This window comes from Rheinheimera tilapiae, assembly GCF_042432165.1.
Lineage (GTDB): Bacteria > Pseudomonadota > Gammaproteobacteria > Enterobacterales > Alteromonadaceae > Pararheinheimera > Pararheinheimera tilapiae.
Genome location: NZ_JBHLXP010000011.1, coordinates 93,007 through 182,096 on the forward strand (window position 1 = coordinate 93,007; position 89,090 = coordinate 182,096).

At 53.7% G+C, this 89,090-nt stretch carries 84 protein-coding genes and 1 tRNA gene (1 of these 85 running past the window's edge); 43 read left to right on the forward strand and 42 right to left on the reverse strand.

Annotated elements, in window-relative coordinates; all coding sequences use genetic code 11:
- From ACFFJP_RS20885 to ACFFJP_RS20915, 7 genes are all read right to left on the reverse strand, one after another.
- On the reverse strand, window positions 1-546 hold the 5' portion of the coding sequence (locus ACFFJP_RS20885) for a DUF418 domain-containing protein (RefSeq protein WP_377248926.1). 516 nt of this gene lie to the left of the window's left edge; the window shows 546 of its 1,062 coding nt (coding positions 1-546); the start codon lies at window positions 544-546; its stop codon lies beyond the left edge, outside the window.
- Between the two features lie 164 nt (window positions 547-710).
- Window positions 711-2,027: a thymidine phosphorylase gene (gene deoA / locus ACFFJP_RS20890; protein ID WP_377248929.1), complete on the reverse strand. Its 1,317-nt coding sequence runs from the start codon at window positions 2,025-2,027 to the stop codon at window positions 711-713.
- A 9-nt stretch (window positions 2,028-2,036) separates the two neighbouring features.
- A complete protein-coding gene (locus ACFFJP_RS20895; protein WP_377248932.1) occupies window positions 2,037-2,465 on the reverse strand; it encodes a cytidine deaminase in 429 nt (142 codons plus the stop codon).
- Window positions 2,466-2,559: 94 nt separating this feature from the next.
- Entirely contained in the window at window positions 2,560-3,756 is a 1,197-nt protein-coding gene (locus tag ACFFJP_RS20900) for an MFS transporter (RefSeq protein ID WP_377248935.1), read from the reverse strand.
- A gap of 192 nt (window positions 3,757-3,948) precedes the next feature.
- Window positions 3,949-5,838 (reverse strand): methyl-accepting chemotaxis protein, encoded by a 1,890-nt coding sequence (locus tag ACFFJP_RS20905; protein ID WP_377248938.1) that lies wholly within the window; start codon window positions 5,836-5,838, stop codon window positions 3,949-3,951.
- Window positions 5,839-5,979: 141 nt separating this feature from the next.
- A complete protein-coding gene (locus ACFFJP_RS20910; protein ID WP_377248941.1) occupies window positions 5,980-6,792 on the reverse strand; it encodes an amidohydrolase in 813 nt (270 codons plus the stop codon).
- A 10-nt stretch (window positions 6,793-6,802) separates the two neighbouring features.
- Window positions 6,803-7,963, reverse strand: a complete 1,161-nt coding sequence (locus tag ACFFJP_RS20915; protein WP_377248944.1) for a methionine aminotransferase — start codon at window positions 7,961-7,963, stop codon at window positions 6,803-6,805.
- 178 nt (window positions 7,964-8,141) lie between these two features.
- Here ACFFJP_RS20915 and mtnB point away from each other — a divergent pair, with 178 nt between their 5' ends.
- The 6 genes from mtnB (at window position 8,142) to ACFFJP_RS20945 (ending at window position 16,041) form a co-directional block, all read left to right on the forward strand.
- On the forward strand, window positions 8,142-8,762 hold the full coding sequence (gene mtnB, locus ACFFJP_RS20920; RefSeq protein WP_377248947.1) for a methylthioribulose 1-phosphate dehydratase: 621 nt from the start codon (window positions 8,142-8,144) through the stop codon (window positions 8,760-8,762).
- 238 nt (window positions 8,763-9,000) lie between these two features.
- The gene (locus tag ACFFJP_RS20925; protein WP_377248950.1) at window positions 9,001-10,245 is read left to right on the forward strand and encodes an efflux RND transporter periplasmic adaptor subunit; all 1,245 of its coding nucleotides are present in this window, start codon (window positions 9,001-9,003) and stop codon (window positions 10,243-10,245) included.
- A gap of 38 nt (window positions 10,246-10,283) precedes the next feature.
- Window positions 10,284-10,982 carry an ABC transporter ATP-binding protein gene (locus ACFFJP_RS20930; RefSeq protein ID WP_377248953.1) on the forward strand — a complete coding sequence of 233 codons (699 nt, stop codon included), beginning with the start codon at window positions 10,284-10,286 and terminating at the stop codon, window positions 10,980-10,982.
- Window positions 10,979-13,420, forward strand: coding sequence for an FtsX-like permease family protein (locus ACFFJP_RS20935; RefSeq protein WP_377248956.1), 2,442 nt, complete (start codon window positions 10,979-10,981; stop codon window positions 13,418-13,420). Before ACFFJP_RS20930 ends, ACFFJP_RS20935 begins: the two co-directional genes overlap by 4 nt.
- 51 nt (window positions 13,421-13,471) lie before the next feature.
- Entirely contained in the window at window positions 13,472-14,821 is a 1,350-nt protein-coding gene (locus ACFFJP_RS20940; protein ID WP_377248959.1) for a sigma-54-dependent transcriptional regulator, read from the forward strand.
- Window positions 14,821-16,041 (forward strand): ATP-binding protein, encoded by a 1,221-nt coding sequence (locus ACFFJP_RS20945; RefSeq protein WP_377248962.1) that lies wholly within the window; start codon window positions 14,821-14,823, stop codon window positions 16,039-16,041. Before ACFFJP_RS20940 ends, ACFFJP_RS20945 begins: the two co-directional genes overlap by 1 nt.
- Here the strand turns inward: ACFFJP_RS20945 and ACFFJP_RS20950 are convergent.
- Window positions 16,038-17,330 carry an NCS2 family permease gene (locus ACFFJP_RS20950; protein ID WP_377248965.1) on the reverse strand — a complete coding sequence of 431 codons (1,293 nt, stop codon included), beginning with the start codon at window positions 17,328-17,330 and terminating at the stop codon, window positions 16,038-16,040. The two genes, ACFFJP_RS20945 and ACFFJP_RS20950, sit on opposite strands and share 4 nt — an antisense overlap.
- A gap of 69 nt (window positions 17,331-17,399) precedes the next feature.
- Between ACFFJP_RS20950 and ACFFJP_RS20955 the strand changes: the two genes are divergently transcribed.
- From ACFFJP_RS20955 to ACFFJP_RS20980, 6 genes are all read left to right on the forward strand, one after another.
- A complete protein-coding gene (locus tag ACFFJP_RS20955) occupies window positions 17,400-18,344 on the forward strand; it encodes a glutaminase (RefSeq protein ID WP_377248968.1) in 945 nt (314 codons plus the stop codon).
- A gap of 156 nt (window positions 18,345-18,500) precedes the next feature.
- Window positions 18,501-19,379 carry a LysR substrate-binding domain-containing protein gene (locus tag ACFFJP_RS20960; protein WP_377248971.1) on the forward strand — a complete coding sequence of 293 codons (879 nt, stop codon included), beginning with the start codon at window positions 18,501-18,503 and terminating at the stop codon, window positions 19,377-19,379.
- 113 nt (window positions 19,380-19,492) lie between these two features.
- Complete coding sequence (locus ACFFJP_RS20965) at window positions 19,493-19,945, forward strand: hypothetical protein (RefSeq protein WP_377248975.1); 453 nt, start codon at window positions 19,493-19,495, stop codon at window positions 19,943-19,945.
- A gap of 30 nt (window positions 19,946-19,975) precedes the next feature.
- A complete protein-coding gene (locus tag ACFFJP_RS20970) occupies window positions 19,976-20,176 on the forward strand; it encodes a hypothetical protein (protein WP_377248978.1) in 201 nt (66 codons plus the stop codon).
- A 158-nt stretch (window positions 20,177-20,334) separates the two neighbouring features.
- Entirely contained in the window at window positions 20,335-20,757 is a 423-nt protein-coding gene (locus ACFFJP_RS20975) for a DUF3010 family protein (protein WP_377248980.1), read from the forward strand.
- 101 nt (window positions 20,758-20,858) lie between these two features.
- A complete protein-coding gene (locus ACFFJP_RS20980) occupies window positions 20,859-21,533 on the forward strand; it encodes a polysaccharide deacetylase family protein (RefSeq protein ID WP_377248983.1) in 675 nt (224 codons plus the stop codon).
- 15 nt (window positions 21,534-21,548) lie between these two features.
- On the opposite strand, the gene ACFFJP_RS20985 is transcribed toward ACFFJP_RS20980, so the two are convergent.
- From ACFFJP_RS20985 to ACFFJP_RS20995, 3 genes are all read right to left on the reverse strand, one after another.
- The gene (locus tag ACFFJP_RS20985; RefSeq protein ID WP_377248986.1) at window positions 21,549-22,181 is read right to left on the reverse strand and encodes a flavin reductase family protein; all 633 of its coding nucleotides are present in this window, start codon (window positions 22,179-22,181) and stop codon (window positions 21,549-21,551) included.
- The gene (locus tag ACFFJP_RS20990) at window positions 22,178-23,611 is read right to left on the reverse strand and encodes an alanine/glycine:cation symporter family protein (protein WP_377248990.1); all 1,434 of its coding nucleotides are present in this window, start codon (window positions 23,609-23,611) and stop codon (window positions 22,178-22,180) included. The genes ACFFJP_RS20985 and ACFFJP_RS20990 overlap by 4 nt, the downstream gene beginning before the upstream one ends.
- A gap of 130 nt (window positions 23,612-23,741) precedes the next feature.
- The gene (locus tag ACFFJP_RS20995; RefSeq protein WP_377248993.1) at window positions 23,742-24,188 is read right to left on the reverse strand and encodes an SRPBCC family protein; all 447 of its coding nucleotides are present in this window, start codon (window positions 24,186-24,188) and stop codon (window positions 23,742-23,744) included.
- Between the two features lie 214 nt (window positions 24,189-24,402).
- Between ACFFJP_RS20995 and ACFFJP_RS21000 the strand changes: the two genes are divergently transcribed.
- Window positions 24,403-25,650 carry an alkaline phosphatase family protein gene (locus ACFFJP_RS21000; protein ID WP_377248996.1) on the forward strand — a complete coding sequence of 416 codons (1,248 nt, stop codon included), beginning with the start codon at window positions 24,403-24,405 and terminating at the stop codon, window positions 25,648-25,650.
- A 5-nt stretch (window positions 25,651-25,655) separates the two neighbouring features.
- Here the strand turns inward: ACFFJP_RS21000 and gloA2 are convergent, their stop codons facing one another.
- Both gloA2 and ACFFJP_RS21010 read right to left on the reverse strand, forming a co-directional pair.
- Window positions 25,656-26,042, reverse strand: a complete 387-nt coding sequence (gloA2, locus tag ACFFJP_RS21005) for an SMU1112c/YaeR family gloxylase I-like metalloprotein (protein ID WP_377248999.1) — start codon at window positions 26,040-26,042, stop codon at window positions 25,656-25,658.
- Window positions 26,043-26,051: 9 nt separating this feature from the next.
- Window positions 26,052-27,239, reverse strand: coding sequence for a dipeptidase (locus ACFFJP_RS21010; protein WP_377249002.1), 1,188 nt, complete (start codon window positions 27,237-27,239; stop codon window positions 26,052-26,054).
- 243 nt (window positions 27,240-27,482) lie between these two features.
- Here ACFFJP_RS21010 and ACFFJP_RS21015 point away from each other — a divergent pair, with 243 nt between their 5' ends.
- Window positions 27,483-27,794 (forward strand): hypothetical protein, encoded by a 312-nt coding sequence (locus tag ACFFJP_RS21015; protein WP_377249005.1) that lies wholly within the window; start codon window positions 27,483-27,485, stop codon window positions 27,792-27,794.
- 70 nt (window positions 27,795-27,864) lie between these two features.
- On the opposite strand, the gene ACFFJP_RS21020 is transcribed toward ACFFJP_RS21015, so the two are convergent.
- Window positions 27,865-28,650, reverse strand: a complete 786-nt coding sequence (locus ACFFJP_RS21020; RefSeq protein ID WP_377249008.1) for an arylamine N-acetyltransferase family protein — start codon at window positions 28,648-28,650, stop codon at window positions 27,865-27,867.
- A gap of 204 nt (window positions 28,651-28,854) precedes the next feature.
- On the opposite strand from ACFFJP_RS21020, the gene ACFFJP_RS21025 reads away from it, so the two are divergent.
- From ACFFJP_RS21025 to ACFFJP_RS21040, 4 genes are all read left to right on the forward strand, one after another.
- Complete coding sequence (locus tag ACFFJP_RS21025) at window positions 28,855-29,172, forward strand: hypothetical protein (RefSeq protein WP_377249011.1); 318 nt, start codon at window positions 28,855-28,857, stop codon at window positions 29,170-29,172.
- A gap of 250 nt (window positions 29,173-29,422) precedes the next feature.
- Window positions 29,423-30,625 carry an S-methyl-5-thioribose kinase gene (gene mtnK, locus ACFFJP_RS21030; RefSeq protein WP_377249014.1) on the forward strand — a complete coding sequence of 401 codons (1,203 nt, stop codon included), beginning with the start codon at window positions 29,423-29,425 and terminating at the stop codon, window positions 30,623-30,625.
- Between the two features lie 30 nt (window positions 30,626-30,655).
- Window positions 30,656-31,018 carry a VOC family protein gene (locus ACFFJP_RS21035; RefSeq protein WP_377249017.1) on the forward strand — a complete coding sequence of 121 codons (363 nt, stop codon included), beginning with the start codon at window positions 30,656-30,658 and terminating at the stop codon, window positions 31,016-31,018.
- The gene (locus ACFFJP_RS21040; RefSeq protein ID WP_377249020.1) at window positions 31,003-31,986 is read left to right on the forward strand and encodes a sialidase family protein; all 984 of its coding nucleotides are present in this window, start codon (window positions 31,003-31,005) and stop codon (window positions 31,984-31,986) included. The genes ACFFJP_RS21035 and ACFFJP_RS21040 overlap by 16 nt, the downstream gene beginning before the upstream one ends.
- Before the next feature lie 20 nt (window positions 31,987-32,006).
- Here ACFFJP_RS21040 and ACFFJP_RS21045 read toward each other — a convergent pair whose 3' ends face one another.
- On the reverse strand, window positions 32,007-32,786 hold the full coding sequence (locus ACFFJP_RS21045; RefSeq protein ID WP_377249023.1) for a GGDEF domain-containing protein: 780 nt from the start codon (window positions 32,784-32,786) through the stop codon (window positions 32,007-32,009).
- 852 nt (window positions 32,787-33,638) lie between these two features.
- On the opposite strand from ACFFJP_RS21045, the gene ACFFJP_RS21050 reads away from it, so the two are divergent.
- The 4 genes from ACFFJP_RS21050 (at window position 33,639) to ACFFJP_RS21065 (ending at window position 38,346) form a co-directional block, all read left to right on the forward strand.
- Entirely contained in the window at window positions 33,639-35,876 is a 2,238-nt protein-coding gene (locus ACFFJP_RS21050) for a TonB-dependent receptor (protein WP_377249026.1), read from the forward strand.
- A 481-nt stretch (window positions 35,877-36,357) separates the two neighbouring features.
- Window positions 36,358-37,056: a hypothetical protein gene (locus ACFFJP_RS21055; RefSeq protein ID WP_377249029.1), complete on the forward strand. Its 699-nt coding sequence runs from the start codon at window positions 36,358-36,360 to the stop codon at window positions 37,054-37,056.
- 169 nt (window positions 37,057-37,225) lie between these two features.
- Window positions 37,226-37,588 (forward strand): hypothetical protein, encoded by a 363-nt coding sequence (locus ACFFJP_RS21060; RefSeq protein WP_377249032.1) that lies wholly within the window; start codon window positions 37,226-37,228, stop codon window positions 37,586-37,588.
- A gap of 143 nt (window positions 37,589-37,731) precedes the next feature.
- Window positions 37,732-38,346: a DUF5610 domain-containing protein gene (locus tag ACFFJP_RS21065; protein ID WP_377249035.1), complete on the forward strand. Its 615-nt coding sequence runs from the start codon at window positions 37,732-37,734 to the stop codon at window positions 38,344-38,346.
- A 9-nt stretch (window positions 38,347-38,355) separates the two neighbouring features.
- Here the strand turns inward: ACFFJP_RS21065 and ACFFJP_RS21070 are convergent, their stop codons facing one another.
- The 6 genes from ACFFJP_RS21070 to ACFFJP_RS21095 all read right to left on the reverse strand — a co-directional run bounded on the left by ACFFJP_RS21070 (window position 38,356) and on the right by ACFFJP_RS21095 (window position 44,938).
- Window positions 38,356-38,754: a thiol-disulfide oxidoreductase DCC family protein gene (locus ACFFJP_RS21070; protein WP_377249038.1), complete on the reverse strand. Its 399-nt coding sequence runs from the start codon at window positions 38,752-38,754 to the stop codon at window positions 38,356-38,358.
- Window positions 38,755-38,892: 138 nt separating this feature from the next.
- Complete coding sequence (ppc, locus tag ACFFJP_RS21075; protein ID WP_377249041.1) at window positions 38,893-41,523, reverse strand: phosphoenolpyruvate carboxylase; 2,631 nt, start codon at window positions 41,521-41,523, stop codon at window positions 38,893-38,895.
- A gap of 251 nt (window positions 41,524-41,774) precedes the next feature.
- Window positions 41,775-42,548 carry an EAL domain-containing protein gene (locus ACFFJP_RS21080; protein ID WP_377249044.1) on the reverse strand — a complete coding sequence of 258 codons (774 nt, stop codon included), beginning with the start codon at window positions 42,546-42,548 and terminating at the stop codon, window positions 41,775-41,777.
- A complete protein-coding gene (locus tag ACFFJP_RS21085) occupies window positions 42,490-43,911 on the reverse strand; it encodes a cation:proton antiporter domain-containing protein (protein WP_377249047.1) in 1,422 nt (473 codons plus the stop codon). Before ACFFJP_RS21085 ends, ACFFJP_RS21080 begins: the two co-directional genes overlap by 59 nt.
- Window positions 43,912-43,976: 65 nt before the next feature.
- The gene (locus ACFFJP_RS21090) at window positions 43,977-44,774 is read right to left on the reverse strand and encodes a hypothetical protein (RefSeq protein ID WP_377249050.1); all 798 of its coding nucleotides are present in this window, start codon (window positions 44,772-44,774) and stop codon (window positions 43,977-43,979) included.
- A 90-nt stretch (window positions 44,775-44,864) separates the two neighbouring features.
- Window positions 44,865-44,938: transfer RNA gene (locus ACFFJP_RS21095), tRNA-Gly, on the reverse strand.
- Between the two features lie 351 nt (window positions 44,939-45,289).
- Between ACFFJP_RS21095 and ACFFJP_RS21100 the strand changes: the two genes are divergently transcribed.
- The gene (locus tag ACFFJP_RS21100; protein ID WP_377249053.1) at window positions 45,290-46,843 is read left to right on the forward strand and encodes an L-lactate permease; all 1,554 of its coding nucleotides are present in this window, start codon (window positions 45,290-45,292) and stop codon (window positions 46,841-46,843) included.
- A 146-nt stretch (window positions 46,844-46,989) separates the two neighbouring features.
- On the opposite strand, the gene bfr (ACFFJP_RS21105) is transcribed toward ACFFJP_RS21100, so the two are convergent.
- The 7 genes from bfr (ACFFJP_RS21105) to ACFFJP_RS21135 all read right to left on the reverse strand — a co-directional run bounded on the left by bfr (ACFFJP_RS21105) (window position 46,990) and on the right by ACFFJP_RS21135 (window position 53,253).
- Window positions 46,990-47,457, reverse strand: a complete 468-nt coding sequence (bfr, locus tag ACFFJP_RS21105) for a bacterioferritin (protein WP_377249056.1) — start codon at window positions 47,455-47,457, stop codon at window positions 46,990-46,992.
- Window positions 47,458-47,462: 5 nt separating this feature from the next.
- Window positions 47,463-47,936, reverse strand: a complete 474-nt coding sequence (gene bfr / locus ACFFJP_RS21110; RefSeq protein WP_377249059.1) for a bacterioferritin — start codon at window positions 47,934-47,936, stop codon at window positions 47,463-47,465.
- Between the two features lie 227 nt (window positions 47,937-48,163).
- Window positions 48,164-49,102, reverse strand: coding sequence for a hypothetical protein (locus tag ACFFJP_RS21115; RefSeq protein WP_377249062.1), 939 nt, complete (start codon window positions 49,100-49,102; stop codon window positions 48,164-48,166).
- On the reverse strand, window positions 49,099-49,431 hold the full coding sequence (locus ACFFJP_RS21120) for a PadR family transcriptional regulator (RefSeq protein WP_377249065.1): 333 nt from the start codon (window positions 49,429-49,431) through the stop codon (window positions 49,099-49,101). Before ACFFJP_RS21120 ends, ACFFJP_RS21115 begins: the two co-directional genes overlap by 4 nt.
- Window positions 49,432-49,654: 223 nt before the next feature.
- The gene (locus ACFFJP_RS21125; protein ID WP_377249068.1) at window positions 49,655-50,179 is read right to left on the reverse strand and encodes an SEL1-like repeat protein; all 525 of its coding nucleotides are present in this window, start codon (window positions 50,177-50,179) and stop codon (window positions 49,655-49,657) included.
- 91 nt (window positions 50,180-50,270) lie between these two features.
- Window positions 50,271-51,623, reverse strand: coding sequence for a DUF1501 domain-containing protein (locus ACFFJP_RS21130; RefSeq protein ID WP_377249071.1), 1,353 nt, complete (start codon window positions 51,621-51,623; stop codon window positions 50,271-50,273).
- A gap of 10 nt (window positions 51,624-51,633) precedes the next feature.
- Window positions 51,634-53,253, reverse strand: a complete 1,620-nt coding sequence (locus ACFFJP_RS21135; RefSeq protein ID WP_377249074.1) for a DUF1800 domain-containing protein — start codon at window positions 53,251-53,253, stop codon at window positions 51,634-51,636.
- Between the two features lie 186 nt (window positions 53,254-53,439).
- On the opposite strand from ACFFJP_RS21135, the gene ACFFJP_RS21140 reads away from it, so the two are divergent.
- The gene (locus tag ACFFJP_RS21140; RefSeq protein WP_377249077.1) at window positions 53,440-54,153 is read left to right on the forward strand and encodes a VC0807 family protein; all 714 of its coding nucleotides are present in this window, start codon (window positions 53,440-53,442) and stop codon (window positions 54,151-54,153) included.
- On the opposite strand, the gene ACFFJP_RS21145 is transcribed toward ACFFJP_RS21140, so the two are convergent.
- Together ACFFJP_RS21145 and ACFFJP_RS21150 are read right to left on the reverse strand one after the other, a co-directional pair.
- A complete protein-coding gene (locus ACFFJP_RS21145) occupies window positions 54,095-54,868 on the reverse strand; it encodes a substrate-binding periplasmic protein (protein ID WP_377249080.1) in 774 nt (257 codons plus the stop codon). The two genes, ACFFJP_RS21140 and ACFFJP_RS21145, sit on opposite strands and share 59 nt — an antisense overlap.
- A 58-nt stretch (window positions 54,869-54,926) precedes the next feature.
- Window positions 54,927-56,117 (reverse strand): cystathionine beta-lyase, encoded by a 1,191-nt coding sequence (locus ACFFJP_RS21150; RefSeq protein WP_377249083.1) that lies wholly within the window; start codon window positions 56,115-56,117, stop codon window positions 54,927-54,929.
- Window positions 56,118-56,266: 149 nt separating this feature from the next.
- Between ACFFJP_RS21150 and ACFFJP_RS21155 the strand changes: the two genes are divergently transcribed.
- The 8 genes from ACFFJP_RS21155 to ACFFJP_RS21190 all read left to right on the forward strand — a co-directional run bounded on the left by ACFFJP_RS21155 (window position 56,267) and on the right by ACFFJP_RS21190 (window position 64,889).
- Window positions 56,267-57,331, forward strand: a complete 1,065-nt coding sequence (locus ACFFJP_RS21155) for an ABC transporter substrate-binding protein (protein WP_377249086.1) — start codon at window positions 56,267-56,269, stop codon at window positions 57,329-57,331.
- Between the two features lie 87 nt (window positions 57,332-57,418).
- Window positions 57,419-58,912, forward strand: coding sequence for a 4-hydroxy-3-polyprenylbenzoate decarboxylase (gene ubiD, locus ACFFJP_RS21160; RefSeq protein ID WP_377249089.1), 1,494 nt, complete (start codon window positions 57,419-57,421; stop codon window positions 58,910-58,912).
- Entirely contained in the window at window positions 58,912-59,199 is a 288-nt protein-coding gene (locus ACFFJP_RS21165; protein ID WP_377249092.1) for a 2Fe-2S iron-sulfur cluster-binding protein, read from the forward strand. The genes ubiD and ACFFJP_RS21165 overlap by 1 nt, the downstream gene beginning before the upstream one ends.
- A gap of 21 nt (window positions 59,200-59,220) precedes the next feature.
- A complete protein-coding gene (gene fre, locus ACFFJP_RS21170; RefSeq protein WP_377249095.1) occupies window positions 59,221-59,943 on the forward strand; it encodes an NAD(P)H-flavin reductase in 723 nt (240 codons plus the stop codon).
- A gap of 2 nt (window positions 59,944-59,945) precedes the next feature.
- Window positions 59,946-60,971: a phytanoyl-CoA dioxygenase family protein gene (locus ACFFJP_RS21175; protein WP_377249098.1), complete on the forward strand. Its 1,026-nt coding sequence runs from the start codon at window positions 59,946-59,948 to the stop codon at window positions 60,969-60,971.
- The gene (locus ACFFJP_RS21180) at window positions 60,964-62,235 is read left to right on the forward strand and encodes a DUF3142 domain-containing protein (protein ID WP_377249101.1); all 1,272 of its coding nucleotides are present in this window, start codon (window positions 60,964-60,966) and stop codon (window positions 62,233-62,235) included. Before ACFFJP_RS21175 ends, ACFFJP_RS21180 begins: the two co-directional genes overlap by 8 nt.
- A 10-nt stretch (window positions 62,236-62,245) precedes the next feature.
- A complete protein-coding gene (locus ACFFJP_RS21185; protein WP_377249104.1) occupies window positions 62,246-64,420 on the forward strand; it encodes a hypothetical protein in 2,175 nt (724 codons plus the stop codon).
- Between the two features lie 61 nt (window positions 64,421-64,481).
- Window positions 64,482-64,889, forward strand: coding sequence for an acyl-CoA thioesterase (locus ACFFJP_RS21190; protein WP_377249107.1), 408 nt, complete (start codon window positions 64,482-64,484; stop codon window positions 64,887-64,889).
- Between the two features lie 55 nt (window positions 64,890-64,944).
- Here ACFFJP_RS21190 and ACFFJP_RS21195 read toward each other — a convergent pair whose 3' ends face one another.
- On the reverse strand, window positions 64,945-65,919 hold the full coding sequence (locus ACFFJP_RS21195; RefSeq protein WP_377249110.1) for a LytR/AlgR family response regulator transcription factor: 975 nt from the start codon (window positions 65,917-65,919) through the stop codon (window positions 64,945-64,947).
- A 114-nt stretch (window positions 65,920-66,033) separates the two neighbouring features.
- Between ACFFJP_RS21195 and ACFFJP_RS21200 the strand changes: the two genes are divergently transcribed.
- Window positions 66,034-67,245 carry an acyltransferase family protein gene (locus ACFFJP_RS21200; RefSeq protein WP_377249113.1) on the forward strand — a complete coding sequence of 404 codons (1,212 nt, stop codon included), beginning with the start codon at window positions 66,034-66,036 and terminating at the stop codon, window positions 67,243-67,245.
- Here ACFFJP_RS21200 and ACFFJP_RS21205 read toward each other — a convergent pair.
- Window positions 67,242-68,645, reverse strand: a complete 1,404-nt coding sequence (locus ACFFJP_RS21205; RefSeq protein ID WP_377249116.1) for a pre-peptidase C-terminal domain-containing protein — start codon at window positions 68,643-68,645, stop codon at window positions 67,242-67,244. The genes ACFFJP_RS21200 and ACFFJP_RS21205 overlap by 4 nt on opposite strands.
- Window positions 68,646-69,064: 419 nt before the next feature.
- On the opposite strand from ACFFJP_RS21205, the gene ACFFJP_RS21210 reads away from it, so the two are divergent.
- Window positions 69,065-70,393: a TonB family protein gene (locus ACFFJP_RS21210; RefSeq protein WP_377249119.1), complete on the forward strand. Its 1,329-nt coding sequence runs from the start codon at window positions 69,065-69,067 to the stop codon at window positions 70,391-70,393.
- A 7-nt stretch (window positions 70,394-70,400) separates the two neighbouring features.
- On the opposite strand, the gene ACFFJP_RS21215 is transcribed toward ACFFJP_RS21210, so the two are convergent.
- The 9 genes from ACFFJP_RS21215 to cyaY form a co-directional block, all read right to left on the reverse strand.
- A complete protein-coding gene (locus tag ACFFJP_RS21215) occupies window positions 70,401-70,739 on the reverse strand; it encodes a tRNA-binding protein (RefSeq protein WP_377249122.1) in 339 nt (112 codons plus the stop codon).
- Between the two features lie 2 nt (window positions 70,740-70,741).
- The gene (locus ACFFJP_RS21220) at window positions 70,742-71,299 is read right to left on the reverse strand and encodes a DNA-deoxyinosine glycosylase (protein WP_377249125.1); all 558 of its coding nucleotides are present in this window, start codon (window positions 71,297-71,299) and stop codon (window positions 70,742-70,744) included.
- Between the two features lie 3 nt (window positions 71,300-71,302).
- Window positions 71,303-72,400, reverse strand: a complete 1,098-nt coding sequence (locus tag ACFFJP_RS21225) for a heme biosynthesis HemY N-terminal domain-containing protein (RefSeq protein WP_377249128.1) — start codon at window positions 72,398-72,400, stop codon at window positions 71,303-71,305.
- Window positions 72,397-73,491 (reverse strand): uroporphyrinogen-III C-methyltransferase, encoded by a 1,095-nt coding sequence (locus ACFFJP_RS21230; protein WP_377249131.1) that lies wholly within the window; start codon window positions 73,489-73,491, stop codon window positions 72,397-72,399. Before ACFFJP_RS21230 ends, ACFFJP_RS21225 begins: the two co-directional genes overlap by 4 nt.
- Window positions 73,460-74,251 (reverse strand): uroporphyrinogen-III synthase, encoded by a 792-nt coding sequence (locus tag ACFFJP_RS21235; protein WP_377249134.1) that lies wholly within the window; start codon window positions 74,249-74,251, stop codon window positions 73,460-73,462. The genes ACFFJP_RS21230 and ACFFJP_RS21235 overlap by 32 nt, the downstream gene beginning before the upstream one ends.
- A 2-nt stretch (window positions 74,252-74,253) precedes the next feature.
- Window positions 74,254-75,186, reverse strand: a complete 933-nt coding sequence (gene hemC / locus ACFFJP_RS21240) for a hydroxymethylbilane synthase (protein ID WP_377249137.1) — start codon at window positions 75,184-75,186, stop codon at window positions 74,254-74,256.
- Window positions 75,187-75,268: 82 nt separating this feature from the next.
- On the reverse strand, window positions 75,269-76,174 hold the full coding sequence (locus tag ACFFJP_RS21245; protein WP_377249140.1) for a DUF2914 domain-containing protein: 906 nt from the start codon (window positions 76,172-76,174) through the stop codon (window positions 75,269-75,271).
- A gap of 24 nt (window positions 76,175-76,198) precedes the next feature.
- Window positions 76,199-76,882, reverse strand: a complete 684-nt coding sequence (locus ACFFJP_RS21250; protein ID WP_377249143.1) for an alpha/beta hydrolase — start codon at window positions 76,880-76,882, stop codon at window positions 76,199-76,201.
- A 7-nt stretch (window positions 76,883-76,889) separates the two neighbouring features.
- Window positions 76,890-77,204: an iron donor protein CyaY gene (gene cyaY / locus ACFFJP_RS21255; protein WP_377249146.1), complete on the reverse strand. Its 315-nt coding sequence runs from the start codon at window positions 77,202-77,204 to the stop codon at window positions 76,890-76,892.
- A 72-nt stretch (window positions 77,205-77,276) separates the two neighbouring features.
- Between cyaY and lptM the strand changes: the two genes are divergently transcribed.
- Genes lptM through xerC form a run of 5 tightly spaced genes read left to right on the forward strand, consistent with a single transcriptional unit; the run spans window position 77,277 to window position 81,161 of the window.
- Window positions 77,277-77,447 (forward strand): LPS translocon maturation chaperone LptM, encoded by a 171-nt coding sequence (lptM, locus tag ACFFJP_RS21260; protein ID WP_377249149.1) that lies wholly within the window; start codon window positions 77,277-77,279, stop codon window positions 77,445-77,447.
- Between the two features lie 6 nt (window positions 77,448-77,453).
- The gene (lysA, locus tag ACFFJP_RS21265) at window positions 77,454-78,707 is read left to right on the forward strand and encodes a diaminopimelate decarboxylase (protein ID WP_377249152.1); all 1,254 of its coding nucleotides are present in this window, start codon (window positions 77,454-77,456) and stop codon (window positions 78,705-78,707) included.
- A gap of 21 nt (window positions 78,708-78,728) precedes the next feature.
- The gene (gene dapF / locus ACFFJP_RS21270) at window positions 78,729-79,571 is read left to right on the forward strand and encodes a diaminopimelate epimerase (protein ID WP_377249155.1); all 843 of its coding nucleotides are present in this window, start codon (window positions 78,729-78,731) and stop codon (window positions 79,569-79,571) included.
- A complete protein-coding gene (locus ACFFJP_RS21275; RefSeq protein WP_377249158.1) occupies window positions 79,568-80,248 on the forward strand; it encodes a DUF484 family protein in 681 nt (226 codons plus the stop codon). The genes dapF and ACFFJP_RS21275 overlap by 4 nt, the downstream gene beginning before the upstream one ends.
- Window positions 80,229-81,161 (forward strand): tyrosine recombinase XerC, encoded by a 933-nt coding sequence (gene xerC / locus ACFFJP_RS21280; RefSeq protein ID WP_377249161.1) that lies wholly within the window; start codon window positions 80,229-80,231, stop codon window positions 81,159-81,161. Before ACFFJP_RS21275 ends, xerC begins: the two co-directional genes overlap by 20 nt.
- A gap of 8 nt (window positions 81,162-81,169) precedes the next feature.
- On the opposite strand, the gene ACFFJP_RS21285 is transcribed toward xerC, so the two are convergent.
- The gene (locus tag ACFFJP_RS21285) at window positions 81,170-81,991 is read right to left on the reverse strand and encodes a substrate-binding periplasmic protein (protein WP_377249164.1); all 822 of its coding nucleotides are present in this window, start codon (window positions 81,989-81,991) and stop codon (window positions 81,170-81,172) included.
- A gap of 191 nt (window positions 81,992-82,182) precedes the next feature.
- Here ACFFJP_RS21285 and yigB point away from each other — a divergent pair, with 191 nt between their 5' ends.
- From yigB to ACFFJP_RS21305, 4 genes are all read left to right on the forward strand, one after another.
- Window positions 82,183-82,908 carry a 5-amino-6-(5-phospho-D-ribitylamino)uracil phosphatase YigB gene (gene yigB / locus ACFFJP_RS21290; protein WP_377249167.1) on the forward strand — a complete coding sequence of 242 codons (726 nt, stop codon included), beginning with the start codon at window positions 82,183-82,185 and terminating at the stop codon, window positions 82,906-82,908.
- Window positions 82,909-82,982: 74 nt separating this feature from the next.
- Window positions 82,983-85,151, forward strand: coding sequence for a DNA helicase II (uvrD, locus tag ACFFJP_RS21295; protein WP_377249170.1), 2,169 nt, complete (start codon window positions 82,983-82,985; stop codon window positions 85,149-85,151).
- Window positions 85,129-87,243 (forward strand): GNAT family N-acetyltransferase, encoded by a 2,115-nt coding sequence (locus ACFFJP_RS21300; RefSeq protein WP_377249173.1) that lies wholly within the window; start codon window positions 85,129-85,131, stop codon window positions 87,241-87,243. Before uvrD ends, ACFFJP_RS21300 begins: the two co-directional genes overlap by 23 nt.
- A 49-nt stretch (window positions 87,244-87,292) precedes the next feature.
- Window positions 87,293-88,405, forward strand: a complete 1,113-nt coding sequence (locus tag ACFFJP_RS21305; RefSeq protein ID WP_377249176.1) for an ABC transporter substrate-binding protein — start codon at window positions 87,293-87,295, stop codon at window positions 88,403-88,405.
- Window positions 88,406-89,090: the final 685 nt, after the last annotated feature.

Here is an 89,090-nt window from a genome sequence, read left to right on the forward strand (position 1 = left end):
CCAGGGCAATATCGGATGAAACCCATTCAGCCATAAATTGCGCCAGAACCCAGCCCATGACCAGAATTCCGGGTAAGTCAGACTAGGCCAGTGCCAGCCGGCGTTGTAATCGACACCAAGCCAAAGCGCGAGCGGAAACGCCAGCACCACCATCAATGCCAGCCCCAGCAGCAGACTACCGCGCCAAAACAGTAGCAAACTGGCGAGCGCCAACATAACCCCATAATAATGCAGAATATCGGCTGGCCAGACCGTGACAAACCCAAGTCCAACGAGAAACAAAAATGCAGCCCGCCGCCGCACTTGTCGCCGCACTTGCTGTTGTAATTCGACTGAGCCCCGCAGCCGCGCTGTGGCACTGAGCAAGCTCAGCCCGATCCCTGCCAGCGTGACAAATACCGCCGCCGCGCGACCATCGAGTAGGTCCAGTCCAAATCCGCTGTCCGGGACAGCACCGCTGAGCATCGCGACCTTAAAATTCACCAGCACCATCACCAGCATGGCAATGGCTCGAGCCAGATCAAAACCTGCAATCCGTTGTGACATTCAAATACTCCGTTGTTGCGCCGCGCACAGCATGCAACAACGCAGGATCTGCCAACAGCAGGAAAGTGTCAGCATGGCAGGCGAAAATGCTACAAAGTTTTACCGGGGCCGGGTTTCAGGTAAAAAAAAGCCCGGTCATAAACCGGGCTTCATCTGCGTTTGTGTTAATCAATCACTTTATGCACAATCGGCTGCAAACTTACCGCGTTGTCACTGAAACTCAGCGCCGCCAGATATTCCGCAGAGGCTTTGGCCGCCGCTTCAACAGAAGCCGCATGCACTCGCGCCAACACATCACCGGCGGCAACTTTCGAACCAAGCGCCTGCACGTCACTGAAGCCGACCACGGGGTCAATCACTTGTGCCGGGTGGGCACGGCCACCACCTAAACGCACCACTGCCATACCGACTGCAGTGGTATCGCTGGCCGCCAGATAACCGGCATGTGGTGCGACGATATCCTGCACCACCGGCGCTTTGCCGAGATACAGCTGCGGTTTTTCCAGCAAATCGGCCGGCCCGCCCATCGCAGCAACCATTTTCGCGAAAATCTCCGCGGCTTTGCCTGAAGTTAAGCTGTGCTCCAGTGCAGCCACCGCACTAGCTTTGTCGGCAAACAAGCCAGCCAGTTGCAGCATGCTGGCGCCGAGTTCCAGCGTGACCTGATGCAGCCGTGGTTCGCGGTATTTACCAGTCAGATAATCCAGTGTTTCCAGCACTTCCAGCACGTTACCGGCAGTGCTGCCCAGACATTCGTTCATATCGGTCAGCAGTGCCTGCGTCGGTACGCCGGCACCTTTGGCGGTATTGACGATACTCTGCGCCAGCGCCGATGCATCGTCGATATTTTTCATAATGGCGCCGGAGCCGATTTTGACGTCCATCGTCAGCACATCCAGGCCCGCCGCCAGCTTTTTCGATAAAATCGACGCGGTGATCAGCGGAATAGATTCAACTGTCGCAGTCACGTCACGAATCAGGTACAGCCGGCGATCGGCCGGAGCCAGCTCGCCACTTTGGCCGACAATGACACAGCCCAAGCGCGCCACTTCACGCTGAATCGTCGCTAGAGGCTGCGTGCAGCTATAGCCCGGAATAGTTTCCAGTTTATCGACGGTACCACCGGTATGACCGAGGCCGCGGCCGGCAATCATCGGTACATAGCCACCACAGGCGGCAATCATCGGCGCCAGCATCAGGCTGACTTTGTCACCAACACCACCGGTGGAATGTTTGTCGACCACCGGGCCATTCAGTTTGCCCTGCCAGTTCAGCACGGCGCCGGAATCGCGCATCGCGCGGGTCAGCGCAACGGTTTCTTCGGTGGCCATGCCGTTTAAATAAATCGCCATGGCAAGCGCCGCCGTTTGGCCTTCGCTGAAACTGTTGTCGGTCAGCCCTGTGACAAACTGCTGAATAGCCGCTTCCGGCAGCTTGCCGCCATTACGTTTTAACTTGATGATTTCCTGCGGTAAATACATAAAGAGTCCTTAAGATTTAACCTTGGTACTGGCCGCCAGATAAGTCGGCGTGAAGGCATCAGGCAGCAATTCGGCGAGAGTCCAGCTTTGCAGTGCACCTAAGTGGTTGCAGCTGGCGACCGGGCTGTCCGGCGTAAAGAATTCAGCAATGACCTGACGGCAAATACCACAAGGTGGTGTCAGTTTGTCTTGCGGGGTGTAGACGACTAAAGCGGCAAACTGGCGTTCACCGGCGACGACAGCAGCGGCGATGGCGTTGCGTTCAGCACAGGTCGTGCCGCCATAAGAAGCATTTTCGACATTACAGCCAGTATAAATGCGGCCTGAGCTGGCCAGGATGGCAACGCCAACCGGGAAATGACTATAAGGCGCGTAGGCCTGATCCGATGCAGCTTTTGCCTGTAATTGCAGTTGTGCCCAATCGATAGTTGTATTCATCCTCAATCTCACAGGATAGTTCGGGCAGCATGTTATGCGCTTAAAAGCCCCAACAATCAAGAGGCTCGTGGCGAAAACATCATCAGTTGCTAATTTAATGTACGATTTTTGTAGAATTAGATGGCTGGACTGCCGGCATTGCCAGCCGACTAAACCACCAGACCGAGGCCAATAACCAGACCGCCAGCAGCGGTAGCATCCAGAAGGCCTGGCCAATACCAGCTTGTTGTGCCCACAGGCCAGTTCCGAGGCCCGCCAACTGACAACCCAGCGAACCGGCGATATTCGATAAGCCTGACAGGACCGGGCCGTTATCAGCATCCAGATCCATCGCCGTTGATAACAACAGCGGATAGACGCCGCCAAGGCCAAGCCCTAATAACAAATTACCCAGCGCCAGTGCCGTCGCGCTATCCATGGTTTTTACCAGCAATGCGCCGCTGACCATTAACAACACCAGCACCCGAAGCAGCTTTTTACTGCCGAGCAGCGGAATAAACCAGGCAAAACCCAGGCGGCTAATCACCATCCCGGCAGTGAAAAAGGCGAATATGAGCCGGGCCTGTTCAGTATCAAAAGGTAATGCCGCACTGGCATAACTGACAAACCAGTTGCCATTGCCCCACTCAACGGCACCATAACCAAACATGGCAAAAGCCAGCGCCCAGAATACTGGTTTTTTCAGCACCACCCGATACGACAGGCTACGCCGTACCGTGTCAGAGTGGCCGGCCAGTTCCAACTGCTGCCGGGATAACCAGAACGCATAACCCGCCAACCCGACTAAACTGAGCGCCATCAACCGCACCGGCCAGCGCCAGTCTTCCTGCCACCAGTACAACACCACAACCAGAAAAGGCGCTGCCAGCGTGCCGAGGCTAAACATAAAGTCCATCAGCCCCATCATTTTGGCGCGTTTATTCGCGTGCAGCCGCGCAATCAGTGTATGACCAATGGTAAACATCACTGAGGCAATCAAACCAAATAAGAAGATGCCGGCAAACAGCTGCCAGCGTTGCTGTAGCATCGAGATGCTAAACAGAATGACGGTTTCAAGCAGCGCCAGCACGGCAAACAAGCGCAGAAATTCGAACTTCTGCACATATTTACCGCCGATAAAAGCGCCGCTAATGGTACCCAGCGCCATCGTCATGAAAAACCAGCCGCTTTGCGCCGGATCCAGCTTCAGTTCACGGCTCAGATCCGGCAGCAGAATGCCCCACAGGATGATCAAAATCCCCAGCAGGAAAAAGCCACCAAAAATCATGGCTGTGGGGTGAAAACGTGACATAAGGCGAACTCCGGACTGAATGACCATGCGGCTGCACCTGGTTATTATACTGATGTAAGCGCTTTACCGGCAGCGCTTACCAAGAAAACAGTCCGGGTTCACCAACTTTCGTAATTGCCAGCCGCCTAAGATCGCAGCAACGGTTTCGCTCCGTGTACCAGCCGCAAGCCCGGCGCGAAACCGTTCGAATCATTACACCTTAAATTTCAGCACCATGGCTTCGAGCTGATCAAATTGCTGTTGCAAGGCCTGGCATTCCTGCAAAGTAGCCTGCAGATTCTGCTGACCTTGTGCGGACAAGGCGCTGATCTGGTGAATATCGTGATCAAGCGAGTGGATCACGCTGTTCTGTTGCTCAGTTGCATCGGCCACTGCATGGTTAGCGCCATCAATGGCGTGAATCGCCTGATTGACCTGCTGCATCCGTTCGCCGGCTTCACTGGCGAGTGCCACGCTGCGGCCCGAATCGGCGATGCTGGCTTTCATCACGCTCACTGCGCTGGCCGAACCAGCCTGTAACTGCGCAATGATAGTTTGCACCTGTTGCGTCGATTGCTGGGTGCGCTGTGCCAGTTGTCGCACTTCGTCAGCAACCACAGCAAAACCACGGCCGGCATCGCCGGCGCGCGCCGCTTCAATCGCAGCATTCAGCGCCAATAAATTGGTTTGCTCTGACACACCGCGGATCACTTCCAGCACCTGACCAATACTGGCGGTGTATTGCTCCAGACTATCCATCGTTTGTTGCGCTTCTGCCATTTTGGCCGCCAAAGCTTCAATCGCCTGAATATTCTGGTTCAGTACCTGCTGACTTTGTGCTGCGGTGTGATTGGCAGCACTGGCTAGCTCAGACGCCTGACCGGCATTGCCGGAAATACCGGCCGCGCTGGATGACAACTCATTAATGGCGGTCGCCACACTGTCCGTGCGTTGCACTTGCTCGCTGTACATCTGCATACTGGACTGCGTTTGTTGCAACAAACTGTGGATGGACTGATCGAGACTTTCCGTTGTGGTTTTGACCTGGCGGATCGAGCCATGGATTTTGTCGACAAACTGGTTAAATGCATGCGACAAACGGCCAAATTCATCGTTATTCTGCACCGTCAGCCGGCGGGTTAAATCACCTTCGCCCTGAGCAATATCTTCAATCGCCTGATTCAGCACCACCATTGGCCGCATCAGCACCTGCAATAGGAATTTCATTAAGGCGACAATCGCCAATACACCTAACACGATGTACAGCAGCGCCATATTGCGGAATGAATCTACCGAGGCATACACCAGCTGCGGGTCGACCACCACACCGATATACCAGTTGACGTTGTTGATGCCAGTCACCGGAATAAAAGACACCAGCCGTTCCTGCCCGGCAATGGTGACCTCGGCAAAGTCTTTTTCCAGTGGCAAGGCTTTACCGAAATACTCGGCCATCAGTTTATCGTTTTGCTGTTTCTCCGGATGGCTGAGGATCCGGCCTTGTTCGTCCAGCAAAATGGCAAAACCAAAGCCTAAAAAGTCGGTTTCATTGACAATACGACTGACGGTCTGCATGTCGATATCGCCACCAGCAACGCCAATAAACTGGCCATTGCGTTGCATTGGCACTACGGCGGTTAACGTCAGGTCATTGGTCGTGACATCGACATAAGGCGTGGTAAAGGCGGTATCGCGTTTTTGCTCGCCGAGTTGATACCAGGGCCGTCCAGTCGGGTCATAATCAGCCGGCAGCTGTACGGTCGGGTCATCGAGTAAAAAGGTGCGGTCAGCGGTGCCGATGTAAACGTTCTTAAAGTCGCCGGCGCTACGCGCATCCTGTAATCGACGGATAGTGGTGGCTTTGTCGTCGCTGGTTTGATGCCCTTCGGCCACCGCTTTGACAATTTGCAGCCGCGCATTGAGCCAGTTTGAGATATTGCGGGACACTGACTCCGACACTTCGGTCAGCACAGCTTCGAGCTGGTCATGGGTCTGACCCCGTAGCAGCACAAAATTATTGATGGTAAACAAACCCAACACTGTGACCAGTAGCAGCGAAGCCGCCAGCGTGACTTTAGTGGTGAACTTAAATGTCTGAAACATAGGTACGCCTTTGTTTTTATGTCGGTTTGTACTTTTCCTTTGTAACAAAAGCCATCCGCAAAGTCTCGTCTCTACGCTATCAATTTTGCCGCTGATCCCGACAAAACAGCCTGCACAGCCGCTGGCGCCAGCAGCTGAAACTTATTCAGCTGTCAGGATAAATGTATCGGCATCAAGTCCCGCTGGAAATTGCCGGCGAAATTGTTGTAATGCCAGCAAATCCAGGCGGCAGCGCAATACACCGGCTTCGCCCGGCGCCAGTTCCGCTAATGGCTCACCCAGATAATTCAGTATCACCGAATCGCCGCTGTAAGCATGACCGTTCGCATCCTGCCCGACACGGTTGCAACCCAATACAAAAGCCTGATTTTCAATGGCGCGCGCCTGCAGCAATGTACTCCAGATCCGGCTGCGTGCTGCCGGCCAGTTCGCCACATAAATCACTGCGTCGTAATCGTTCTGATTGCGCGAAAACACCGGAAACCGCAGGTCGTAACAGACCTGCAGTAGGAGGCGGAAGCCTTTAAATTCAACGATCACACGGCGCTGACCTTGCTTGTAATGCTGATCTTCGCCGGCCATACGGAATAAATGCCGTTTATCGTAATAAGCGATTTTGCCTTCTGGCTGCACCCATAACAGCCGGTTAAAAATACCGGCATCGGTTGATACCGCCATCGAACCACAAATCACCGCACCAAGCTGCTGTGCCTGTTGCTGCAGCCATTGCAAAGTCGGGCCTTGCATGGTTTCTGCGATCTGCCGGCTTTGCATCGAAAAACCGCTGTTAAAGGTTTCTGGCAACACGATTAAATCCGCACCTGAGGCTTGCCACAACAAAGGCTGCAATAATTCACGGTTCGCTGCGGCATCCTGCCAGATCAGTTCAGTCTGGATCAGTGCCACATCCAGGCTATCAGTTTGGACCTGTCCGGCAGTGACATTCTGGCTCATGTTGCATTCCTCACGATGCTATCGGAGACAGCGCCTGCAGTCTGGCCGCGGCCTGCTCTAAGGTGTGCTGTTGTTTGGCAAAACAAAAACGGATGATCCGGCTGTCCTGCTCCTGACGGGAAAATACCGACAGCGGGATCGCCGCGACACCCACTTCGGTGGTCAGCCAGTCGCAAAAACGCACATCATCCAGCGTACTGACTGCGCTGAAATCGACCAGTTGAAAATAAGTGCCCTGACAAGGCAATAACCGCAACGCAGAACCACTGAGTAACTGCTGAAACAAATCACGTTTTTGCTGATAAAACGCCGCCAACCCTGTCACCAGCTGCGGAGCAGTATCAAGTAGCTCAGCGATGGCATATTGCGCCGGCGTAAAACTGGAGAAAGTGACGTACTGATGGATTTTGCGAAATTCCGCGCTCAGCAGTTTTGGGGCTGTGCAATAACCAAGCTTCCAGCCGGTGACATGGAAGGTTTTGCCAAAAGATGACACGATAAAACTACGCTCTGCCAGAGCCGGATACTGTCGGGCACTTTGCGGCTTGCGGTCATCAAACACCATATGTTCGTAAACTTCGTCACTGATACAAAACAGGCCATGACGCTGCACCAGATCCGCCAGCGCTTGCCAGTCCAGATCGGTGAATACCATGCCGGTCGGATTATGTGGGCTATTAACAATAATCAGCCGGGTGCGGTCACTGATGCGTCGCTCGACCGCGGCCCAGTCCACCCGATAATCCGGCGCACACAACTGAATATGCACGGTTTTACCGCCGGCCAGTTCGACGGCTGGCTGGTAACTGTCATAGGCCGGGTCAAATACGATGACTTCGTCGCCTGTGCGCACCAGCGCCTGAATGGCGACAAACAAGGCCTCAGTGGCGCCGCTGGTGATGGTCACTTCGCTATCGGCACAAACCTGCACCCCATAAACCCGCTCGATCAGCCTGCTGATTTGTTGTCTGAGCTCCGGCACACCCGGCATCGGCGCATATTGATTGCGACCCGCCAGTACCTGACGGTTTAACGCGTCCAGCAAGCGTGGCTCGGCCGGAAAATCCGGAAAGCCCTGCGACAAATTCAGCGCGCCATGTTGCTGCGCCAACTGTGACATCCGGGTAAAAATGGTCGTCCCGACCGCCGGTAATTTACTTTTCAGTTCCATCAGGGTGCCTTCGCCGTACTGCTTGATCTGTACGCCATGCTAGCACTTCAACCGCGGCCCGCCTATCCGTCCAGCTGTGCACAACGGCAACGTAAGGAAAAACGACTTGGCCGCTTTTTTATCCGGTGCTATCATTCCAGACAGTTTCACGTATAGACGTCTAAACATAAAGATGAACATGACAGCCAGCCTCCAACTGAACCCTTATGCTATCCAGCTCTGTACTATCGGCCGCTGGATCGCGCAAAAAAACTGGCTGCCGGCCACCGGCGGCAATTTGTCGATCCGCGCATCTGAGCACAGCTGCTTACTGACCGGCCAGAAAGACAATCATGAATTCAGTCCGCAGGATCTGCGTAATGTCAATTGGGCCGATGGCGACTTGCGCTGTAGTGGCGCGCCGGCGGCAGAAACTGCGTTGCATGTGGCGTTTTACCAGTTATTTCCACAGTGCAAAGCAGTGTTGCATTCGCACTCACTGAGCAGCACCGTTTTTTCCCGCTTAATCCGCGCCGACGGTTATCCGGTCAGCGGTTATGAGATGCAAAAAGGCATTGCAGGTTGCAGCGACGCAGACGAAGCGCTGCAGCTGGTGATCCTGGATAATGCACCAGAAGTCACGCAACTGGCGGCGCAATTACGCCAACGCGCCGGTGAACTGCATTCTGCTGTACTGGTTCGGGGTCACGGCCTGTACGTCTGGGGCGATACACTGGAACAGGCCAAGCGCCATCTGGAAAGCTGGGAGTTTTTGATCGCCTGCGAATTGGAACGGCTGAAAATCGCCGGCGGCGTCTGACGCGGGTCTGATTGTGGCGCCACCGGCTTGGCCGGTCGCGTCCGCCAGCATTGTTATAAAACCTGTCTCCGTTACCTGCTCTCTGTGCTATTTCGCGTGCGATTTCGCACATCGCTCCGTTTCAGGTGTGAAATCGCACGCCAGAAAAATACATAAAATATTGTATTTAAACAAATTAACACTTGGCATAGCTTTTCCATAATCCATCGCACAGCATTATTGTTTCGGACCTTGTGTGATGGATATTCAGCTCGACCCACCTGCCCGCTGGCGGCGCTGGTTGCCTTCAGTCCTCGGGCTCATCATTCTGGCCTTCCTGATAGCTTTATTGCTGCGTCCAATCAGTCCGGTTCTCAGCGCCGGCAGTACACCAAATAGCGCGGTTCAGTTTGGCGATTTGCAGCTATTCAGTGAAGCTCTGGGGACACTGCAATCCGCAGAACAACGCCTATTGACCGCCGAAGTTGGTGCTACTGTCGTCGCGATTTTGCAGCAACCGGGCGCCACACTGACGCCGGACAGCCCAGTATTGCAACTCGATAATCCACAACTAAAACTTCAGGTGCAAAGCGCCAGGCATCAGGTCGCCAAACAACAAAGTGCCTTGCAGGCGTTTGCGGCAACACAGCAACATCAGCTGCTCAGTCAGCAGGCAGAAGTCGTCAGGATGGAAACTGAAGTGGCGGCCAGCGCGCTGGAGTTTCGTCTGCATCAGGAGCTGGCAGAGAAAGGCATCGCTGCACGGGTCGAGCTGCGCCGGGCCGAATTCCGTCTGCAACAGCAACAACAACTGCTGGCGCTGGAGCAACAAAAAATCATTCAGTTACGTCAGCAGCAACAGGCTGAGCTGGCACAACAACAGCTGACTCTGCAACAACATCAGGAAGAATTGCAGTTGTTGATCCAGCAACAACAACAGTTGACGGTCACCGCCGGTATGCATGGCATGCTGCAGCAGCTGGATGTTGAATTGGGCCAGAGTGTGGCTCAAGGTCAGGCGCTAGCGCGGATTGGCAGCCAGCAGTTGCTCAAAGCGCAAATTCAACTGGACCACCGGGACGCCGACAAAGTTACAGTCGGCACTGAAGTGTTGCTGCAAACGGTCGCTGGCAACATCCGTGGCGAACTGAGCCGCATCGAGGCCATAGTGCAGGAAGGCACAGTCAATGCTGAAGTGCGGCTGCCGGCCAGTCTGCCGGCACAGCTACGACCAGCGCAGCATGTTCAGGCCAAAGTCCGGCTTGGCGAGCGCAAGAACGTCGCCTATATCCGCCAGTTGCCGGGCTTAACGCCGCATCAGACCCACCGGGTTTTTCTGCAACCGGCCAACACAGATCAACACCGCGCTTTTGCCCGCGAGCTGACCTTTGGTGCGCTCAGCAACGGCTTTTTGATCATTGAACAAGGCGCCAGCGGCGGCGAAGTGCTATGGGCACCGGATCCGGCACGCTGGCCTCAGCCCGAAATCAACACCGGCGCCTGATGCCGGCATCCCAGATTCTGTACAAGGAGAAAAAACAAATGACAGATTTACTAATTGAAGCACGCGCTATATGCAAAAGTTTCCGCCAGGGCGAAGTGGCGGCTCTGGCCATCCAACAACTGGATTTACAGATCCGCCGCGGCGAGTTTGTTGCAATCACCGGGCCTTCGGGCTGCGGTAAATCCACCGTGTTACATTTGCTTGGCCTGCTGGACAGTGCTGACAGCGGTCAGTTAAAACTGGCGGGAATTGACGTCAGCACGCTGAGTATGGACCAGCGTAGCCGCATCCGGAATCAACATATCGGCATCGTATTTCAGGCGTTTCATCTGATTGACCGCCTCAGTGTCTATGACAACGTGGCCTTACCACTGCGACACCGTGGCTGGAAAGAGCAGCAAATCCGGCCGCTGGTGCAACAATGTCTGGCCGACGTAGATGTGGGCCACCGTCAGGACTTTTTCCCGTCGCAACTCTCAGGCGGACAACAACAGCGGGTCGCGATAGCCCGAGCGCTGGTGACGGATCCGGATTTATTGTTACTGGACGAACCCACCGGCAATCTGGACAGTAAAAATGGCGACAGCGTGCTGCAGCTGCTGCAACGGCTGCATCAGCAAGGCCGCAGCATTGTACTGGTGACACACGACGCCCGTTACGCTCGCTGCGCAAGCCGGCAGATCCAGTTACTCGATGGCCGTCTGCTCAGCGATCAGCAACGTCAGGAGGTGGCATGATGTTGTACTGGCACGCCGTGAAAGCCGGTTTGTTCCGCTTGTTATTGCAACCACGCAGCAGCGTTCCTGTCGTACTCAGTCTTGCACTGACTCTGGCGGCACTGCTGACGGTTGCAGTGCTGTACCGTCAGCTGCATCTGGCACCTTTGCCACATATCACCAAACCTGAACAGCTCAGTGTGCATCAGGTCAATTTACAAATGGGCAAAGGCGACAGCTGGCAATGGCCGGCACTGATCAACGATGTCACCTTCGGCCAGGCGCTGCGACAGCTCAAAGCTTATGGTCAGTGGGGGTATTTGCAACGCAAAGGTCAGCTCGACTGGCAAAATACCGACCGGCAGCGCCTCAGTCAGACCGACAGCTGGCTGGCTGCCGCCGGCACTGCCGAAGTGCTGGGCCTGCCGCTTTTGCTAGGCAAATCCACTACGCTGGCCAATCCGGATGAACTGTGGATCAGCGACGCCTTATGGCAACAACAATTTCAGCGCAACCCGGCCGTCATTGGCCAGGCGCTGACGCTGAAACAGCGCCAATACCGGATTGCCGGTGTACTGGCGACAACAACCGCCTTACCGATGACAGGTCCAATTCGCAGCCAGCAGATCTGGCAGTTTTTTCAGCCAGCTGAAACGCTGCAGCAGGAATTCTCGCTGATGTCCGGTACTTTGCTGATTTTACGCAGCCCCAATCGCCAGCAACCAAGTGCTCAGTTTCTGCGTGATTTGCAACTGACGCAGCAACCGCTTACCAGCAACAAGCTCAGTCATTTTGCCGACCAGTTTGGCCTTGGCGTCTATCAACGCGATTATCGCCAGCATCTGCTAGGCAACAGTGCCACCCTGCTGTTGGTCACAGGCGTAGCTGCCGGCCTGATGGTGTTGCTGGCGGTGCTGAATCTGACACAATTGCTGCTGGCGCAATATGCCGGCCGCCAGCACGAATTTGCCGTGGAACAACTATGCGGTGGCTCGGCGACGAAACAACGGCTGCTGCTGGCACTGGAAAATCTGAGCTGGTTGCTGCCGGCGCTGGGATTAGGCCTGTTGTTATGCCACTGGTTGTTACAATGGGTGCCGTTATTAGCCGGCACCGCTTTGCCGATGACTGACAACCTGCAGCTGGCCGGCGCTGATGTCGTTGTTGCGCTGGGCTTGTTACTGGTCCTGCTGACATGGTTCAGCCTGATTTGGCGACCAGGGACTTCTCCGCTACAACAACTTAGCGGCAGCGGCAAAGGTACCCCTCGCCAGCTGGGACGCTGGACAGGCCCGTTGTTGTTATCCGCCCAGCTAGCACTGGCAGTGATACTGGTCGGTTGCAGTGGTTGGCTAGCCTGGTATCAGGCCGGGGAGCTGACCTGGGCCCGTGGTTTTAGTCTGGATCACAGTTATGACCTCAGTGTTCAGCTGCCGCAAGCCCCGAAAGACAGCCGGATCCAGCTCGACCGGCAGGCCTACATGCAATATAACCAACTCCGTCAGGCCACACTGAGTCAGCTGAAACAGCGACTGCAACAACAATGGCCGGACTTGCAGGTGCATCAGGGCCAAGTGCCATTTACCAGCAATATAGTGCGGAATTTCCAGTCGGTGCAGCAACCGGACCTGAAGTTCAGCAGTCTATTGCAACAGACAGAAACCGGACTCTTTGCCACTTATCAGATGCATGTTCTGGCGGGGCAACTGCCGGCAGCGACGGATACCAAAGCAGCGCTGGTGCTGGATGAAGCAGCTGCTCGTTTAATCAGCCCAGCCGACCCGGCCAAAGCCGTCGGACAGCAGCTGACCCTGCAAGGTAAAGCGCTGCCGGTGCTGGCCGTGGTCCGCGACATTAGCAGCAACAAAGGCGAAGGGAATCTACCGCAGCTATATCAACTGGGCCAAACCCTGACAGATGCCCAGACAATCAGTCTGACTTTAAAATTCGCCCGGCCAGAACCAAAGGCCGAATCACAGGTACGCGCACTGCTGCAGGATTTATATCAGGGGCAGGCGCTGCAATGGCAGGATAATCAGCAAGAATGGCTGGACCGGACCGCGCAGTCGCGCCTGTTGCTGTTGCTTCAGCTGCTGTTTTGCCTGAGTAGCCTGGTGCTGGCCCTGTTAGGCTGTGGCGGCCTCAGTCTGCAGCTGGTACGGCAGCAAAGTTATGAGCTGGCGATCCGGTTGGCAACCGGAGCCAGCAAGGGACAACTGCTGTGGTGGCTCAGCCGTCGTCAGCTCGGTGCAGCACTGGTTGGAGCCGCCATTGGCTGCGCCGGCAGCATTCTGCTGTATCAGCAATTACCACGCTGGTTCAGCAGTATTCCGCCACTGCCATGGCTGGCTTTACTGCTGCTGGTATCCTTGTTACTGTGCAGCGTTTTTGTAACCATGTTGTGGCCTGCACAGCAACAATTGCGGCGGGATCCGCTGCAAAGCCTGCGCAGCAGCTAGGCCTGCGGACCAGACCAGCGACATTGGATAGTGGAAAAGCCGGAGTTTTTTATGCAAAGCCCTGCCCGTATTCTGGTAGCAGACGACGATGCCGACATCATTCTGGCGTTGGAGTTATTGTTACAACAAGCCGGTTATCAGGTGCTAACGGCCAGCACACCGGCACAGGTTCTGCAATTTGCCGCCATCAAGCCCGATCTGGTCCTGCTGGATATGAATTTTTGCAGCGACACCACCAGCGGACACGACGGTCTGCAACTACTGCCGGCACTGAAACAACTGGAACTGAGTGTGATCCTGATGACAGCCTGGGCCAGCATTGATTTAGCCGTGCAGGCGATGCAGCAAGGCGCCGACTATTTCCTGCAAAAACCTTGGCATAACAGCACTTTGCTGCAATTGATCGCTGACCGGCTGGAACTGCGCCGGCTGCGGCAACGCCAATGGCAGCAGCAGCAGCTGGCACAGCAGGAACGCAGTGCTTGGGTAGCCCACAGCGAGGTGATGCAACGGTTGGAAAAACAACTAAGCCGTATCGCTGGCAGCGACGCCAATGTGTTGATCCTGGGTGAAAGCGGTGTTGGCAAATCGGCGCTGGCTGCACGGATCCATCAATTGTCAGCGCGCCACAGTGGCGCCTTTGTCAGCGTCAATATGGCAGCGATCCCGCAACAGTTATTCGAAGCTGAGTTGTTTGGCCACGAAAAAGGTGCTTTTACCGATGCAAAGCACAAACGCACCGGACGTTTTGCGCTGGCCGATGGTGGCACTTTGTTTCTGGATGAAATTGGTTGTTTGCCGGCTGAGCTGCAACCAAAGTTATTGCGGGTGCTGGAAACCGGCTGGTTTGAACCGGTCGGTGCCAGCAAAAGTCAGCGCAGTGATGCGCGGATCATCAGTGCGACCAACAGCGAACTAAGCAGCGACCAGTTCAGGTCGGATTTATTGTTCCGGCTGAATACCCTGGTCATAGAGATCCCGCCATTGCGCGCACGGCCACAAGATATTCCGGCGCTGGTCCAGCAGCTGTTGCCGGCATTGTGCCGCAAACACCACAGGCCGCAGCTGCAACTGAGTCCATCGGCCTGGCAACAACTGCAGGATTACGCCTGGCCCGGCAACGTGCGCGAACTGCAGCATGTCCTTGAACGCGCAGTCGTGCTGGCTGAACAGACCGAATTACACAGCAGCGATTTGGCCCTGCAACCGTCACCCCCGCAGCCACCTTCAGACCAGGCCACACCACTGGCACCTATGGGTCTGCCACCTTTTGATTTGCAGTGGCATCAGCAACAACTGATTAATGCCGCGCTACAGGCAGCCGAAGGTCAGCAGGCGGAAGCAGCGCGTTTGTTAGGGATCAGCCGGTTTGCGCTGGCACGCCGGTTGGAGAAATCCTGATGGCGGCAATAGGTCAGGGGCCGGTATCCGTCTGGTGGGCTTTAGGCTGTGGCTGGGCCTTATGGGCGTCGCTGCTGGGACAACTGTACAGCCACTGGTCCGTGCTGGCATGGCTGACCATGGTCTACTGCAGCATCTGGCCTATGGCAGGTTGGTCCTGGTGGTTGTGGCGCCGGGTCAGGCAGTGGCCACAACATTTATTGCTGGCGATCCAGCAACAACCACATCCAGGCCCACAAGTCGATGCACACTGGCACTGTTTGTGGGAACTGACGCCACAGCTGCAGCAGCCCGGCCTGCCAGCAGAACAGGTATTGACCGCAGTCCTAGGTAGTCTGCCGTTTCCTTTGTGCCTGTTCGGTCCCAATCAACAATTACGTTTTGCCAATGACGCCGCCCAACAATGCCTGCAGCGCCCTTTATTGGCCGGCAGTACACTGCAGACGCTGGGCTTTCAGGGACAGGCGCCGCTACTCAACCATCCAGATCTGCGCTCGGGCTGGCAACAGTTCAGCTTGCAGGTGCAACTGCCGGAGCAAAGTTTTGGACTGTTTTACGCCCTGGATCTGCGCCATCCACTTTATCAGCAACAACGCCAGAGTCAGCAGCAGCTGGTACGGGTTCTTAGTCATGAACTGCGCAATTCACTGACACCAATGCAATCGATGACAGAAACGCTGCTGAGTCAGCCGGAATTGCCGCAAGCCACCACCCGTCAGGTACTCAGTCGGATCCAGGCCCGTAGTCAGCGCCTGTTGGCTTTTCTCGACGGTTATCTGCAACAGCAGCAGCTACCGGCCGCGCATCCGGTCTGGTTTGCCCTGCCACAGTTAGTCGATGAACTGAGCCATAGCCTGCAACTGCCATTGGAATATCAGGGCGAGCCGCAATGCTACGCCGACCCACTGCTGTTTCAGCAGCTACTGCAAAATCTGCTACTGAATGCGGCTCAGGCGCAGCAACAAAACGGCAGTTTAGCCGTACTACAACTGCGGTACGGCATTGATGGCCGGCAACAGTGGCTGGAGCTGCGGGACCACGGCTGCGGCATTCAGAACCCGGACAATCTGTTTACCCCTTTTTACACCACCAAAAATGCCGGCCAAGGCGTGGGCCTGCTGTTATGTCAGGATATTTTGGTGCGCCATCACGGCAGCATCCGACTGAGCAATCACCCGGATGGCGGTGTTGTTGCCAGTTTGCAGTGGCCGCTGGCCTAACTTAAAAACACAATCTTCAGCACAAACAACGCGGTCAGCAGCCAGACACTCCAGCTGACTTCGCGATGTTTGCCACACAGGGCTTTGGTCAGCGCGTAGGTGATAAATGCCAGCGCGATGCCATGCGCGATGGAAAACGTCAGGGGTGTCAGCAGCAACACCACAGTGACAGGCGCCGCTTCGGTGATGTCATGCCAGTCGATTTCCTGCAGATTAAACAACATCAGCACGGCGACATAAAAAATCGCGCCTGTGGTGGCATACACCGGCACCATCGCCGCCAGCGGGGCAATAAATATACAGAGCGCAAATAACAAACCGACCACCACTGCGGTGAGGCCGGTACGCCCACCGGCAGCGACGCCAGCCGCACTTTCGACATAGCTGGTGGTCGTTGATGTGCCAAGTGCTGCACCTGCTACCGCAGCCAGGCTGTCTGCGGCTAAAGCGCCGCCGAGGCGTTCGACATTGCCGTCTTTATCCGCCAGACCGGCTTTTTGCGTGACCGCCAGCAAAGTGCCGGAGTTATCAAAAATATCGACAAACAAAAAGGCGAAAATAACGCTGAGCAGCGCGACATCAAAGGCCGCAGCGATATCCATCTGCAGGAAAGTCGGCGCCAGTGACGGTGGCAACGCTACGAGGCCCTGATAAGCCACATCGCCACGCCCCAGCGCCACGGCCGTCATCAGCAGCACGACACCGAGCACAGCGCCATGCCAGCCACGGGCATGGCCGGCGGCAATCAGGAAAAAGCCCAGAATCGATAACAACGGCGTGGCACTGGTTAAATCACCAAGCGTGACCAATGTCGCCGGATGGGCGACGATAATGCCGGCATTTTTCAGCGCGATCATCGCCAGAAAAGCACCAATACCCGTGGCGATACCGAGTTTCAGCGTGCGCGGGATCACATTGATAATCCACTCGCGCACCTTAAACAGGCTCAGCAACAAAAACAGTACACCGGCAATAAACACGGCACCGAGCGCAGTTTGCCAGCTGTGGCCCATGCCGAGCACCACGCCATAGGTGAAAAATGCATTCAGGCCCATGCCCGGCGCCAGCGCGATGGGATAATTGGCTATCAGCCCCATCAAAATCGAACCCACCGCGGCCGCCAGACAGGTCGCGACAAAGACCGCGCCTTTATCCATGCCGGCTTCCGCCAGCATCGCCGGGTTGACAAAAATGATGTAGGCCATCGTGAAGAACGTAGTCAGTCCCGCCACCACTTCGCGGCGCACTGTGGTGCCGTGGGCGGTTAATTTGAAGAATTGTTCCAGCATAGTGATTCCGGCCAGGTGAAAAATGCTTATAGTACACGCTGTTGACGATTTTTATAGTCAGGAGCAACGATGTCTGGCACAGCACCAGCAGTTGATTATCAGGCCATTCTCGACCAAATCTGGTTAGAAGTGGCCCCGCGGCTGGGTGAAGGCAAAGTCGCCAGTTATATCCCGCAGCTGGCGACAGTACCAGTGGCGCAATTTGGCATGGCAGTTTACCGGCTGGACGGGCAAATGTTCAGCATCGGCGCGGCGCAGACGCGTTTTTCCGCGCAATCCGTGACAAAATTATTTGCTTTGGCGCTGGCCTATACCCGGGTTGGCGATAGCATCTGGCAGCGACTTGGCAAAGAACCTTCAGGCACGGCGTTTAATTCGCTGGTTCAACTTGAACTGGAACGTGGTATTCCACGCAATCCGTTTATCAACGCCGGCGCTTTGGTCATCACGGATATTCTCGCCAGCTGTTTTGTTGGCTCTGAAATCGCTTTATTGCAGTTTATCCGCCAGCTCTGTGGCAGTACCGCCCCGGATTTTGACCTGAAGGTGGCAGAATCCGAATTAAAAACCGCCCACCGGAATTTCGCGATCGCCCATCTGATTAAAGATTTCGGCAATCTGCACAATACAGTGTCAGCCGTGGTGCGCAGTTATTGCCGGCAATGTTCCATCACGCTCAGTTGCGAAGAGCTGGCGCGAGCTGCAGCTTTTCTGGCGAATCACGGCTCTATGCCTGCCTGTGTGCCCGGTGGCACGCAAATTCTCGATGCCAGCAGCGCCAAGCGCATCAGCGCCGTGATGCTGACATGCGGCACCTACGATGCCGCCGGCGAGTTTGCTTATCGGGTCGGTCTGCCGGCAAAAAGCGGCGTCGGCGGTGGCATTGTTGCTGTGATCCCCGGCGAAGCAGCCGTGGCGGTCTGGTCACCCGGTTTGGACGCCAGCCATAACTCGGCGCTTGGTACTTATGCGCTGGCGCGGCTGACCGATCTGACACGACACTCCATTTTCTGAGCCAATGCGACACAGGAAATCGCACCAAAATAGTGCAATGCTGCGCCAGCGTCAGGCAGTCAAACCGGTACAAAAATCATAACTAATTGAATTTATTGAATTCACATCATTGCACAGGCCTTGCATTGAAAGCGTTTTCCTTGCGGAGTTTTCAAGATGGCGGTGCATACCCCGTTGCGTGGCCTGCGCTGTTTTTGTGTCGCAGCCGAATGCCTGAGTTTTAAAGACACCGCGCGTCAGTTATATCTGACGCCTTCTGCGGTCAGTCATCAAATCAAACAACTGGAAGAGCAGCTGGGTTTTTCGCTATTTGAGCGCCAGACCCGGGCTGTGGTACTGAGCCGGCAAGGCCAGCAATTTTACCAATCCATCAAGCCGTTACTGCAGGGTATCGAAAGCACTGTGCAGCAATTTTGCCAGCAACAACGCGAGCAAAAAGTCAGCATCACATTGCCGGAATTTTTTGCCAGTGAGTTTTTTGTGCCACGTTTAGTCGGCTGGTCAGAACTGCATCCGGACATTAATTTGCAGCTGGAAACAGTGAAAAGCCGCAGTGATCAGGGCCGCCATACCGATCTGCAGATTGTGCTGGCCAGCAGTAAACCAACCGACAAAACCAGCCATCAGCTGTTTCCAATTAGTTACGTGCCAGCCTGTAACCCGGAATGGTATGAGAAATTGCAGACTGAAGAGCAATCACCGCTGGAGCAAGTGCCGCTGATTGTGCATCAGGCGCGGCCCTGGTGCTGGCATCAATGGGCAGACCAGGCCGGCTTTGATGATTTCCGACCGAAGCAAATCATTCAGCTCGACAGCATGTTCAGTGTGGCCCGTGCCGCACAGCAAGGCTTAGGAGTCGCCCTGATCCCGTTGCCGATCAGTGCAGCCTGGTTTGACAGTGGCAGCCTGGTGCGGTTGTACGAAGAAGAACTGCGCACGCGCGACCACTATTACCTGATCCAACATGAAAGTGCCGAACACAGACCTGAAATCAAATTACTGGTGGACTGGGTACTGGAGCGTTTCCAGCTATAGCTGAAAACGGGTCAGGCATCAGCTGCATTTTTCTCGTTTGTCAGCAGCACAGGGACAGCACTACCATTCATCTCAACAGCAGTATCCGCTGCTGTGTGATGGAGGAAAATCTGATGAATACCAAAACTGTAACTTTAATCCGCTCTGCTTTGATCCTTGGCTTATTGACCGCGGCGTTTGCTGGCCAGGCAAGCAGCTACAAAATGGTTCAGCTGAAGGACGACGCACAGCATCAGGCCGACCTTCCGACCGTGCAGGAAATGAAGTTTGATGAAGCGATGAACCGTTGTGTGCAGCTGACCACCACCGCCACTTTGCAGGCCCAGGCCGCCTGTCATCAGGCCGTCACGCACTCGCGATACGCTGCAGGCAATCACGGCAAAGCCAGCCGCACGCTGAAGTCTTACGCCTACAACAACCGCGGCGTACAGAAGCTGAAGCAACAGGACAAAGTTGGCGCTTTAGCTGACTTCCAGATGGCGGTAGAGCTGAATGCCGATGATATTACCCAGCACAATCTGTCGTTGCTGGTCAAACAGCTGAACAATGCCGGGACCGCAGACTAAGTCAACACGACCCGCACGGAGATGGAGGCCATGATGATGAAAGCCAACGATTCAATACTGCCAAGCCACACCAGTAACATGGCGATTGTGTTACGCCAACTGGGTCAGGAGTTGCTGAGCCTGTGGCAATTATGCCGGCATATCGCTGTCAGTCAGTGGGACCCGGAGCAGGAAAGACGCAAACTGGCCTTGCAGATGCGCAAGCGTTCGCACCGACAGCGTCAGCACTGAAATAATTGTGAGATAAACCATCTCTGTCTGTCCGGAGCAGTGTTGTGTAGCACGACCTGCTCCGTTTTTATATCCGCCGAAAGGCGGCGAAAAACTTGGGCCGTCTCAGCGCTCATGGCATAATGGCCGGCTATTGTGTTCAGACAGGCGGATTTACCATGCGGATTTGTGGCGTAGATATTACCGGCAACGATGCCATTTTATGTTTGATGGAATTTAAAGATGGCCTGATGTCGTTACCGGATTGCCGCACAGTGCGGGTACAACTGGTAAAAGATCAGGAGCTGGAAAATATGCGCAAGTTCCAGTTCGCCATGGCCAAGCTGGCTGAAGACTACAAAATCGAAAAATTCGTTATTCGCGAACGCGCACAAAAAGGCAAGTTTTCCGGTTCTGCCGTTGGTTTTAAAATCGAAGCGGCACTGCAACTGATTCCAACCGTGGATACCGTAATTGCCACCAATGCTGCGATGAAACTGAAACTGGCAGCGAATCCAATCCCGATTGATTTTAAAGAAACTGGCTTAAAAGGTTTTCAGGAAGTGGCTTTTACTACAGCCTATGCCTACCTGATCAACTAGGTCAGGTTACACAACACAGCTGCAGGCTGCACATAGCCTGCAGCGCGGAGGTCCACATGTGGCTGCGGAGGATTTTAATTCATCCCGGCTTTTTGATTCTAATGTTATTGAGCGGCCTGCTGAGCAGCAGTGGCTACTGGCTGCATCAGCGCTCCGGAACCAATTCCTTTCAGTGGATTGGTGAATCAGTGGACCGGGTGTCCACGCAAAAACCGATGGTCGCGCTGACCTTTGATGACGGACCGCGCGGGCCAGTGTCCCGTCGGCTTATGTTGGAGCTGAACCGGCTGAATACCAAAGCGACTTTTTTTCTGGTCGGCCGCCAAATCAAACAATTCCCGCACCTCACCACCGAACTGTGGCGCAGCGGCCATCAGCTGGCCAACCACAGCTTTGCTCATAAAGCGATGGATAGCGGCAATCTATGGCGTTTTTGGCAGGAAGTTCGCGACACGGACTCACTGATCCGTCAAAGTGGCTACACCGGTCCTATTCATTTTCGCGCCCCAATGGGCAAAAAGCGGCTGGCGCTACCTTTAGTGCTGGCGCTGGCGCAAAAGAAACACATTCTGTGGGACGTGAACCCACACGATTACAAAAACACCGCGCCGGAGCTGATGGTCCAAACCGTATTACAAAAAGTGCGGCCCGGCTCTATCGTGTTGCTGCATGACAGGCCCAATACAGTCGCAGCATTGGCCGGTATGGTCGAAGGACTACGCGCCAAAGGCTATCAACTGGTCACCGTCGACCAGCTGCTGGCGCAGCAGCGCTGATCGGCAGACGCAGGTTTAACGTCGCGGCGTGGCCTGATTGGGCCGCGCCAACGTCAGATTATCTTCGTGCTGAGTATGGCAATACCACTGCCCGCCTAACCGCGCCAGCCAGTCAATCTGATCATGTCGTATGCGGCCTTCAGCATTGAGCAAACTATCGTCGATATGCAAACACAGTACTTTGGCCAGGATCAGGTCACAGGCCGGCGCCTCAGCCGGATAAGCGCTTAAGCTGACACATTCACATTCAAAACTGACCAGACTGTGCGCGAGACGTGGCGGTTTCACCATTTGCGCCGGCACAGTGGCTATTTGCAGCGCGTCAATTTCACTGACATCCGGCGCATAATCTCCGGCCGTGGCGTTCATCAGCGCTAAATCGGCGGGGCTGACCAAATGCACGACCAACTGCCCGGTCGCGGCAATATTACGCGCCGTATCTTTCTGCGCACCACCGGCTTTGCGATTGACCGACAACATCAACGTCGGCGGCGCATCACAGACCAACTGAAAAAAGCTAAATGGCGCCAAATTGCTTCGGCCATACTCGTCGACAGTACTAACCCAGGCGATAGGCCTTGGCACAATGGTGCCGGCGAGCAGCGGATACAGCTCGGCGGCGGTTAAGGTGTTGCAATCGAAGATCATGCTGCCTGCGCCTCTGTCTTCACTGCCGCTGTTTTATTGGCCGCGATTTTGCGTAAATACACCTGCAAATCCTGCCGTACTTCCGGCAACAATAAATACAGCGCCAGAATATTCGGCACCGCCATCAGGAAAATCATCGAGTCGATAAAATCGAACACCGCCAGCACGTTCGGCACAGCGCCAATCGCCACCACCGAACAAATCAGCACTTTATAAAGCCGGATACTGTGTTTGGTTTCACCAAATAAAAAGCCCCAGCCTTTTTGACCGTAATAAGCCCAGCTGACCACTGTGGAATAGCCGAACAACAGCAGCGCGACCATCAACACCATTGGGAACCAGTCAAAGGCCGTAGCAAAGGCATAAGAAGAGATCTGTACACCATCCAGACCCGTTTGCAGATAAGCGCCGGTGATGACGATGAGCACAGCAGAAATGGTACAAATCACCACAGTATCGATAAAAGGCTCGAGTAAACCGACAAAACCTTCCGACACCGGGTCATTGGTGCGCGCGGCGGCGTGAGCTATCGGCGAGGAACCGATACCGGCTTCATTGGAATAAGCAGCACGACGGAAACCCTGAATAATCACACCAATCATACCGCCATAAGCGGCTTCCGGGGCAAAAGCGCCTTTGAGGATAGTCCAGAGCGCGGCCGGAATTTCAGTGTAATTAAGGCCAATCACCGTCAGCGCGCCGACCAGATAAATCGCGCACATTGCCGGTACCAGTTTTTCAGTGACACGGGCAATGCCTTTGATGCCGCCGATGATGACAAGGCCCACCAGCAGCGCATAGATAAAACCAAACAACCATGCATTATCAAAGCCGGTGACGGTTTTGACCTGGGAAAAGCCCTGATTCACATGGACAAAACCGGCTGAGCCAAACACACAGGCCAAGGCAAAAAAGCCGGCCAGCACTTTACCTAAACGTGGCAAACCATACTTTTCCAGCGCCGCTTTGATGTAATACATCGGGCCACCAGCGACAGTGCCATCCGGCAAAATCTGCCGGTATTTCACCGCCAGCGTACATTCGACAAATTTGGTGGTCATACCCAAAAAGCCGGCCACTATCATCCAGAAAGTCGCACCGGGCCCGCCTAAGGTAATAGCCACCGCCACCCCGGCGATATTGCCGGTTCCAACAGTGCCGCTTAAGGCCGCTGACAACGCCTGAAACTGCGTGATTTCGCCTTTCGCCGCAGGATCGGCATATTTACCGCGCACCACGCGGATGGCATGGGTAAACCCACGGATATTGATAAAACGCAGATAAAAAGTGAAGACGATCGCGCCGGTGATCAGCCACAACACAGTGACCGGGATCGCCACTCCATCGACGTTAAACGAATAAAATACCACGCTCGCCAAAGCGCTGCTGAAAGCCTCAAAGGCCTGCTGGAAGCTAAAGTCGCTGGACATCTGGAAATCTCTGGACGCAAAAACCAGCAGCGTAACATAAAGCGCTTACAGGCGTGATGCCCAAAGCGCATGAGTTATATCTAAAATACGCCGGATAACCAGTAGGTTGCGACAGCTCCGAAGAAGGCACTTACTCCGCCGGCACTTCTGCTTCCACCAACAGCGCCAGCAGTTGCAATGACTCCTGCCAGCCGAAGTAACACATTTCAGCGGGGATCTCTGCCGGAATGCCTTCTTGCACTACTTTGAGCTCAGTGCCGCAGAGCACTGGCGTCAGGGTGACGCTGGTGACCATCTGGCCGGGCAGGTTTGGGTCGTCAAACACATCGGTATAGCGGATTTGCGCATTGGGCGTCAGCTCAAGATATTCACCGCCAAAGCTGTGGCTCTGGCCATTGCTGAAGTTGGTGAAGCTCGTCTGAAAACGACCGCCTTCCCGCGCATCCAGCGCATGTACCGAGCAGGTGAAACCATGCGGTGGTAACCATTTCGCCAAGGCGTCAGCAGTTAAAAAAGCCCGGTACAGTCGTTCGGCCGGGGCGCGAAACACACGATGTAAAGTTACGGTATGGCTCATCACAAGTATCCTTTGCGCCAGATTGAGTACGGGAAACCGCAGAAAAACCAGCTTAGCGCCATCAGGCTGCAGATACCAGCACGCCCGGTGCTGTTAGTCGCTGTCATCGTTTTGTGACCAAAGATTCACCACGTTGCCATCTGCACGGCGCGGCGCTGTCATAAAAGCGCTGTAGTCTGCAGTTCCGGAAAGCCCACACTTACCGGAGTCTGTGATGTTGCTGAAGCTGTCTGCCCGTTACTTATGCCTGTCCATGCTGGCCTCAACTTGCTGGCTGCCGGCACAAGCTGCGCCTGCTCCAACTGTGAAAAGCCCCAAAGTGGTGTTGGTCAGTATTGATGGCCTGCGCTGGCAAGAAGTATTTCACGGCGCGGACCCCGAAATCTTGCGCAACAGTCATTTTATCCGCCATGCCGACCAGCTGGCCGAATTACCCACCAAACCGCAGCAACTGATGCCTTTTGTCCATCAGACCATTGCCTCGCAGGGCATGCTGGTCGGCGACCGCCGCCGCGGCTCAGCGATGCAGGTCAGTAATCCGTGGCATTTTTCATATCCGGGTTATAACGAGCTGTTAAGCGGCTTTCCGGACCCTGCTATCAACAGCAATGGCAAAATCGCCAATCCGAATGTCACAGTGCTGGAATGGCTGAATCAGCAACCGGGCATGGCGCAGCAAGTCGCGGCTTTTGGCTCCTGGGACGTGCTGCCTTTTATCCTGAATACCGAACGCAGTAAATTACCGGTCAACGCTGGTTTTGCGCCAATGAATGAACAAATGGCGGGTCCACTGACGCCGCAGCTGAAGCTGCTGAATCAGCTGCAACGCCAGACCCCAAGCCCCTGGGCTGCGGTGCGGCTCGATGTTTTCACCCAGCAATTTGCACTGGAATATCTGACGCAGAAAAAACCGCGTTTGCTGTACATCGCTTATGGCGAAACCGATGACTTTGCCCACGACGGTCAATATGACCAGTATTTAAAAGCCATTCGCCGCACCGACGGTTTTATTAAAGAGTTATGGCAACAGCTGCAGAGTGACCCGTTTTACGCCGGCCAGACCACGCTACTAATCAGTACGGACCACGGTCGCGGCGACAACGCCAGCAGCTGGCAACATCATGCCAGCGGCCGGGCTATCGCTGGGTATATGAAAAAACTGAAGAATTTCGTCAATGGTGTCAGTGGCTCTGACCAAATCTGGTTGGCCGCATTAGGCCCACAAATTCCGGCGCGCGGTCTGGTGCAAACGCAACAGCCTTGGAGCCAGAGTCAGGTCGCCAGCACTGTGGCGGAACTCTTAGGGTATGACTATCAGGCTTATCAATACAAAGCAGCTGCGGCTATTCCGCTGGGTACTGCCGATGAAGCGACGGTTCAGCTGGCTGACCGGCGCATCGTTAACCCAGCAGATGGTACAGGCAGTGCCCCTCAGCAGAGCACAGCGCTGACACCGCAGTAAGCGGGCTACAGCCGCTGGTAAATCTCCAGCGGTAAGCCGTCCGGGTCCTGAAAAAAGGTAAAGGCAGCGCCGGTATAAGGGTCAATCCGCACCGGCTCTGTTGCCACTCCCCGGCCATTGAGCCAGACCACTGTCGCCGCCACATCGTCGACAACAAAACTTAAGTGCCTTAAGCCCTGCGCCTCAGGCCGGCTGGGCCGCTCCGGCGCACCGGGAAAGCTGAACAGTTCGAGCTGCGTACCGTCTGGCAGCTGCAAATCCAGCTTCCAGCTATCGCGGGCTTCACGATAATGTTCCGCCAAAATATGCAGCCCCAGCGTTTCGCTGTAGAAGGCTTTTGAGCGCGCATAATCACTGCAAATCAGCGCCACATGGTGCATGCCGCTTAGCATTAGAACTCCTTAAGCCTGACTGGCTGCCGCCACAGCTTCGACCTGCCGCCAGACTCGCAGCAGATTCCCAGACATGATTTTGACAATATCCGCTTCGCTGTAGCCGCGCTTTAACAAGCCTTCGATCAGATTCGGATACATCGACACATCTTTTAAGCCATCCGGTAAAGAGTCACCGACGCCATCAAAATCGGAGCCAATACCGACATGCTCAATACCGACCAGTTTCACCACATGGTCGATGTGTTTGATCACCGTATCCACGTTGGCAAAAGGATACGGATGCTTTTGCAGATATTCAGCCCGATATGCCTCGTCGTCCTGCGATTTACCAGCAGCTTTGGCAGCAGCTTTAAACTGCAGGCCCCACTGATTGGCCTGACTGATGACAAAAGACGAGCCGAAGTTAATCTGAATGACACCACCATTTTTCGCCAGCGCCTGAATCATTTTATCGTCCATATTGCGTTCAAAGCCCGGCACAAAAGCCCGCAGCGACGAATGTGACGCAATCACCGGCGCTTTGGTCAAGCTCAGCACTTTGTAAAATGCCGCATCTGAAACATGCGAAATATCGATCATCATGCCGAGTTTATTCATCTCGGCCACCACTTGCTCGCCAAAAGGGCTTAAACCTTTGTGCGGTCGGCGCAGGTCATAACTGGAGTCCGCGATATGGTTGGATTCGGAATGCGCCAGCGTAATGTAACGAATGCCACGCTGATAAAAATGCCGTAAGTTTTCTATTTTGCCATTGATTGGCGTGCCGTTTTCCATGCCCAGTGCCAACGAGATTTTGCCTTGTTTAAACTGCACAGCTAAATCGTCGCTGCGATACGCCATGGCAAATTTATCCGGCGCCCGGCCAACTAAGGCTTCCATCGAATCGATCAGCTGGTTCGCCAGTAACGCGCCACCACCGGTTTTTTCATAAGATGCCGGGATATACACCGACATAAAAGGCGCATTCAGGCCGCCTTTTTTCGCCCGCGGATAATCAAACTCGCCTTTGGCAGTCGCCTGCGTGACGTCTTCCCAATGCTCTTGTAAACGGTACGGGACATCAATATGGGTGTCGATCAGCAGATACTGCTGGGCGATGCGTTGTGCTTCTACGGCCAGATCGGCGGCTTGTGCGGTATGAGCCTGCAGCGCGAACAAGCTGCAGAGCATGGCTATTTTGCTGAATTTCATCATGTTCCTGCTGTATTTGGAGTTATGTTCCGTGTTTGAACCCAGCATAAAGCAATTGCTATGACCGCGGCAGCAACTTTGTCGCGTTGCAACATCAACCAATCGCGCCGATGAACCCGACATGTTAAAAATTGTAACTAACACATCAAGGATTGATTGCAGTTTAACCAGCTGATAAGGTGGGGGACACACAAGTTCGCGTCATTCAGTGCCACTGATTTCAGCGCAAATAACGGAGAAAGACCCATGTATAAAGTGATTATTGCGCTAAGCCTAGGCGTACTGCTGGCCGGTTGTGGCAGCACCAACAATGCAACTTCGGCGAACGTCAGCAAAACCAATATCGTCAAAGCCAACGATATTGAGAAAAAACAAGGCGCAGCGCCGGACGGTACGGCAGAAAAAGCCGGTTTTATCTGCAAAACTGAACGTCCACTCGGAACTCGGTTTGGCAAAAAATCCTGCCGTACTCCACAACAAATTGAAGCTGATCGGCAAGCGGCCAAAGAAGCGTTACCACGCCACCGTGAATGCGGTGCCGGTTCGATTTGTAACTAAACAGTCCACGCTTAAAATACAAAAACCGCAGTTTTCGCTGCGGTTTTTTGTTGCGATGAGACCCACAGTTTTAGCGTTGCAAACCAAATTCCTGCAACAACACTGCATCCAGCTCGTCTTCTGCCACTGCCCTGCTTTGCGTGATCCCCGCCTGACTGTGTTTCAGTTCCCGCCCGACCAGCATGGTTCGGCCTTGGGCATGTTGGCGGATCAACAACAGTTTTTGCACAAAGACCGTATCCGGATGCGTCGAATTCAGATAATTGGCCGGCATAAAATCAATCCACTCGGCCGGATGTAAATCAAAACCAAACTGGCTGACCCAATTGCCGTCGATCTGCGCCTGCATCACATAGTCGCCTGGTGTCGGCGTTAGCAGACGGAACTGGTCAAAATCCTGCTGCTGCGGCAGATTGACCTGCGACAACGCCAGTGGCGCGCGCATGCCATAACTGCCAAAACCTAAATCACACAGATAACGATCATCACCCAGTGTCACCACCAGCGCCATATGGGTTTTCGGCCGGCGCATCGGATAAAACATCGGCCGGCAGGCGACAAAAAAATACGGAATTTGCAGCGCTGTCAGCGCCATCGCAAATAAACCATTCAGCTCGTAACAATATCCACCGCGTTTTGCATCGCCAGCGGCGCCAACGATTTTGCTGACGATGGCTTCCGGCTCCAACGAAACAATTTTACCGGCCTGCACATCCAGATTTTCAAAGGTGATACTGCGCAACTGTGCCTGCATCATGCGCTGTAGTGCCGCAGCATCAAAGTCAGTGGCGGTTGGTATGCGGTCAAGGCCAATGCGGCGGGCATATAAATCGAGGTTAAAATTAGCGGCGTACATCACAATCTCCCATGCCGGCGGCAAAGCGCCGATTGTCGCTGATTTCGCAGCTGCCTGCCAAGTTGGTGTTACTCCATGCAGTCACACGACAAACGGCATTGCATACCTGGTAGGAAATCATTTACTTAAGCGGTGAATATTTGTACAAAAAGAAACTTAATGCTAACGTCAAACGGCAATCTACTCAGAATAAGGACGATTCAGATGTATAAAGTGATCAGCGTTGCCCTCTGTACTTTGATGTTAACCGCTTGCAGCAGTACCCCGCCGGACAGTTTTTCCCGCATCGCCAAAACCAATGTGGTAAAAGCCAACGAGATTGAAAAGAAAAAAGCCACCCCACCAGATGGCACTTTGGAAAAACAAGGCTATATCTGCCGCACCGAACGCCGGATGAATTCGCGTTTTGGTAATACCGTGTGCCGCAGCCCAGCACAAATTGCTGAAGAAAAAGCCATGGCGCGTGAATCGGTGCCACGCCATCGCGACTGTCTGGCCCCTTCATATATGTGTAACGGCTAATAGCGCGCAGGGTTAGGAATATGGATACGCCCGGTCAAAATGACCGGGCGTTTTTTGTCGATAAGCAGAAATTACCGCCCGTCAATCAAGTGGGTATGCCCAACCTCATCTGATATCAACGCATGGACGTTTACCCACAACATGCCCAGCTGCGGCCGCGCTAGAACAGTGATGGCTCCCGCACACGCCGCAACCCGTGCTAAAGTCTGCGCCAGACAGCGATAAGCTCAGTATTTATCAAGGAGCCCCTATGCCGGCTTTTAGCCCTTTTACCCCTGAACAGGCCGCTATTTTTGCCAATGATCACAGTGAGTTATTTGGCGAGCACAGCCAGCTGCAAAGTGTCGCTGTTGGCGTGAACACGCAAAACCGGGTGTTTCGGGTGAAAAATCAGTACGGCACCAGTCTGATTGTGAAACAAGTGCTGCCTTATGTCGGTGGTGCCGGTGAAAGCTGGGTTCCAACGCAGGACCGGGCACGGATTGAAGCGGAATTGCTGAAAATTCATGGCGCTTTGGTGCCTGAACATGTTGTCGAAGTGCTGCATTATGATGCCAGTTATTCCGCATTGTTACTGGAAGACCTGAGCCAACTGCAGCTGCTGCGCACCGGGCTGATTGGCGCCAAGCAATATCCGCTGCTGGCAGACCATATCAGTACTTATCTGGCACGTTGCAGTTTTTACACTTCGGATTTTGCAATGGACGGCCCGTTTAAAAAAGCCCGGACCACGCAGTTTATGAATCCGCAGTTGTGTCTGATGAGCGAAGAGCTATTTTTTACCGATCCTTACTGCAATCACGACCGCAACCAATTCGACATGGCGTTGCGCCCGCTGGTGCAACAACTGTGGTTTGATGAAGCACTAAAAGCAGAAGTGGCTGAGTTGAAAGCTAAATTTGAGTCTTCCACACAAGCCCTGCTACACGGTGACCTGCAAATCGGTAGTATTTTTGTCGATACTGAACAGACCAAAGTGATTGATGGCGAATACGCCTTTTACGGCCCGATTGGCTTTGATCTGGGCAATTTTCTCGGTAGTTTGCTGCTGCACTTTACCGCGCTGCCTGGCCTGATTGCCGATCCTCTGAACCGCCAGCAACAAGCTGAGTATTTACGGCAGCAGATTGAACAAACCGAAAGCCTGTTTTGCCAGAAATTCCTTGCGCTAGCAGCACGCGAAACCAAAGATCTTGCGCTGCAAAGTGAGTTATACCAACAGCGTTTTGTCGCTCAGGTGATTAAAGACGCGCTGGGTTATGCCGGTACTGAAATTCTGCGCCGCGTGATCGGTCAGCAAAAAGTGGCAGACTTCAGCAAAATCAGTGATAAACGGCTGAAGCTGCAATGTGAAACTGCGGCCTTACACCTGGGGCGTAAGCTGATCCTGCAGCACGCTGAGCTTAGCAGTGTCAGCACTGTGCTAGGCTGGTTACAGCAACAACAAAGCTAGTCCTCCACAGAGCAAATCAGGGAGCACATCATGGAAAAAATCACCGGCATTGGCGGCATCTTTTTACGCGCCCGCGACCCCAAAGCGCTGGCCGCTTGGTATCAGCAATATCTTGGCGTCACCATCGACGCTGGCCAGACCTATGGCTGTCTGATAGCTAAGGCGGAAGATATGACGGTTTGGTCGACGTTTTCTCATGACACCGACTACTTCGGCAGTCGCCAGCAACAATGCATGGTGAACTACCGAGTCTCGGATCTCGATGCGATGCTGGCGCAATTGCGTGCCGGCGGCGCTGTGGTGGACGACAAGGTGCAGGACGAAGACTACGGCCGCTTTGGCTGGGCGAGTGATCCGGAAGGAAACAGATTCGAATTATGGCAACCAAAATAATCCAGCGCGGCAAACAGCGTTTTTATCCGAAGCAACCAGCATTTTTACAGCTTCGCACAGCCAAAGCACGCTGCATCTGGCGTCGCGGCGACCACAATGCTTTTACCGATTTAGTCTTATTTCGTGGCGCGTTATTTTGTGTATTTCGCGAAGCCTATGCCCATGTATCACCGGATGGTGCGCTAAGGATCCTGAAAAGTAGCAATGGCGGCAAAGACTGGCATTCAGTCGCCTGTATCCGCAGCGACTCCGCTGACCTGCGTGACGGGAAGTTAATCCAGATGCCGGACGGCAGGCTGCAGTTACTCGGCGCCGGCGCGTTACACGACCGCACTCACGGCTCGCATCAGTCATTTATCTGGTTATCCGACGATGGCGAGCACTGGAGCGACGCCATCCCATGCGGTGAAATCAACATCTGGCTGTGGCGGCTCACCTGGCAGCAGGATACTGCCTGGGCTGTGGGCTACAGCTGTTTTGCTGATCGTTATGTGCGGCTGTATAAAAGTGACGATGGCGTCAATTTTGCGCCCTGGGTCAGCACGCTGAATAATGCCGGTTATGTTAATGAATCCGGCCTGCTGTTTTTGCCGGACGGTCGCGCCATATGCCTGCTGCGGCGCGACCCGCACGTCGGTTTACTCGGCATCGCCAGCCCGCCCTATTTTGACTGGCAATGGCGCGAATTGAACAAGCGCATCGGCGGACCTGCCTGTATCCAATTACCCGATGGCCGCATTCTGGCCGCTGTGCGACTCTACGACTATAAAGTCCGCACAAGCCTGTGCTGGCTGGATCTCAACAACGCTACATTGCGCGAATGCCTGGTACTACCCTCCGGCGGCGACACCAGTTACCCGGGTTTAGTACTGGATCAGGGCCTGCTGCATATCAGCTATTACTCGTCGCATCAGGGTAAAACCGCGGTGTATTACAGTCAGGTGAGATTAGATGCGCTGAAAGATTGAAGGACTCGAAGTAGCAGGCGCTAGACGTCGCTGTGAGTTCTGATCCGATCGAGACTCTTATCCGCTGAGGCAATACTGTCGGCAATATAGCCTTTGTTGGCAAAAACGATTTGATTGCGTCCTGCAATTTTCGCCTGATACAAGGCTTTGTCGACTTCCTGATATAAAGCATCTCCATCAAGCTGCCGATTCGCGACCAGCGACAGCAGCCCAATACTTACAGTCACCACTTGCGTCTGCGCGTAATTCATCTGCAGATTTCTGACGTCCTGAAGGATTGATTGGCCAATCACCAATAGATTTGCCGGGTCGCTGATCCGCAGCAGGAGAGCAAACTCATCGCCACCAATCCGCATCGCGAGGTCACCCGGCCTGCGAGCATGCGCCTGCAGTACCTCACCGACCCTGCACAAGCAGTGATCGCCGGCAGCGTGACCAAATTCATCATTAAAACTCTTAAAATGGTCCACATCGATCAGTGCCAGACCGATCAGAGTCTGGTCACGCAAACTGCTGCGGATTTCTTGTTGCAGCGACAAATCGAACTGTCGGCGGTTGCCAAGTCCGGTGACAGGGTCTTGTAAAGCCAATGCCTCAGCGCGCTCTTCGGCCAGTTTTCTCTGAGTGACGTCATGATGGGAGATGACAAAATAATCAGACACCGCCCTGTCACCAAGCTTGCATACCCGCATGGTAAACCAGCGTTGTTTCGTTGGGCTATGGCATGGATATTCATAATAAAAAGATGCGGCTTCTGCATCAACGACAGTCATCAAGCCGCTGAGTATTTCAGACGCCATGCTATCGCCAGTCACGCAGGAACGCCTCAGCACCTCAAGATAATTTTGTCCAATCCACGAACAGCAAGCTGACACGCCGTTGTCGATACCAAATTTCTGCCATGCTCTGTTACACGTCACGATCTGGCCCGATCGATTGATCACCGCTATATGCTCTTCCACCGAATGGAATATGGATTCAAATAATTCAGGAGCTATTGACGTATTTTCCATCTAAATGAATCTTGCTCATGTCCTTATGCACTAAGTTCTGAGACTAGCCACAGATGTCTGGTTGTCAAATAGCAACACCTCCCCGTCCGCTCTATATGACCCATTTTTGCCGATACACCCATTTACCTTGCTGCCACACAAATCAAACCAATTCGCAGCGAATATCAGCTAATTTCGGGAATTACAGCGATATCAAGCAGATGCTGATATACTTGTGCTCTTTCCACTCAATATGCCGAGTTCAGCGAGCCTCAGGGCTTTCAAGACAAGGCGGCTCGTTGAAGGCATAGTGGCGCTCTGTCGAAACGAGGCAACGAAGTTCTGAAAGCCCTGAAGCTCGCCCGAAGGGTCGGTTTAAAATGCCTTCAGACGTCGTTCCTTGCTTTTGATTTAGTACCACTAAACCTGCAAGCAAGCGCCTCGCCTGAAGGCATTTTAACTCCGACTGAATCGGTCATCATTGAATGGAAAGAGCACAAAGCCGCCGTTTATTCAGGTGCGTGGTCACTCCAAGCCTGAACTCAGCTGACAGATGTGGTTCGACCTGCTACACCTTAGCAGGCAGCAATATCTGCTCCGGCGGCATAAGCGCAAAGACGCTTTCTCTATAACAGATAAACACCTAAGGGTAATCCATTGATGAAAAGCAAACATTCTGTGTTAGCCATGCAGATCCATGCTGCATTATTTGCAGCTGCTGTTGGTCTTTCTCCTGTTGCGATGGCGCAGGAAAGTGACAAAGCCAAACAGGACGATCAGCAACTTGAGCGTATTACAGTCACAGCGCAAAAACGCGTCCAGAGCACGCAGGAAGTGCCTATCTCTGTTGCCACTTTAGGCGGCGAGAAATTCGATGCGATTTTTGCAGGCGGTGATGACATTCAGGCGTTAGCGGTCAAAGTACCAGGCTTGTATGCAGAATCATCTAACGGTCGTGCTGCACCACGTTTTTATATCCGTGGTCTGGGTAACACCGACTTCGATCTGGCCGCGTCTCAGCCAGTTTCCATCATCATGGACGATGTGGTGATGGAAAACGTGATCCTCAAAAGCTTCCCGTTATTTGATATGGAAGCGGTAGAAGTGATCCGCGGGCCACAAGGCACATTATTCGGCCGTAACACCACGGCAGGTATCATCAAATTCAACACAGCCAAGCCACGGCAGGATTTTGATGCATATACCAAATTGTCCGTCGGCAACCTCGGCACGATGAATTTCGAAGGTGCTGCCGGTGGTGGCCTGAGCGATACGCTGTCAGCCCGGGTATCTGTGCTGTCACAAAATCGCGATGACTACATCGATAACAGCTTCAAAAAAGAGAAAGACGTGATGGGCGGCTTCGATGAGAAAGCCGGTCGCGTGCAGTTCCTGTACGAAAGTGGCGATATTGAAGCGCTGTTAAACGTGCATGGCCGCAAACTGGACGGTACTTCGTCAGTGTTCCGCGCCAACGTGTTTGATAAAGGCAGCAGCGGTCTGAACGGGAATTACGACCGTGATACCGTGTCTTACAACGATGGCGGCAACAACTTCCAGAAATATGACAACTTCGGTGCGTCGTTAAAGCTTGATATTGATTTATCTGGCGGCATGACGTTTACCTCTATTACCGCGCAGGAAAATGCCGACGGTAAAGGTAAAGGCGATATCGACGGTGGTACTGAAGCAGGCCCGGGTTTTATCCCATTTCAGGCCGTGACTGAAGATCAGTTAAAAGATTTAGAACAGTTCACTCAGGAATTCCGTCTGGCAAGCGACACGGCAAGCGACGTGGACTGGCAGGTTGGTGCTTATTACTTTGATTCGTCTTTTGGCGTGACCAGCGTCGACGGTTTCTTTGGTGCCACCACTGTCTATCATGAAAACACCAGCTGGGCGCTGTTTGGTCAAAGCACTTACAACCTGACTGACCGTTGGGATGTCACCGCGGGCGTGCGTTACACCTACGATGAAAAAGGCTTCACTGTTGGCGATCAAAACGTCGACGGCTTCGCTTTAGTGATTGGCGCTGCGCAAATCCAAAAGTATGCACCGGTTGACGTTGATGACGATGAAATCAGCTGGGAACTGGCAACCAACTATCGCGTGACCGACAACTATTCAGTGTTCGGTCGTCTGGCGCACGGTTTCCGCGCCCAGTCGATTCAGGGCCGTGATCTGGCATTTGAAGGCAATCCTTCAGTAGCAGATTCAGAAACTATTGATTCGGTTGAGTTTGGTGCCAAAGCAGACCTGCTGGGTAACACCCTGCGCTTAAACGGTGCTGTGTTCTACTACAACATCAACGACATTCAACTGTCTGCTATCGGTGGTGCCTCACAAGGCAACGCGCTGCTCAATGCAGACAAAGGCACTGGCTATGGCTTTGAAGTGGATGCCGACTGGCGTGTAACCTCTAACCTCACCTTAGGTGGTGGTTTCAGCTATAACGACACTGAACTGAAAGATGCCAACCTGCTGGTGGCGACTTGTGGTTCAGGCGCCTGTACGCCGACTGACAAACTGAATGCGCAGGGCCGTGCTTTTGTTGACGGTAACCCGTTCCCGCAAGCTCCAAAAACTATTCTGACCTTTAATGGCCGGTATGACTTCCCGGTGCCAACCGGTGAGATCTACATCTATGGTGACGTGGCGTTCCAGGGTGAAACTAACCTGTTCCTGTACGAAGCCAAAGAATTTGCCGTCGACGACAATCAGGAAGCCGGTCTGCGCATCGGTTACATGAACTACGATGGTAACTATGAAGTGGCGTTGTTTGGCCGCAATATCACCGATGAAGACAACGTCAAAGGTGCGATTGATTTCAACAACAACACTGGTTTTGTCAACGAACCACGGATCATCGGCGTCGAATTTAAGAAGAATTTCTTCTAAATCCTTCCCGTGTAACGTGTTTATCTGAAAAAAGGAGCTGATTTCAGCTCCTTTTTTTGTCATTAATTCAGTTGGATACTGTTTTTGTCGCGACTGATATCGACAGTAAAATGCCATTTTCACTCTGCGTAGCAAACTGATAGGCATGCTCGATAAAGCCCGACGCCTGTCATTGCACCCGCGAAGTCGCCCCTGACATCAGCACGAACCGCCTGCCACAAAGTCGAATGCAGGGAAAAGCCCAAAGGACGACGACACTACCACAGTCACCCCAAACTATACCCGCTGGTCACGCTCTGCACCACAGTACTACGCCGGTCCTTTAACCTTAACCTCCAACCTCATTGATTAGGGCAATATGATGGGCCTACACAAGTGGCGATTTATCTGGCTGCTCTTGATTGTGATAGCAGGCTGTGGCGGACAACAATCCGAGACCGCGCCAACGCTGCCGCCGGTCAGCAACATCCCAACAGAACCGATGCCTGAAACGGGCCCGAATCAGGCGGTGCCGGACAATCGTCAGCTCAATTCGTTGCAAATTCTGCTGTTTGGCAACAGTCATTCGGGCAGTCATAATTTGCCGGGCACTTTGCAGACCTTGTTACAGCAAGGGACCAGCAAAACCGTCAGTTCGCTGCGCGCTGGCGGCGCGCCTTATCTGGACGAGCGGCTCGAAGATCAAGTCAGCCGGCCTTTGCTCGAAAACAGTCAATGGACCCATCTGATCCTGCAAGCGCAGAAATACTCGACCACCGGACTCTACAACTATTCAACGGCGGGCGCCAAAAGCTGGATCGCGCTGGCCAAAGCCCGGGGTGTCACACCAGTGTTGTTTCCGGAACATCCACGCGCGGGTAACACTGAAGAAGGCATGCGCATCTTCCGGCTGCATCAGCAAATTGCTGCCGAACAAGCGGCCTGCGTTGCGCCGGTGGGGCCAGTTTGGGATCAAGTACTGCAACAATACCCCGAACTGAAACTGCACAGTGACGATGGCAATCACGCGGCGCCTGCCGGTGCTTTACTAACCGCGTACATTTTATATGAGGTGATTAGCGGCCGGCCGGCCGATGCACTGCCCGATCTCCCTGCCTTGGCCGTTCCGGTGAACAGTCAGCGTATCCTGCGCCAGGCAGCGTCGGCAGGGATACGCCAATACCCGGCGTGCCCGTTCTGAGCCGATTCAAAGTCAGAACCGACCAAGGATTGATAAAGTTCAGATATTGTTGTGATTTTTGCGACACAGACATGTTGTATCCCTACGTAGCGGGTTAGCGTTTGGCAGACCGGAAGCTCCGGGCGACAACAAATTATTTCTGTGCAACAACAATCCAAGGGACAATATCATGAAAAAATCATTATTGAGCGCGGCACTGTTACTGGGCGCTATGGCAACTGGCACCGCACAGGCTGCTGATATGGAATGCCGCGTCGGTACCACTCAAAATAGTGGCTGGAGCAGCTATTGTTTTGGTATGAATTTCTCGATGAACTACACCCCGGTCACCGCGTATTTCCGTATCCAGAATCTCGCAGCTCCGGTGGCGCAGGTGATTTGGCAAGGCGGCCAGAACTGCTCCGCAACGTCGACCAGCTGTAACTTCAAAATTACGCCTTATCAGGAACATGTAGTCAGCGCCATTGTGCTGTATACCAACGGCACTTATGAATCTGTCTCGGCCACTGCACAGTTTGAAACCGGTTTCTAAGCCAGAGTTAGCCGCTTGCAGGCCGGATCAGTCCGGCCTTGCTGAAAATAACGGCAACAGCGGCAAATTCTTGCTCAAGTAACGGCAACTTCCTGCCGATAACGCAGCTATAGTCTGTCTAACTGAGTCAGGAAATCGCCACCATGAGTATCCAACCGACCGTCAGTACCGCCGCCAGCCGCTATCAGGCGAACAGCAACCCCGTTGAAGACACCGCTAAAAAGACCAGCGCCAGTGAACTATCCGAAGCCAATAAACGGCAACTCAATCAAACCATTCTCGACAATCAACTGTCTCTAAGCCTGCAATCCGACGATAAAGCGATGAATTTGCTGTATCGGGCGATCAGTGATGCTGTGGAAAAACGTCTGGCTGCACAGTCGCCGGCAGGACAAAACCAGGATAGCAGTACTGAGGCAACAGCAGAGACCGGCCTGAATAAAACCTACAACAACGAAGACACTTCGCCCCAGGCTACCGCCGATCGGATTGTTGGTTTCGCGACTAATTTTTACCAGGCCTTTCGTGAGCAAAACCCGGAACTGAACGACGAAGATGGCCTCGAGCAGTTTATGCAGGAAATCGGCAAAGGCATCGATCAAGGCTTTGCCGACGCCCGTGACATTCTGACCGGGCTGAAAAAACTCGAAGGTAAAGTGGCAACAGATATCGACGAGACTTACAGCCTGATCCAGCAAGGCCTGCAGGAATTTAAAGAACGGACATTAAAGCAGAAAACTGACGACATCGCGGGCTGATTAGCAGCATCAGTCGCGCCGGGCGCAGCTGCCGCTATCGCAGCGCGCCTGACCGGTCAGCCAATACGACACCTGATAACGGTTGGCGGCAAACCACAGATAGATTTTATCGGCAAACCAGCGAATGAGCGGCCAGCGTAAAAATGCCGTGCGATGGCCTTTGCCCACTGCGGACCAGGCGGCGTGCGTTGAATCCAGCCCACGTAAAATCTGACCATCAGCGGTCAGTGACAACAAAATACGCCCCGCTTCTGCCACATCGATTTGCGGATACTGCTGCGCCATTTCCGCCTGCTGAATATCCACCAGTGTCAACTTGTCGCCGTCTGGATCGATACGACGCAGCTGCGCCATCTCGCGCACACAGAGCGGGCAAAAACCGTCATAAAAAATGGTCAGAGTGGACATGAGGAAGCTTCCGTGAAAGTACTACGATAACACCGTACTCTAGTTACGCCCGGGCCGACACTCCGATCAACCACACCACGAAAAAACAAAAAGCCCGCATCTGCACAGGCAAATACGGGCTTGCTTAACAACGGCGGGTTAGCCCGAGTTGCGCATCCCGGCAGCGATACCGGCGATAGTGACCATCAGCGCGCGTTTGATATTGTCATTGACGGTTTCCGGCGCATGGCGCACCCGTTTCAACAACTCTACCTGCAGGATATGCAGCGGATCGACATAAGTGTTCCGGAGCATAATGGATTCGCGGATCCAGGCTTCGTTCGCCATTAAATCCGGCCGGTCAATCAGCTGCAGCAACAAGGCCGTGTCAGCAGACAGTTGGCTGCGTAACTGCGCGCCAAGGCCAAGCAGATGTTCCGGCACCAGTTTCTCATCATAATAAGCCGCAATTTGCGCGTCCGCTTTCAGATAAACCATTTCCAGCATCGACAAACGCGTGGCGAAAAACGGCCACTGGGCGCGCATTTCATGCAGCAACGCGGTCTGGCCTTGCGCCACGGCTTCAGCCAGTGCGGAGCCGGCACCAAGCCAGGCTGGCAACATCAACCGGTTTTGTGACCAGGCGAAGATCCATGGAATGGCGCGCAGACTCTCGACACCGCCGTTTGGATTACGTTTTGGTGGCCGGCTGCCCAGCGGCAATTGCCCCAATTCCAGCTCTGGCGTCGCAGCACGGAAATACGGCACAAATTCCGGATGATGCCGTACCACGGCGCGGTAGGCGTCGCACGAAGTCGTCGCCAGCTGCGCCATCAAGGCACGCCACTCTGGTTTAGGCACTGGTGGTGGCAATAACACGCCTTCCAGCACCGCCGAGGCGTATAAAGCCAAAGAACGTTGCGCCAGTTTAGACAAACCAAACTTAAAGCGGATCATCTCGCCCTGCTCTGTCACACGCATACCGCCGGCCAGACTGCCCGGTGGTTGCGACAGGATCGCAGCATGCGCCGGACCACCGCCACGGCCGATTGTGCCGCCACGCCCGTGGAACAGGGTCAGCTGCACTTTGGCCTGCTGACAGATCGCCACTAAGGCTTCCTGCGCGCTGTATTGCGCCCACGAAGCGGCAATAGCGCCGGCGTCTTTGGCCGAATCGGAATAACCGATCATCACTTCCTGCTTGCCCTGGATATAACCGCGATACCAGTCAATACCAAGCAATTTGCTGATACATTCCGGCGCATTGGTTAAATCTGCCAGCGTTTCGAACAACGGCGCCACCCGCATAGGGAAGCTGATGCCGGCTTCTTTTAACAGCAGCTGCACGGCCAGTACATCCGAAGGTTTACCAGCCATCGAGATCACATAGGTCGACAAGGCTTCAGCGCCATGTCGCGCCACAATGTCACAGGTATCCAGCACTTCGCGCACTTCAGCACTGGGTTGCCAGTTACGCGGGAACAATGGCCGTTTGCTGGCCAGTTCATTCAGTAAAAAGGCCTGCCGCGCCGGTTCTTCCCAGTGCGCATAATCGCCAATGCCGAGATACTGGGTGAATTCGCTGAACACCTGAGTGTGCCGGCCAGATTCCTGCCGCACATCAAGTTTTAACAAGGTCAGACCAAAAGCGTAGGCGCGGCGGATAGTGTCCAGCAGCAAACCATTGGCGATGACGTCCATTTTGCAGTCGCGCAGCGAGTGATAACACAGCAGCAGGGGTTCCAGCAGTTGCTGGTTATGCCACAACAAATCATCCGGGCGCTGCAAACGGTCATGTTTCAGTGCTTCAGTCAGCCAGTCACGGGTATGCAGCAGTTTGCCACGCAGTACTTTTAATAAATCACGATATGGCTCGGTAGAGCCCGGCACTGCGGCTTGCAGCGCGGCGTTGGCAGGGTTCATCGACAACTCGTTACCAAGAATATCGAGATCGTGCGCAAATAAATCAGCGGCTTTCCAGCGGCTGAGCAACAGCACCTGGCGAGTCACTTTGGCCGTGACAAAAGGATTGCCGTCACGATCGCCACCCATCCAGGAAGAAAAACGGATTGGCGCTGCATCCAGTGCCAGACCATGGCCCAGCACTGGTGTTAACGCTTCATCCAGTTCGCGGATAAACTCCGGAATAGCCTGCCACAACGAGGTTTCAATCACCGCGAAACCGGATTTAGCTTCATCGACCGGCGTCGGCCGTTGTTCACGGATCTCATTGGTATGCCAGGCCTGAGTGATTAAATCACTGAGTCGAGCGTCCAATCGTGCCAGTTCGTGCGCGGTTAAATCTTGCTCACGCTGCGCCAGACAATCGGCAATTTGCGTCAGCTTATAAATCAGCGTGCGGCGTGTCACTTCGGTCGGATGCGCGGTCAGCACTAATTCGATGGATAAATCCGCCACCGCCTGACGGGTCTTTTCCACATCGACCTGCTGACTTTTTAATAAAGTCAGTAATTCCTGCAGCGGCTGTGGTTTTTCAATCGACGCTGCGCCGTCTTTACTGATGGTGTGATGTTGTTCGGCCAAATTGGCCAGATTCAGGAACTGGGCAAAAGCACGGGCGACCGGCAGGATCTCATCATCGGTCAGGCTGGCCAGGATCTGTTTGAGCTGTTGATCCTGTTGCTCAGTGCCGGCACGGGCTTGTTTGGCGAGTAAACGGATTTGCTCAATCCGCTCCAACAACGCAGATCCAAGCTGATTACGGACCGTATCCCCTAATTGTGTGCCGAGCAAACCCACGTTCGCTCTTAAGGCAGCATATTGCGACATATTCCCACTCTCCTCGTTGCATTGCCTGCCTTGTTGCTCATAGCCGCCTTGTAGCGCGCTCTGGCGTTTTTTTCTGCAGTTTCAACTCACCCTAACCCGATTTTTGTTGGTACTCAACACTGACAGATTACAAAAATAGCAACAAAACAGACTTTTAGGCGTTTAGATGGCTTTATGTCGAGATGGAATTAAATATTGCTGGTCGCATTGATGAGGCGAAAGGTGCTCGAGGCCGGTCTGTGTTGGCAGTGTTAATTCTGCCAACAATGCAGTTCTGCCTCGGTTTGCAGCACTTCCAGCTGTGGCCGGGCAAAGAAATAACCCTGAAACCAGTCAATCCCCTGCGCGGCCAGATAAGTCAGCTCAGCTGCAGTTTCTACCCCTTCAGCCAGTACTTTGCAGCCCAAAAGCGCACATTGTGTGAGGATCTGCTGCAATCTTTGTTGTTTTTCAGTGGATTGATCAATATCACGGATCAGCGCCATATCGAGCTTCAGCACGCGCGGTTTCAGCGAATGCAACCAGTCTTCATGGGCAAAGCCGGCACCAAAATCATCGATGGCAGTAATAAAACCGCGGGCGGCATAACTCTGGAAGATCTTCAGTAAATGACTGTGGCTAAGAATTTGCTCGCCTTCCGTCACTTCAAACATGATGTTGCGGATATCAAAGCCATACAAGTCAGCCGCTTCGATCGTGGCGCGGATGCAAGTCTCTGGGTTATACACCGCATTGGGCATAAAATTGATGCTGAGTAATTTGCTCAGCCCAAGCCGGGTCGCAGTTTCAATCGCCTTCACCCGACAGGCCTGGTCAAAATAGTACTTGTTGTGTTCGTTAATCCGCGCCAACACGGTGGCGGCGCCTTCACCCTGACTGCCACGCACCAACGCTTCATAACCAACGATCGACTGACTCGACCACTCGATAATTGGCTGAAACGCCATGCGGATCTCAAAGCCAAGGTCAGCGCCACTTAAACAATCGTGACAGCTTTGTTGTTGAATCTGTGGCGGAAACTGCATCTTTAGTGGCTCCTGCTTCAACTAACTGCTGTGGAATCATAGCAGGTACAGTGGCTGGCTCAACAGCGGATTTAGCCGAATGAGTCCAATGCCATGTTACTTGTACCGCCGGCCCCGTTTCCTGCCAGCTGTCTGGCTGAGACAAACGCATTGGCGGGCTGTCCGCTGTATGGGCTAAACCGGCCTCGCCGGCAAACCGGAAGGCAAATGCCGCCAGCGGGGGACCGATAGTTTCAAACAGTGTCACAGCGCCCAATACAACGGCGCTGATCACGGCGGCATGTTCAGCACTCAGGCCGCTGCTGGTTTGAGCCAGACCAATCGCCAGCCCGGCCATAGGTACCAGCAACATGCCGGTACTGGCACTGGCCCGCGCCCGTTGGCGCTGCATGGTACCGGCCAGCCACAATATCAATACTTTAGCTACCGAGCGCACCACAACCAACGACACTATCACCAAACCAAACTGCCACAGCGCACTGAGCTGTAATTTGGCGCCGGCAAAGACAAATAACACGATGAAAAACAGCTCAAACGCAGCGCCAAAATTCAGTTCAGACACCAGTGGCCCGCGCTCCAGACTGCGTACGGTGATCCCGACCAACAACGGCGCAAACAGTGCCGATAATTGCAGCTGCTGGGCCAAAGCCAGGGTCAGCATCAGACTGCCGATCACCAGCGCCATTTTGTATTGCTCCGCTTTTTGTGTGCGCAGACAAAGGAAATGTAACAGGCTGCCGATCAGCACGCCCAGCAACGCGGAACCAAATAGCAGATACAACGGCTGCAAAATCACCCGACCTAAACCAGCCTGCTGGTCCAATAACAATGCCGGGATCACCGCAGCAAACACCAGAAAAGACCAGCAGTTGTTCAGTGCCACCAGTGTTTTAGCCGTTTCGGTGACCGGACCTTTCGCGCCGGTTTCATGCGCAACATGCAGCAGTACTGCCGGAGAAGAAGAAATCAGAATAGCGCTAATCAGCGCAGACAGTACCACACTGAAATCAAGCCAGTGCAAGACACAAAAACAGACGATAAAAGTCACGCTGGCTTCCGCCAGTGAGGTCAGCACCAGCGCCGGATGCTGACGAATAAACCGTAAATCCAGTGAAGTGCCGAGCCGGTATAAAATCAGGGCCAGCGCGATATCGACTAAGATGCGCGCGTCCAGTAACGTTTGCTTATCTAATAACCCGAGGCCGCTGGGGCCGATCAGAAATCCGACGCCCATAAAACCGGTGATACTGGGCAACCAGCGCGTCAGATGCGCCAGATAGCCACCCAAAGCTCCCACCAGCAGCAGCAAGGCAAACGCCAGCAAAGGGCTGAAGGTGAAGGCTGTGGTCGGTAAAAAATCCATCAATACACTCCGTCACGGCAAAAAAAGTAAGACTGAGTCTGATGGAATAGTTCAGCGACGGTGCGTTAACGCGGGCAAAAACTCAGCTGAAATGCCGGTTCATCGCCAAATTGCCAGCGGATATCGGCGCCAAACGGCAACTCCAGCACACCGGCAAAAGAGCCGGTGATCAGCACTTGACCGGCTCGCAGCGGCACTCCCTGCGCACGCAGAAAATTCACCAACCAGGGTAAAGGCGCACGCGGATTGTCATTCGGATGGCGGGCGGCATGAGTCACTGACGTCTGGTCGGATTGCTTCAGCATCAATGCAAAACTGGCCTGCTCCGGCCCGTTGAGCACAGGTCCAAGCCAAAGACCCTGATTAAACAAACCATCTGCCAGCTGATCAGGATATAGCGCACCAGCATCCGGCTGGTATCTGCTTTGGATCAGCTCCAGCGCCAGATGCGGAGTGCCGATCGCAGCGAAAACATCCGCATCGCTCAGTTCGTTATCGCCTGGCAACAGATCCTTCAGCAGCGGATAAGCATATTCAGGTTCGACCCGCGCCTGACTGGTGCTAGATGGCCACAGCGCACAAACAGCGCCTTGTTGCAGCTCGTTTTGATACAAAGGCCCCAGCACGATTTTCAGCTGACCATTGGCATCCACCGACGGTAAACCACATTTCCAGCCAATCACGGCGCTGTATTGTGTTGCGACCTGCAGCTGGATCGCCAGTGCGTCAGCCAGTAAAAGGGGTCGGTACTGGTCGGCTAACAAACCTGCAGGCTGGCCGATCTGGCGTCTTTGCCGCAGTTGATGCGCTGCAGCGCCGATTTGATCAGCAGAAAAAGTGGTGGTGAGTTGCGACACAGGCATAACACAAGGCTCCGGCTTTTAGGTGAAATCAGATGGACACAACCAGCAATATAACGGCGGAGCAGAACAGACAACAAGCAAGGTGAAGGTTGGAGCGGGCGATGGGAATCGAACCCACGGCACCAGCTTGGGAAGCTGGGGTATTACCATTATACGACGCCCGCATTTTGTGATGCCGGCGCAGTGTGGCAAAAATGCCGGCGCAGTTCAAGTGCTTGCGTCTGGCTGATAGTACCTGAACGGCCAGATGCTGATAAATTATGCAATTCTAGCCCTGCCGAAATTCCAGGCAAGGCGACCTTGTAGACGCTTAGCCGGTTAATACTCTGATTCCGATATCAATATTCACTGACTTCAGTACTCGCATGTTCTCTCCCAGAGAAGCTTCATATTACACTCTGCAGTGCCGACTACCGAGACAGTCGAGATATACATCAAACTTGGCTGATTAGTCTTGCTATGCACACCGGCGAATGTCGCTATGCGTTTTAATTCTACTATCCGGAGCATGACCGTTGATCTTATTGACCGCCTTAGCCCCACTTCTACTGGTCCTGATATTGTTGATTGGGTTTCGTTTAAAAACTTCCGTGGCCATGGCGTTATCTTTCGCCGTCAGCAGTGTTCTCGCTTTCCATTACTGGAAAATTCCACTAACAAATCTTGCGGCAGCGACTACAGAAGGCATCATTATCGCTGCAACTGTTTTGTGGATTATGGCAGGGGCCTTGTTTCTATTGGCCTATCAGAAGCAAACAGGACAGCTTGACGTCATTCGGCAAGGATTTGCTAAATTAAGCCCAGATCCACGGCTGCAGCTGCTGTGGGTCGGCTGGTTTGGTGTGGCCTTTCTGGAAGGGATTGCCGGCTTCGGCACGCCGGCAGCAATTTTGGCTCCGCTGTTAGTAACGCTTGGATTTCCCCCAGTCGCGGCCGTAGTGCTGACTCTGATAGCAGATTCTGCGCCGGTTAGTTTTGGCGCTTTGGGCACCCCACTGCTGATTGGTGTCGCGCAGGGCGCTCAATTGCCAGCAACGGAACTACTGGCTGTAGCAAACCAATTGGTATTGTTAGACTTGCTTGCCGCGCCGGTACTACCTGTGCTGATGTTAATGCTGTATTGCCGGCTGTTTAATCCAAAGCTTCCGCTAAGACCAGCGCTGCCACATGCACTGGTGGCCGGCTTTGCTTACAGCATAAGTGCCTGGTGCTGGTTACAACTGGCTGGCCCTGAATTTCCATCCATGTTAGCAGCCTTAACTGGTTTTCTGGTCAGCTACCTGTATCAACGCTGCAGGCCATTAGCATACCCAGAAGATGCCCTGCCAACCGACAGCTGTAACGGGGTAACCCCGCAGCAAATCTGGTCAGCATTGGCGCCCTATCTGGCCGTGATAGCTCTGTTATTACTCAGTCGTTTACCCTGGCTCCCCCTTAAAGCCACGTTGTTATCTTACCAGTGGTCTTTTAACAGCTTGTTTGGCACTGATATCAGCACTCAGGTCAGCCCGTTGTATCTGCCCGGTACGCTATTTATGCTGGTAGTTCTGCTATTTCTGGCGAACCGAAATAAGCCTGGCGCTCTGTTATTGTCCTGTTGGCGAGATTGCTGGCCTAAGCTCAGTGGCGCAGCCCTGACGCTGCTGTTTGCGCTGCCGCTGGTCCGGCTGTTTGTGCATTCGGACATCAATAGCGCCGGATTGCCCGGGATGCCCGCTTATCTGGCAACTTTGGCAGGGAATTCTCTGGCTGAGTATTGGTTAGGCTTTAGCGCTTTATTGGGGGCTCTGGGCGCTTTTATCGCCGGTTCGGCTACTTTCTCGAATCTGTTGTTTGCAGAAATGCAGCTCAATTTGGCAAAACAAGCAGTGCTTGACCCGACACTTGTTCTGGCCTTGCAGATGCTCGGCGCCAATGCAGGTAATATGGTCTGTCTGCTTAATTTGGTGGCGGCTGCCAGCGTTGTTGGCTTACAAGGGCAAGAACGCGCCCTGCTCAAGCTCACCGTAGGTCCGATGCTGATTTATCTATTGCTTGGCAGTATGGTCGCCTGGACGCTCTTTAGCTGACAGCTGCAGCGCGATGAATCATTTACGTGATAGATGCCGGACAAAAAAAGGCCGGGGAGTCCCGGCCTATGAAGAGTTGCCTGCCTGTTATTATCTGGCAAAGCCAGTGATTAAAACGGTGGCTGCGCTTACAGTTACGACTGCAGCTAAATTTGTGACTGTAAATAATTGGGTAAGCCGAACAGCTTGATCTGGCGCAGTTGCTGTTCCAGCCAGTGTGCGTGATCGTTTTCGGTGTCATCCAATAACTTTTGCAACATGCTGCGCGTGACATAATCCTGTTCCTGCTCACACAATGCCATGGTTTGCTTCAGCAATTTGCCCACGCTGTATTCGACATTCAGGTCATTTTGCAGCATCGATGGGACATCAGTGCCAATCTGCAGCGCATCGCGTTTGCTCATGTCCGGCGTACCTTCGAGGAATAAAATCCGTTCGATAATGGCAGAAGCATGCGCCTTTTCATCGGTCACTTCGTGGTCAATACGCTCGTACAGCTTGTGCAGACCCCAGTCCAGATACATCCGCGAGTGGATAAAATACTGGTCCATCGCACTCAGTTCATTGGCCAGCAGCACATTCAGTGCATCAATTATTGCTTGTTTGCCTTGCATGCTGCTTACTCCCCGCTGACTTTGCTTTGCAGATAATTTTCAATACCCATGGCACCAATCTGGTACTGCTGCGCATTGATCCAATCGATATGTTCTTCTTCGTGTTCCAGAATTTCCTGCAACATTTCGCGGCTGACGTAGTCCTGCTTTTGCTCACACAAAGCGATAGCATTTTTCAGCAGTGGTATTTGTTCCAGTTCGAATTCGAGGTCACATTGCAGCATTTCTGCGGTGTCTTCACCGATCCGCAACCGGCCCAGCGCTTGCAGGTTTGGTAAGCCTTCGAGGAACAGGATACGTTCAATCAGCTCGTCGGCCTGTTTCATGTCGCGGATAGATTTTTTATAACAGACGTTATTCAGTTCTTGCAGGCCCCAGTTTTTGTAGATACGGGCATGCAGGAAATATTGGTTAATCGACGTCAGTTCAGACGTCAGTACCTCATTGAGGATACTCAGTACAGCGGCATCACCTTGCATCGCCGGGCTCCTTTTTTGTAAACACAGGCACTGAAAGCGGGAAATTGTTGAGCATTGTAGTCAGATTTACGGCGGGGGTCGAGTTTTAGATTCCAGAAAATATCAATTAAATCATACACATGCAATTGAGAATGCTTCGCTTTAATGCCAGAGTTCTTGTTGAAAAAACAATCATTGCAGAATCATTTACTTAGGCTGTGGCCAATGCCACAGCCTAAGTCGATTTATCACAGCCGGCGCATGTGCCGATACTCGGCAATGGCCAGTATAACCAGCACCGCAGCAGTCGCCAGCAAGATGTATGAGATGCTGCCAGCCGCATGGGTCCAGAAAAAGCGGGCACCGTCGGTTAACTGTGGAGGTTCGATGAACACACCGCCTTTTAACGCCATGGCGGCAAAAATTACTGCGAACACCAGATGATCGGCGATATAACACCACTTACTCCAGCGCTGCCAGCTCAGCTGCGTTAGCCGGTACAAAGCGAAAGCCGTAGATAAGGCCGCAAAAAAAGTCAGCAAATAACGCCAGTGCTCCATCCCTTCTGCCAGCCGGACCGGCAGATGTTGTTGCGCTTCTACCGACAACCATAAAGGTGTCCAGAGCAGCAGTAGCAAAAACAAGGTGCTGGTTAAATCTGTGATGCTATCCGACAACTTCATCCGAGCCAGCGGATAATGTGGCAACCGGGTCGGATGCCATTGGCGTTGTCGCCATTCTTTGGTCCAGCCGGCACGGCCGCACAGATAAAAAACTGCAGTCACTATCAGCAGTAAGGTCGCAAAACTATCGATAAAGCTAAAACCTAACTGCAGGAAAAGCCGCACCGGATTGATCGAATCCGCCAGCACTAATCCACCCAGACTTTTCAGCAGGGCGATCACCGCCACAAGCGCAGCGCCGTGCCACAGCACAGTGCGATACAGCGGCATATCTTCACTGGCCACCAATGGCGCACTAGGTGCAAAACGTTGGGCCACATCGACAGGGTGGCCTTGCTGCAACAACAGCTGGCTGAGCTGCGCCTCGTCCAGCCGACCGTCCTGCTGCAACGCATCAATCTGATCGAGTAAATTTGCTCTGAGTTCACGGATAATGTCTTGCTGCTGATCAACCGGCAGCTCAGCTGCCACCGCAGCCAGATAACGTTCCAGTAATTCCATCATTGTTGCTCCAGTAAAGTCGCCAGGCTGCCATGTAACTGCTGCCACTCTGTGCTTAGTTGCGCCAACACTTCTGCACCCACGGCTGACAGCTGGTAATAACGCCTTTCGCGTCCTTCCGCCATTTGCCACTGGCTATCCAGTAACCCCTGTTCGGCCAGCCGGCGGACCAGCGGGTACAAAGTGCCTTCGTCAATTTCAATCCCGCTATCATTCAGCTGTTTACGCAGCGAATAGCCGTATTGCGGGGTGCGGCTGGATGCCAGTACGGCCAGCACTAACACGCCGCGGCGCAGTTCCAGCCTGAGTTTGTCGAGTCGGTCATCATTCATCTGTAGGTCCTGCAGGCGACATCCGCCTGATACTATGTGACACATACTGTGCACCACACAGCAAATACTATGCACGATACAGTATAAGTGCAAGTCTTTGATCAAAATTTAAGCGGGCAGCCGCCGCGGCAGAAATAACATGGCAGGTGCTGATGCCTGGTATCAGACGCTGAGGATAAAAAAAGGCGCCGGAAGGCGCCTTAGTTGGGATTGATGCTGTGCTTCAGCTATTTGGATATTTCACTACTGTGACGCGCTGCGCGCCGTCACGAATTTTGGTGCAGACATGGTGCTTGCGGTTGGAACCAATCACCGCAGCATCTTTGGTACAGGACATTTTTTGTGCCTGTACACCATAGAGTTCGATACGTTTTTTGATTAAATCATCCAGCATCGCTTTTTGCTCTGCCGACAATTTTTTGGTGATATTTTCAAACGCACGTTGCCATTCAGTTGTACGTTGTTCTAACGCAGTGCCCATCCAAATCAGACCTTCGGTCGGATTAGACTCGGTACCAATCCCTGCCAGATAAAAATTACCCACCATATATTGCGCCAGCTTTTCGCCATTTTTGGCATATTCAAGCAAGACCGGGAAGGCTTTGCCCTTATCGTCATGCTTCGCCTGGCGTAAGGCCAATTCATACTTATTGGTGTATTCAAAATCGTTGATTATCACTGTTTCTGGCTCTGCAGCCTGCAACTGACTACTCAACAATGCAACGCCCAGCGTCATCAGCATTTTCATCGGGAACTCCTGTTAATTTGCGTTTCACCGAGTCTTGCCTACTTACTGCCGCACAGCAATCAATAATTCTTAACAAATTATTTCCAGTTCATCATTTAAACAGTGACACAGCGTCCAGATCAAAATTCGCCAGTTCCGGCAGCAACAACTGTAAGGCACTTTGGTCCGCGCCAAACCATTGCGCCAAACTGCCAAACAGCTGGCTATTCGATAATGCCGGAATTAATCGGCCGGCGCCCATATCCACCGGACTGCCCAGCCGCTGCGGCAACAACTGACCATATAAATCGCCACCGTTCACCGCGCCGCCCAATACCAGCTGATTGCCGGCCCAACCGTGATCGGTGCCATCGCCATTTGAACTCAGGGTGCGGCCAAAGTCGGACATGGTAAAGCTGGTGACCTTATCTGACAGGCCAAGCTCCACGGTCGCCTGATAGAAACTACTCATTGCCTCCGCAACAGTGCCCAATAACGCCGGTTGCACTGAATTTTGCGCATCATGGGTATCAAAACCGCCCATACCGACAAAAAATACCTGACGGCCGACCCCCAGCAATGACTGCACGCTGATCATTTTGGCGACCATTTGCAGCTGCAAGGCCAGCGGATTGGCGTTGTTAAACTCGGTTTGTAATGGCGGTGCCTGAGTTAGCGCGGTGGCGACAATGGCACTGCGGCTTTGTGCCTGACTGTGCGACAACGCAAACTGGTCCGCCAGCGGATGCAACTGCGAACTGAACAACCTGCTTTGCATGTCCCGCAACATTGCGGCCCGTTTGCTGGTGCCTTTAAGCGCGGTCAATTCCGGCACGCCGGCTGATGACATGCCAAAGGGGCTAAGCGCGGCACCGCGTTGCCATAAGTTAGTGCCAGCCAGACTGATACAACTGCTGAAATCCGGCACGTCGTACATCAGTTCCAGTAACCTCGCGCCCCAGCCACTATCGGGGCTCTGCGGATCTTGGCCACGCATCCAGGTTGCCTGCTGGTCATTGTGCGAAAACAGATTTTTTGGCAACAACGCTTTACCTGCCTGCACCTCGGCCAAAGTGGTGGGCCTGATCAGAGATCCGACACCGCCAGCGAATGCCAGCGCACCGTTGTTAAACAGAGGTTCCAGCGCTGCCATTGCCGGATGCAGGCCCAGGCCATCAGTAATGGCCGTGCGCGGTGTCAGCGCTATCGGATCCGCTACTGCCAGGCTTTGCCGGGCGGCCTGATAGTCCAATAAACTCTGGCCTGATAACGGCAATAACATATTCAGCGAATCATTACCGCCAAACAAAAATACACAGACCAGCGCTTTATAGCCGTCCGGTGCAGCACGGCCAGCCGCAAGCGCCTGTGGCAACAGGCCCAGTTGCAAGCTACTAAGAGTTGCCAGGCCAAAACTGCCTTTTAATGCCAGTTTTAACCATTCACGGCGATCCAGATGACGCATGGCAACCTCCTTACTGCTGAACCGCATATTGCGGTGAAATCAAAATGAAATACCACAGATACGCAGCCTTTTGCGCCGGCGCAATGCTGCCCAATCCGGCGGCCAGATCGGACAGTAACAAGCGCAGTTCCGCTGGCATAGCTCCGCCAAAAGCCAACAGACTGTATTGGTCTAATAACGTATTGAGTCCCTGCCGTTGCAATACGTCGGCAAAAGGACTGAACCGCGCCAACATCTGATATTGGGTCGGATTAGCGACCAAACCTTCGATACTGCCGACCGTCTGGGTATAGAGATGATTCTGCATATTCAGCGCATTCGATGCCGTTAATAACTGCAGCTCAGGCGCGACTAAACCGGCCTGTTGCAGCGAGGTCGATGGACTGAAATCCGGCCGGAAGAAGTTAAACACTGATGGGCTTTGCAGCGGCGCCTGATTATGGCTATCTGCCAGCGTTCGCAGATAGATATGGCCGGATGGTGATGCTGATTGCGTGACCCGCCAGCTGTGCGCAGTTTTCAGCAGCGGTTCGCGGATTTTGCCAAAAGGCCGCGCGACGCCGGAAAAACCACTGCGGGCTTCTTCATCCAGTAAAATGGCTTTGACCACCGCAGCTAAATCGCCCCGCACGCCGTCACCATTATCGCTAAACACTTGCGCCACCCGGGCAACATAAGCCGGCGACGGATTGCTGGTAACCAGCTTTTGGATCAGCTGTTTACTGATAAACGGCGGCAGGCTGGGCTGCGCAAACAACAAATCTAACGCCTGGGTTAAATCTTGTTGTGGCGTCTGCCCTGCCGGCAGCACTACCCCGTTAAGCAAATGCTTTTCACCGGGCTCGTGATAGGCCGCAAACGGGATCATCGGTTTCAGGTAATCTGCTTTGGGTTTGAGGAAATTGCTGGTGCCGGCGCTGGTCCAGCCGGTAAAGACCCGGGCAAAACCCTCGATAGCTTGCTGGTCGTAAGTTGGGATCGGATTATCAGCGTCATCCAGCTTTTTGCTGCCATCCGGGTTCAGCTGATACAGGCCTATCGTGAACAACTGCATCAATTCCCGCGCATAGTTTTCATCGGGACGAATGTTATTTTGCACATCCGCTTTCTGATTACCTAAATGACTCAGATAAATGCCCATCACCGGTGACAGAGTCACCTGTTGCATCAGGTCACGGTAATTGCCAAAACTATGGGCTAACAGCAGGTCGTAATAATTAGCCAGAGCTATGACTCTGTTATTGATGCCATTGCCTTGATCGGACACCACCAGAATTTCCGACAGGGCAAAAGCCACGCGTTGCCGCAGTTGGTCCGGCGCGGTCAGTGCGATGCGCCACCAGGTTTCGAGCCGACTGAGCGGCACCGGCGTTTTTTGCTCTGGCAAAGTATTTATTTTATCGGCGTGTGTCGTCGCCGGCAGGCGCAATTGCCAGTCGATCCACTGTTCGGCTGTCATCTGGCTCGTGGCCTGAATATCGCTGAGAGTTGGGCCAAAACTGGCTTGCTGCAGTAAACGCGCTGCTTCTGTTGGATTTAACGGTGCCTGCGACGCATAAAGTCCGCACAGCGGTTGCAATAGCAGCATGCAAATCAGTAAGCGCTTGGGCATAGTTCTGACGCCAAACATCGGCAGTACTCCTGTGTCACAGTGATGTCGAATCAAGATTAGCTGGATCAGATATAGCTGCCCAGCAATGACAGGTAAAGGTCTGGTAAAGATCCCGTCAATGCAGCGGGGATCAGCCATGCCACTGGGCGTTGAGGCTGCTTTGTGGTAAAACAGAGCATCTCTGTAGTTCCGGAATTTGTTGTTATGACGCAAAACACCCAAACGGCTCCTAAACCGCAATCGGCCGGTAATTTGTTTGCCAATCTGGCATTTAATATCGTGTTGCCGGTGTTGATCCTGAGCAAACTCAGCACGGAAGAATATCTGGGCCCGGTATGGGGGTTGGTTGTCGCGCTGGCCTTTCCGATTGGCTTTGGTCTGTGGGAGCTGAAACAATCCGGCAAGCTGAACTTCTTCTCGATTGTCGGCATTATCAGTGTGTTACTGACCGGCGGCATGAGCTTGTTGCAGCTTGACCCGAAGTACATTGCAATTAAAGAAGCCGCAGTTCCGGGCCTGATTGGCTTACTGATTTTACTCAGCGGCCGAACCCGTTTTCCGCTGGTGAAAACCATTCTGGAAAATATGCAGCTGTTAAATCTGGTGTTATTAAAAGAGAAACTCAGCAGTAGCGGCACTGAACAACAATTTGAACAGACGCTGGATCAGGCCACGCGGATTATTGCCGGCTCGTTCTTCCTGTCGTCGGTGCTGAATTATCTGTTGGCGAAATGGCTGTTGGTCAGTGCGCCGGGAACTGCGACTTATAACGAAGAACTGGCCAATATGACGGCGCTGAGTTATCCGGTGATTGCGATCCCGTCGACGCTGATTATGATGGGCGCGATTTGGTTTGTATTCAGTCGGATCCCAAAACTGACCGGTCAGTCACTGGAGTCGTTTTTTCACGAACAGTAAGCTGACGATTCAGTGCCAGCACACAACTTTGCGGCACTGTAACTTTGCTCAGCATCAGATGGATGTCAGCTTCGTTGAGAAAAAACGGCAGGATCTCAAACTGGCTACCGTCTTTGCGGGCAGCCAGATCAAGCTGCACAGCAGCATTGTCTGCAATGGTGTAATCCGCTCGGCGTCCAGAGATCAGATCCAAGCGACGCTCGGGTTCATACACTGCCAGACTGCGTTGTTTGACCGCAGGCTGTTGCTTCAGCTGCTCAAATGTGTCGCCATAAAACCCGGCCGGATTATACACGCCAATCAACTTGCGCTGCGCCAGTGCCAGAAACGCCTCGCGTTGGCGCAATTCAGGATACAGCGATAAGGTTTGCCGGTGGATCAGCACCACGTTCTGTTCTTTACGATAGGCATCGCTGAACCAGGCAAATTCAGCACGTTGTGGCGTATAAGATGCCGCAAACAGCATATCGACCTGGCCTTGTTGCAACATGTGCATCGCGCGTTTTTCCGGCACGAACTGCAGCTGCAGACGACTGCTGACCTTTGATAGCAACTGCCGGATCAAATCAATATCACTGCCGCGGACCACTTCGTCAGTGACTTCAACATAAGGCCGCCAGCTGGCGTTATAGGCCATTCGCAGCTGTGCTGGGCATTCAGCCGCAACAACACACTGGCTCCACATGCACCACAACACCGGGCACCACAGACGCATCAGCAAGTTCCACCGTCGGGGATAAAAACTGACTATAGCGCAAATCTATTGCCGGCGATTAACCGGCATTGTGATCTCGCTGAATTGTCTGTAACCGGTCAAACGCGGCAGCTAAATCGGCGATCAGGTCGCTTGGGTCTTCCAGGCCGATATGCAGACGGATCAGCGGCCCTTTGTAAGGCCATGATGTCGCCGTGCGAAGTGCCTGTACATCCAGATTCGCCAGTACTAGGCTTTCATAACCGCCCCAGGAAAAGCCCATTTTAAAATGCTGCATCCCTTCGACAAAGGCTGTTACCGCGGCTAAATCGCCTTGTTTCAGCACAAAAGAAAACAGACCGTTACTACCAGAGAAATCGCGGACAAACAAATCATGCCCCGGATGTTGCGGCAAGGCCGGATGCAAAATAGTTTCGATTTCCGGTCGTTGGGCCAGCCATTCGATCACCTGCAAGGTATTACGTTGATGCTGTGCCAGCCGCACGCCAAGCGTTCGCAAGCCGCGCGCCGCCAGATACACATCATCGGCCGAGGCACAGTAGCCTAACAAATAACTGTGCTCACGCAGCTGCGGCCAGTGTCGGGCATTGGCACTGGCGGTGCCCAGCATCACATCAGAATGGCCGCAGATATATTTGGTTGCGGCCTGGATCGAAATATCAACACCCAGCTCAAAAGGCTGACACAGGATCGGCGAGGCCCAGGTGTTGTCGATAATAGTCACGATGTTGTGGGATTTAGCCACAGCACAGATCGCCGGCACATCCTGCACTTCCATCGTCAGTGAACATGGCGATTCCAGATAAATGACGCGGGTATTCGGCCTGATCAATGCCGCGATACCGGCACCAATCAAAGGGTCATAATAAGTGGTTTCAATGCCAAGCGGCTTTAACACTTTGTCGCACAGTGCGCGGGTCGGCTCGTAGGCCGCGTCCACCATCAGCAGATGGTCACCGGCTTTGAGAAACGCCAATAAAGCACCGCTAATGGCCGCTGCTCCGCTTGGGTATAATGCGCAACCGGCGCCACCTTCTAACTCACAGACGGCATCACTGAAGGCAAAATGGGTTTGCGTACCACGCCGGCCATAATAAGGCACGTGCTCGCCACGATGCCGCACCGCATGTTTCATTTCGGCCATGTTTTCGAACACGACGGTAGAGGCGCGAACCACCGGCACGTTGACGCTATACCCTGCCCATTTGCGGTCTCGACCGGCATGGATAATCCGTGTAGCAACTTTCATGAACTCACCTTCAGACATCTGGATGGCTTATATTAAAAGACTGTCCCTCGCCTTGACCAGTAAAATAAGCACGACAACGTAATATTGCCGGCAATAACAGGAACAGCATACACTGTACACAAGTGTTGGCCGAGTATGAGAATACCGAAATGCGTTGGCTATTATTGGCTTGTTTGTGGCCTTTTTTCGCAAGTGCCCGACCGTCGGTGTTGTTTGTAAACCCGTCGTGGGAAGCCGACCCATTTTTTATGCAGGTCGAAGCCGTTGCCCGAGTCGCGGCAAAACAATTAGATTTTGATCTCACCATTATCAACGGCGATGCGAACCGCCTGTTACAGCAACAAAAACTCACTGAATATCTGCAAAAACACCAGCCAGACTATGCCATTGTGCAGCCCTATACCGGCGCCGGGGTTCAGGTGATGCAGCTACTGGCCAAATATCCAACAAAAATCGTCACGCTGGAACATATGTGGCTGCCGGAAGAAGCCCCCAGCGTTGGGCGTCCTGGCGAGATCTATCCAAACTGGTTGGCCGAATTGTATTACGACAATGCGATCGCCAGTGAGCAGATGACCGTCGCGCTGCAACAAGCTTGCCCAGACGCCGACCAACTGATTGGCATCAACGGCATGAACAATCTGGAGACCGAACAGCGGGCTGAGGGCGTGTTTCATGCGATGCGGCAACGTCAGGGCGTCGTCCACCAAATCGTCAACGGTAAATGGGACCGCGAAACGGCCGCCAGCCAAACCACGCAACTGTTGCGGCGCTATCCACAAAGCCGGTTGATTTGGGCTGCTTCAGATTGGATGGCCCTCGGTGCGCTGGATAGCCTGAAACCTGTGGCAGCTGGCACCTATTGCATCGGCGGCTTTGATTGGATCCCTGAAGCGCAGAAGGCGATCGCGGCAGGCCAGATGCAAGCCTCGATTGGCGGGCATTTCACCATGGCGGCTTTTGCTATGGTGCTCATTTATGACCATCAGCACGGCAACTTGCCGCAGCCGATGCCAGATGTACCGCTGTTACAGTTAGATGTATTAACCCAGCACAATCTGGCGGCATATCAGCCATTATTGCGCCCCGGGCAATGGCAAAGTATCGATTTTAGGCGCTTCAGTCGCACCAACAATCCCAATCAACAGCAGTATGACTTTTCGGTGCATAGTGCGCTAAAACAGCTTCAGCCCCGTAACCAGCCAAAGCAATAATCATCTGATCCTGCGGACTTGCTTGGCGCGCGCAGGCTTCACTGTATAATGCCGGTCCATTACCGGCGCCTTTTCAGCAGGTCCTTAATGAAATACAAAGACTTACGTGACTTCATCGCGCAACTGGAACAACGTGGCCTGTTGCATCGCATCAGCGCCGAAATCGATCCGGTGCTGGAGATGACCGAAATTGCCGACCGCACGCTGCGTGCTGGTGGCCCCGCCTTATTATTTGAAAATCCAAAAGGTTACGATATTCCCGTGCTGGCGAATCTGTTCGGCACCCCTGAGCGCGTGGCGCTGGGGATGGGCCAGACTGAAGTGTCGGCGCTGCGCGAAGTCGGCAAATTGCTGGCGTTTTTAAAAGAGCCGGAGCCGCCAAAAGGCTTAAAAGACGCGTTCAGCAAGCTGCCGATTTTTAAGCAAGTGCTGAATATGTCGCCCAAAGAGGTGCGCAAAGCCCCTTGTCAGCAAGTGGTGAAAAGCGGCGACGCGGTCGATCTGACCAAATTACCAGTGATGACCTGCTGGCCCGGCGATGCCGCGCCGCTCATCACCTGGGGTTTAACCGTGACCCGCGGTCCGCACAAAGAGCGGCAGAATTTAGGCATCTACCGCCAGCAGGTGCTTGGTAAAAACAAAGTGATTATGCGCTGGTTATCACATCGCGGCGGCGCGCTGGATTTTCTCGAATGGCAAAAAGCCCATCCGGGGCAGCGCTTCCCGGTGTCTGTGGCCTTAGGTGCCGATCCGGCGACCATTTTAGGCGCGGTGACGCCGGTACCGGATTCGTTGTCTGAATATGCCTTTGCCGGCCTGCTGCGCGGCGACAACACCGAAGTGGTTAAATGTATCAGCAATGATTTGCAGGTGCCGGCCAGTGCCGAATTTGTGCTGGAAGGTTATCTGGAACCGGGCGAAATGGCGCCGGAAGGCCCATACGGCGATCACACCGGTTATTACAATGAAATCGATTCGTTCCCGGTGTTCACTGTCACGCACATCACGCACCGCGAACAGCCGATTTACCACAGCACTTACACCGGCCGGCCACCAGATGAACCAGCCATTCTCGGCGTGGCGCTCAATGAAGTCTTTATTCCGCTGCTGCAAAAGCAATTCCCGGAAATCGTTGATTTTTATCTGCCGCCGGAAGGCTGTTCCTACCGCCTCGCCGTGGTCACGATGAAAAAACAATATCCTGGACATGCCAAACGCGTGATGATGGGCGTCTGGTCGTTTTTACGCCAGTTTATGTACACCAAGTTTGTGATCGTTTGTGATGATGACATCAACGCCCGCGACTGGCAGGATGTGATCTGGGCCATTACCACGCGGATGGACCCGGCGCGCGATACTACGCTCATCGAAAACACGCCGATTGATTATCTGGATTTTGCTTCGCCGGTGTCGGGCCTCGGCTCGAAGATGGGCATGGATGCGACCAACAAATGGCCGGGTGAAACCACACGCGAATGGGGTGAACCTATTGTGATGCGCGAAGATATCAAGCAAAAAGTTGATGAGATGTGGGATTCGCTCGGCATTCCACTGCCGGTGCAGCCAAGAGGCTTATACTAATGACAGACAGCCGATTTCAGGTACGGATTGAACCCGCCGGCATAACCTTCACGGTCAGCCCGGCAGAAACCTTGCTCGAAGCGGCTTTAAGCGCCGGTGTCGATTTTCCGCACCGCTGTCGTCAGGGCGTTTGTACCTCTTGCGTCTGCCGGTTAAAAAGTGGCGAAGTGCGTTACGACGAGCCGTCGCCGCTCAGTCCGGCGGATATCGAACAAAAATTTGTGTATGGCTGTCAGGCCTTTGCCGACAGTGATCTGGTGTTACACCATCCATTTATCCGGCCCTGAGCCGGCAGAGACGAAAAACCGATGTCAGAACAGTTTTCAGCCCATGCCAGCAATAAAGTGTTGGCCGATGTGATCAGTATCGACACCCTGACCGCAGGTGTGCGCCGCGTCCGGTTAAAACCACAGGAAGCGGTACATTATCTGCCCGGCCAGTACCTGCAGATTTTTTTGTCGGACAGCGACAAACGGCCCTTTTCGATTGCCAGCGCGCCGGGTGATGAATACATCGAACTGCAGATTGGCGGCAACGTGACCGATGCTTATGCCGGTCAGGCGTTAACGCACCTGCAGGACAACCCGACAGTGCTGATCCAGGTTGGTCTTGGCGAAGCTTACTTGCGTCCGGATAGCAACCGTCCGGTGATCCTGTTGGCCGGTGGCACCGGTTTTTCTTATGCTTGCAGCATCGCCAAAGCCATGGCGCAGCAGCCGGATGGACGCGCCGTAAAACTGTACTGGGGACTGCGCAACGAAGCCGCCTTGTATTATCAACAAGAACTGGCTGAATTACAGGAACTACGGCCGGGTTTGCAGCTGGTGACTGTGCTGCAGGAGCCAGGTCAAGACTGGACAGGCCGCACTGGTCTGGTGCATGAAGCCTTATTGGCAGACATCCCTTCACTGGCTGGCTATGACATTTATATCGCCGGGCCATTCCCGATGGTCAAAGCGGTGCGCGATGTGTTCCTGACGGCCGGCGCTGAGCGTGGTCATATGTACGCCGACGCTTTTGCCTGGATTTAACCATGCGCTGGAAGGGACTCTGGTACTGGCCGGTCTGGCTGTTTGAACTGCTGACCGGTGGCAAATCATTTAAAGACAACCCGTTGATTGGTCACTACTGGCTGAACCGCTTAGGCCTCCATGTGCTGCGGTATCTGCTGGCACATGCCTTTGCTCGCCTGCGGCGGGCGCAGCTGGCGCTGACGGTTCCAGCTACCTTGCGGGCTCGATTTCGCCGCGACGGTTATCTGCTGCTCGAGGATTTCCTGCCGCCAGAGCAGTTCGCGCAACTTCAGGCCGACTGCCAGCAGGGCAACGGCCAATGCCGCCAGCTCACCCAAGCCGATACATTGACGCAACGTTACCTGTTGGATGAGAAAACGGCACAAACAAAACCATCGACCGACCTGTTGCTACAGTTACCGCTGTTACGCGCCTTGCTTTGTTACACCGCCGCCAGCAAATTGCCCACCCTGAGCTACGCACAGGTGATCCGCAATGGCGCCCGAAATGCTGGCGCAGATCCACAAAAAACGCTGCACAGCGATACATTTCATCCGACGATGAAAGGCTGGTTGTTCCTGCAGGACGTTGTGCCGGAAGATGGACCTTTTACTTATGTACCCGGTTCTCATCGGCTAACCTGGCGCCGGTTGTGCTGGGAGTATCGTAAAAGCATCAACATCCGCCGCGAACCGGATGGCTTTTCCGAAAAAGGCTCATTACGCATCAGCGCGGCCGAGCTGGAGATGCTGGGACTACCGCAGCCAAAAGCGATGACCGTGCGGGCTAATACACTGGTGTTGGCCGACACGCATGGTTTTCATGCGCGCGGAGAAGCGCAGTCAGGCCGCAGCCGCCGCGAAATTTGGTTTTACAATCGCTCCAACCCGTTTTTGCCCTGGGTAGTGTTTCAAGCGAACTGGATTACCCGGCTGACCCATCAAGCGCTGCACTGGCAATGGCGCCAGCGTGACATCCAGCAGCAACAAGGCCGGCGGCCTGCCGTCTGGCAACAAATTACTGATCAGCAATTTGAATGTGACTAATCGGAGTCTGCCGGTACGCTGCGCAAACTGGCGACTGCAGATCGGTGGTGTCAGCTTGTTGCTAATCGGTTTGTCGGCCGTTTTGACTGGCTGCAGGCCAGCGCTATCGCCGAATGTTGCGGCTCAACCACTCACTCAGCACCTCTATATCTGGCAGCGTATCTGGCGACCTGCGCATACCGAAGCGATCGCACAAAGCCGCGCCGATTTTCAGGCGCTGCGGCTGCTGTCGCTGCAATATCATCTCAGCAGCACCGGTCCGGTCTGGACCACTGCCCGTCCTGACTGGCAATTGCTAGCCACCGATCAGCGCCCGGTCACGCTGGTGCTGCGTCTCGACGGACAGCTACGACAACTGCCGACGGCCGCAGTGTTGTGGCAACAACTGACGCCGCAGATAGCCGCAGCGCAGCAAGCCGGAGTCAAACTTCAGGCCATCGAAATTGACTATGACGCTGCCCGTTCAGCTTTAGCACCCTATCGTGACTGGCTGCTGCAACTGCGCCCTTTATTGCCTACACAATTGTCGTTACAGATCACCGCGCTGCCGGATTGGTTGCAGTCTGCGGATTATCCGGCTTTATGTCAGGCTGCCGACCAGCTGACCTTGCAACTGCACTCGGTGTTATCGCCATCACAAGGCTTATTTGACAGCAGTAAAGCAAAACAATGGACTCAAAACGCCGCAGCGCACACGCCCTGTCCGCTGTTTCTGGCGCTGCCGGCCTATCATTCAGCGTTAATTAGCACCGCCGATGGTGGCCGTGTCGAAAGTGAAACGCCGCTGCCCATTGCTGGCCAACGTCAGGCTTTACTCAGCCGGCCGCAGGCTGTGGCAGATTTTTTAAGTTGGCTGCGCCGCCAGTCATTACCGCAGGTCCAGGGACTGGTCTGGTTTCGCCTGCCGTTGCCGGATGACCAGCGCAGCTGGCCTCTAGTCACTTTACAGGCACTGGTACGGGGCGAAGCGCTGGTCGAAAAGCTGCAGACTGAGCTGACACAAGACCAGGGCCGATTTGATATTCAGCTGCAAAACAGTGGCAATCTCGATGCGACGCTGCCGGACACACTTTGGTTTCACGGCGTACAATGTCTGGGTGGTGATGCACAATATGGTTATCAGTGGCAACAACATGGCGCCGACTGGTTGCTAAAGCGCGAGGCAAACCATGTCGACGCCCCGCTGATCGCGCCGCAACAACAGCTGACTCTAGCCTGGTTACGCTGTCAGCAGTTACAAAGCATTAGCCCACCAACGGATTAAAGGGATTTTTATGACGCATATTCGTTTTTCAGCACTGGCATCTGTTGTCCTGTTAAGTCTCAGCAGCGCCCCGGTTTACAGCTGCGGCCCGGATTTCCCCCTGCAGTTGTTATCCGAACGCGGCACTCATCTGCAAAACCTGCCAGAGCCGGAATTCGCGGTGCTGGTGACACAACTAGCCAGTCTGCCGGCGTCCTGGCCTGTGCCGGAAAAAGCCTTTCACAGTCAGTATGACTATCAGGCCGACCGGCTGGTCAGTGCCACTGAACAGGCTGAACAACAGTTATTGCCTGCCGACGACGCTAAGCTGGTTGCGGCGATGCGCCAGCAACCGGATGCAGCTGCAGCACTCAAGGCCGGCAAAGATCTCAGCGAAGAACTGCGTTTGTATACCGCTGGCGCAGTGGCATTTGCACAAGACCCTAAAGCCGCCGCCGCACTGTTTCAGCAAGTGCTGGCTTTACCTGCCGCCGCACAAAGCCAAAGACGCAGCTGGGCACTCTATAGTCTGGCCAGATTGCAAGCGCCGAACGATCCGGCACAAGCCATTCAGCTGTGGCAGCAACTGCGCGCTGAAGTGAACAAAGGGCTGGCCGATCCGCTGCAACTGGCTGTTGCCAGTCTGGGGGAAGAAGCGCGGCTGCACTTAGCAGAGCAGCAGTGGCATGCCGCGATTGGCTTGTATGCAACGCAGGCGCATTACGATGCTTCCGGTTACGCCTCTTTGCTGCAACTGAGCCGGCAACTACTCGCTAAACCAGACGCAGAACTGCAACCGCTGTTGACCCAACCTGCCGTCAGCCGTTTACTCAGTCTTTATCTATTCAGTCAGTTATCCGGGCTGCAATACAGCGCGCCGCAGCAGTTGACACGCTTATTGCAGCTGTTGCAACAAACGCCTGATATTCAGCTCGCCAACGCGCTGGAGCTGGCCGCCGTGAGCTATCAACAAGGCCAGTATGACAATGCCGCAACGTTGCTACAGCAAGCCACCGACAGCCCGCTGAAATGGTGGCTCAGTGCCAAACTGGCGCTACGCAGCAACGACTTAGCCGCCGCCGCGTCGGCTTACGCCAAAGCCAGCAAAGCCTTTCCAACCGAGTTGCCAGCCCCGGCGAAAGCGCCTGAATATCAATATGACGAAGCTTTTAGCCGCCAAATCAGCCGCAAACAGCTGCAAACGCAATGCCGGGTTGAAGCAGAAGCCGGCGTACTCGCGCTGCAGCGCGGTGAGTATCTGCAGGCGATGCGGTTACTGTACCAGGCCGGAAGCGAGTTCTGGCAGGATACCGCCTACATCGCCGAGCGTGTGCTGACCACCGCTGAATTACAAAAGTTTGTCGACACTGAAGTACCGGCGGGTACGCCCAAAGCGCAAAGCCAATGGTCCTGGTTTGGCGATACCGAACCTAATACGCTGCTGCGTCAGCTGCTGGCGCGTCGTCTATTGCGCGAAGGTCAGACCGACACTGCGCAGCGTTATTTTGTCGAGCCGCAACTGCAACAGCTGGCGCAGCAGTATCAGGTACTGATGCAACAGAGTCAGGCCGGTGCGCTGCAAAACACGCTGGAAAACATCGGTATCCGTCTGCAGCTTGATTTGGGCCAGTTAGCGCGTGCCGATGCGTTATTTGAGCTCGCCCGACTGACCCGCCAGCATGGTCTGGAACTGCTGGGTTATGAAGGGGCGCCGGATTATCAGGTGTTTTACGGTCAATTTGAGTTTTATGCCGACAGCACGCCGCCACTGTGGCCAATCCCGGCGGCAGAACAGCAGCGGCTGACACAGACCGCGGCAATGCCGGATAAACGATTCCATTATCGTTATGTCGCGGCTGATCTCGCAGCGCAAAGTGCCGATTTGTGGCCGCAAAACAGCCAGGCGTATGCGGCCAGCTTGTGCGCGGCAACGACCTGGCTGATCAACCGCGAGCCGGAAATCGCGCAGCAGTATTACCAGCGTTATCTGCAGCATGGCGCTTATGTGCCCTGGGGTGCTGATTTTGGTATCCGCTGCCCGCAGCCTGACGCGAAAAGTGCTGCCAACCGGCTACAGGCGAACTTCACAGCCGGCTTGCCACGCCAACGTGATCTGGCTATCGGCGGCGCTGTGATGTTGCTGACAGTGGCCGGATGGTGGGTGTGGCGGCGGCGGTCCAAAGGCTCAGGCTTGTCGTCAAATTGATTGCCGGCAATCCGCATTTTCTGCACAATGCAACAAAACAGGTCCAACCAGAGAGCAAGGCATGCCACATCTGACGCAAATTAAAGTCCGGGGTTATCATTTAGATATTTATCAACACGTCAACAACGCGCGTTATCTGGAATTTTTGGAAGAAGCGCGCTGGGCCTATCTGGAAGATTGCGGCGATGTCGATTACTTCACCAGCCAGCGTCTGGCCTGGGTCATCGTCAATATCAATATCAACTACCGCAATGCCGCCACCAATGGTCAGACGCTGCAGATTGCCACACAGTTTTCGAAAATTGGCGGTAAAAGTGCGGTGATCCATCAGGTGGTGACCGTTGCCGGCACGGATACTGTGGTCGCTGACGCCGACATCACTTTTGTATGTTTGGATCAGCGCAGTGGCAAAGCCGTCGCGATTGAAGGCGAATTACTGGCGCGGCTCAGCACCCATTTAACCGACTGAGTCACCGCTGACATCACGCCGGTTTTGCCCCCTGAGCCCGCAACAGCTTGGCTGATTAGCGGACAGGTAAAAGCCCGGCGCGAAAATCATCTTTGTAGCGGCGTGACAGCGGCACTGTGACGCCGCTTTTTAAGCGGATCTCACCATCGCCGCTCGGTTCGTAACTCAGTTCAGCCACCACAGTGTGGTTCACAGCAAAGCTGCGGTGTACCCGGCTGAACCCCTGATTTCCCAGCTGTTCAATCAGTTGCGAAAGCGTACTGCGCAGCGGATAGATCCGGCCCTGGCTATGCAGATTGACGTAGTTGCCGCAGGCCTCCAGATACTCGATGGCGCTGACTTCCAGTAAAAACTCTTTATCGAGCTTTTTCACCAGCAGATGTTGCAGCGGTCTGCACTGTGGCTCTTTTTGTGACTGACTTTGTAACTGGCTTTGTGACGCATCTGGTGTTGCATCTGTCTGGTCGTTTTGAGGCCCGTCGGTTTCAGCAGCCGCCAGCACTGAGGCTTCGCCGCGTATGCGCCGCCATACCATAGCGCAGAGCTGATAAGTCACCAGCAGATTCAGATAACCCCAAACATCTTTGCGGTATTCATACCAAAGCTCCCGTGCGATAGGCCCGAAGTCATAATCATCCCCCGTCCAGCCGTAGACCAGTTCACGCTGTGCCACCATCAGTGCGACATGCGCCAAACAAAACAATAAAGACACGCCAAAATGCCAGAGACATTGCTGCAGGGGCTGGCCAAAGCGTAGTGGCTGACGGTCAAAACTTAAAAACAACAGCGGCGCCAACACCAAAGTACTGATCGCACTGCTGATTTCCCATAACCAGGGCTCCCACCAATCTAATGTATTTAGTGGGTTGCGACTGTGCTCCAGCCAGACCGTATTGGCTTCGATACTGTTATTCAGCATGATAAACACTGCATAAATCAGCCAGGCATACAGCAATGGGCGCTGGCTGATGGTCTCTATCCACCAGTGCTGGTCACGGCCTCGCGTGATGTCTTCAACAGTTTTCGTCACAGCTATCCACCTGTTATCCCTGAAATCCACCACAAACCAATTGCCCAATGGTGTCTGCGCGCCCTTTCAGCTGCAATACCACTTACCTTGGACCAACATTTTTTGGACTTCAGCATGACACAACCTTATCAACAGCGTCGAGCCGATCTGGACTGGCTGCGTATCGCGGCATTTGCGCTGCTTATTTTGTATCACTGCGGTATGTATTACGTGGCAGACTGGGGCTGGCATGTGAAAAACAGCCAGACCTATGAGTGGCTACAGGATCTGATGAAACTGACCAATCCATGGCGGATGTCACTGTTATTTTTGCTCGGTGGCATGGCGCTGGCCATGGCCAGGCCCAAATTCAGTGGCTGGACGTTATTGCGTCTGCGTAGCAGCCGGTTGTTGGTGCCGCTGCTGTTTGGCATGTTTGTTGTGGTGGTGCCACAAGTCTATTTCGAAGCCCGCAGCCAACAGCTGATTGAGCCGGGTTACCTGCAGTTCTGGTGGCAATATATCAATCCTAATACTGATTTATTACGTGAGCACCACAGCCCGATTGGCCTGCTGACCTGGAATCACCTGTGGTTTATCCCTTATTTATTCTGCTATTCGGTGCTGCTATTGCCGTTGCATGGTCTGCTGCAGCGCCTCGCGACTAGAGCGGGCTCAATTCCAGGCTGGCTTTTTGCGACGCTGCTGATTGCGCTGCATCTCTGGGCCGTTTGGACCTTACGCGACGCTTTCCCAAGCACCCATGCCTTGCTCGACGATTGGTATAACCATGCCAAATATGGCCTGGTGTTTGTTGCCGGTTATTTGCTGGCGCTGCAACGGCAGTGGTGGGCGGCATTACCGCGCTGGCGCTACGGTTTTTTAGTAACGGCATTACTGGGCTATGCACTGCTGGTACTGGACAATCATGATGTTTTTGACGGGCTGGACGACGACGCGATTGGCCTGCAGCTGCTGTTCAGCCTCTGTACCGTGCTGAATCACTGGGCCTGGCTTGGCGTTGCGCTGGCATTCGCCGCGCAATATCTGCAACAACCGGCGTTTGATCCGGCCGGAAAAATCCGTCGGTACGCATCAGCGGCGATCCTGCCTTGGTACGTGTTGCATCAAACCCTGACCGTGGTGTTCGCGGTGGCGCTGCAACCTTTGCAGCTGAATGATGGGCTTGAAGCCATGCTGCTCATCAGCCTGACCGTGCTCGGCTGTGGCCTGGGGTATGAAATCATCCGCCGCCAGCCATTGCTGAACTGGCTGGCCGGCGGTATGCCTGCGCACCAGCTGCAACGCACGTCCACTGCGCCGCAGCCGGTGACAAAAACCGCTTAGTAAGGACTAGTCGGCGTATAGAAGGATGTATTACGACCGTCGATACTGATGCGAATTGGTGTCACGGTCGTGCTGTTGCTGAGCAGGTTGTAACTCTCGCCCGGTAACAGTTTAAAGCGCAGTAAGTCTTTGATCACGACTGGCTGGCCACAGGTGGTTTGGGTGTATTGCGTTTGTGCATCAGCGCGCAGTACATAGACTTCATTGGTGCCGTCGACGATGCCCTGACCATCCGCCGTGACAAACAACGACGTTGCTTCTGATATCGCAATCACACGGCCGGTACTGCCTAGCTTGGCCTGGAACACGGCAGAGCGGCCCATCCGGTCGCGCTGACGGAAGTGAGTGTCGTTCAGTGTATTGGCCAATTGCGGGAAGCTGAGGAAATTACTGCTGATATTGATAGTGTTATGGCAATAATCGGTCACTACTTCAGCGCTGACTGCACCACTGACACCATCCGGATCATAGACATGCTGGCTCAGCACATGGTCACCGGCCGAAGTCCCGCCGACCACACCGCCTTTGTCATAGACATGCTTCAGCGCTGTTTGCACCAGTGTGCCTTGCCAGGCGTTGAGATAAGCGGACTGATCGCCGCCGGCGATAAATACCGCTTCGGCCGATTTGATCGCCCATTCGACATAGGCCGAGTTGGCTTTCGTGACCGTATCAACAATCAGTGTTTCAACCGACGCCGCACCGGTTAACCCTTGTAAATAGGTGTTGTATGCATCAGTTCCCGCGGCACGCAGCACGACGATATTGCCCGCTTTGATTTGCGGTCCGACTCTGTTACTGAACGCTGCGTCCACATCGGTGCCGCCGCCCATCAGCAGCAACGCGCCCTGTCCTGCCGTTAAGGTTGGACAGACATCAGCACTGCCGCCCAATAAATAGCTGGTTTGATTACTAGGTTTGGCCGGGCGGGCACCATAGCTGCAACTCGTTGGTGGTGTGGTTCCACCGCCGCCACCCGTGGCACTGCCGTTAAAGGTCACGGTCAGGCCATAACTGCCGGTACCGCTGTAGCGCGCCACTTTAATAAAGTGCTTGCCGGCAGTCGCCGCACGATAGGTGCCGGTTTCCGGCCTGCTGCTACTCTGGCCCGACAAAATATAACTGCCGCTGCTGCGATACAGATAAAAATCAAAATCGGCACTGGTGCCATGACTCAGGCTGATGCTGATATCCCCGGTACTGGTGGTATCAAAACTAAACCAATCCGCATCAGTGCTACTACCGATGCTGCCATTGACCACCTGGCCACTACAGAGGCCCGGATTGGCTTTTGCTTCAGTGTTGTTGTTTTCCGCTTCCTGTTGCAGACAAGCGGCCAGCGCAGGGCTGCCCGCCAATAACATAGTCGCCATAGCGACGGTTTTGAACGTTGCTTTCATTAGTGCTTTCCTGTTTTTGTTGTTGTGTGTTTGAACGTCGAACGATGCTCGGCCAAAAAGGCCGATGACTTCAGGAACCAGGCTGGCGCAAGACAGCAGGGTGCCGGAATTCCGGATTATTCAGTGGGGAAAAAACTTATAGGTCGAACCACTCGGACAAGTGGTAATCAGTGGCGCAGGCGTGCAGATTGACAGGTTTATCAACCTGTTGTGGCAGCGACAACCATGGGATTTGGTTCTGCGGCATCACAAGCACTCTGCATAAAATTGCATCAGGAGAGTTTTAATATGCGGTAGGGCTGCCCCTGCTGTCAATCGAGCAAAAACGGGAAAATCGCAAGCAATATATTAATTATTTGCAGTGGTTATGTAACAATTATCGGTATAGACTATCGTTTTACCCCGAAAAGGAACTTCTGATGCGTAAACTTCCGTTACTGGCGCTGCTATTAAGCACTTTTACTGCGCAAGCTGACTTATTAACTGCGCTGCAAGCATATGAAAAAAAAGACTATCCCCTAGCTAAGCAAGAGTTTGCGGCATTGTTACCTCTCGCGAACGAGCAAGCAGCCTTTAATTTAGGGGCTATGGCTTACAATGCGGAAGGACAAGCACGTGATTTGGTAAAAGCGCAGGCCTATTTTGATTTTGCCGCTGCACACCAACATCCGACAGCCAAAACGTTGGCTGATAAAGTCAGACCCACATTATCCGCAGCCCAACAGCAACAAGCCGCTGACTTGTTGGCACAGCTAGAACATCAAATTCAAATAAAACCGCGTCATGAGGGTGCCACGAAGGCAGCGCTCGATCATAACCGCGAAGCTATACGCCGTATCCCACCAGAATATCCAAAAAAAGCCGCACAAAAAGGCATGTTCGGATCTGTCACCATGCGCTTGCTGATTAACGAAAAAGGTGATGTTGACGCCGTTGACGTGCTCAATTCTTACCCGCAAGGTTTGTTTGAACGCGATGCGATCCGTGCCTTAAAACGCTGGAAATATGCCCCGGGCGAGCACAAGACCATAGGGCGAGTTTTGCTGACATTCAGCCTTGGCGAAATTGACCATAAAAAAGTCCAGGTTATTTTCGATGACAATAAACTGTGGCAGTTCTCGGCATTGGGCTCTCCACAGCATCAGAATGCGGTGGCCAACCTCTTACAATTAGTCCGCACCAATAGTGATTTCAGTCAGTTTGTCGACAAATCTCTGCCGCCAGCACTCGGCCCTATCGACAAGAGTTTTGTTGCGAGCGCAAAAGTGGTCACTGATGAATTATTACTGCCAGCAAATTACGACTTAAATGCTTTTGTCACTTTGAATGACAAAGGCGTAGTGACTGCGGTGCATGACGGTGAAGCCGAACGTCTGCAAAAAATTAACTCAGCGTTGTTAAATCAGCAGATCACAAAAGCCGATGTCCCGGCGGGCTTTTATCGGCTCCAGGCTTATGACAAAAAAAAGCAACGTTTGCTAACGGCGCAGCGCATTCCGGAAACTTACACTGATGAGTATTGGCTGGAACAAGCCGCACGTAACGGCAGCATAGATGCGCAGCGCGCATTGGCTGCGTTACGCACAGAGTGGGAAATGTACCTGCTGGAACAACAAGATCCGGTGGTGCAATCTTGGGCAGGTACTCGCTTAGTTCTCGACGGCAAAAAAGCCGAAGGTGAAAAACTGCTGGATGCGGCAATTGCCAAAGGTCACGCTACCGCGAAGGAACTCAAAGCGGTTTTATAATAGCTTTTCAGGCCAGCCGGGCGCCATTGGGCACCGGCTGGTCCGGCACTGCCAGCACCACGGCACCATCTTCGCGGTAAAGCCCGGTCACCAGACATTCTGAGACAAAAGGCCCAATCTGTTTCGGCGGGAAGTTCAGCACCGCCAGTACTTGCTTGCCAATCAGCTGTTCCGGCTGATACAAGGCTGTCAGCTGGGCACTGGAACGGCGTGTGCCAATCTCCCCACCAAAATCGACGGTCAGCTTCCAGGCTGGTTTGCGCGCCTGTGGGAAAGGCTCAGCTGCCACAATAGTGCCGGCGCGTAATTCCACCTGCATAAAATCATCCCAACTGATCTGTGTCATCTTCACTCCATCCTTTGTTGGAAAGTTTGTTGATAAGCCTGCTGCCAGGCCAGCAATTTGTGCTGAAAACTAAGCGCAGCGTGCGCCGGACTGGTCGACGGCAACGTAAACACCTGCACCTGTGGCGGCAACTGCAAGCCGTTTTTTATCAGCTTGTGCCAGTTTTTTGCGGCTGTGCCGCCGTTGAGCCAAACAGCGCGCAGCTGCGGCAATCGAGACAGTAACTGGGCAAAGTCATTACACTGAATACTGTTGGGGTTAATCGCACTGTCGAGACTGCCGCGCCGCTCGGCTGCCGCAATTAAGTCCCATAGGGCGACCTGTGCCTGCTGTAATGCCTGCAATCGCGCTGGGTAAGGTTGTGTCGCTTCGATGTCAAACAGCTGCTGCATCAGCGGCCAAAACTGGTTGCGGGGATGGGCGTAATACTGGGCAGCCCGAATCGAGGCGATGCCGGGCAAGCTACCGAGGATCAGAATTCGGGCATCAGAGCGCCATAACGCAGGTAAACCATGCGATAGCAGCGCAGCGGTTGTGGTCACACCGTCTGCGCCCAGCATGCGTTAACCGGAAATGGTCTCGGCTTTAAAAGCCGGCAGGAATTGCTGCGCTTTTTGCCAGGCACTGTTGGCCTGCTCGCTTTCGCCTTCTTGCAGCGCGCAGTAAGCCAGCAGCGCATACAAATGACCGTGATTAGCATGGTCGCGCAACCAATGCTGAGTCTGTTTGCGCAATGCCAGCACCGAACGCCCCAATGGAATGCGGCGAATGGCTGGCCAGGCTAACGGCAGATCCTGCAGCGATAAATTATCCAGCAGTAGTTTTTCCGCTTGTTCGGCCTGCCCTTGCACCGCCAGCGCACCAGCTTTGCCAAGCAACACAGCCAGCGACTTGCGTTCACGTGCCGGTAGGGCTTGCCAAAAAGCCGCCTGTTCATCAAACAGGCCTTTTTCGGTTAAGCCCTGCACCGCAGCCGGATACAGACTGAACCGGTAATTCTGCCAGTCGGCTTTGCTAAACCACTGGAGTTTGATCGCCACCGGTACTTGTTCCAGCAACATTTGCCACTGTTCGGCCTGCTGCAAGGCCTGCAACCAGAGCCGGCCCAGTTTGCCGTCTTTGCCAATGTTAGCGGCCTTTGGCGTCAGATAGGCCACAGCTGCGCTGGCATTGTTTTGCAGCAATAATAAATCTGCGACTACATACCAGCTGGCCGGCTCGTCCGGGTCTAATGCAGCAGCCGCCTGGTTCGCCAACATCGGTTGGCCCGCATGCTGCGCACTGTATGCCGCCATCACTTGTTTTAACTGTTCCCATTCTGGTTCAGCATGGGCAATTTGGAACGCCTGATGCGCGCCTTGCCAATCGTGACGGGCATACGCCATTAGACCTAACTGCAGCGCCTGACGCGCACGGCGCTCTTTGCGCGAGCGCAAAAAGCTGAATGAAATTTTCGGCAGATGGAACAAGCGTTGGAACAGCCACCAAACCAGCCACAGCGCAAAACCCAGCACAGTCAGGCTCAGGATCATTCCCACCACGGTCGCTTCTACCGTGATACCACCCAGCACCAGCATGACATAACCGGGATGGTTGGCCAGCACAGGCCCGAACAACATCGCCAGCGCCAGCAAAACCATGGCGAATAGCAGGCGGATCATAATGCAGACTCCGCGTCCAACGTACCCTGCCGGTAAGCGTCAAATACGGTGGGGCTCTTCAGTGGTGCCAGTAACGGCAGACTGACCTGCAATGCAGACAGAACGACCAGCTCGTCAGCCATTTGTTGTACAGCAGGCTCAGTGGCGGCGAAATAACGTTGCAGACTGTCGGCACTTTGCTGAATAGCCGCCGCGTAAACCGCTTGGTTATGCTGCATAGCCGCCAGTTCTGCCAGCAGCAATTGTTGTGTCAGCGTATTTCGCACGGAAATTTGCTGCTCGGCAGTCAGGCTGACACCGTCTTCCGGCAAGCTGGCCCGCACCTGCACCAAACCACGCCAGAAATTGCGCCAGTACAGCGCCAGATTGGCCTGCCAGTCAGCGCTGTCTTCACTGATCTCTTCTTCGGTGCCACTGTCCATTGGCCGTTCGGATTGACGTAGTGGCAACACCAGACTTTGTTGACGCAGACTGGATAAGGTCAGGTGTAGCTGGTTCAGATCTGGGGCATTCAGCTCGCCGAGCATCCGCTTATCCTGATCGATTGCTTCACGCACCGGAGTCAGGCTGGGGTCATTGGCTTGTTTTAAGCGTTGCTCCGCCAGCTCCAGCACTTGTTGTACACCGGAGATATTCTGTTCGAGGAATAACTTTTGTTCGGCCAGGCGCAGGAAATAATCGATTTCCAGCAGCTGCCAGCCTTTGATATTGCCGGACTGTCGATCCAGCTGGGTTTGTAACTTTTGCAGTTCAGTTTGCGCGGTCAGTGTCTGTTGTTCGAGCTTGCCGTTTACATCTGCGGCCACTACCGTCAGCTGCTGCTGCAAAGTCTGTTGCATTTCATCCAGCTTGCTCTGGAAAAAACTGATTTGGCTTTGCTGCTGATTGGTCAGGCTTTGTTGCTGTTCCGACATCGAATTCAGCTGTGGTTGCAGACTATAAATCGCCCACCCCGCTGCACCGGCAGCACCCAGCGCAATCAACAACGCCAGGCTCCCCAGCGTCAGGGCCAGTTTACCACCAGTTGCTACCGCTGGTTTCGGTGCAGCAGGCGTGCTGTCAGTCGGCAGCACCGGACTCTGTTCGCTCATGGAATTTCCTTCTTAACTGACAAATAGCATCGAGCAACGCCTGATCATGCGCACTGTCGGCCTGCATAATCTGCTGTTGCGGGATACCAAAACTGATAGCGGTTTCCTGCATCCGCGGGCTGATCAATACCCAGAAACGCTGACGCAGCCAGTCGTGTGCAGCGTCCGGCAAAGATTGAAACAGCAGGGATAAAATTTCGTTACTGGTCACTACGATACATTGTATTTGCTGCTGACGCCACTGGTCAGACAAGCGCTGACCATCGAGCGGCAACGGCACCCGTTTGTAACTCTGGATATAACTGACTTTGGCGCCGCGGGCTAACAACCCTTGTTTGATCAGCTCACGACCGCCATTGCCGCGCACAATCACAATATGTTTGCCAGCGACGTCCTGCAATTGCGGCAGCGCCAGCAAACCTTCGCTGCGCTGGTCGTCCGGTGCGGTCACCGCCTGAGTCGTGGCGCGCTGTAATGCAGCGGCTGTGGTGCGACCCACAGCAAACAGGGGCGCCTGCACTTTGGTCAGGTCACACTGAGTTTCAAGGCAAGTGACCGCCGCAATACTGACAAACACCACCAGATCTGCATCCAACAATAGATGCTGTTCACGCGGCTTCACAGTGACCTGCTGGGTGGTGATCAGCGGCTGATAGGCATGTGGGATACTGAGCTGTTCCAGACCGTCCAGCAAGCTGTCCGCCCGCCCGGCCGGCCGGGTGATTAATACGCTGAATGGATCAGGCGGCAGCTGCAGCATAATCAGCGCGATTCGCCGTACACGGCCGCCAGAATGGCGCCGGCACCTTGTGCCAGTAACATTCCGGCCAGCTGCTGGCCTAAAGCTTCACCATCGATGGCTGCGCCACGCACTTCCGCCTGTAAAATCTGCTGGCCATCTAACTGGCCGACCAGACCCCGCAGATACAGCTGATCACCGTCAATTTCGGCAAAAGCGCCAATCGGCACCTGGCAACCGCCCTGCAGCGCACGGTTCATCGCGCGTTCTGCCAGCACAGCCTGACGTGTCGCGGTATGTTCCAGCGGCGCTAACAAAGCCCGCACTGCGGCATCATCACTGCGGCATTCGATACCAACAGCGCCTTGACCATTGGCTGGCAGGCTCTGACTGACCGGCAAATAGGCGGCAATGCGCGCGTGGAAACCTAAACGAATCAACCCAGCCGCAGCCAGGATAATGGCGTCAAATTCACCGGCATCGAGTTTCGCCAGCCGGGTATTCACATTGCCACGTAAATCACGGATCTGCAGATCAGGCCGCAATGCCTTGATCTGGCACTGCCGGCGCAGACTCGAGGTGCCGACCACAGCGCCCTGCGGCAGCTGGTCCAGACTGGAAAAATGATTAGAAACAAAAGCATCACGCGGATCTTCGCGTTCGCAGATGGTGGATAACATCAGGCCTTCCGGGAACTCTACCGGCACGTCTTTCATGCTATGTACCGCGATATCCGCGCGGTCTTCCAGCATGGCGGTTTCCAGTTCTTTGACAAACAAACCTTTGCCACCAATTTTGGCCAGCGGGGTATCGAGAATTTTGTCGCCCTGAGTCGACATCGGCACCAGTTCCACTACTAAACCCGGGTGGAAAAATTCCAGCCGGGCTTTGACATATTCAGCCTGCCACAGCGCCAAAGCACTTTTGCGTGTGGCGATACGTACGCGTTGAGTCATCAGAAAACCTGTGTATCGGAGCAAGGATCCGCCGGTTCGGGCTTCCGGACAGGCGGCAAAAAAAGTGGCGCTATTATAGCCGTTATTGATAAGTGAAACTGTACTGAAAGATCACTTTTTGCGTCTGATCAACAATCTCGACCCGCCATGGGCCGCGCTGATCATCCAGCAGCCAGTTTTCGCTATAGGTGCGCCACGGCGAATCTTCAATGGTCAGCACCGCATCAGTATGTAAGGTGTCGCCAAAATACCAGCGATGGCGCAGGATCTGGCCGGCATAGCCTGTTAACTCAGTAAACAGATAAAGCCGGTTGATACGTGGATACGGGATTTGCTGACCCACCGCTTGGCCTGGCTGCAGATTATTCATCTGATCGGTCAGCACAATGCGGCTGAAGCCGGCCGGTAACGCCGCATTGATTTTCGCAGTATTAGTGTTGGCAGTATTGGTATTGGCCGTGACTTTGGTCACACTTTCCTGTGGTGCAGCGTCTGGCATCGTGCTGACAGCGGTAGTCTGGTCAGCAGATGCGGTACTCTTTGGTACAACAGGCGCTAAGTCTGGCGTCTTAGTCGCCGGTTTAGACTGCATGTCCACTTCGGCTTGACTCAATGCTGGCTGAGCGCCCTGTTCAGTCAGTGGCGCTGTCTCCACAGCACTTTTCAGTTCCGGCGTGACCGAAGATGCTGTAGCACTTTCAGCTTGTCCAGCTTGTTCAGCCACAGATTGCAGAGTTGGTGTGACCGCCGCACTTTGCAGTGCCGCCTGTTCAGGCTCAGCAGCAACTGCAGACTTCAAAGGTGCGACAGGACGCAACAGGAATTGATAGCCGGCAACCCCGGCCCCCACTAACACCAGCGACGCCAGTGCTATCCGGGTTTTTGACCAGGGTGCAGGCTGCACAACAGGTGTATCAGTCTCCGCTGGCAAAGCCGCCGGATGTAATTTCACTTTGACTGTCAGTTTGGATGCAGCTTCGGACACCATCTATTCCTGTTGGCTCACTTTTACTTACAAAGACTCGGTGGTTTGCAGCAAGCGCTGCTGAATGAAACGGCTTAAGTCAGCCACTTCCTGCGCGCAGACACTGTGCGCCATGCGGTAATCCAGCCAGCTGACCTGGAAACCGGCATATTTTAAGCTGTCAAACGCCGCCTTACCAGCACTGAGCGGTACGACGTCGTCCATAGTGCCATGCGCTACCAGCACCGGCGTGCTTTTATTGTGTCCATTCATTTCGGCTTTGAGCTTATCCGGCATGCCCATATAAGTGGACAACGCCATCACACCGGCGATTTTGTACGGCAGACGCGGTAATAAATGCAGCGCAATCACGCCGCCCTGAGAAAAACCGGCCAGCAGAATTTTTTCCGCCGGAACACCGGATGCAATCACTTTGTCGATCAGCGCCTGCACCTGCGCAGCGGACTGGCGCACGCCTTCTTCGTCGGCCCGGTTTTGTAGGTCCATGGTTTTTAAATCGTACCAGGCACGCATCACAAAACCGTTATTGATTGTGACCGGGCGTTCCGGCGCATGCGGAAACAAAAACCGGATACCGTGACCGGCCGGTAAACGCAGCTCCGGCACTATCGGCGCAAAACCATGGCCGGAATCACCAAGGCCGTGTAACCAAATTACGGCCGCTTTAACCGGGCCCTGTGCGGCCACATCTACATAAGAAAGATTATTCATCCGCTGATTATCCGAAACTGATTGCTACACCAGCCTGTTTGCTGGCTGCATCTGCTAATAATTGCCAGAACTCGGTGCCGGTTCTGTTATCAATCCACTGACCGTCACGCCATTCAAAATGATGGCCGTTGAACTTGGTCGCTACCCACAACTGGTGCAAAGGTGCTTGTTTGTTAATCACAATTTTACTACGGTCCGGGAAAATCACGTTGACTAATCCACCATGATTTTCCGAATCAATGTCGAGGTCCAGCTGCTCAAAGGCTTCTTCCACCGCTAGCAGGACGGCGTCGGTTAACTCATCATATTCTACGTCATTCATCCGTTTCACCTGTTTGCTTTTGCTGTTAAGGATGCGATTATAGAGCGCTCAAGCTTCAAAGAAATAAAAATCATGCACGCTGCGTCTTTATCGGTTGGAATTCTGGGTTTATCGCTGTTGCTGCTGACCGGTTGTGGTCAGAAAGGCCCGTTAACTTTACCCAAAGATCCGCCGCCAGCGGCAGAACCTGCGCCGGCCAAGCCTGCTACGTCTCAACCCGTTCAATCCGATCAGCAAGGGTAAATTCAGGTGGATTATTTTCAGTATCAAAACCAGCAACTGCTGGCCGAACAAGTCCCGTTAGCAGATATCGCTGCTCAGTTCGGCACGCCCACTTATGTATATTCCCGCGCGACGATTGAACGGCATTACCGTGCTTTCGCTGACGCCGCCGGCAACCGTGCTCATCTGGTGTGTTATGCCGTCAAAGCCAATAGCAATATTGCCCTGCTGAATATCCTGGCCCGGCTCGGCAGTGGTTTTGATATCGTGTCTGAAGGTGAGTTACGCCGTGTATTACAGGCTGGTGGTAACCCGGCCAAAGTGGTGTTTTCCGGCGTCGGCAAAACCGAAGCAGAAATTGAGTTTGCGCTGAATACCGGTATCAAGTGTTTTAACGTCGAATCAGAACCTGAGCTCGACCGCATTCAAAGCGTGGCGGCCCGGTTAAACAAAGTGGCGCCGATTTCAATTCGGGTTAATCCGGACATCGACGCCAAAACTCATCCTTATATTTCAACCGGCCTCAAAGCCAATAAATTTGGTATCGATATTCTGCGTGCACCGCAGATGTATCAATACGCCGCCAGCCTGAGCCACCTAAAAGTCTGTGGCGTCGATTGCCATATCGGTTCACAACTGACTGAAACCCAGCCGTTTCTGGATGCACTGGATAAACTGCTGGTGCTGGTTGATACGCTAAAAGATAACGGCATTGTATTGTCGCATCTGGATATCGGTGGCGGCCTTGGCGTGACTTATCTCGATGAAACACCGCCGCACCCAAGCGAATACGCCGCAGAAGTATTAAAACGACTGGAAGCCTATCCGGATTTAACGCTGGTGTTTGAACCTGGCCGCGCCATCATGGCCAATGCCGGCGTGCTGTTAACTAAAGTTGAATTTTTAAAACCGGGGCAGGAAAAGAATTTTGCCATTGTCGATGCAGCCATGAATGACCTGATCAGGCCAGCGCTTTACAGTGCCTGGATGAACATTATTCCGGTGCAGTTGAAACCAGCCATCAAGGCCCAGACTTATGATGTAGTTGGTCCGGTGTGCGAAACCGGTGATTTCCTCGGCAAAGACCGCGATCTGGCAATCGAGCCGGGTGATTATCTCGTGGTGCGTTCGGCCGGTGCTTATGGTTTTACCATGAGTTCAAATTATAACAGCCGGCCACGCGCCGCTGAAATCCTGGTCGACGGCGATCAGGTCCATTTGGTGCGGCAACGCGAACAATGGGCAGATTTGTGGCGCGGCGAGCAGCTGCTGCCAACCTGATACAAGGCGGTACTTGACGGCATGTTATTACAGTTCTCAAAAATGCATGGTCTGGGCAACGATTTTATGGTGGTGGATGCCGTCAGCCAGAATGTGTTCCTGACCAAAGAGCAAATCAAACAACTGGCCGACCGCAATTTCGGTATTGGTTTTGACCAGTTGCTGATGGTTGAACCGCCGTATGACCCGGATCTGGATTTTCACTACCGCATTTTTAATGCGGACGGCTCTGAAGTGGAGCAATGCGGCAATGGCGCCCGTTGTTTTGCCAAGTTTGTCCGTAATAAAGGCCTGACCAATAAATACAAAATTGCTGTCAGCACCAAATCCGGCAAGATTGTGCTGTACGTCGAGCAAGACGGTCAGGTCACCGTCAATATGGGCATCCCGCAATTTGAACCGGCGAAAGTGCCGTTTAAAGCGCAGAAACAGGAACTCAATTACATCCTGCATGGCGACGACGGCAACGACAGCGCTACGGCCTTATGCGGCGTAGTCTCGATGGGCAATCCGCATGCGGTGATCACGGTCGACGATATTGACGCAGCGCCAGTGAAGTTATGGGGGCCGATTTTCGAACACCACGAACGCTTCCCGGAGCGCGCCAATATTGGCTTTATGCAGGTGCTCAATCCCGGTCACATCAAACTGCGCGTCTGGGAACGTGGCGCTGGTGAAACGCTGGCTTGCGGCACCGGCGCTTGTGCTGCTGCAGTGGTCGGGCAGATGCAAAAAACGCTGCAGTCGCAGGTTCGGGTTGACTTACCGGGCGGAAGTCTGCAAATTCGTTGGAACGGCCCTGGCCAGCCGGTCAAAATGACCGGTCCGGCGGAACATGTGTTTGACGGACAATTGGTGTTATGACTGACGTCACAGACGTAAAAGATATCAGCAACGCTTACCTGCACGACCAGCTGGTGTATCAGTACCTGCTGGAGCATCCGGCTTTTTTTCAGCATCATCCTGAATTGCTGTCACGCCTGCGCCTGCCTCATGCACAGCGCGGTGCGGTGTCATTAGTTGAACGCCAGATGGAATTACAACGCGAACGGGTACGCGGTCTGGAAGAAGACATTACCCGGCTGATGAGCATCGCCAGACAGAACGAACATATCTTCTTTGCATTGAACCAGTTACACCTCGATTTATTAGCGGCCCGGCAAAAAACCGATATCCGGCTCGCGCTCAGTGCTTTTGCCAATAAAATGCCGCACGTGCACGCCTGTAACTTGCTGGAGTTTAATCACGAGGCGATGGGCGACAATTTTACTGCGATCCAAATGGTGCTGGAGCACCGCTTGCAGGGCCGTCATTATTACTTCGGCCGGCTGAACCGCGATGAAATGGCGACTTTGTTCCAGCCTGGTATTCATTCGGTGGCGTTATTGCTGATTAGCCATGCCGATCAGCCGCTGGCCTTGCTGGCATTTGGCTCGCAACTGGATGATCACTTTCAGCCCAGCATGGATACGTTGTTTATCGACCACATCGCCAAAGTACTGGCATTAGTGCTGCCGCGTTATGGCCAGCAAGGCTGCTGATCCCGCACCGCCAGGTGCTGCGTCACCGGACCCGTTGTTGCAACAATTCCTACATTATCTGCAATTTGAACGCGCTTACAGCAAACAAACCTTAAGCAGCTATCAGCAACAGCTACAGGCGGTCTGGCTCAGCATTCCTGCGGCAGACTGGCTACAACTCAGTGAGCGTCAGTTACAGCAGCATATTCTGGGCTGCCGTGACAGCCTGAAACCAAAAAGTCTGGCTCTGCGTCTGGCGGCGTTACGCAGTTTTTATCGTTATCTGCAGCAGAGCGGCTTACGGCCAGATCAACCAGCGCAATATCTGAAAGTGCCGAAAACCAGCAAACCGCTACCGAAAAACCTTGATGTCGATGAAATGCACCGCCTGCTCGATATTGATGAACCAGACGATGATTTGGCAGTGCGCGACGCCGCCATGCTGGAACTGTTTTATTCCTCCGGCCTGCGGCTGGACGAACTGGTCAGTGCAAACGTACGCGATATTGACTGGAGCGAACAACAAATCCGGGTGTTGGGCAAAGGCAACAAAACCCGGATTCTGCCCATCGGATCGCTGGCGCAAAAAGCACTGCAACAGTGGCTGCAGCGCCGACCGGCATTTCTTGGAGAAGAGCAAGATGCTCTGTTTCTGAGCAAACAAAAACGCCGGATCTCGGCGCGGCATGTTCGTCAGCGTGTCGATTTATGGGCGAGACGTCAGGGGCTGTCGCAACATGTGCACCCGCATATGCTGCGGCATTCATTTGCCAGCCATATGCTGGAATCCAGCGGCGATTTACGCGCAGTACAAGAATTGTTGGGCCACGCCAACCTCAGCACCACGCAGGTCTATACCCATCTGGATTTTCAGCATTTGGCGAAGGTCTACGATGAAGCCCATCCTCGTGCGAAGAAAAAAACTTCGGATTGACCTCTCCTCTATGGCAGCAGCTGATACTTCTGTTGCAACTTCAGCACAGAGCCGTCCTGTTGCATCCGTAATAGTTCCTGATCAAAACGCCGGACAAAAGCCGGGCTGACGCTTTGACGGCTGAACATAAAATGCACCTGACCTATGACCAAAGGCGGCATCGGATGCAACACGATTTTTTTATCGAGATTTTCATCGCGTAGTGCCAGCACGCCGTTCGGGTAATAATCCAGATACAACTGCACCCGGTCTTTGAGTAGCAAAAAATATAAGGCAGGTTTATCAATCGCTTCGATCACATGTTTAGATAAATCTCTTTGCTTCTGTATCGTAGCAAACTGTTCACCATAATAATTACCCCGGATCACCCCAACGTTCAGGCCCCTGGCCGCGATGTCCTGCAGGCTGCGTATTGTAGAATGCAGCTGCTGTTGGCCGGCTTTGACATAGAGCGCAACCCGCTCCTGTTCATAGGCATTGGAAAATAACGCATAGACTTCACGTTCAGCAGACTTGGACGCATTCATCAACACATCGATATCGCCGCTTTCCAGCAACATTAACGAACGTTTCCACGGCGAATCCGTCAGGATCTCCAGCTTACAGCCCAGGCGGCCAAAGATTTGCTGCATAAACTCGATACGGTAACCGGTGAGTTCCTGCTGGGCATTAAAAAACGAATATGGCGGCATCGTAGTGGCAGAGCGACTGATCACAGTACGCTGACAAGGCCAGTCCAATTTGAGTTTTGCCGCGGCAACCGGCGCACAATGCAGCAGTGACAAGATGATGAGGCCAATGGCGCGGGAAAAACGGCACAAGTTCAACATAACTCCAAAGCATCATTGCTTTAAACCCGGCGGCTACCGGTATTTTCCTGCACATAGCATAAACGTTGACGCGGACTGTGCAAAGAACCTCACGGCCATTGGTTGCATCTTTACGTTGCAACGATGACCCTGCCAGACAAGTGAGACGTAGCCATGCATAATACCAACAGACCGAACTGCGGAAGATTTCTATGCGCCTATACAAAAACCTGTCTGCAATCCATGCCTTATCCTTTGATCTTGACGATACACTGTACCCGAACAGCAACGTAATCGTTGCCGCAGAACTGGCGATGCAGCAACGTCTGCAGCAGCTGAAACCCGAACTCCCGCATAACGATCCGCAGTATTGGTGGCAGCAGCGTAAGTTGTTGGCGGCGCAGGATGCCGAAATCCGCCATGATGTCAGTCGCTGGCGTCTGCTCGCGGTAGAACAGGGCCTGATGGCGCAAGGCTTATCGTCCTGTGAAGCCGGTGAAGTGGCAGAACTGGCGCTGGGTGCTTTTCTGCAGGAACGCACCAATATCAGTGTCCGCGCTGAGGTCAAACAGCTGCTGGCGCAGCTGGCCAGCAGGTTCCCGCTGGTGGCCATTACCAACGGCAATGCCGATATTCAGCGGATGGGTATAGCACCCTATTTTCAGTTTGCCTTGCGTGCCGGCCCGGATGGTCGGATGAAGCCATTCCCGGATTTATTTCAGCGTGCAGCAGAACGTCTCAGCGTTCGCACCACGCAAATACTACATATCGGTGATCATGTTCGTTCCGATGTGCTGGGTGCGCTGAATGCCGGTTGTCAGGCCGCCTGGCTGAATCCGGCATCAAGTCCGCAACCGGAGTTGGCCAAACCGCCGCTGGTGCTGCCGCACCTGGAACTGAGTGACCTGCGCGAATTATTAGCCTTACAACCCGGCTAAAGCAGTCGCCATCACCGCAAAATTGCGGCTTGCTCTGGTATACTGCCTGTAAATTTATCCATAGGTTTGAGTTGATGGACGTTTCGCTGCTGCTTGATGGTTTAAACGATAAACAACGTGATGCGGTCGCCGCACCGCCACAACATATGCTGGTATTGGCTGGTGCCGGCTCCGGCAAAACCCGTGTGCTGGTGCATAGGCTGGCCTGGCTGATGCAAGTTGAGCGGGTGGCGCCTTATTCCTTACTGGCAGTAACCTTCACCAATAAAGCAGCGCAGGAAATGCGTTCGCGCATCGAACAAACTGTTGGTGTCAGCCTGAACAATCTGTGGATGGGTACTTTTCACGGTTTATCACACCGCTTGCTACGAGCGCATTATCAGGAAGCCAATCTGCCGCAAGGTTTTCAGATCATCGATTCCGACGATCAATATCGTTTGGTTCGGCGAGTGCTCAAAGCATTGAATCTGGACGAAAAACACTGGGCACCAAAACAAGTGCAATGGTTTATCAATGCGCGCAAAGACGACGCTGAACGACCAGGGACTCTGACGCACGGCGGTGATTTTAATTTGCAGACCCTGATTAAAATCTACGCCGCCTATCAGGAAATGTGCGATCGCGCCGGTCTGGTCGATTTTGCCGAAATCCTGCTGCGCAGCTTCGAACTACTGAAAAACAATGCTCAGGTCCGCGGCCACTATCAGCAGCGGTTTCGCCACATTCTGGTCGACGAGTTCCAGGATACCAACACGATCCAGTATCAGTGGTTGCGCCTTTTGGCCGGTGATCACGCCCGCGTGATGATTGTTGGCGACGACGACCAGTCCATTTACGGCTGGCGCGGCGCCAAAGTGGAAAATATTCAGCAGTTCCTCAAAGATTTCCCGTCACCGGAAACCATCCGGCTGGAACAAAATTACCGTTCAACCGGCATCATCCTTAAAGCCGCGAATGCGGTGATCAGCAACAATCAGGGCCGGCTGGGCAAAGACCTATGGACTGACGGCGATGATGGCGAACCAATTTCGTTGTACAGCGCTTTTAACGAACTGGACGAAGCGCGGTTTATCGTCAGCCGCATTCGCGAATGGCGCCGTCAGGGCGGTAAGTTGACTGAAGCGGCGGTGTTGTATCGTAACAACGCCCAATCGCGCGTGTTAGAAGAAGCGCTAATCCAGGACGGCATCCATTACCGGATTTATGGCGGGCTGCGCTTCTATGAACGCCAGGAAATTAAAGACGCTTTGTCTTACCTGCGACTGATTAACAACCGCCAGGATGATGCGGCGTTAGAGCGGATCATCAATACACCGACTCGGGGCATTGGTGATTCTAGCATGGATAAAGTGCGCGAGTTTGCCCGCGCCAGCTCACAAACCCTGTGGCAGAGCCTGCAACAAATGCTGCATCAGAAAGAGCTGAGTGGCCGCGCAGCCAATGCGGTATCGGCCTTTATGGAACTGATTAATAAACTTGATGACGATATCCGTGACCTGTCGCTGGATGAACAGGCTGACCATGTGATCCATCAATCAGGTCTGTACGCCATGTACCAGGCCGAGAAAGGTGAAAAAGCCCAGACCCGCACCGAAAACTTAAATGAGCTGGTCAACGCCTGTGCAAATTTGAACTTCAGCAACAATGAAGAGATGACGCCATTGTCGGCATTTTTGTCGCAGGCAGCGCTGGAAGCTGGTGAATATCAGGCCGAGGAACATTCTGATGCGGTGCAGCTGATGACACTGCACACCGCTAAAGGGCTGGAATTTCCGCTGGTGTTTGTCTGTGGCCTGGAAGAAGGCATGTTTCCGAGTCAGCAAAGCGGCGATGACCCGACGCGGCTGGAAGAAGAGCGTCGGCTTTGTTATGTCGGCATGACACGCGCCATGCAAAAACTGTATTTATGCCATGCCGAGAGCCGACGCTTGTATGGCCAGGAGCAATACAACAAACCATCACGGTTTTTGCGGGAGATCCCAGCAGAATATGTGGAAGAGATCCGTTTGACGACCTCCGTCAGCCGGCCAACCCAATTCAACCGGTTTGGCAGTGCTGCCAGTCATAGCGCATTTGAAAATACCGGTTTTAAACTGGGTCAACGTGTCCATCACGAGAAATTCGGCGAAGGAACGGTGCTGAATTACGAGGGTACTGGCAATCAGTCGCGGATCCAAATCAACTTCGATGCGCTCGGTAGTAAGTGGCTGGTGACATCCTATGCCCGACTCACTGCCCTCTGAGATCCTGTCGGTATGGAACCAGTGTCGGCTACGGCGCTGGCGACTGCCATTGTGGTTACAGGGTGAACCAGCATTTCTCCAATCCGGCTGGCAGCAGTTGCAGACGCAGCTGCAGGCTGGCGAGACGATATTCTGGCTCGGAGAATTCTGGCCAGAAGTCTCTGCAGCTGCCCACATCCGCCAAATCAGCGGTCAGGCGCGGCAACAGTTACTTGGTCAGGAATGCGACTGGCTGGTCATTAACGCTACACAAGGGGTCGACTGGGATTTAGTCGCCGCCAGTATGGGCTGTGTGAAAGCCGGTGGTTTATGGCTGCTGTTGACCCCAGAGCCTGCCTGCTTTGCCGGTCTGCCCAATCCGGCGGCCAGCCGCGTGTTATCTTTTCCAACCGATGCCAAAACGCATGTGGGTCATTTTCAGGCCTACCTGACTGCGCTGTGGCCACAACAGCCGCTGTTGTCCTGGTCAGTATCTGGCCTAAGTGCTTTGCCACCACAGTTTTCCCAACAGATCAACAACATAGCCACTTGCGAATCCCCGTATGCCAGCGCTTGCCAACAACAAGCAGTAGCGGCGATCTGGCAGCTGATGAAAGGACATCGCCATCGTCCGCTGGTGCTGAGTGCCCATCGGGGCCGGGGTAAATCTGCGGCGCTGGGCATCGCCGCGGCACAGCTGCAACAAGCAGGTAAGACCCGGCTGATTATCACCGCGCCGCAACCGGCGGCAGCGCAGGTCGCCATACAAACCTGCCGGGCAATGCTGGGACCGGATATCGCCCCGCAACTGCAATTTTGGCCACTGGACCGTTTGCTGGCAGAGCAGCCGGCTGTTGACCTCCTGCTGGTAGACGAGGCTGCAGCGATCCCAGCGCCGCTATTGCAGGTTTTGGTCGAACAACATAGCCGCATCGTTATGGCGACGACAGAGCACGGATATGAGGGCACCGGTCGTAGCTTTCAGCTGCGTTTTCAGCAGTATCTGCAACAACACAGGCCGGGCTGGCGCAAACTGATACTGCAACAACCAATCCGGTATGGTCAGGACGACCCGCTGGAGCAATTGATTTTTAGCAGCTTCTTGCTGACTGACCGTGATGACCTCACCGAGGGGGCTGCAACTGCGGCGATGTCCGCTTCACCGCAGTATTATTGTTATCAGGCAGCCGATTTATTGCATCAGCCCCTGCTATTAAGCCAGATATTCCGACTAGCTTGCCTGGCCCATTATCAAACCTCGGTAAGGGATTTATGGGCTTTGCTGGATGATCCCACTCTGCAGGTCATGACGTTACAGCAGCAAGAACTGGTTCTGGCTGTCGCCGTCGTCAGCCGGGAAGGTCAGTTGCCTGCAGATCTGGTTATGCAGATTTATCAGGGCCAGCGCAGGGTGCAAGGTCACCTGGCGGCACAAAGTCTGATTTATCATTGCCTGACGCCGCAGGCCGGTACTATTGCTCTATGGCGTGTTCAGCGTCTGATGGTTCAGCCTGCGCTGCAACAACAAGGTCTTGGCCTGCAATTGCTGGAGCAGATCAGTCGCACGGCAACAGCACAGCAGGTACCACTATTAGCGACCAGCTTTGGCGCGACCAAAGATCTGGTCAGGTTCTGGCACCGGGCTGGCTATGGCGCGGTGAAGCTTAGTCAACAACCAGAACAGAGCAGCAATGAGTTCTCAGTACTGATGCTGAAACCGCTGGAAGCCATCCCATGGTTTGATATAGAAGGATTGCAGCTATGGTTTGGTCAAGCACTGTATGCACAGGCCCAGTCTATCTGGCGGGATCTGGACTCAGAACTGCTTAGGTTATGGGTGAGACCACCGCAACACAGCTGGTCAGCATATGATCAACATAGTCTGCAATTGTTTGTCGCCGGCCAACGCGATTGCCAGCAGGCTCTGGTGACATTGCGACATTGGTTAGATCAGCACTATCTGCATTTATCAGCAGCGGAAGCCAGACTCTGGATCCGCTATTGCTGGCAAGACAGCGCACGCTTACCAGCCACTACAAACCTGAAGAATTTGTCCCTGCAATTGCGCCAAACTGCCTGTTTAGCTGATTTGTATCAAGTTCCGCCGCGCTGAATCCAGCTAAGCTATAGTTGACTTAATTTCCTGGCGGAGTCTTCCACGCATGCGCTTCAGACTTGTTGGCTTTTATGTGGTTGCCTTGTGGTCTGCGTTGCTATCATGGTTGGCCGACGCGCAACAGCCGATCAAATTAGGCATGTCGGCACCTTTCAGTGGTCCCGCAGCGCAGCTAGGATTGCAGTTCAGCGATGGCGCCAATCTTGTGTTTGACCGTCTGAATGCACAAGGCGGAATTAACGGGACCCCAATCCAGTTGGTCACTTTGGATGACGGTTATGAGCCGCTAAGAACCGTAGAAAACACTCGGAAATTTTTACTGGAACAACAAGTTTTTGCGCTTTTCGGTTATATCGGGACACCAACATCGAGCGCTATTCTGCCATTGCTTCGCAAACATCAGCGACCTTATCTAGCAGCATTTACTGGCGCTGATATTCTGCGCCAGCCAGACGACAAATTTATCTTTAACTTCCGGGCCAGTTACCGGGAAGAAGCCGCCACACAAGCTCGTTATTTTATTGACCAGCGCCAGTTTCGCCGGGTCGCTTTATTAATTCAGGCCGACGAATTTGGCGCCAGTGTCGAGCGCTGGTATCTGGCAGAACTAGCACGACGCCAGCTACAACCGGTCGCCATAGTGCGATTTCAGCGCAATACAACCGATATGCAGAATGCTGTTAGTCAACTCAAAGAAGCAATCCCTGATGTAGTATTCACAGTCGGCACTTATCAACCGCTGGTAAAAGCGATCGAACTCGGACAACAAAATCAGTTTAATCCGGTCTACTCAGTCGTCTCATTTACCGGCATACAACAACTACAACAACAGCTAAAACAGCCATATCAGGTATTTGCATCTATGGTAGTACCCGACCCGCATGATACTACTTCAGAATTTGTCCGCGCTTACCGTGATGCGTTGAAAGCTGAAAATAAGCAAGCAAGTGATATAGGTTTGGAGGGGTTTGCGGCAGCATCGATACTGGTCTCGGCATTCAAAAGCTGCTTAGGAAATATGACTCAGACTTGTTTGATGCAACAGCTACCGCAACAGCGTTTGTATGATTTTAGTCTCCATTATCAGCCAGATACGCATCAGGCATCCCACCAAATATTCCTGTACCAACTGACCCCGCTCAAACTGCTGAAGATCTGACAACGAAATTAGCGGCTTGATGCGCTGCTCTGGTGATTTGTACCCGCCATCAGTGCCACACTCATGGTTGCATTTCAGCAGATAAAATTACCGCCTCCCAAAGCCCTTTAGTTTGCCAGCTACCATTTGAAGGAGCGGATTTGGATGGGGTAAGCCACTGTATGACAGCCACTCCAGCACATTTTACAGGCCCATAAAGCAAAACTGTTGGCTTTGCTCATTCCGGTCTTCGCTGTACTACTCTACGTGGAGTAAACCGCCGGATGCCATAAAGCAAAAGGCCCACTCGACTGAGTGGGCTTTTTTGCTTTATTGGGAGCCTTGATATCCCTCGCGGAGCTCGGGATTGCTCATCATCTGTGTGACAGCCAGCAGAGCAAAACTGTTTGCGTCCTGCAATTCAACACCGCGGCTTCGTGGGAGTCTGCACCCTCGCGGTGCTTCGGGTGTGCTCAGCCGCTGTGTGACAGCCAGAAGAACGCAACATTGGTTGCGTTCTTAAACACCGGCTTCGCTTTACTACTCTACGTGGAGTAAACCGTCAGGATGCCATAAAGCAAAAAGGCCCGCTCGATTGAGTGGGCCCTTTGGCTTTATTGGGAGCCTTGATATCCCTCGCGGAGCTCGGGATTGTTCCGTCGCTGTGTGACAGCCAGCAGAGCAAAACAGTTGGTTTCCTTCAATT

Bases quoted from the DNA above. Each gene is read 5' to 3' on its own strand.
- deoA (WP_377248929.1), bottom strand. From the start codon at position 2,027: ATGTATTTACCGCAGGAAATCATCAAGTTAAAACGTAATGGCGGCAAG.
- ACFFJP_RS20895 (WP_377248932.1), bottom strand. From the start codon at position 2,465: ATGAATACAACTATCGATTGGGCACAACTGCAATTACAGGCAAAAGCT.
- ACFFJP_RS20900 (WP_377248935.1), bottom strand. From the start codon at position 3,756: ATGTCACGTTTTCACCCCACAGCCATGATTTTTGGTGGCTTTTTCCTG.
- ACFFJP_RS20905 (WP_377248938.1), bottom strand. From the start codon at position 5,838: ATGTTTCAGACATTTAAGTTCACCACTAAAGTCACGCTGGCGGCTTCG.
- ACFFJP_RS20910 (WP_377248941.1), bottom strand. From the start codon at position 6,792: ATGAGCCAGAATGTCACTGCCGGACAGGTCCAAACTGATAGCCTGGAT.
- ACFFJP_RS20915 (WP_377248944.1), bottom strand. From the start codon at position 7,963: ATGGAACTGAAAAGTAAATTACCGGCGGTCGGGACGACCATTTTTACC.
- mtnB (WP_377248947.1), top strand. From the start codon at position 8,142: ATGACAGCCAGCCTCCAACTGAACCCTTATGCTATCCAGCTCTGTACT.
- ACFFJP_RS20925 (WP_377248950.1), top strand. From the start codon at position 9,001: ATGGATATTCAGCTCGACCCACCTGCCCGCTGGCGGCGCTGGTTGCCT.
- ACFFJP_RS20930 (WP_377248953.1), top strand. From the start codon at position 10,284: ATGACAGATTTACTAATTGAAGCACGCGCTATATGCAAAAGTTTCCGC.
- ACFFJP_RS20935 (WP_377248956.1), top strand. From the start codon at position 10,979: ATGATGTTGTACTGGCACGCCGTGAAAGCCGGTTTGTTCCGCTTGTTA.
- ACFFJP_RS20940 (WP_377248959.1), top strand. From the start codon at position 13,472: ATGCAAAGCCCTGCCCGTATTCTGGTAGCAGACGACGATGCCGACATC.
- ACFFJP_RS20945 (WP_377248962.1), top strand. From the start codon at position 14,821: ATGGCGGCAATAGGTCAGGGGCCGGTATCCGTCTGGTGGGCTTTAGGC.
- ACFFJP_RS20950 (WP_377248965.1), bottom strand. From the start codon at position 17,330: ATGCTGGAACAATTCTTCAAATTAACCGCCCACGGCACCACAGTGCGC.
- ACFFJP_RS20955 (WP_377248968.1), top strand. From the start codon at position 17,400: ATGTCTGGCACAGCACCAGCAGTTGATTATCAGGCCATTCTCGACCAA.
- ACFFJP_RS20960 (WP_377248971.1), top strand. From the start codon at position 18,501: ATGGCGGTGCATACCCCGTTGCGTGGCCTGCGCTGTTTTTGTGTCGCA.
- ACFFJP_RS20965 (WP_377248975.1), top strand. From the start codon at position 19,493: ATGAATACCAAAACTGTAACTTTAATCCGCTCTGCTTTGATCCTTGGC.
- ACFFJP_RS20970 (WP_377248978.1), top strand. From the start codon at position 19,976: ATGATGATGAAAGCCAACGATTCAATACTGCCAAGCCACACCAGTAAC.
- ACFFJP_RS20975 (WP_377248980.1), top strand. From the start codon at position 20,335: ATGCGGATTTGTGGCGTAGATATTACCGGCAACGATGCCATTTTATGT.
- ACFFJP_RS20980 (WP_377248983.1), top strand. From the start codon at position 20,859: ATGTTATTGAGCGGCCTGCTGAGCAGCAGTGGCTACTGGCTGCATCAG.
- ACFFJP_RS20985 (WP_377248986.1), bottom strand. From the start codon at position 22,181: ATGATCTTCGATTGCAACACCTTAACCGCCGCCGAGCTGTATCCGCTG.
- ACFFJP_RS20990 (WP_377248990.1), bottom strand. From the start codon at position 23,611: ATGTCCAGCGACTTTAGCTTCCAGCAGGCCTTTGAGGCTTTCAGCAGC.
- ACFFJP_RS20995 (WP_377248993.1), bottom strand. From the start codon at position 24,188: ATGAGCCATACCGTAACTTTACATCGTGTGTTTCGCGCCCCGGCCGAA.
- ACFFJP_RS21000 (WP_377248996.1), top strand. From the start codon at position 24,403: ATGTTGCTGAAGCTGTCTGCCCGTTACTTATGCCTGTCCATGCTGGCC.
- gloA2 (WP_377248999.1), bottom strand. From the start codon at position 26,042: ATGCTAAGCGGCATGCACCATGTGGCGCTGATTTGCAGTGATTATGCG.
- ACFFJP_RS21010 (WP_377249002.1), bottom strand. From the start codon at position 27,239: ATGATGAAATTCAGCAAAATAGCCATGCTCTGCAGCTTGTTCGCGCTG.
- ACFFJP_RS21015 (WP_377249005.1), top strand. From the start codon at position 27,483: ATGTATAAAGTGATTATTGCGCTAAGCCTAGGCGTACTGCTGGCCGGT.
- ACFFJP_RS21020 (WP_377249008.1), bottom strand. From the start codon at position 28,650: ATGTACGCCGCTAATTTTAACCTCGATTTATATGCCCGCCGCATTGGC.
- ACFFJP_RS21025 (WP_377249011.1), top strand. From the start codon at position 28,855: ATGTATAAAGTGATCAGCGTTGCCCTCTGTACTTTGATGTTAACCGCT.
- mtnK (WP_377249014.1), top strand. From the start codon at position 29,423: ATGCCGGCTTTTAGCCCTTTTACCCCTGAACAGGCCGCTATTTTTGCC.
- ACFFJP_RS21035 (WP_377249017.1), top strand. From the start codon at position 30,656: ATGGAAAAAATCACCGGCATTGGCGGCATCTTTTTACGCGCCCGCGAC.
- ACFFJP_RS21040 (WP_377249020.1), top strand. From the start codon at position 31,003: ATGGCAACCAAAATAATCCAGCGCGGCAAACAGCGTTTTTATCCGAAG.
- ACFFJP_RS21045 (WP_377249023.1), bottom strand. From the start codon at position 32,786: ATGGCGTCTGAAATACTCAGCGGCTTGATGACTGTCGTTGATGCAGAA.
- ACFFJP_RS21050 (WP_377249026.1), top strand. From the start codon at position 33,639: ATGAAAAGCAAACATTCTGTGTTAGCCATGCAGATCCATGCTGCATTA.
- ACFFJP_RS21055 (WP_377249029.1), top strand. From the start codon at position 36,358: ATGCCTGAAACGGGCCCGAATCAGGCGGTGCCGGACAATCGTCAGCTC.
- ACFFJP_RS21060 (WP_377249032.1), top strand. From the start codon at position 37,226: ATGAAAAAATCATTATTGAGCGCGGCACTGTTACTGGGCGCTATGGCA.
- ACFFJP_RS21065 (WP_377249035.1), top strand. From the start codon at position 37,732: ATGAGTATCCAACCGACCGTCAGTACCGCCGCCAGCCGCTATCAGGCG.
- ACFFJP_RS21070 (WP_377249038.1), bottom strand. From the start codon at position 38,754: ATGTCCACTCTGACCATTTTTTATGACGGTTTTTGCCCGCTCTGTGTG.
- ppc (WP_377249041.1), bottom strand. From the start codon at position 41,523: ATGTCGCAATATGCTGCCTTAAGAGCGAACGTGGGTTTGCTCGGCACA.
- ACFFJP_RS21080 (WP_377249044.1), bottom strand. From the start codon at position 42,548: ATGCAGTTTCCGCCACAGATTCAACAACAAAGCTGTCACGATTGTTTA.
- ACFFJP_RS21085 (WP_377249047.1), bottom strand. From the start codon at position 43,911: ATGGATTTTTTACCGACCACAGCCTTCACCTTCAGCCCTTTGCTGGCG.
- ACFFJP_RS21090 (WP_377249050.1), bottom strand. From the start codon at position 44,774: ATGCCTGTGTCGCAACTCACCACCACTTTTTCTGCTGATCAAATCGGC.
- bfr (WP_377249056.1), bottom strand. From the start codon at position 47,457: ATGCAAGGCAAACAAGCAATAATTGATGCACTGAATGTGCTGCTGGCC.
- bfr (WP_377249059.1), bottom strand. From the start codon at position 47,936: ATGCAAGGTGATGCCGCTGTACTGAGTATCCTCAATGAGGTACTGACG.
- ACFFJP_RS21115 (WP_377249062.1), bottom strand. From the start codon at position 49,102: ATGATGGAATTACTGGAACGTTATCTGGCTGCGGTGGCAGCTGAGCTG.
- ACFFJP_RS21120 (WP_377249065.1), bottom strand. From the start codon at position 49,431: ATGAATGATGACCGACTCGACAAACTCAGGCTGGAACTGCGCCGCGGC.
- ACFFJP_RS21125 (WP_377249068.1), bottom strand. From the start codon at position 50,179: ATGAAAATGCTGATGACGCTGGGCGTTGCATTGTTGAGTAGTCAGTTG.
- ACFFJP_RS21130 (WP_377249071.1), bottom strand. From the start codon at position 51,623: ATGCGTCATCTGGATCGCCGTGAATGGTTAAAACTGGCATTAAAAGGC.
- ACFFJP_RS21135 (WP_377249074.1), bottom strand. From the start codon at position 53,253: ATGTTTGGCGTCAGAACTATGCCCAAGCGCTTACTGATTTGCATGCTG.
- ACFFJP_RS21140 (WP_377249077.1), top strand. From the start codon at position 53,440: ATGACGCAAAACACCCAAACGGCTCCTAAACCGCAATCGGCCGGTAAT.
- ACFFJP_RS21145 (WP_377249080.1), bottom strand. From the start codon at position 54,868: ATGCGTCTGTGGTGCCCGGTGTTGTGGTGCATGTGGAGCCAGTGTGTT.
- ACFFJP_RS21150 (WP_377249083.1), bottom strand. From the start codon at position 56,117: ATGAAAGTTGCTACACGGATTATCCATGCCGGTCGAGACCGCAAATGG.
- ACFFJP_RS21155 (WP_377249086.1), top strand. From the start codon at position 56,267: ATGCGTTGGCTATTATTGGCTTGTTTGTGGCCTTTTTTCGCAAGTGCC.
- ubiD (WP_377249089.1), top strand. From the start codon at position 57,419: ATGAAATACAAAGACTTACGTGACTTCATCGCGCAACTGGAACAACGT.
- ACFFJP_RS21165 (WP_377249092.1), top strand. From the start codon at position 58,912: ATGACAGACAGCCGATTTCAGGTACGGATTGAACCCGCCGGCATAACC.
- fre (WP_377249095.1), top strand. From the start codon at position 59,221: ATGTCAGAACAGTTTTCAGCCCATGCCAGCAATAAAGTGTTGGCCGAT.
- ACFFJP_RS21175 (WP_377249098.1), top strand. From the start codon at position 59,946: ATGCGCTGGAAGGGACTCTGGTACTGGCCGGTCTGGCTGTTTGAACTG.
- ACFFJP_RS21185 (WP_377249104.1), top strand. From the start codon at position 62,246: ATGACGCATATTCGTTTTTCAGCACTGGCATCTGTTGTCCTGTTAAGT.
- ACFFJP_RS21190 (WP_377249107.1), top strand. From the start codon at position 64,482: ATGCCACATCTGACGCAAATTAAAGTCCGGGGTTATCATTTAGATATT.
- ACFFJP_RS21200 (WP_377249113.1), top strand. From the start codon at position 66,034: ATGACACAACCTTATCAACAGCGTCGAGCCGATCTGGACTGGCTGCGT.
- ACFFJP_RS21205 (WP_377249116.1), bottom strand. From the start codon at position 68,645: ATGAAAGCAACGTTCAAAACCGTCGCTATGGCGACTATGTTATTGGCG.
- ACFFJP_RS21210 (WP_377249119.1), top strand. From the start codon at position 69,065: ATGCGTAAACTTCCGTTACTGGCGCTGCTATTAAGCACTTTTACTGCG.
- ACFFJP_RS21215 (WP_377249122.1), bottom strand. From the start codon at position 70,739: ATGACACAGATCAGTTGGGATGATTTTATGCAGGTGGAATTACGCGCC.
- ACFFJP_RS21220 (WP_377249125.1), bottom strand. From the start codon at position 71,299: ATGCTGGGCGCAGACGGTGTGACCACAACCGCTGCGCTGCTATCGCAT.
- ACFFJP_RS21225 (WP_377249128.1), bottom strand. From the start codon at position 72,400: ATGATCCGCCTGCTATTCGCCATGGTTTTGCTGGCGCTGGCGATGTTG.
- ACFFJP_RS21230 (WP_377249131.1), bottom strand. From the start codon at position 73,491: ATGAGCGAACAGAGTCCGGTGCTGCCGACTGACAGCACGCCTGCTGCA.
- ACFFJP_RS21235 (WP_377249134.1), bottom strand. From the start codon at position 74,251: ATGCTGCAGCTGCCGCCTGATCCATTCAGCGTATTAATCACCCGGCCG.
- hemC (WP_377249137.1), bottom strand. From the start codon at position 75,186: ATGACTCAACGCGTACGTATCGCCACACGCAAAAGTGCTTTGGCGCTG.
- ACFFJP_RS21245 (WP_377249140.1), bottom strand. From the start codon at position 76,174: ATGGTGTCCGAAGCTGCATCCAAACTGACAGTCAAAGTGAAATTACAT.
- ACFFJP_RS21250 (WP_377249143.1), bottom strand. From the start codon at position 76,882: ATGAATAATCTTTCTTATGTAGATGTGGCCGCACAGGGCCCGGTTAAA.
- cyaY (WP_377249146.1), bottom strand. From the start codon at position 77,204: ATGAATGACGTAGAATATGATGAGTTAACCGACGCCGTCCTGCTAGCG.
- lptM (WP_377249149.1), top strand. From the start codon at position 77,277: ATGCACGCTGCGTCTTTATCGGTTGGAATTCTGGGTTTATCGCTGTTG.
- dapF (WP_377249155.1), top strand. From the start codon at position 78,729: ATGTTATTACAGTTCTCAAAAATGCATGGTCTGGGCAACGATTTTATG.
- ACFFJP_RS21275 (WP_377249158.1), top strand. From the start codon at position 79,568: ATGACTGACGTCACAGACGTAAAAGATATCAGCAACGCTTACCTGCAC.
- xerC (WP_377249161.1), top strand. From the start codon at position 80,229: ATGGCCAGCAAGGCTGCTGATCCCGCACCGCCAGGTGCTGCGTCACCG.
- ACFFJP_RS21285 (WP_377249164.1), bottom strand. From the start codon at position 81,991: ATGTTGAACTTGTGCCGTTTTTCCCGCGCCATTGGCCTCATCATCTTG.
- yigB (WP_377249167.1), top strand. From the start codon at position 82,183: ATGCGCCTATACAAAAACCTGTCTGCAATCCATGCCTTATCCTTTGAT.
- uvrD (WP_377249170.1), top strand. From the start codon at position 82,983: ATGGACGTTTCGCTGCTGCTTGATGGTTTAAACGATAAACAACGTGAT.
- ACFFJP_RS21300 (WP_377249173.1), top strand. From the start codon at position 85,129: ATGCCCGACTCACTGCCCTCTGAGATCCTGTCGGTATGGAACCAGTGT.
- ACFFJP_RS21305 (WP_377249176.1), top strand. From the start codon at position 87,293: ATGCGCTTCAGACTTGTTGGCTTTTATGTGGTTGCCTTGTGGTCTGCG.